The organism is Sphingomonas sp. CFBP 13714 (assembly GCF_014842205.1).
Taxonomy (GTDB): Bacteria; Pseudomonadota; Alphaproteobacteria; order Sphingomonadales; family Sphingomonadaceae; genus Sphingomonas; species Sphingomonas aerolata.
The window spans coordinates 505,038-618,592 of the sequence record NZ_JACYVG010000002.1 but is presented as its reverse complement, the minus strand read 5'-3'; the positions used below and the strand labels follow the sequence as shown (position 1 = coordinate 618,592).

The following is a 113,555-nucleotide window of genomic DNA, read 5'->3' as shown; positions in this document are numbered from 1 at the left end:
CGGGCGCATCGGCGGTATAGGCGATCCACGCGGCGAGGCTGAGGCGATGCTTCGGGCTGTCGAGCCCCTGCGCCTGCCGCTCCGCGACCGTCGCGATCCAGCGTTGCGGAAGCTTCTGCGATCCGTCCATCGCGATCTGGTCGAGCCGGTGGTGCAGATCGGCATTGGCGAAGCGGTCGAGGATCGCGTCGATATACGCCGCCGGGTCGAGCCCCGCCGCCGCGGTCAGGCTCGGCACCGCCTCCTCCTGCATCTGCGCGATCACGAACGCGCGCAGCGCCGGGTCGGCGATCGCCTCATGGACAAAGGCGTGGCCCCGTTGCAGTCCGACATAGGCGAGCGTCGAATGGCTGGCGTTCAACAGCCGCAGCTTGGCGAGTTCGAACGGCGCGACGTCGTCGACGATCTGCGCACCCGCCGCCTCCCAGCGCGGGCGCGGGCCGGCAAAGCGGTCCTCGATCACCCATTGCCGGAACGGTTCTGTGACAAGGGCGGCGGCGTCGTCGACCCCGATCGCGGTCGCGACGCCCGCACGGTCGGCCTCGGTCGAGGCGGGCACGATCCGGTCGACCATCGTGTCGGGCGCGGTCACGTGCGCACGCACCCATTCGGCCAGATCCGCATCGCGGCGCTCGACGAACGCGAGCAGCAGGCGCATCAACAGCGCGCCATTGCCCGACAGATTGTCGCACGACACGAGCGTCAGTCCCCCTGCCCCCGCGCCGCGCCGCCGATCGAGCGCCGCCGCCAGAAAGCCGAAGATCGTCCGCGGCACGCCGCCGCCCAGGTCGTGCGCGATCGCCGGATCGTCGACGAGCAGCGCGCCGGTCGCCGGATGCCGGTAATAGCCCTTTTCGGTGACGGTCAGCGTCACGACCTGGGTCGCGGGGTCGGCGAGCGCGGCGATCACCGCGTCTGGATCCTCCGCGGCGACCAGCAGCGTGTCGATCACGTCGATCAGCCGGGTCGCGCTGACGCCGTTCGACCGTTCGGTCACGGTGTAGAGCCCGTCCTGCGGGGCGAGCGTATCGCGCACCTGCGGCGAGCGCAGCGACACGCCGGTGATCCGCCAGCCCGCGTCCGGCGTCGACGCATCCTGTGTATAGACCGCCTGATGCGCGCGGTGGAACGCGCCGATCCCGAGATGGACGATCCGCCCGACGGTCGCGGCGGAGGATGCCGGCTGCGTCACGTCGGCGGCGAGCGCGGATCGCGTGGCCCTGGACAGCCTCACAGCCGGTATGCCTTGCGGACCAGATCGCTCGTCAGTTCGCGTGCGAGCTCGGCTGCCTCCCAATCCTCCAGCCGGTGCTCGGCGACCAGCCGCGCGAGATAGCCGCAGTCGATCCGGCGTGCGACGTCGTGCCGCGCCGGGATCGACAGGAAGGCGCGCGTGTCGTCGTTGAAGCCGACGGTGTTGTAGAAGCCCGCGGTCTCGGTGGTCATCTCGCGGAACCGCCACATCCCCTCCGGACTGTCGTGGAACCACCAGGCGGGGCCGAGCTTCAGGCAGGGATAATGCCCCGCCAGCGGCGCCAACTCGCGCGCATAGACCGTCTCGTCGAGCGTGAAGAGGATGATCGACAGCGCGGTCGAGGTCCCGAACCGGTCGAGCAGCGGCTTGAGCGCGTGGACATAGTCGGTGCGTCCGGGAATGTCCGCGCCCTTGTCGCGGCCATGGCTGGCGAACAGCCCGGCATTGTGGTTGCGCACCGAGCCCGGATGGATCTGCATGACCATGCCGTCCTCGACGCTCATCGCCGCCATCTCGGTCAGCATCTGCGCGCGGAAGAGCTCGGCGTCGGCCGCGGTCCAGTCGTCACCGGTGATACGCGCGAACAGCGCCTCGCATTCGGGGGTCGACAGGTTCGCGGTCGCCGCGGTCGGATGGCCGTGATCGGTCGCGGTGGCGCCCGCCGCGCGGAAATCGGTGCGGCGCTTGCGGTGCGCGGCCAGATAGCCCTGCCAGCCATAGACGTCCTCGCCGGTCAGTTCGCCGAAGCGGCGCAGCGCGCCGGCGAATTGCTCGTGCTCGACATCGATCACGCCGTCGGGGCGATAGGTGGTGACGACACGGCCGTTCCAGCCGCTCTCGCAGATCCGGTGATGCGCGTCGAGGCTGTCGTGCGCGCCTTCGGTGGTGGCGAGGAAATCGATCCGGAAGCGGTCGAACAGCGCGCGCGGGCGGAACGCCGCGGTTGCGAGCTTTTCGCCGATCGTGTCGAAATACAGGTCGGCGGTCGCCGGCTCGAACGCGACGTCGAACCCGAACACCTCGGCGAAGACATGGTCGAGCCACATCCGCGACGGCGTGCCGCGAAACAGCGCATAATGATCGGCGAGCAGACGCCACGCCGCGCGCGGATCGGCGCTCCGCGTACCATCGCGCCGCGCGATCGTCAGCGCGTCCAGATCGACGCCCTGGCTGTAGAGCATGCGGAACAGATAATGGTCGGGCGCGAGCAGCAGCGACGTCGCGTCGGTCCAGTTGGCGTTGTCGGCGAACCAGGTCGGATCGGTATGGCCGTGCGGGCTGACGATCGGCAGGTCGGCGATCTCCGCATAGAGCGTGCGGGCGATCGCGCGGGTCGTCGGATCGGCGGGGAACAGCCGGTCGGGATGAAGCTCGAGAGGACGGGTCATGCAAGGGCTCCTGCCGCAAAGGCGATACCGCGTTCAAGTCCGCGCAGTTCGGCGAGCCCGCGCATCCGGCCGAGCAGCGAATAGCCGGGATTGGTCGTGCGCGTCAGGTCGTCGAGCATCTGATGCCCGTGATCGGGGCGCATCGGGATGCTGCGCCCTTCGCGGACCGACAGCCGGTGGACCGCCGCCATGACCGCCGCCATGCCGGCGTCGCCCTCGAGATGGTCGGCCTCGTGGAACGCGCCATCGGCCTCGCGCTGGACCGAACGCAGGTGCAGGAAGCCGATCCGCGAGCCGAGTCGGTCGACCATGCCGGGCAAGTCGTTGTCGGCGCGCACGCCGAACGACCCGGTACACAGGCACAGCCCGTTCGAGACGTTGGGCACGCGCGTGAAGAGATCGGTCACGTCGGCCTCGGTGCTGACGACGCGCGGCAGGCCGAAGATCGGAAACGGCGGATCGTCGGGATGGACGACCAGTGCGATACCGAGCTCGTCCGCCAGCGGGCACACCGCCTCGAGAAACGCGACATGGTTGTCGCGCAGCCGCGCGGCGTCGATCGCGTCATAGCGGCCGATCGCCTCAAGGAACGCGGCCGAGGTGAAGCCCTCCTCGCTGCCCGGCAGGCCCGCGAGGATCGTCCGTTCGAGATCCGCGCGCGCCGCCGTGTCCATGCCGGCAAAACGCGCCGCCGCCGCGTCGCGGACCGCTGGCGCATAGCTCTGCTCGGCGCCCGGCCGCTGCAGCATGAACAGGTCATAGGCGGCGACCACGATCGCCTCGAACCGCAGCGCGCGCGATCCGTCGGGCAGTTCCCAGGCGAGGTCGGTCCGCGTCCAGTCGAGCAACGGCATGAAATTATAGGTGACGACGCGAATGCCGCATGCCGCGAGATTGCGCAGGCTCTCGCGGTACGCCTCGATCAGCCTGTCCCATGCGCCCGAGCGGGTCTTGATGCCCTCGTCGACCGGCAGGCTCTCGACCACCGTCCAGTCGAGCCCGGCGTCGCGCACCATCTGCTTGCGCGCGGCGATCGCCTCGCGCGTCCAGACCTCGCCGTTCGGAACCTCGTGCAGCGCGGTCACCACCTCGGTCGCGCCGGATTGCCGGATGCTGTCCAGCCGCACCGGATCGTTCGGCCCGAACCAGCGCATCGTCTGCGTCATCAACACACTCGTCATCCTCTTAAACCCTCAACCCCGTGCGCGGCGTAGCGCGCAGCAAACTCCACAAGACGACCGCCGCGAGCAGATCGAGCGCCGCCAACGCCGCGAACAGCGGGTCATATCCCCACGCATCCGCGCTCTGCCCGATCAGCAGCGTGAACAGCATCCCGCCGACCCAGGCCGACGTCCCCGCCATCCCGGTGGCGGTGCCGACCGTCCGGCTGTCGAACATGTCGGAACACAGCGTCACCAGCGCGCCGCTCAGCATCTGGTGCGCGAAGCCGCCGATGCAGAACAGGATGATCGCGACGCCGGGCGAGTGCGCAAGACCGATGCACGCCGGTCCGATCATGCACAGCGCGCCGATCGTCATCGTGATCTTGCGCGACGCGACCAGCGGCACGCCGCGCTTCATCAGCCAGCTCGGCAACACGCCCGCGGCCAGGCTGCCGAAATCGGCGGCGAGGAACGGCATCCACGCCCACAAGGCGATACTCTTCAGATCGAGCTTCCACACCGACACGAGATAGAGCGGGATGAAGAAGTTGAACGTCTGCCACGCCGGTTCGGCCAGGAATTTCGGGACCGCGATCCCCCAGAAGCTGCGGCTGCGCAACAGGTCGCCACGCGTCGCGGGCTTGGCGGTGACGTCCTCGCCGCGGGTCTCGATGATCGCGGCGCGCTCGTCCTCGCTCAGCGCGGGATGGTCGGCGGGGCTGCGATAACCCCAATACCACAGGAACGCCCAGACGAGGCTCAGCCCGCCGGTGACGATGAACGCCGCCTGCCAGTTCCAGGCGAGGATACAGAAGGCGACGAGCGGCGGCGCGATCATGTTGCCGACGCTGGTGCCCATCTGGAACACGCTGGTCGCCAGCGACCGCTCACGCGGGGGGAACCATTCGGACACCGTCTTGGCGCCCGCGGGGATCGCCGCCGCCTCGCTCGCGCCGAGCAGCGCGCGGAACAGCGCGAGGCTCGGCCAGCCGGTCGCCAGCGCATGCGCCATGTTGGCGAGCGCCCAGCCGACCGCGAACAGAAAGAAGCCGAGCCGCGTGCCGAGCAGGTCGAGCACGCTGCCGGCGACGGTCTGCATCACCGTGTAGCTGGCCTGGAACGCCAGCACGACCCAGCTGTAATCCTCGGTCGACATGCCGAATTCGGTCTTCAGCTGCGGTGCGGCCACCGACAGCGTCGAGCGCGCGAGATAGTTGAGGATCGTCCCCAGCGTCACCAGCGCGATCAGCCGCCAGCGCAGCGGCACGCTGCGCCAGCCGCGCCGCGGGGTGCCCGGCGCGCTCATCGCGTGATCTCGATACCGGACACGATCGCATCGCCCTTGATCGGCACGAATTTCAAGTCGAGCATCCCGTCGGTGACCGGCACGACGATCCGCCGCGTGACGCGCGTGAGCGGCGCGCCCGCGACCGCGGCGATGTCCAGCGCGGCGATCGCGCGCTTGCCGTTGGCGACGACGTCGAACTGTCGTGCACCGGCTGCGAGCGCGGGTTCGACGAAGCTCAGCTCGACCGTGTAGCGCCCGTTGGCGAGCGGCACGCGGTAGCCAAACCGGCCTTCGCGGTAGGTTTCGGCGACCGCGCCTTCGGACGTCCCCGCGACGATTTTCTTCTCGGGGCGCGGACCATAGCCCGAATAGGCGTTGATATCGCCGAAACTGCCGCCGTCGAAGAACGCGTCCGAGCCATAACGCTTGCCCGCGATCTCCGGTGCGACCAGCGCGCCGCTGTCGATCCGGATCGACCGCGCGGCATCCGGCGCCACCCGCCATTCGATCGCGTCGTCGACCGCACCGGTCGGGAAGACGCCGCGCGCGACGACGCGGTTCGCGCCCGCCGCCAGCGCGACGTTCGACCAGGCGCAGACCATCTGCGGACAGGCGCTCAGCGTGCCGACGACGCGGTGGTTGACCAGCAAGTCGGTACGCGGCGCGTTGCTGTACACGCGGACGTCGGCGACCGGATAGGCGCGGTCGACATAGCGCCGCCCGGCGACGTGCACCGTCGGCGTCGCGGTCCAGTTCGCCTTGTAGAAATAAAAGGCGTCCTTGCGGATCTTCCGGTCGTAGGTGACCAGCCCCTTGGTGTTGATGTCGATCGCATCGCCCTCGCGCCGGACGGTCGTCGCGAAGTCGAACGAATTCCACAGCCATGTCCCCCAGAGATAGGGTTTGGCGGACAGCGTCGCCCAGGCGGTTTCGTGGATGTAGCTCTCATATTCCTCGGGCTGGTTGCGCCCGCGCTGGTCGACCTTGCCGCCGAGCGGATTGTCGGTGTGGATCGTCGTCGCGCCGCCCGCGCCATATTCGGTCACCGACACGGGCTGGTTCGGGCGCAGCGCGCGGAGCGAGTCGAGATGCTTGCCGAGATCGCCGGGCTGTCCGTAATACCAGCCGAAATAGCGGTTGGCCCCGCCGAGATCGGCGGCCTCCGCGGTGATCGGAACGTCCGCGGAGCCGAGCAGCCGGCCTTCGCAACAGGTCGCCAGCGCGGTCGCGCGGGACGGATCCTCGCTCTTCGCCAGCGCGTTCAGTTCGCGCAGCAGCGGCAGCGGATCGGGCGCCGGCGTATCCTTGCTGGTGGTGATGAACGCCGGCAGCGACTTGCCGAAATCGACCTCGTTCGCGATGCCCCAGTTGAACACCGACGCATGGTTGCCATTCTGCCGGATCAGCTCGCGCAGCTGCTGGCGCGCATCGTCGCGCAGCCCGGCAGTCGCGACCGCATCGTCCCCCCAGGTCCAGCGCGACACGAGCGGGATCTCGTCCCACAGCACCATGCCGTAGCGGTCGGCGAGGTCGTGGATCGCCTGGCCGTGCTGGTAATGGGTGAGCCGGATGCTGTTCACGCCCATTTCGCGCATGATCGCGAAATCCTGCTCGATATCCGCAGGCGCGGTCGCCCAGCCCTTGCCCTCGCGATCCTGGTGATAGCCGACGCCGTGGAGCCGCAGCGGCTTGCCGTTGAGCAGGAAGCCGCGGGCCGGATCGGCGCGCATCTCGCGGATTCCGAATGCCTGCTCGACCCGGTCGAGCACCGCGCCGGACGGCGTCGCGATCTCGACCACCAGCCGGTGCAGATACGGATCGGCGACCCCGTTCCACAGATGCGGCGTCGCGATCGACAGCGACTGGACGCTTTCGGACGCGGTGTCGGCACGCAGGGGGATGCGGCGGGTTCCGGTCGCGACCGTCTTGCCGCCCGCGTCGATCAGCCTGACCACCGCGTTGACCGCCTGGGTCTTGGTCCCGTCATTCCGGATCCGCACGCGGACGTCGACATTCGCCATCGCCGCGTCGATCGACTTGGTCGTCGCGAAGATCCCGCTGCCACCGGCATCGAGCATGTCGACATGGACTGCGTTCGTGACGATCAGGCTGACCGGTCGATACAGCCCGCCATGCACGAAGAAATCGCCCGCGAGCGGCAGGATGTCGGCGGTCGAGGATCCCTGCGCCGGTTGCGTATTGTCGACCTTGACCAGCAGCGTGTTCGCCTGCCCGGCGCGGAGCGCGCGCGTGGCATCCAGCCGGAAGCGTGAAAACCCGCCCTTGTGCCCGCCGATCCGCTGGCCGTTGAGCCAGACCTCGGCAGTGCGGCTCGCCGCGTCGAACTGGAGCCAAGCGCGCTGACCTGCGTCCATGGCGGGCGGGGTGAAGGTCATGCGGTACCAGCCGACGCCCTGATATTTGTCGATCGATTCGACACGATTCAAATGGGTCTGGGGATCGGGCATGTAATAGCCGACGCGGTTCCAGGTGTGCGGTACGCTGACCCGCTCCCAGGATCCGGCTGCCTGCGCGGCCTGCGCCGGATCGACGTCGCCGCCGCGCTGGAACTCCCAGCCCTGCGCCAGGGGGACGACCGATCGCTCGCTCTGTGCGGCAGCGGGCGCGGCCATGACGGCGATGACGGCCGCCGCGACATATCTGGTCTGCATAACCCTCTCCCTGATCTTTTTTTGGCAGCTTAATTCCTGCCAATTGGCCTGACCAGTTAATTTTTGAGTTTGGCTTGGATTTTGGACGGTTTTTGTCACGTGGTGCCACGTCTCTGACGCCCCCGGCCCTCTGAGTGTAAGGACAATAAGGCTGTCGCGGCTTGGCATGTGATCGGGTTTGCGGCCGTCCGGTAAGGCAGGTCGGGCGCCCAACATCAGCCCGCGCGCGGACCTCTTTTTTGATTCAAATCAAGAACAGAGATCAACGTTAAGAGAAAGGTAACGGAATCGGGGTATATTTTAGTTGTATTCGAAGGACTAAGCCACCGCGGCCGTTCGTTTTATACAACGATCGACCTTCTTCTCATCAAGACCTTCGCCACCGACATTGCCGCATTCAGCGGCTCTTCCGACGCCTTGCTACTACGACTCCCGCTGCTGCGGATGGGAGGTTCGTAGCGTCCATCCGCGGTGACTTTCGAGGTATATCCAATGACGTCGATCCTTCGGGCAGCCGCGTGTGCGGCGGTGAGTATGGCTGCGCTCGTGGCAGACGGCGGGGCCGCGCAGGCACAGGTGCCGGTGGGTGCCGGTGGCCAGCTGCAGCAGATCCCGCCCGTGCCGCTGACCGATACGCCCGATCCCGAGCTCGGCCTGACGCGCAAGACGCCGGTCGCGATCCCGGCCGCGGGCGGACCCTCGGCCCGCGTGGATGCGATCCGCGTCACCGGCGCGACGTTGTTCCCCGAAGCGACGCTGGTCGCCGCAACGGGGTTCGCGCCTGGCGCGACGCTCGATCTCGCGGGCCTGAAGACGCTCGCGGCGCGGATCACCGACTATTATACCAGCCGAGGCTATTTCGTCGCGCAGGCCTATCTGCCCGCACAGGACGTGCAGAGCGGGACGGTGACGATCGCGGTCGTCGAGGGCCGCTTCGGCGCGGTCGGGCTGCGCAACGAATCCCGCCTCGCTGACAGCGTCGCGAACGGCATGCTTGACGGGCTCGAGGTCGGTGACCCGGTCGCGGTCGCGCCGATCGAACGCCGGCTGCTGATGCTGTCCGACCTGCCCGGCGTGCGCGTGCGCTCGACGCTGAGCCCCGGCACCGCAATCGGCACGTCGGACCTGCTGGTCGACATCACCCCGGGCCGCAGCATCACGGGCAGCGTCGAGGCCGACAATGCGGGCAATCGCTATACCGGCGCCTACCGCGTCGGCGGGTCGGTCAACTGGAACAACCCGACCGGCTCGGGCGACGTGCTCGGCTTTCGCGCGCTGACGTCCTTCTCGGGGCTTGCTTATGGCCGCGCCTCTTATCAGGCGCCGATCGGCAAGGTGACGCTCGGCGTCGCCTATGCGCATCTCGACTATGAACTCGGCAAGGAATTCGAAAGCCTCGACGGCAGCGGCAATGCCGAGATCGCCAGCGTCTATGCCAGCTATCCGCTGATCCGGTCGCGCGACAGCAACCTGTACGTGACGGTGGCGGGCGATGCGAAATGGTTCGACGACCGGTTCGGGATCGTCGACACGGTCACCTATCGCCGTGCGCAGGTCGTCACGGGCGGCCTCAGCGGCGACTCGCACGACACGCTGCTCGGCGGCGGCTGGAACGCCTATTCGCTGAGCGTCTCGGTCGGCACGCTCGATATTCGCGGCGCCTATGATCGGTCGGTCGACGCGCTGACCGCGCGCACCGACGGTCGCTACGGCAAGATACAGTTCAGCCTGGCGCGGGTGCAGACGATCAGCGGGCCGGTCTCGGTGTTCGGCTCGGTCCGCGGGCAGGTCGCGTTCAACAATCTCGACATCTCCGAGAAGATGGAGCTGGGCGGCGCCTATGCGGTGCGCGCCTATCCCGAGGGCGAGGCCTATGGCGACCAGGGCTATGTCGCGACCGCGGAAGCGCGGCTCGCGCTGCCGCGGGTCATCCCGGGCGCGCTGCAGCTGTTCGCGTTCGTCGATGTCGGCGAGGTCGATTATGTGAAGCGGCGTTATTTCGACGGATCGAACCATGCGGTGCGCAGCGCCTATGGCGCGGGCGCGACCTGGACCGCGCCGTACGACATCGTGCTGCGCGCGACCTATGCGCGCAAGCTGGGCAGCGCCGACGCGACCGCCGCCCCCGACCGGTCCGGCCGCGCCTGGTTCCAGATCGCCAAGAGCTTCTGAAGCCCGCGCGCGCCCCAGCGACCAGCACCGACATTTCGCGGCCATCCGCCGCCACCCGAGGATACCGCCCATGACCCCGATCCCCGCATCGATCCGCCATCGCCCCGCCGCCTCCACCGCCGCCGCTCCCTCCACCGCACCGACGCGTCAGCGCCGCGGCGGGCTGTTCGGCACGACCGGACTCGCGCGGTTCGCGTGGCTGATCGGCATCAGCCTTGCCGGTACGGTCGCCGCGCGCCCCGCCACGGCGCAGACGCTGCCGACCGGGGGCGAGGTGGCCGCGGGCCAGGCGAGCATCGCGACGCGCGGGCCGGCGATGACGGTCACCCAGACCAGCGATCGCGCGGTGCTGAATTGGCAGTCCTTCTCGATCGGCAAGGGCGCGAGCGTGACCTTCGACCAGCCGGGCACAAGCTCGGTCGCGCTCAACCGCGTGGTCGGATCGGACCCGTCGTCGATCCTCGGCAACCTGTCGTCCAACGGCAAGGTCTTCCTGGTCAACGGCAACGGCATCGTGTTCGGCAAGACCGCCAGCGTGAACGTCGGCGGTCTGGTCGCATCGACGCTGAACATCAGCGACGCGGATTTCATGGCCGGCCAAACGCGCTTTGCCGGGACCAGCACCGCGGGCGTCCAGAATGACGGCACGATCACCGCCAAGGGCGGCTATGTCGCGCTGCTCGGCGCGCAGGTCGGCAACAGCGGCGTGATCCGCGCCAATTTCGGCACGGTCGTGCTGGCGGCGGGCGAGGCGATCACGCTCGACGTCGCGGGCGACGGGCTGCTCAACGTCGCGGTCGACAAGGGCGCGGTAGGCGCGCTGGTCCGCAACGGCGGGCTAATCCGCGCGGATGGCGGCAAGGTCGTGATGACCGCGCAGGGTGCGGGCGACCTGCTCCACACCGCGGTCAACAACACCGGCATCATCGAGGCGCGGACGCTACAGAACCGCAGCGGCACGATCCTGCTGCTCGGCGACATGCAGACCGGCACCACCAATCTCAGCGGCACACTCGACGCGAGCGCACCGGTCGGCGGCAATGGCGGCTTCATCGAGACGTCGGCGGCGACCGTCAACATCGCCGATGGGGCCAAGGTCTCGACGCTGGCCCGATCGGGCATGACCGGCACCTGGCTGATCGATCCGCAGGATTATGTGATCGGTGCAGGCGGCAACATCTCGGGCTCGACGCTGTCGGCGCAGCTCGTGACGACCAGCATCACGATCAGCACGCTGCCCGCGGCGGGCGACACGACGACGGGCAATGGCGACATCTTCGTCAACGACGCGGTCGCCTGGACCGCATCGGGCGTGCCGACGACGCTGACCTTGAACGCGTTTCGCGACGTCGTGATCAACGCGCCGATCAGCGCGACCAACGGCAACATCGTCGCCTGCTGCGGCCGCGACGTGAACGTCAACGCCGACCTGACGACGGTCAATGGCAGCATCCTGCTCAACGCCGGGCGCAACGTGAACGTCTATCATGCGATCACGACGACCGACGGCAACATCGCGCTGTGCGCGGGGCATGACGTGATGATCGACGCCGCGGTCACGCTGACGCGCGGCACGACGATCCCGGCGCAGAGCCTGGGCCTGCCGGTCGGCCTGACGCTGATCGCAGGCGCGGACGGCACCGGGCCGGGCGTCAACGGCGGCACGATCGTGTTCTCCGCGCTGTCGCCGCCAACGACGGTGACCGCAGCGCCGGTGTCGATCACCTACAACCCGGTTTCGTATACCACGCCGACCGACTTCTCGAGCGAGTTCGTGCTGACCGAGGGTGCGGCGATCGCGCAGCGGATGCTGGTCTTCCCGTCCGCGCAGAAGGTCGCGGACGGCACCAATGCGGCGGTGCTGAGCGGCTTCAACGCGTCGGACACGTCGGGGCTGCCGAGCGGCGTCGCCTTGGTCGCGGGGACGGACGCCACGGCGACGTTCGACAGCGCGGACGCCGGGGCGGGCATCGGTGTCAGCTATAGCGGCTATACGCTGACCGGCGCGAATGCGGACCAATATGCGCTGGCGGGATCGTGCTGCACCGCGGGCTTCCGGACTACGGGGACGATCACGGCTGCTCCGGCTCCGGCTCCAGCGCCAGCACCGGCTCCGGCTCCGGCTCCAGCGCCAGCGCCAGCCCCGTCGCCAGCACCCGCACCCGCACCCGCGCCCGCGCCGGCGCCAGCACCCTCGCCTTCGCCAACGCCGATACTGACGCCGACGCCGACGCCGACGCCGACACCGACGCCTGTGATCGTCACCGTCCTGCCGACCGCGACGCGGCCGTTCCTCGAGGTGCCACCGGTCCAGGTCCGACGGCCGAACGTGCCGGTCGGGACGGTGGTTGATGGCGGCGTGAGCGTGCCGCCGGAAGGTCCAGGACCGTTCCCGACGCCGCCGGTACCCGTGACGCCGCCGACCCAGTCGTCGCTGGGGGAACTGACGCAGCCCGTGCCGCGCACCCCCGTCGTCCCGGTCTATCCGCGCAAGCAGGCGCGCCACTGATATGGCAGGCTTCGGGTCGCGAACAGCGCGGCACGGCGTGCTGGTCGCGGTCGCCCTGGCGGCTGGGGTCGCGTCCGTCGCCGGCGCGCAGCCAGTCGCGGCCGGCACATCGGCGACCGCGCGGTTCGGGACTGCCGCCGCTTCCCGCGATGCCCGCGACACGGTCGACTGGGTCATGCAGTCGCGCGACAACCAGGCGTTGCCGTTCGTCGTGATCGACAAGGTGAACGCGGTGGTCTTCGCGTTCGATGGCGCGGGGGTGCTGCGCGGTACGGCACCCGCGCTGCTCGGGCTCGCCCGCGGCGACGACAGCGTGCCGGGGATCGGCCAGCGCAAGCTCGCGACGATCACGCCCGCCGAGCGGACCACGCCCGCCGGACGGTTCCAGGCGTCGATCGGCGCCGATTTCGAGCAGGACATCCTGTGGATCGACTATGCCGCTGCGCTGTCGCTCCACCGCGTCATCGCCGGCCGCCGGGTCGACGACCGCGCCGGACGATTGGCCTCGGCGACGCCGGGCGACAACCGGATCTCCTATGGCTGCGTCAACGTTCCCGCGCGCTTCTACGACGGGGTGATCAAGCCGTTGTTCACGGGCACCGTCGGGATCGTCTATATCCTGCCCGAGACCCGGCCGCTGCGCAGCGTCTTTGCGGTGACCGCCTCAGCGCCGGACGCCGTGCCTCACTGACCCCAGGGGCGCTCGCGATACCATTTGGTCAGCACGTACTTGACCCCCTGCTCGACCGGCATGCCCTGATGCACCGACCCCGGGTTCGGCGCGCCATAGTCGTCCATGTTGTTCCAGATCACCAGATTGCCCGCCTTGGGCGCGATGATCACGTCCGCTGTCGGGAAATTGGTCCGGCCTCCCGCCACGGGCTCGTTGAGGAAGGTCATCGCCGACCAGGTCCGCTGGCCGCCGACCGCGACCTGATCCTGCCAGTAAAGCTGGCCGGTATCGAAGAAGTCGTGGTGCGGCTTGAACTCCTGCCCGACCGCATAACGCTGGCCCTGCAGCGCTTCGCCGAAGCGCGGTTCCAGTCCGGTCAGCGCGTCCAGCCGGGTCTCGACCGCCGTCACCGCGTCGGGCCCGGCGTAGAGGTAACAGGTCTCGCTGGTCCGGTAGGCGGGACGCGGATCGTCGGCGACGACCGGCGACGGCACGCGATCGGCATCGATCAGCGCGATCAGCGTCGCGCACACGTCGAGCGGCAGGAAATCGCGGACGATGTACAACTCGATCCCGGGTGCCGGGATCCGGACCGCGCCGGGATAGCACAGGATCTGCTCGCGGACCTGTGCCGCGGACTCCGCGCGCGCGAGCGCTTCGACCGGGCCGTCGCGTCGGTCGGTGGAGGATAAGGGCGATGCGGCGGACGGAACGGCGACCATGGGCACTCCAGACTGTCGGGCGCGTCGGTGGCGGACCGGCGGTCCGGCCCCGTGGCCAGACCATCACATAGATCAAGCCGTACAGGCGCAAAAGCCGTTTCACCGCCGAATTCGGCCGCAATGCTCGATACTTGTCTGTGCGGAGGGCGAAATCCGGGTGCGACTTAATCGCGTGACGATCGTTGAGCCGCCATTCCCAAAGGAGACGAATGATGAGCAACGACACCGACGTGTCCGTCCTGAACGGCCTGATCAAGACGACCCTCGACAGCATGAAGGGCTATGAGGACGCGGCCAAGGACGCTGAGAGCACGCAGTATGCGACGATGTTCGCCGACTTCGCACGCGATCGTGCCCAGGTCGCGACGAACCTGCAGGCGCAGGTCCGCGCGCTCGGCAGCGAGCCCGAGATGGATTCGAGCATGCTCGCCGCAGCGCATCGCACCTTCATGGACCTGAAGCAGGCGCTGACCGGCAAGGACGACAAGGCGATCATCCTCGAGGTCGAGCGTGGCGAGGACCACATCAAGGCCAAGTATGAGGACGCGATGAAGGACGGCCAGCTGTCGCCCGCATCGCTCGACGCGGTCACCAAGGGCTATGCCTCGGTCCGCGAAGGCCATGACAAGATGAGCGCGCTCAAGCACAGCCTCACCTGATCCGACGGGGCGACCGGTTTCGGCCGGTCGCCCTTTTTTCTGCGCTATCCTGCCGCCTTGCGCAGGATCCGCGACAGGTCCTCGACCGAATAGGGTTTGTGCAGCAGCTCGAACCCGTCGGTACCATCCTGCGCCAGCACGTTGCTGTAGCCCGACGTCAGCACCACCGGCAGCCCGGGATGCGATGCCCGGATCGCCTTGGCCAGGTCGATGCCGTTCATGCCCGGCATCACGACATCCGAAAACACGATGTCGAAGCGCGTCGCGTCCTCGCCCAGCACCGCCAGCGCCTCCTGCGCATCCGCCGCCCAGACCGTCACATAACCGAGTTCGGCAAGCGACTGGGTCGTGAACGTGCCGACGTCCTTGTTGTCCTCGACCACCAGCACACAGGTGCCATGGCCGTCCGCCAGCCCCTCCGGGACCGCCCCGGGCAGGTTCGCGGTGCGCTCCTCCGCGCGCGGCAGATAAAGCGTGAAGACCGTGCCGCAGCCGACTTCGCTCTCGACGATGATGTCGCCATCGGACTGTTTGGCAAAGCCAAACACCTGGCTGAGCCCAAGGCCGGTGCCCTGCCCGACCCCCTTGGTCGTGAAGAACGGCTCGAAGATCCGCTCGAGCTTTTCGGGCGGGATGCCCGACCCGGTGTCGCGCATCGAGATCGCGACGAACTGACCCTCGACCGCCGGATGCGAGCGCACCGCCGGGATCATCGTGGCGGTCCGCAGCGCGATGTCGATCCGCCCGGCGCCGTCCATCGCATCGCGCGCATTGACCGCCATGTTGACCAGGGCGGTGTCGAGCTGGCTCGGGTCGACATTGGTGAAGCAGGGCGTGTCGGGCACGTCGATCGCGATCGTAATCCGCGATCCGGTCAGCGTGCCGAGCATGTCGGCGATGCTGCCGAGACTCTGGCCGACATCGATCACCTCGGGCTGGAGCGCCTGCCGCCGTGCGAAGGCGAGCAGCTGCCCGGTCAGCTTAGCGGCGCGATCGGCGGTGTCCGAGATCGCGTCGATGTAACGCTCGCGCCGTTCGGGCGGGAGGTCGGGGCGCTTGAGCAGGTCGGTCGCGGACCGGATCACGGTGAGCAGGTTGTTGAAGTCGTGCGCGACACCGCCGGTCAGCTGCCCCACCGCCTCCATCTTCTGCGACTGGCGCAGCGCATCCTCGGCGGTCTGCAACTCGCTCGTCCGCGCGATCACTTGCTGCTCGAGCGATGCGGCGAGCGCGGCGAGCGCCTGTTCGGTGCGACGGCGCTCGGTAGCGATGCGGGTCCGATCCGCGACCTCGCGCGCGAACGCGACCTCGTCCGCGCGCCAGTGCCGCGCCCAGCCGCTGGCGAGATACAGCATCGCCACGATCCGGCCATTTTCGGTGATCGGCATGTTGATGATCGCGCGGGCCTGCACCGCCTCGAGCGCGGCGCTCGTCGCATAGGTCCGCGGGTCGGCACGCGCATCGGTCACGCAGACCTCCTCGCCGCGCTTGAGGTCGTCGATATAGGTGCCGAAGTCGCGCAGCCTGAACGTGCCCGAAAGCTGGTCGACCCCCGGCGCGGTCCAGTCGCTGTGCACCGTCACGGTCTCGGCGTCCGGATCGATCTCGCCATAGCCGGTCCGGCTGAGGTCGATCGTCCGGCCGATGATCTGGACGGCCTGGTAGGAGATGTCGTCGGGGCAGTCGGTGTCGCGGAACATGTCGCCCAGCTCGACCAGCGCCGCGCGCATCATCTCGCCGCGGCGCTGGTCGGTGATGTCGGTCGACACGCCGGCGATGCGCAGCGCCTCGCCCGTGGCCGAATAAAAGGGCTGCCCGCGCGATCCGATCCACCGCAATTCCCCGTCTTGGCGGTAGATGCGGTAGACGACCTCGTAATCGGTCCCCTCCTCGACGCAGCGCCGGACCTCGGCGACGCTCAGCGCGCGATCGTCGGGATGGATCGCGGCCAGCCGGTCGTCATAGGAAAACGGCGCGTCCGTCGGACGACCGAAAATCTCCTTGCAGGTATCCGATGCGGTCAGCCGCTTCGTCGCGATCTCGAGGCTCCAGGTCCCGAACCGCGCGGCCTTGAGCGTGAAGGCGAGCTCGCGCTCATGCTCCTGTTGCTGCCGCAACCGGTCGGTCAGTTCCGCCATCAGCGAGGCGTTGCTGCTCTCGAGCCCCTTAAGCCGCTCACGCTCGAGCGTAACGTCGACCTGGCTGGCGAAGAAATAGGCGAGCACGCCGTGCGTGTCGAAGACCGGCGCCATCAGCAGCCGGTTCCAGAACGTCTCACCGTCCCTGCGGTGGTTCTGGATCTCGATCTCGATCGATTCGACCCGGCGGACCGCGTCGCGGATCCGGTCGATCGTCGCGGGATCGGTTTCCGGCCCTTGGAGGAACCGGCAGTTGCGCCCGAGTATGTCCTCGCGCGGATAACCGGTGAGCCGGCAGAACGCGTCGTTGGTGAACACGATCGGATTGTCGGGCAGGCGCGGATCGGTGATGATCATCGGCATCCGCGTCGCCCGCACCGCGGCGACGAACGGGTCGGTGCCTAGGTCCTGCCCGATCAGCTCGGCGGCGATTCGCTCGGCGTCGGCCGTCAACGGACGAGCGCCGGGGTCGGCGCGGTCGGGTGTATCGTTCAAGACCGTCTACTCGCCCTTTGCACTAAGTCGCTGATATCTAGGCTACGCGCAAAGACACCGCAATGTTGGGCTGGCGTGACGAATAATCGAGATCAATATGCGACGAGGGGCGGCCGCGTGATGCGGCCGCCCCTCCCCTCATCAGCGCACCGAACCGCGGCGCACCATGTTGACGATCGCGAGCAGGATCACCGCGCCGACCAGCGAGATCAGGATCGACTGGATGTTGAGCGCGCCGTCCATGATCGAGGCGCCACCGATGAGCGGCGTGATCAGAAAGCCTGCGAGCAACGCGCCGACGATGCCGACGACGATGTTGAGGAAAACGCCCTGCTGTGCGTCGGTCCGCATGATCATGCTGGCGACCCAGCCGATGAGTCCGCCGACGACGAGAAGGATGATGAGGTTCATGATGAGGCTCCTGTTGATACTGGTACAGGCTGCTCAACGGACCGGGTGCGGCTAACGTTCAGTTCCGCGGCGCATAGTGCTTTGCGACATTGGTATAAGGGCACTAGTCCGGTTGGTAGGTCGGGTCTGACCGTGACGGAACCGGTCGTGCGCTCCAGCGCTGAGGAGGCATGACCAGTACCCCCGGCAAGCCGCTGCACGCCCCCACCCTGCACCATCTCGAACAGCTCATGGCCGGATTGCTCGAAGGGGTGATCCTGATCGACCCGACCGGCGTGATCCTGAGCGCCAACCCCGCCGCGCTCAAGATGCACGGCGTCCGCGGCGTCGGCGAGCTGGGTGCGACCGCGGACGATTATGCCGCGCGGTTCGCCCTGCGCTACCGCGACGGGCGCAAGGTGCCGCGGCGCGAATATCCGCTGCTCCGGCTGCTCGCGGGCGAGAGCTTCCCCGACCTGATCGTCGAAGTCACGCCGCGCGATGCGGACGAACCATGCTGGGTCCATCAGGTCCGTGACATCGTCATGGACGAGGATGGCGGCGAGCCCGACTGCCTCGCGCTGGTGATCAGCGACGTGTCCGAGCGGTTCGACGCGGAGGACCGGTTCGAGGCGATGTTCCATGCCAATCCCGCCCCCGCGCTGATCATCCGGATCGCCGACCAGCGTTTCGTCCTGGTCAATCAGGGGTTTCTCGACCTGTCAGGCTATGACCGCGACGCGATCATCGGCAAGACGCTGTTCGATTTCGACTTTCTCGCCGATGTCGAGCGCAAGGCGTTCGTCAAGGCGTGCGTCGCGCGCGGCGAGGTCGTGCCACAGCTCGAGGCGGAGCTGCCGCTCGCGGGCGGCGACACCACGCTGGTCATCCTGGCGGGGCAGCCGATCGAGGTCGGCAACCGCGACTGCCTGTTGTTCACCTTCGCCGACCTCGAGCCGCGACGGCGCGCGGAACATGCGCTGAAGGCGAGCGAGCGGCATCTCGCCGCGGTGTTCGAGATGGCGCCGGTGGCGATGGTCGTGACCCAGACCGACGACAATCGCATCCTGCAGGTGAACGCGGCGTTCAAGACGCTGACCGGCTATGACGATCGTGCGGTGATCGGCCGGGTCGCCGACGACCTGCAATTGTGGAATGATGCGGGCCAGCGCGAACAGCTGGAAACCGAAATCCGCGCGCAGGGCGGGTTCCGCGGACACGACGTCCGCCTGCTCCACAAGAATGGCGAGGCGCTCGACTGTCTCGCCTCTGCCGAAAACATGCGGATCGACGGCGATGCCTGCGTGCTCTGGCTCTATCAGGATATTACCGCGCGGCGGCGCGGCGAGCTCGAGCTGGTCGAGGCGATCGAGGCGGTGATGAAGGACGCCAACTGGCTCGGCCGCTCAATCATGGACAAGCTGGCGACGCTGCGGAACCCGCGCCCCGGCGCCGCCTCGGACGCGCCGCTGCTCGATCTCAGCAAGCGCGAGCGCGAGGTGCTCGAGCTGATCTGCCAGGATCTCGACGATGCCGCGATCGCCGAGCGGCTCGAACTGTCACGCAACACCGTGCGCAACCATGTCGCGCGGCTTTATGCCAAGATCGGCGTCAACCGGCGCAGCGCCGCGGTGGTCTGGGCGCATGAACGCGGGGTCGGCGCCTAAGACGGCGTGCGCCGCCCCGAAGGGCGGCGCACGCCGGTGGTCAGGCGGACTGCGGAATGATGCTGATCATCGCGTCCTCGCTCGGCTCCTTGGCGGGCTTGAGCTTGAGCGCCTGATCCGCGGTCACGTGCCGCGTGCGCGTCGCGGGCTCGAGCGTCACGGTCTCGCCCGTTTCGAGCGACCGCTCGACCGCTGCCAGCACGCGCATGTCGAACAGGCCCTCCTGCCCATCGGCTTCGGGATGACGGTCGTTCAGGATGCAGTCGGAGAAATACTGCGTCTCGTTGCCGAACTGCTCGACCGGATCGAAGGCGTGCGTCTTCTCCTTGCCGTCCGCGGTGCGCTCGACATAGGTAATGCTCGTCGTCGGCCCGAACATGAAGGCGGGCGCGGCGTGGATGCTCGCCTTGGTGCCGACCAGCTCGAACCCCTCGGACGAGGCGGTCGCATAGCTGACGGTGAACTGCGCGATACGATCGTCGGCGAACTTCAGCGTCACCGCGACGGTGTCGTGGAAGTTGAAGCCGCGACCCGGCGTCTTCGTCCCGACCGCATGCACGGCGATCGGCTCCTGCCCGAACAGGTTGCGCACCGCGTTCAGCGGATAGGTGCCCATGTCGGGCACCGGCCCGCCCCAATAGCCGTTATGCCCGCGCGAATTCTCCTCGCGGACATTCTGCATGAAGGTCGACGAAAAGGCGCGCAGGTCGCCGAATTCGCCCGCCCGCGCGCGCGTGATCATCTCGACCGTGCCGGGCTCGTGATGCAGCCGGTAGGCGATCATCAGCTTGGCGCCGCCCTTCTTCTCGGCGGCGATGATCTGCTCGGCCTCCGCGACGCTCGACGCCATCGGCTTTTCGAGCAGGACATGGATGCCCGCCTCGAGCGCGGGGACGGCATATTGCATGTGCAGGAAATTGGGCGTCGCGATATAGACCGCGTCGATCTCGCCCGAGGCCAGCAGCTCGCCATATTGCGCGTAGGAATAGGCCTTGAGCTTGTAGAGCTTGGCCAGCTTGTCCGCCTTGACCGGGTCGCCGGTGACCAGTGCGGTCATTTCCGAATTATTGGTCCGCGCGATCCCCGGCATGAACGCCTGCTGCGAAATCTGCCCGCCGCCGACGACGGCGTAGCGCACCTTCTTGGTAAGTCCGAACATGACAGTCTCCGTGGTTCAGGAAGGATGGAATGAGGCTGGCAACTCCGCGCGACGGGGTTTTGTTGCACTGCACCCTGCGCGACGAAGTTGGCGAGCGAGGTCGTTACGGACGCGCGCGGATTATCTGCCGACGGTCTTGGGCGAACCGCCAGCGCGCGCGTTATCCTGTCGGCCATTTGCGGTCAGAGGACTGATAGTGCTGAAGTTTCTAGTGGCCGAAAGCGAAACACCCGAACAGCGCGACGCCCGCCGCGAGCATGCGGGAAAGAGCTCGGGCGAAACCTATGCGGCGACGCTCGAACAACTCAGGCCCGATGCGCAGATCACGATCGTCGCCCCCGCGGATGACGACGCGCGCGTGCTCGCGGCGGCCGAGATCGGCGATTTCGACGCGGTGTTCGTCACCGGCTCGCCGCTCCACGTCTATGACGACTCGCCCGAGGTGCAGCGCCAGCTCGACTTCATGCGCGCGGTGTTCGCCTCGGGCACGCCGTCCTTCGGCTCGTGCGCGGGACTGCAGCTCGCGGTTGCCGCGGCGGGGGGCACGGTCCGCAAGATGCCACGGACGATGGAGGCCGGGATCGCGCGCCGGATCACGCGCACGCAGGCGGGACGCGATCACCCGCTGCTCGCCGGCCGCACCGACAGCTGGGATGCGCCCGCGATCCACGGCGACGAGGTCGAGCGGCTGCCGGACGACGCGACATTGCTCGCGAGCAACGCGGTCACCGCGATCCAGGCGGCCGAGATCCGGCATGACGGCGGGATTTTCTGGGGCGTGCAATATCACCCCGAACTGGCCCCGCGCGAGATCGCGATCGCGCCCCGCCGCCAGGCCGGCAGCCTGATCGAGGCGGGGCTCGCCGAGCGCGAGGCCGATGTCGAACAGCGCGCAGCGCAGCTCGACGCGCTCCATGACGAACCCGACCGCAGGTCGCTGCTCTGGCTGCTCGGCGTCGGCGACGATTTCGCGCAGGAGGCGGGTCGGCGGCTCGAACTCACCAATTTCCTGACGCATCTGGTCGAGCGGGGCGACTGACCCCTGCCCTTGCATTCTCACGCCGCGCCCACATCTGCCGTAGCGTAAGCAGCGCGATCTCCGGGGGGATCGCGCGCCGAACGGGGAATGGGGCGGATGTACGATCAACTGGCCGAGAGCGTCATGCTCGAGAGCGACAATGGCGACGTGCGGGCGATCCTGGAAAAGGTCGCGGCGCTGACCGGCATGGGGTTCGTCGCGGTCGCGCGAGTCACCGACACGCGCTGGATCGCCTGCCAGGTGCTCGACCAGATCGATTTCGGCATGTCGCCCGGCGACGAGCTGCGGATCTCGACGACGATCTGCGACGACATCCGCCAATCGGGCAAGGCCGTCGTCATCGACGACGTGTCGACCAACGACCGCTGGCTGACGCACCCCGCGCCGTCGCTCTATGGCTTCAAAAGCTATGTCTCCTTCCCGATCACGCTCGCCGACGGGTCGTTCTACGGGACGCTGTGCGCGATCGATCCGCGCCCGCGCCAGCTGAGCGGGCGCGAGACCGCCGCGGCGCTAGCGGGGTTCGCGGCGGAGGTCGGCGCGGTGCTGTCGCGGAGCGTGCCCGCGGGCTGAGCCGGCCGGATCACCGCAGACCGAGCCAGCGTCGCGCCGCCGTCCAGTCGCGCAGCACCAGCCGCTCGACGACCAGCACCAGCAGCATCGACGCGCCGAACAGCGGCAGTGCGAGACCCAGCAGGATCAGCAGCACCACGAACCCCGCCGCGACGCGCGGTCGCGGCCGGGCGGGTGGTGCGCCGAGCGTGTCGGCGGGCCGACGCCGCCACCACAGCACCACGCTGCTCACCGACACCAGCGCCAGCCCGATCGCGGTCAGCAGCCCGAGCAGCTGGTTCGCCCAGCCGAACAGCTGTCCCTCATGCGCGGCGACGCCGTAACCGACGATCCGGTCGATCAGCCGGCGCTGCGCGAAATCCTTGCGCGTCAGGATCGCACCGGTAGCGCCGTCGAGCGTCAGGTCGGTGCGCAGCGGCCGGTTCGCGGCATCGGACTTGGCGGTCCAGGGCTGGCCCATGCCCGTCGGCGGCGCGATCAGGACCGGCGGCGCGAGCGCGAGCGGGCGCAGCGTCGCGATCAGCCGGTCGAGCGGCACGTCCGAGACCGCGGGGTGCGCCATCGTCATCCCGCCATGTTCGGCATGCGCGCCCACCATCGCGCGGGTGCCGGCATCGGCGGCACCGCGCGCACGAAGTTCCGCGGCCTGCCCTGCGGACCAGTCCTGCCTGACCACCCGTCCCTCGGCCACCGTCCGGATCGCCTTCAGGTAACTCCCCCAGCTTGCGGCCCAGGGCAGGCCCGATATGAGCAATGCGAGCGCGAAGACCGATACCCAGAGCCCGGTGACGCCGTGCAGGTCGCGCCAGAACCGCCGCCCGCCCGCCCGCAACCGCGGATAGACCACTCCCGCCAGCCCGCTGCCGCGCGGCCACCACAGGACCAGCCCCGACAGGATCATGACGATCGCCCAGGAGGCGGCGAGCTCAACCAGATAAGAGCCGGGCGTGCCGATCAGCAATTCGCCGTGGAGCCGAAAGATGATCCGCATCAGCCGGCTGTCTTCGTCGACGCTGTGGAGGATCGCGAGCGTGTGCGGATGGACATAGACGCGCGTCTCGGTGGTGCCGGCGCCGACGATCACCTGCACCGCCTCGTCGGGACGCTCGGGCAGTTGATAGCGGTGGAGCACCGATCCCGGCACCGCGCGCACCGCCGCCTCGGCCTGTCGCGCCGCCGAGGCGCGCGCGCCGTCGAGCGGGAGATGCGTGTAGGGGCGATCGATCAGCGCCTCGATCTGCGGGCGGAACAGGTAGATCGAGCCGGTGACCGACAGCCACAGCACGAACGGAAGGCAGAACAGCCCGGCATAGAAATGCCAGCGCCAGATCGTCGGATAGCCCGGCCAGCCGCGGCCGGGGCCGGGTCCGCCTGGAGAGGCCGGGGCGGCGGCGGGAGCGGACGCACGCATCAGAACCGCGCCTTCACGCCGGCATAGACGGTGCGCGGGACACCGGCATAGATCGACCCGGTCGCCGTCCGCAGCACCGCTTCCGGATTCTGCTGCCCGGTCGCCGCGTTCAGGCTGTTCGCGATCACCGAGGCCGAGCCGACATAGGTCGTGTCGAACAGGTTCTGCACCGAGGCGAACAGCCGCAGCCGCGACCACACCCCCTCCCCCCCTGGCGGATCATAATGAAGGTTGAGATTGGCGAGCGTATAGCCCGCCACGCTCAGCAGATTGCCGTTGTCGATCGCATAGCGATCGCGGTGGGTCAGCTCGACGAACCCGCCCAGCCCCGCCACCGCGCCGCCCGGCTGGTCATAGCCGAGCCGGACGTTGACGAAGGTCGGAATGACGCCGGGGATACGGTTGCCCGCGCGGTCGAACGTCGCCGACACCGCGCCCGAGGTCAGCCGCTCGACGAACTCGGTATAGTGGTGGTCGTTATAGCTGTAGCTCGCATCGATCCGCGCACCCGGCAGCAGCGCGGGCAGCGGCGTCCAGCTGAGCCCGAGCTCGACGCCGCGGTGGACCGAGCGCGGCGCGTTGGTCGTATAGGCGAGCAGGTTGACGCCCGCCGACTGGCTGACCTGTTCGTTGCGGAACCATTCGTAATAGCCCGTCACCTCCGCCTTCAGATTGGTCCCGAGCGCGACTTCGGCGCCGAGGTCGATCCCGGTGTTGCGCTGGGTCTTGAGCGTCACGTTGTTGCCCGGCACCCCCGCCGCGGTCACGAACAGCGCGCCGGCCTGCGGGATGCCATAGCCGGTGCCGACGCGCGCATGCAGGCGGACCGCGTCGATCGCCTGCCAAACGAGCGAGGCCTCGGGCGCGACGTTCCAGAAATGGCGCTCGGCGGGGATCACGCTCAGCACCGGGTTCGCGCCGAGCGGATAGGCATAGCCGGTCTGCGTCACGCCGATGATCGATCGCTCCGCGCCGATGCCCGCGATGAACTGGAGCCGCGACGTCAGGCTCAGCTCCTCGCGCGCGCGGGCGCCCAGGTTGCGGACGTCGCCGAACACCGTCTGGGTCGGCGCGCCGATCCCGTCGCGGCCCGCGGGCGTCTTGTTGAAGCTGTAGCTCTGGTTATCGAGATAATTGTAGAAGACGCCGACGAAGCTGGTCGCCGCCATTCCGAACAGCGTGCCGCGGTGCGTGACGTCGCTGGTGATGTTGTAGCTGTCGAGCGTCCCCTTGAACGGCGTCGCGCTGGTCGGCTGGTTGACGACGCGGCTGTCGAACGTCGCCTGCGTCCGCCACGTCGCGGTCGTGCTCAGGTCATGCTCGTAGCGGGTGCCGACGATCGTCCGGCGATCGTTGCGCGCGAGGTCAGCCTCGGCCGCGGTCTGCGCGATCCGCGCGCCGTTGACGCCGTTGGCGCGCACCGAGATCGTGCCGCAACCCGCCGCCGCGCCGACCCGCGTCGCGCAGCCGCGCTGATAGGGATTGGCGCGATACTGGTCGAGCGAGAGCCGTGTCGAGAGCGCGAATTCGCCCTCATTGTAGATGATCTTCGCGGTCAGCCGGTCGCGGTCCGAAATGGCGTAGGTCGCCAGCGCGTTGATCGTGCCGGTCTCATACCCCGTATGCCCGGTCGACCCGTTCGCGCGGACGAAGCTGCCGAACAGCGCATAGTCGAAATCCGCGCCGGCATCGCCGATCGTCGCATAGACATTGGCATAGCCGTCGCTGCCCGTGTCGATGCCGATCTCCGCGCCGTCGATGTCGCGGCCGCGTCGGGTGCGGAAATTGACCGCGCCGCCGATCGCGTAATTGCCATAGCGTGCGGAGGACGGCCCGCGGACCACGTCGACCGCGCCATAGGCATGCGGGTCGGTCAGGTCGAACCGCGCCAGCCCGTCGGGCTGGGTGACGGGGAAGTCATCCTCGAACACCTGGATGTTGCGCGCGCCGAAGCTGTTGCGCGCGTTCGAGCCGCGGATCGACACGCCGACGTCGCGCGGGCCGTTGCCCTGGATGACGACGACGCCGGGCGAGAGCTTGACGATGTCGGCGATCGTCGTCGCGGGGGTGTTGCGGAACGCGGCGTCGTCGATCGTCGTGACGGTCTGCCCGGTCACGCGCGTCGTCAGCGACAGCGCGTTGCCGGTGACGATGATGTCGTCGCCGTCGAGCGCCACGGCGGCGGTACGCCGCGGCGCCTCCGCCGGGCCGCTCGGTTCTTCGAGGCGGCGCAGTTCGGCATCGATCGCGGCACGATCGCGCAGCAGCGCCGCACGCCGGGCTGCCACATCGGCATCCTGGGTGGAAGGCAGAGGCGCAGCCGCGATCGGCGCGGCACAGGCGATCGCGGAGATCGCCGCCATGAGATGGCATCGGGACATGGGAATTCCTGGTCGGACGCGGCCGGGTCCCGTCGGGACCGGGTCATATAGGGGTCGCGGGCAGCCGCCACCGGCCCGCACTTCGGCGGACGGGGTCGGCATCGCATCGGGTCACCACGCGGCCCGTTCGGGGCATCGCGCCGGCAACCGCTCAACCGCGGACCGGGGGACCTCTTAAAGGTGGACGCAGAAACTCGGGGGCGCGCGCGACGACGGGGGTCGCGACCCGGAAGACGGTGGCGACGACGAACGCGATCGCCAGCGCGAGCAGCACCGGATCGGCCGCGGCCAGCCCCGCCGTCGTCAGGCCGGAAAAGGCGCAGGGCATCTCGCGGCCCGCATGCTGAGTCTTGTCCGGGTCATGCGTCATCCCCGGCATCGCCGCGTGCGTCGTCTGCGACGTCGCCGTCGCAAGGGCGGAAGGCCCCGCCCCGGCACATACCTGGATCGTGAGCACGCCGTTCGCCACGACCGGCATGAACCCGCCGGGGACGAGGATCTTCATCGCCAGCGCGACCACGACCAGCCATGCGGCAAGCGCAGGATGATCGCGGAGCAGGCGGCGAAGCGGTGTCACGCGCCCGTCCTAGCGAGTCGGCGCGGATCTGTCGCCGGTCGTCGCGCGGGTCGGGCCATCCGCCTGTCCCGCCGCTGGACGCCCCGCTCTGCGCAGCTCGGCGATCCACGCGCAGCCGCCGCCGGGCGGCGCATCGCCGGTCCAGCTGAGCCGGTAGCGGACGAGCAGCCCGTCATGATCGGACAGCTTCGGACTGCCCGGCGCGCCATCGAACATCGCGCGTACCGCGACCGGCACGATCCGGACGCGCGTACCCTGCGCAAAGAACTGGAGATCCTGTGTATCGAGCCACGGCGCGTCGCCGTCCCAGGACAGCGACACCGCACAGGCCGCGCGCGTCTGGCAATATTCGTGCACCAGCCCGAACGGGTGATGCAGCCGGAAATCGTCGAACCGGGCGGGCGAGCGGCGCATGTTGAAATCGCCGCCCAGGATCATCGGTCGCGACGGGGTGCGGCGCGCGGCGAGAAACGCCTCGAGCTCACGGGTCTGCGCGCGGTGCGCGGCGCGGTGCCGCGCGGGCGCGACCTTCGACGCCTTGCGCGCATTCATGTGCGTGTTGGCGATGTCTATTCCTTCGGGAACGCCGGGCACCGCGAGCGTCGCCAGCACCACACCCTTGTTCGACAGACAGTCGAACCCCGCACAGGCCCGCCGCGAATAGGGATCGCGCGCGACGCCGGTGATCGCGAAGCGGCTGGCGATGACCAGTCCCGAGCTCATCAGCCGCACGCCGAGCTCCCCCTTGGCCAGCTTGGCACGCCCGGGCAGCCGGTCGTCCTGCGAATAGACGCTGCGCCGCGTCCGCGACGGTCCGCTCGCGAGCGACGGATAGCCCGTGGCGACCACCCCGCGCACCGCCGCGCGCGAGAAGACCTCCTGGAACAGCACGACGTCGGGCGCGGTCCCGGCCGCGCGCAGATCGCGCAGGATCCGCCCGATCCCCACGAGATCGCGCCCGCGCCCCGACCGCGCGGGCCATTGCAGCCCCTCGATATTATAGGTCAGCACGTCGATCGTGGTGCTGCGTTCGCCCGACGCCGAGACCTGGGTCGCAGGCGGCCGGTCGCCATCTCCGGCGTCGACGCCGCCACAGGGCAGCGTCCGGAACCGCGGCAAGCTGCCGCACCCTGCGAGGCCGAGCGTGAGCGCGGCCCCCAGCAGGATGCGGCCTGGAATCACCTACCAGCTCAGCCCGGCGCGGGCGTAGAGATAGCGGCCGTTGAAGCCGAACGGCGAGTAATAGGGGAAGCCGATCACGCCGGTGGAGTTGTTCTGCGTGATGGTCGCGTCGGGATAGACGTCGAACAGGTTGCTGACGCCCAGCCCGAGCTGCGCGCCCTTGGTCGCCTGATAGCGGAGCTCGACATCGGTGATGACGTGCTTGCCGCTGTGCACGTCCGCGGCGGGCGTCGTCCCCGGCTGGTTGACGTCGCCATAATAGGTGACGCGGGCGAGCGCGCCGAGCTGATCGAGCGACCAGTCGATCGAGCCGGTGACCTTCTCGCCCGGCGTGCCGTCCTCCAGCGTCAGGATCCGGCTGCGCGCGAACAGCGTCGGCGCGGGGTCGAGCGTCGAGGTCGAGGTCGGGACGCGCGTCACCTTGCCGTCGTTGATGTTGCCCGCCACCGTCAGGTCGAAATTGCCCGCCGCGACGGTCCGCACGCGGTAATGCGCGACCGCGTCGATGCCCTTGGTGGTCGAGGCGAGCCCGTTGATAAAGAACCGCGCCGCGGTCGCGCCCGATCCGGCGAGCAGCCCCGCAATCTGCGCATTGACCGCGGGGGATTGGCTCGCCGCGGTGGTGATGTTCTCCGACAGCCCGATCTGGTTGCGGATATGTATGCGATAGGCGTCGACGGTCAGGTCGAACCCGCCGAACCGCAGCACGGTGCCGAGCGACAGGTTGGTCGACTTCTCGGGCTCGAGCGGCAGCCCGCCGAGCCGCGCCGCGACCGGGCTGACCGACGGGAAGGTGCCCGTCTGGATCGGCGCACCGTTCTGGATCACGGTCGAGATCGACGTGAAATATTGCTGCTGCAGCGCCGGCGCACGGAAGCCGGTCGAGGCCGTTCCGCGCACCGCGATCCACGGTGCGACGTCATAGCGTGCGGAGATCTTGCCGGTCCCGGTCGAACCGAAGTCCGAATAATCCTCGCCGCGCCCCGCCAGCCCGATCAGCAGCGCGTCGGTCACCTGCGCCTCGAGATCGAGATAGGCGCTGAAGTTGCGGCGATTGCGGTCGACGACATTGTCGGGCGAGAAGCCGCCAAACCCCTGCGCCCCCACCGCCGCGCCCGCGACGGCGCCCGTCACGGGCGTGGTGTAGGAGGCGCGTTCGCCCGCCTGGATCTCGAAGCTCTCGCGCCGCGCCTCGAGCCCGAAGGCGACGTTGAGCCCCTGCAGCACGTCGAGCTTGCGGTTGACGTCGAGCCCGGCGACCAGCTGGCCATAGATCAGCGCGCCGTCGGAAAAGTCCTGCGGCGTCGCGGCGCCATAGGCATAGTTGGCGGAATTGAGCGTGCGGAAACCGATCTTGTTGCGGCCATAGCTGACGTTCAGGTCGACGGCCCAGTCCGCGACCTCGCCCTTGATCCCGACCGCCGAATTGATGTCGCGCGACTTGGTGTTGATCAGTGGCAGGAAACCGTCGGGATAGCCGGCCAGCGCGGTGGTCGCGCTCGCCAGCCGCGGGAAGGCCGCGCTGCGCGTGTCGCGGTCCTGATAGCCGAACCAGCCATAGAGGCCCCAGCTGCCCGTCAGCGTCGTGCCGGCATTGGCGAAGACGCTATATTGCTCGACCTGCGGATCGCCGAACCGTCCGGTGACGCGGGTCGGGGTCACGCGCGGATCGAAATCGGCGCGGTTGGTCGCCTGGCGGTTCAGATATTCACCCGACAGCGTCAGGAACCCGTCCTCGCCAAAGCCCAGCCCCTGCCAGCCCGAGACCGTCACGGCGTGCTCGCCGGTGGTGCTGCGGCTGCCGCGCGCAGTATCGATGTCGGTGTTGTAGAAGCCGTAATTGACCGTCGCGCCGCCGCCCGAACGGGCTTCGCGCAGCCGCAGGTTGACGACGCCCGCAATCGCATCCGACCCATATTGCGCCGATGCACCGTCGCGCAGCACCTCGATCCGGTCGAGCGCGACGGTCGGGATCGTGTTCAGATCGACCGCCGCCGAGCCGCGGCCGACCGAACCGCCGATGTTGAGCAGTGCCGCGGTATGCCCGCGCACGCCGTTGATCAGCACCAGCGTCTGATCGGGCGACAGGCCGCGCAGCGTCGCGGGGCGGATCGCATCGGTGCCGTCGACCGCGGACGCCCGCGGAAAGTCGATCGACGGGGCGATCGCCGACAGCGCGGCGCCAAGCTCGGTCGTGCCCTGGCGCTGGAGCGACGCGCCGCTCAGCACGTCGACCGGCGACACGCTGTCGAGCCGCGACCGGCCGACCGCGCGCGTCCCCGTGACGATGATCTCGTCCTGCGCGACCGGCGCTGCGCCGTCAGGCTCCGCGGCGGCGGGTGCATCCTGCACGGTCTCCGCAGGCGCGGGCGCGACCTGCGCGTCGGCTTGCGCGGCCACGAAAGCGAGAGTCGAGGCGGCCAGCGCCAGCGCGGTACGATAGGCAGTCATGTCGAAGTCCCTGTTGGCGATCGTTCTGTGACGATCTTTCGCGTGCACGAAGATGCACAACGCATTCACCCGGCCCGATAGGTCCCAAGCGACTGTGCGATAAGTGAAAAGAATGCGCGACCGGATGCGCGGGCTGCAACGGGGCATCGCGGCGGCGACATCGAACCGTCACCGTAACGACGCGGGGGCGTCACGGATCTGGTTAATGGATCCCCCCGAGGCTGCGCGGTCGCGGCCAAGGGGACGCTTCATGAACCATCTCTCCACCTTGCTCACGGGCGTCGCCACGGTCGCGATCGCGGTCACGGCGCCCGCCGCCGCGCAGACCGCGGGCGATCCCGCGACGCTACCGGTCGCGACGCCCGCCGCCGACGCGCCGCCGGGTGACGAGATCGTGGTGCTCGGCTTTGGCGAGAGCCGCCAGGTGCAGAGCGTGACCGCCGCCGATCTCTCGCGGCTGACGCCGGGGTCGAGCCCGTTAAAGGCGATCGAGAAGCTGCCGGGCGTCAATTTCCAGGCGGCCGATCCGTTCGGCGCCTATGAATGGGCGGTCCGTATCTCGCTGCGCGGGTTCAACCAGAACCAGCTCGGCTTCACGCTCGACGGCGTCCCGCTCGGCGACATGAGCTATGGCAACGTCAACGGACTGCACATCAGCCGCGCGATCATTTCGGAAAACGTCGCGCGGACCGACGTGGCGCAGGGCGCAGGCGCGCTCGGCACCGCCTCGACCAGCAATCTGGGCGGTACGATCGAGTTCTTCAGCGACAAACCGCGCGACACGCTGAACGTCACTGGCGGCGGCACCTATGGCTCGAACGACACCTATCGCGGCTTCGCGCGGATCGACAGCGGCGATCTCGGCGGCGGGCTGAAGGGCTATCTGAGCTACGGGTTCCTCACCACCGACAAGTGGAAGGGCGCGGGCGTGCAGCGCCAGCACCAGGCGAACGGCAAGATCGTCAAGGATCTGGGCAGCCTCGGCAGCCTGTCGGCGTTCGTCAACTTCTCCGACCGGCGCGAGCAGGATTACCAGGATCTGAGCTACGACATCATCCGCCGCCGCGGGCTGGGCAACGACAACATTGCCGACAATTATCCGCTCGCGCTGCAGATCGCGAAGGTCGCGCAGAACCAGGCGGCAGCAGCGGCCGGCGCGGCGCAGCCCTGGGCGGGCGTCGGCACCGCGTTTCCGGCCGGGATCGGCACGGTCGACGACGTCTATTTCGACGCCGCGGGCGTCCGTCGCGATTATCTGGGCGGGGTGACGTTCGACGCCAACCTCACCCCCGGGCTGACGCTCAGGACCACCGGCTATTATCACGACAACAAGGGCCAGGGATCGTGGATCACGCCCTATTCGCCGACCCCGGCCGGCGCCGCCAATGCCGATGGCACGCCGATCGCCGCCGCCAGCCCGCTCGGCTTCCGCACCACCGAATATGCGATCAAGCGCGGCGGAGCGCTCAGCAACCTGGCCTATGAAACGGGCGCGAACACGCTCGAACTCGGCGGCTGGTATGAAAGCAACAGCTTCACCCAGGCGCGCCGCTTCTACAGCATGACCGATACCGCGACGCCGAACCGCGACGTGCTGAAGTTCCAGGACAATCCCTATGCGACGCAATGGGACGGCAAATACACCACCGACACGATCCAATATCATGTCGGCGACACGCTCCGCCTCGCCGACGACCGGCTGACCCTCAACGCCGGGTGGAAGGGCTTCACCGTGACCAACCGTGCGATCATGCTGCCCGCGACGACCTCGCCGCTCGCGGTCGGGCGGATCTCCGCCAAGGACTGGTTCCAGCCCCAGGCCGGGCTGCTGTTCAAGCTCGCGCCGGGCACCGAGCTGTTCGCGGACTATAAGGAAAACGTCCGCGCCTATGTCTCGTCGGCGACGACCGGGCCGTTCTCGACCACGCAGGCCGGGTTCAACGCGATCCGCGACCGGCTGAAGCCCGAACGGTCGAAGACCGCGGAAGGCGGGCTGCGCTTCCGCCAGGGCCCGGTCCAGGCCTCGGCAGTCGGCTATTATATCGACTTCTCGAACCGGCTACTCGGCTTTGCCAATGGCGCGGGGATCATCGGCAACCCGGCGACGCTCAACAATGTCGGCAGCGTCCAGACCTATGGCGCGGAGGTCGCGCTGACCTACCGCGTGTTCACGCCGCTGTCGCTGTTCGCGAGCTATTCGTACAACAACTCGCAATATGCCGACGACGTGCTCGACGCGCGCGGCGCCGTGCTGGTCGCGACCGACGGCAAGACCGCGGTCGACAGCCCCGAGCACATGGTCAAGGGCGAGATCGTGTTCGAACAGTCGGGCGTCACCGCACGCGTCGGCGCGGACTATATGAGCAAGCGCTACTTCACCTATCTGAACGACCAGTCGGTGCCGGGCCGCGTGCTCGTCGACGCGAGCATCGGCTACCGCTTCGAGGGGGACGGCCCGCTCCACGGCGTGTCGATCGAGGGCAGCGTCACCAACCTGACCGACAAGGGCTATATCTCGACGATCGGCTCGAACGGCTTCACCGCCAGCGGCGACAACCAGACGCTGCTGGCCGGCGCCCCGCGCCAGGTGTTCGTGTCACTGAAGAAGGGGTTCTGACGCACGGGCCGGATCGGGACTTGGGCGCCCCGATCCGGCCTTTGCCATCAGAACGCGGCTGACAGCCCCGCGAACGCGGTCACGCTGTCGCGGTCGTCGCGCAGCGCATAGCCCGCGACGCCCGCGCGCAGCGACAATGCGCCGGCGACCTGTCCATCGACCCCCATCGCATAGCTCATGTAATTGCGATCGGCGTGTTCGACGCTGCTGGTGAAGCGGATCGGCGCGCCGGTCGGGGTCATCGTCAGGGTGCGGGGATCGTCGTCGAACTCGCGCTCATAGCCTGCCCGCACGAACACGCGGACCGGCTCGCCCGGCAGCGACCGCACGACCGCGCCGAACCGACCGGTCAGGCTCTCGATCTGCTGGCGACCGAACGCCGCCGCGGTCGACAGCCCGCCCGCCTCGGCATAGCCTGCCAGCCGGACGCGGTCATATTGCACCGCCAGATCGGGTCCGAAGGCGAGACCGCCGGTGCGGACCAGGTCGAGCGCGCCCGTGATCCGGCCCGCGACGTAACTGCCGTCGGTCTCGCCGTCATGCGTACGGATCGTCGGCCCGAGCTGCACACTGCGCTGGATCTGGCGATAGTCGATCTCGCCATAGGTCCCGTCCGCCAGCAGCCGGACCGGCCCCAGTTCGCCGCACGCATAGCCGCTCGCGGACCAGGCGCGCGGCTTGTAGCGTCCCGCGCCGTTCTGGAAATCGCCCGTCCCGTCCGAATAGGCGCCCGCGATCCCGACGCCCGAGGCCGCGCCGATCGCGAGGTCCGCACCCAGCGTCCCGCTGAAGCCCCGCTCGGTGATGCCGACGCGCTGCGCCGAGTTGCCGCTGGCGTAATAATGATAGGCCGCCCCGCCGAACACCGACAGCGCGCGACCGTCACGCTGCGACCCGCCGCGTTCGGGCCCCTCGAGCAGATCACGTTGCGCGCGGAACATCGCCTGCGCGGCATAGCCGAGCCCCGCGATCTGCTCGGGCGCCTGGACGAGGCTGGCGATCGCCTGCCCCTGGATCCGCTGCGTGATGCCCGCGGGGTGGACGCTGTCGGCGAGGATATAGGTCTCGTTGGCATTCGGCGTGACGAGCGTCGCGCGCGTACAGGCGAGCGACGAGGGCACGGTGCACGCGACCCCGGTGATGTTGGTGTAGCCATAGGTCGCCGGGCTCGTCACCAGTTCGTTGAACAGCCGGTCGGTATCAAAATACAGCGCGTTGACGTTCGCCGCCGCGAGCGCTGCCGCATAGGTCCGGTTGAACAGCGCGAGCCCCGCCGCGCCGCCGGTCTGCACCGCGAGCGTCACGATCCGCTGCGCGCCTGCGCTTTGCAGCCGGCTGACCTGCGTGGCGAGCTCGGTCGCGGCGGTGGTCAGGATCGCATTGTTGGTGCCGCCCCCGGCCAGGAACGCGAAATAGTCGTTGCCGCCGCCCTGCACATAGACGAGGTCGCGCGGCCCGAACGTGCCGCCCGCGCCGAGGAAATTGGTGATCTGCGTCGTGATCGGAATCGACAGCGCGTTCGCCGCGGTCACGCGTGCGCCGCCGACCGCATAGTTGGTCCCGCCCTGGCCATAGACCGGGGTAAGCGGCAGCCCGAGCCGCGCCGCGACAACTTCGGGGGCGACCGGATCGGGGTTGGTCGTGAAGCTGCCGGCATCGCGCGGCAGCCGCGGGTCGAGCGTCGGATAATAGCCCCCATCGGCCAGGCTGTCGCCGAACACGACCATGCGGTTGACCGGCGCGGCGGCGGCGGTCGCGCCACTCGCGGTCTGGGCCTGCGCGGGGGATGCGATCGCCAGGGTCGTGCCCAGCAGCGCCGCGACGGCGGACGTCGTTTTCATAGATCCTCTCCTGTGCGGCAAGGGGTCGTTGCCCCCTGCTCTGGCACTGTCGTGGATCTGTCACATTGTGACGTCAAGCCGTCTCGCGCGGGGTATCAGCCGTCGAGCTGTGCGCGGGTCGTCGCGCCGACGCGCATCCCGGTCACGCTGACCACGAGCGTCTCCATCTGCGCCTCGACGAACCCCGCGGCAAGAAACGCGCGGATCTCGGTCATCGGCAGCGCGAAGCCGCGCCGCCACGCATAGACCGCCATCCGCCGCAACGCCTCGAGCCGCGGATCGGCGAGCTGCGACCGGCTGCCCAGCCCGAACAGCCCGCCCATCGCGCGCGACACCGCGCCGGGGCTGGCGAGACTGCGCAGCGTGTCGCGCCTGGCGAGCGCGATGACGCTCCATTCGAGCGCGGAAAACCCCGCCGTCTCGTCGGCCGCGTCTCCAGCGAGATCGACCACCAGATCGGCGGCCAGATCCGCAGCGAGGTTCGCGGCCGGATTCACTGGTGCGGCGGCTGCGACCCGCGCGGTGTTGCGCGTGCCACAGGGTGCGGCGAAATGCGTGTCGAGGTCGAGATAGGCCATGAATATCCCCTTTCGGATCGGGCAGCACCGGACCTGCGTCGATGGAGGGTCCATCGGCACGGCATGGGGCAGCGCGGGTACGGTCGTGGTGACGGTGTCGTTCCGACGTCGGAGCAACCTTCGATACCGAGCGGTATACAAACCGATCGACCCGAACGTCAACCGCCTTCTGTACCGGGCGGTAGTTTTTATGCGTCGGGGTTCCCCGCCGCCCCGCCCCGAGAAATTCACTGAGCGACATCAACTTCTCAGGCGGCCGACGACGAACTGTCGCTGGAGTGCGACGAACGCCTGCTGCCCTCCGCCGCCGCCCGCGAATCTGACGCGTTGGGGGAGGAGTTTGCAGCACGAACAGGTTCGCGGGCCACCCGCCCCGGACAGGAGAACGGACATGTCGCAGTCCCCTACCGACCATACCGACGACGCACCCCCGACGACCTGGAAGAAGGGCGACCCGATCGCCGCCGAGGGCCTGCCGACCACGACCGGGGACAGCATCGTCGGCCGCACGGTGACGATCAATCGCCCGGCGGCCGAGCTGTTTGCCTATTTCCGCGACTTCACCAATCTGCCGCGCTTCATGGAAAACGTCGTGTCGATCACCCCGATCGACGCCACGCGGTCGCATTGGGTGGTCAAGGCGCCAGCGGGTCGCACGGTCGAATGGGATGCGGTCGTGACCGACGAAACGCCCGACCGGGTGATCGCCTGGACGTCCGAACCCGACGCCGATGTCGCGAACAGCGGCCGGGTCGAGTTCCGCGACGCCGGCGCGCGCGGCACCGTCGTCACCGCGACGATCGTCTATGATCCGCCCGCCGGCATCGTAGGCAAGATCGTCGCCAAGATGTTCCAGCGCGAACCCGCGATCCAGGCGCGCCGCGACCTGCGCCGGTTCAAGCAACTGATGGAGACCGGCGAGATCGCGACCGGCTCCTTCACCCGCAAACAGCATGACGAGGAGTTCGCCTGATGCGCGCATTGGCATGGCATGGCCGCCACGACGTCCGCGTCGATACCGTCGATGACCCCGAGATCCTCAACCCGCGCGACTGCATCATCAAGGTGACGTCGACCGCGATCTGCGGCTCCGACCTGCATCTCTATGACGGCTATATCCCGACGATGCAGGCGGGCGACATTCTCGGCCACGAGTTCATGGGCGAGGTCGTCGAGACCGGTCCCAAGTCGACGCTGAAGAAGGGGCAGCGCGTCGTCGTGCCGTTCACGATCGCGTGCGGCAGCTGCTATCACTGCGGCAAGCATCAATATTCCGCGTGCGACAACGGCCTGCCTGCGGACAATCAGGACATCGCGCAGGAGCTGTACGGCCAGCCGATGAGCGGGCTGTTCGGCTATAGCCACATGACCGGCGGCTATGCGGGCGGCCAGGCGGAATATGTCCGCGTGCCGTTCAGCGATGTCGGCCCGATCGTCATCCCCGACGGGATCGAGGACGACAAGGTGCTGTTCCTGTCCGACATCCTGCCGACCGGCTGGCAGGCGGCGGAGAATGCGCAGATCGAGCCCGGCGACACGGTCGCGGTCTGGGGCTGCGGCCCGGTCGGGCTGTTCGCGGTCCAGTCGGCATTCCTGATGGGCGCGGAGCGCGTCATCGCGATCGACCATTTCCCAAAGCGGCTCGCGCTCGCCAAACGGTTCGGTGCGGAGACGATCAATTTCGAGGAGAGCGCGGTCTATGAGGCGCTGATGGCGATGACCGGCGGGATCGGCCCCGATGCGGTGATCGACAGCGTCGGGCTGGAGGCGCACGGCTTCTTCGTCGACAACGTCATCGACCAGATCAAGAAGTCGACCTTCCTCGGCACCGACCGCGCACACGCGATCCGCCAGGCCATCATCGCCTGCCGCAAGGGCGGCCGCGTCTCGATGCCCGCGGTCTATGGCGGGCTCGTCGACAAGTTCCCGCTCGGCGCGTTCATGGAGAAGGGGCTGACGCTCAAGACCGGCCAGACGCACGTCCAGCATTACATGCCCGCGCTGCTCAACGCGATCCTCGAGGAGAAGATCGACACGACCTTCCTCATCTCGCACCGCATGGATCTCGAGGAGGCGCCGCAGGGCTACAAGATGTTCCACGACGATCAGAACGAAGTGACCAAGGTCGTGCTCAAGCCCGGCTTCAACTGAGAGGATATCGACCCATGGCTACAGCATCACCAAACGGCAAATTCGCCGTCATCACCGGCGCCTCGACGGGCATCGGTTTCGAACTCGCGACGATCGCGGCGCAGGACGGCTATGACATCCTCGTCGTCGCGGACGAGGCGCTGATCAAGGCGGCGGCGGCCGACTTCCGCCAGTTCGGGACCACGGTAACGGCGCTCGAGGCCGACCTGTCGACCACCGACGGCGTCGACGCGCTGCTCGCGGCGACCAACGGGCGCCAGATCGACATATTGTGCGCGAATGCCGGCCGCGGACTGGGACACGGTTTCCTCGACCAGAGCGTCGCCGACTGGCGCGCGGTGATCGAGACCAACATCATGGGCACGCTGTATCTGGTGCAGAAGGTGCTGCCCGCGATGGTCGCGCGCAACGACGGCAAGCTGCTCGTGACCGGGTCGGTCGCGGGCTATATCCCCGGCGCGTTCCAGGCGGTGTATAACGGGTCGAAGGCGTTCATCGACAGCTTCACCGAAGCGCTCCGCAACGAGATCAAGGATGCGGACGGCGTCACGCTGACCACGCTGATGCCGGGGCCGGTCGACACCGAATTCTTCGACCGCGCCGACATGAACGACACCGACGTCGGCACCGATCCCAACAAGCGCTCGCCCGCCGATGTCGCGCGCGATGGCTGGGACGCATTGATGGCGGGCAAGGGCTCGGTGTTCTCGGGCTGGATGACGAAGCTGCAGGGCGTGATCGCCAATGTCGTCCCCGGCTCGGTCCTCGCCGAGCAGCATCGCAAGATGGCCGAACCCGGCAGCGCGAAGGACTGATTGCCGCCTGACAGAATGCGGCGGGCTTCGGTCCGCCGCATCATTTGCCACGATAAAGATCGGCATGGTAGGTCGGGGGCACAGTCAGGAGCCATCTTACCGTGCCCGATCAGCCGCCGCCGTCCGATACCGTCCCCCCGCCCCTGCCGCTTGACGAGCAGCTCTGCTTCTCGCTCTACGCCGCGACGATCGCGATCAACCGCGCGTACAAGCCGATGCTCGACCAGCTCGGCATCACCTATCCGCAGTTCCTCTTGCTTCAGACGCTGCACGAGGCGGAGGATGGCCGGACGATCGGTGCGATCGCCGAACGGCTTGCGCTCGAACCCAGCACGATCACGCCGCTCGCCAAACGGCTCGAGGCGGCGGGGCTGGTCACGCGGCTGCGCAACCCGGCGGACGAACGGCAGATGCATGTCCGGCTCACCCCGGCGGGCCGGACCTGCTGGGCGGGTACGGGGTGCCTCGGGCCGATGATCGTCGATCGCAGCGGGATGACGCCCGACCGGCTGCGCGCACTCAACGCCGAGGTCACCGCGCTGCGCCGCGCGCTCGGCGATCCGGATAGCGCAATACGCTAGCTGGCGCCGCCGCCGGAGCCGGCGACGTGCAATGCCGACGATGCTTTCCCATATAGGTCAGGCACCTGACACGATCGGGGCACGAACGGAGACGAAGCATGGCAGGCGGCTGGACGCGCGATGGCGCGGTGCAGGATCAGATCGACGATACCGTGATGGATGCGGTGATGGCCGCGCGCGCGCGGATGCCGGTCGGCGAGAGCGAGGAACAGTGCATCGCCTGTGGTGACGACATTCCTGAAGGGCGACGTCAGGCCGTGCCGGGCGTACGGACGTGCATCGCCTGCCAGAGCGGTCGCGATCGGCCCGCGGCCTCGCTGTTCAACCGCCGCGGCAGCAAGGACAGCCAGCTTCGCTGATGCGGATGGCGACGGGGGATCGCGTGCCGCCTGGGTCGGCGCTAAGGGTGACGCCATGCTGACGACGACCGCGCTGCAACCGCTTGCCCATGACCTCGACGAGACTGTGCCCGATTTCGTCGTGATCGACGTCGAGACCGCCTGCGCGCGCGTCAGCAGCATCTGCCAGGTCGGGATCGTCGGCTTCCGGAACGGTGCCGAGGTCTTCGCCTATGAGACGCTGGTCGATCCGCGCGACGAGTTCTACGCGTTCAACACGCGGATCCACGGCATCGCCGCGCATCATGTCGTCGGCCAGCCGAGCTTTGCGGACATCCATGCGACGGTGACCGCGCATCTGTCGGGGCGAACGACGGTCGCGCATTCCTATTTCGACAAGGGCGCGCTCGCCGCCGCGTGCCGCGTGCACGATCGCCCGGCGATCGAGACGACCTGGCTCGACAGCGTCCGCGTCGCCAAGCGCGCCTGGCCCGATCTGGCGAACCACAAGCTCGGGCTGCTCGCGCGCTATCTCGGGATCGAGCATCGCCACCATGACGCGCTGAGCGATGCGCGCGCCGCGGGCTGGGTGATCGTCAAGGCGATCGACCATACCGGGCTGACGCTCGCCGACTGGCTTGCCCCGCCGCGCGTCGCCGGCCCCGCCCCCGCCGCGGCGCTCGACGGGCCCTTGCGCGGCGAACGGATCGCGCTGCTCGGCCAGCCGCGCGACGGGCCGCTCGCGCACCGTGTCGCCGCGCTCGGCGCGCGGGTGATGACCTCGGTCGGCGCGACCACGACGATCCTGCTCGTCGCCGGCCCCGACCCGCAGGCGCGCGCGTTGCGCACGCATCCCGCCCGGCTGAAGGCGGAAGCCCTTCGTCGCGATGGTGGCGCGATCCGGATCCTGGGCGAGGCCGATCTGGACGCGCTGCTCCACCGGGTCTGACGTCGGAACGTGCCGGGGATCGGGTAAAGCTCCGGATTGCGCATGCGGCTGTTTGCCCGGTTCGGCCGTTGGGGGCGCGAACATCAGGAGTTTGACGATGAAGGCCATGACGCTGCGATCGCCCGCGGGGCTCGACACGCTGCAGAACGAAGACCGTGCAGATCCGGGCGTGCCCGGCGCGGGAATGATCCGTGTCGCGCTGCACGGCAGTTCGCTCAACTACCATGATCTGGGCGTCGTCACCGGCCGGATGCCGACCGAGGACGGCCGCATCCCGCTGTCCGACGGCGCCGGCGTGGTCGAGAGCATCGGCGACGGCGTGACCGAATTCGCGGTCGGCGATCAGGTCGTGTCGTGCTTCTTCCCCGACTGGCAGACGGGCACGCCGACGATCGGCGATTTCTCGCGGACGCCCGGCGACGGCATTGACGGCTTCGCTCAGCACTATGTCGTCCTGCCCGCGACCGCCTTCACGCACACGCCCAAGGGCTATGACGCGGTCGAGGCGGCGACGATCACCACCGCCGGGCTGACCGCGTGGCGCGCGCTCGTCGTCGACGGCAAGCTGAAGGCGGGCGACACCGTGCTGCTGCTCGGCACCGGCGGCGTCTCGATCTGGGCGTTGCAGATCGCCAAGGCGATGGGCGCGCGGGTCGCGATCACCTCGTCATCGGATGAGAAGCTCGACCGTGCGCGCGCGCTCGGCGCCGATTTCACGCTCAACTATCGCGACGAGGCCGATTGGGGACGCAAGGTCGTCGACTGGACCGGCGGGCGCGGCGTCGACCATGTCGTCGAGGTCGGCGGCCCGGGCACGCTGGCGCAGTCGATCACAGCGGTCCGTGTCGGCGGGCACATCTCGCTGATCGGCGTGCTGACGGGTAACAGCGGCGAGGTCCCGACCGCCGCGCTGATGGGCAAGCAGGCGCGGCTCCAGGGCCTGATCGTCGGCAGCCGTCAGGAACAGCAGGACTTCGTCCGCGCGATCGACGCGACCGGGATCAAGCCGGTGGTCGACCGCCGCTTCCCGCTCGACCAGCTTGCCGAGGCGTTCGCGCTTCAGCAGAGCGGCGCGCATTTCGGCAAGATCGGCATCGAATGGTAAGCGCAGCGACCGGGTGATCACCCCCGGCGCGGCGGGATCGGTGCCGCGCCGGTCAGCCGCGGCGGGCGGTAGTCGAGCGTGGCATGACCCGTGCTCGGATACCGGACCTTGGACGCCCGGCCCTCCCCGCGCATCCGCCGATCCGCCTCGTCCCAGCCGGGCAGGTCGGCGGTATCGCTGGTCCAGTGGGCGATGCTCGCCTCGTCACACCAGTGCATCAGCTTCGGCATCGCCTTCAGATGCGAGCCATCAGTAATATAGCGCTTCATGTCTGCGGCATCGCGCCAGACCGTCATCGTCCAGAAGGTCAGCGCACGGTCGCGCAGGATGGCCCCGGTGAGATACCCGTCGGCACGCCTCAACTGCGCGGTGGTCCTGAGCGCATCGAGCGCGAACAGCGGCACGAACCGCAGCGCGCGCAGGCGAAGCCGGGTGATGCTGACAAAGGCCATGCGCGACACCTACGCCTGCCCGCATTGCCCAGCAACTGCGCGATCGGGCCTGCGCGGCGGAGCGATGCGCGTGCTGGTTCGTTCGACCCGCATATCCCCCCTAAACTGTACCCAGGACACGAGATTATGAGCGATCCCCGCAGCAGCGCCCCCACGTCCTTTCCGAACGAACCGCAGCAGCCGAGCCCCGGTCTCGAGACCGCGATGCGCAACAAGCCCGATCATGGCGAGGACAGCTATGTCGGCAAGGGGCTGCTGAAAGACCGCGTCGCGCTGATCACCGGCGGCGATTCGGGGATCGGTCGCGCGGTCGCGATCGCCTATGCCCGCGAAGGCGCCGACGTCGCGATCTCCTATCTCGCCGAGGAACAGGCCGATGCCGACGAGACCAAGGCGTGGGTCGAGAAGGCCGGACGCCGCTGCATCCAGCTACCCGGCGACATTCGCGACCGCGATCACTGCGCGGCGCTGGTCGAGCGGACCGTCGCGGATCTCGGCAAGCTCGACATCCTCGTCAACAACGCCGCCGCGCAGACGACCAACGAAGGGCTCGACGGGATCGACGACGACGAGATGCAGGATGCGTTCTCCGCCAATGTCTTCGCGATGATCCGCCTCGCCAAGGCCGCGGTGCCGCACATGAAGCCGGGCGCCGCGATCGTGAATTCGACCAGCGTGCAGGCGAAGATCGCGACCGAGAACATGATCGTCTATTCGACCACCAAGGGCGCGATCGCGAGTCTGACGATCGGACTGTCCAACCTGCTCGCGCCCAAGGGCATCCGCGTGAACTGCGTCGCGCCCGGCCCCGTCTGGACGCCGATCCAGCCGATCGCCAAGGGCGGCGACGAACTTGAGACGCTCGGCCAGAACACGCCGCTTGGCCGCGCGGGCCAGCCGGGCGAGCTCGCCCCGGCCTATGTCCTGCTCGCCTCCGACGAGGGCAGCTACATGTCGGGCGCGCTGCTGCCGGTGACGGGCGGCATGCCGATGCTGTGAGCGCCCGCCCCGCGCTGCACTTTGTCGGGTTTCGCGGCGACGAATACAGCGCCGCGCTGCGCATCTTCGGTCCGCCGGATTTCATCCATATCGGATGGGACCGGTGGGCCCGGCAGGAGGTGATGCCGGGCGACATCGCCGTCTTCGCGCGCGGCACCGCCGACGACGAACCGTCATTCTACAGCGTCCCCGATCTCCGCGAGCGCTGACGCTGCTCCCCCGATTTCTCCAGAACAAAGATCCTTCCATGTCAGACCCCAGCGTCACGACCGACTATTCCGCGCGCGATTCGCGGATCGCGATCAACACCTTCACGACGGTGCTGCGCCGTCCGCAGGTCCCGCATGAGGTCTTCGCGACCTATTGGCGCGACGTGCACGGACCGCTCTGCTCGCGCATTCCCGGGCTCGGCTGGTACGTCCAGATGCATCTCGATCGCACGCAGGACGCGCATCTGTGGCCGGCGATCGACGGGATCGCGCCGTTCGACGACTATGTGCTCGATGGCGGGGTCGAGATCGGCTTTGCCAGCGCCGCGGATCAGGAGATTTTCAACGCCGCCTGCCCGATCTTGTTCGCCGACGAACAGAACATGTTCGCCGCGACCGTCGCCTATGCGCTGCCGCAGGGCTCGCGGACGCTGGTCGACCGGATCGCCAATCCGGTGCCCAATGGCGGGGAGAGCATCGACCGGCTCCACGTCCATTTCGGGATCGGCGACACCGATGCCGCCGGGTTTGCGGACTTCGTGACGCAGTTCGCGCAGACGCTCGCCGCCGACCCGGCGGTGCTGAAGCTGCGGCTGCATCTGCCCGAGCGCTACGACAATGCGGACCCCGCGCCGCCCGCGCCCGATGTCGCGCACACCGTGCCGCCCGAGCGTGAACAGGTCGCGATCCTCGAACTCGCCTTCGAGACACCGATGACCCGCCGCCGCTTCTTCGCCTCGGACCGCTTCACCGCCACGATCGACGGACAAAAGGCGCATATCGGCCATGTCGCGGCGTTCGCGGTCAGCGGCGTCTACACTTATGTCCGCGACGGCGAACTGACCGTCGCGGGCCTGCGCGGCAGCCGCCCTGCGCAGCTGATCGAGCGGCTGGGCGCCGCCAATCAGGTGCAGGACGACGTCCGCAAGCTGCTGCTGACCGGGGCGCTCTGACCCCGGTCAATCAGTGTGCGAGGAAGACGGGGATCGGGCTGCTGGTCAGCATGGTCCGCGTCACCCCGCCGAACAGCGCTTCGGTAAAGCGCAGATGCCCGAACCCGCCCATCACGACATAGCCATATTGCCCGCTCGCGGCGGCGGCGAGCAGCTGTTTGGGCGCGCCGCCGGGCTGGACCTCGATCCGGCGGATGACGGGGTGGATGTCGTAGCGCGACAGATAGGTGGCGGCGTCCTCGATCGGCGACGCCATCGCCCCGTCGTCGACCGAGAACAGCGTGACTTGGTCCGCGAGCCTGAGCATCGGCACCGCCGCGCGCAGCGCCGCCGCGGCGCAGGGCGACCCGTCCCACGCGACGAGCGCGGTCGCCAGGTCGATCCCCCTGGACTCGCCCGGCACCGCAAGCACCGGCTTGCCCGACTTGACGATCAGCTCGCTCGCGGTGCGGCGCATGTCGATCACCGACGGGTTTTCGAGCCGGCGGTTGAGGACGATGACGTCGGCGAGCGCCGCGGCGCGGACGATGCACGCCGCCGCCTCCCCGGTCGCATCGACCCAGTCCCACGCGACATCCTCGCGCGCGAACCGTGCCTCTAGCGTCACCTTGTTGGCACGCTCGCGCGTCGTTTCGTCGGCCAGCACCGCCGCCATCGCATAGCCGGCCTCGCTATAGTCGTTGCCCAGGATCGGCGGGATATAGGTCACGTCGAGACAGGTGATATGCCCCGTCAGCGCCCGCCCGAGATCGAGCGCGGCCTGGAGCCGGGCCTCCTGGCCCTCGTCGTCATGCGCCAGCACCAGAATGTTTTTCATCGGACGCCTTTCGGGTTGGATACAGCCCCGGTGCTAGGCCGTCCGGCGGGCGCGCGTTATTGCGGTTTATACGGATCCGCCGCGGGTCGCGGGGTCGCTGGCCGCTCCGTGAACTCGCGCTCGACGATCGTGATGCGCGCGACCATCGCGACGAAGAACGCGGTCGACCAGCCGAGCAGGATCACGCCATTGGCGCCTTCGATCGCGCCGACGATCCGCCACGATTCCCCGAGCAGCACGTCGCCATACCCGATCGTCGTATAGGTCGCGGTGGAGAAATACAGCGCGGTGCCGAAATCGGCGAGTGCGCCCGTCCCGCTGTACAGCAGCGCATAGGCCCAGATCTCGATCCCATGGACCACGAACAGCGCGGTCGCGGCGCCGATGATCCCGATCACGTCGTGCCAGCGCCGCCGCACGCCGGTCCTGCGCCCCTGCCGCCGGATCACCAGCAACAGCCCGGCCAGCCCGGCAAGATGGACCAGGATGGTGGCCAGCACCATGCCCGTCGCCACCGCGAGCTGGACGAAGAGGTTCATCGGCCGAGCGTAGGGCGGCCGCCTGCGCTTTCCCATGCGGGTATCTACCTAGGCCGGCCCCGGTGCAGGCGGGATGACCACTGTACGCCGATGGCCGCGCGGCGTAGAACCGGGCGACCGGGGAGACAGCAGATGACGGCACGACGCGATGGCGCACGGCGCTACAATTTGGGCGCGATCGCGTTCCACTGGATCATCGCAGCGCTGGTCTTCATCCAGCTCTATGTCGGCTGGACCTTTGCCGACATGCCGCGCGGCGACCTGCGCACCGGCTGGTTCGACTGGCACAAGACGCTCGGCTTCGCGATCCTGCTGCTCAGCATCGCCCGGCTGATCTGGCGGATCGCCAATCCGCCGCCGCCCTTCCCCGCTGCACTCCAGACCTGGGAACGCGTGCTCGCCCGCGCCAACCACGCGCTGTTCTACATCATCCTGATCGGCCTGCCCGCGACCGGGTGGATGTATCTGTCGACGGGCAAGCCCGCGCTGACCAGCAGCAGCACCTCGCTCATCGGCGGCTTGAGCTGGCCGTTCATCCCCGGCCTGCCGCGCGCTGCGCATGAGGGGTTCGAAGAGGCGCACGGCCTGCTCGTCTGGCTGACCTGCGCGCTGCTCGTCCTGCATGTCGGCGCCGCGCTGAAGCATCAGTTCGTCGACCGTATCGGCAACCGGATGCTGCCGTCGGGCGCGCGGGGCGACGCCTGACCACCGCCCCGCCGCCTCAGCGACGCGGCATCCGCGCCGCGGTCGCCTCGATCTCGACGAGGTAATTGGGGCCTGCGAGCGCTGCGACCTGTACCGTCGACCGCGCGACCGTATTGGGGTTGTCCGCGCTCCCGAAGAACTGCTTGAAGCCGTCGTTCATGCCGGCAAAGTCCATCTTGCCGTCGCCGCGCTTCGGGTCGGCGGTAACGAACACCGTCAGCTTGTAGACGTCGGCCATCGTATAGCCATGCTCGGCCAGGATCGCCTTGATCTTCGTGAAGACGCTGACCGTCTGCGTCTTGGTGTCGCCGAACGACTCGACGCCGGTGACCGGTTTCGACGGATCGATCGGCGCGGCGAGCTGCCCCGACAGCACCAGCGTTTCCGCGCCCGCGGGGATCGTCACGCTCTGCAGGATCAGCGACGGCCCCGGCCCGGGATTGGCGTGGCGGACGATCTGCGCGGTTGCCGGCGTCGCGAGCATCGCCGCCGTTGCTAGGCCCAGACCGGCACGGGTCAGTCTGCGCGAGACGCGGTTCACGATCGGTCGCACTGGCATGGTCGTCTCTCCCAAAAATTCGGTGGTCCCGCGCGTCAGCACGCGTCGGGCGTGTGAAGCGCCTTGGTCATCGGCACGAACGGAACCGCGATCCCGTCCGCGTCGACGGTGATTCCGGGCTCCGCGACGAAGCCGTGGCTTTCGTAGAAGGGGACCCCCGACAGCGTCGCCATCAGCGCAAGCTTGTCGAAGCCCGCCTTCCGCGCGGCCGCCTCGCTTGCCGCCATGATCGCCGATCCCACCCCGCGCCGCGCAAAGCCGGGGGCGGTGAACATCGCACGGATCCGCGCCGCGTCCTGCCCCGGTACCAGCAGCGCGGCGGACCGGTCGGCATAGCGGTCGCCGCCGAACAGTGTGGCGAAGCGGCTCCACCCCCCGCACCCCGCCAGCGCGCCGTCGATCTCCGCGACCAGATAGCTGCCGTCGTCGACCAGATCGGTATCGACCCCGAAGATCGTCCGGATCGCACTCGCCAGCGCGTCGGGCGCGTAGAAGCCCTGCCCCAAAGTCGCCGCCGACGTCGCGATCAGCTGCTCCAGCGCGGGGACATCCTCGCGCCGTGCCGCCCGGATCGTCACCCCGCCCGTCGTCGTCCCGCTCATTATCATGCCAACCACGCCGCCACCCGGTCCGGCCGCGCGCCCAGGTCGGCGCGCTGGAGCCCCGCGATCGCGGCGATCGCGTGATGCGCGGACTGGACCGCGCCTTCCTGCCATCCCGGCGTCTGGCTCAGCGCGGCGCTGGCAAAGACGGTGCGGCCCGCGGGCTGGCACAACAGACGATAGCCTTCGGTATCGATATCACCCTCCTGATGTCCCGCCATCCCGACGAACCAGTTCGGCCACGGCCCCAGGCTGTACGGGATCTTGTTCCAGTTGACCGCGACGCCGTTGACCAGGTCCTTGCCATGCCCCGGGTGCAGCCGCTCGACCGCCGCGCGCGCCCGCTCGACCTGGTCGGCGATCGGCAGCTTCGCAAAGCCCTCCGCCCGCTCGCCCGAGGTATAGCAGGCCAGCAGCATCCCGCGCGGACTGAACAGCCCCGCGCTCGGATACCAGATCAGCGACGTCTCGCCGCCGACGAACGAGATGCCGCCATAGATCTGGTCCTGTTCCCAGAAGCGCGGCGAATCGAACGCGACCTTGTTCGAATGGTCGTACACCACGCCCGCAATCGCCTGCGCGACGGGCTTGGCGAAGTCGCAGTCGACCTTGGCGAGCACCGGAAAGGGAATCGTACAGACCGAGAAATCGGCGCGCGCGATCCGGCCGGCGCCCGTCTTCGTATCGCGCCAGGCGATCTCGACGCCATCGGGGCGGTTGCGGATCCGCGTCACGTCGGCGCCGCGCACCACCTTGCGGGTCAGCGCGCGCTCGAACCCCGCCGGGATCCGGTCCATCCCGCCGACCGGCTGGAACATCGTCGCCTGCATGTAGACATTGTCCTCGAACAGCATCGCCGGCAGCTGTTCGTTGGCGAGAAGCCGGTCGAGCGGCATCGGCGCGGGCGGTCGCGCGAAGACGCCGACGCCCGCATCGGGAAACGCCTGGAACCCCGATCGCAACGTCCCTGCGAAATGCCCCGTCGCGTCGAGATCGCCGTACGTCTTGAGGAACGGCAGCAACGCCTGCTTGTCCGCCGCGCTGAGACTCTGGTCGAGCGCGCCCTGGTTGACCGCCTTCATCAGCAGTTCGGCAACATGCCCGCGCGTGTCGTTGATCGCGGTGCGCATCCGCACCTTGTCGCCCTTCTGCCCCATCAGGAAGGCGCTGCGGCTCGAATTGATCTCGACCTCGAGCGGGACGCCGAGCTTGCCGCAATAGCCGAGGATGCGGTGGTGGAAGCTCGGCAACCGCGCCGGCCCCGCATTGAAATAGGCGCCGTCGGAGAAGCGCGCGACCTGGTCCGCCTCGCCGTCCATCACGATCCGGTCGCCGTCGCGCACCGTCCAGTTGCGCCCGCCGACCCGGTCGCGCGCCTCGAGCACGGTGACGTCGAACCCCGCCTGCTGCAGTTCATAGGCGGCAACCAGCCCGGCGATGCCCGCCCCCAGCACGATCACCGACCGCCCCTTGCCAAAGCCGGCGGGCAGGTCGGGCATCGGCGCCGCCGCCGCGACATTGCCCGCGATACCCAGCGCCTCCATCGCGCCGAAGGTCGCGGCCGCGCCGCCCGCCATGCCGATATGCTGTAGGATCGATCGCCGCGTGATCATCTGTGAGTCCGCCCCGTTTGCGCGGCCTCGACCGCGCGTCCCCTGGAAAGTCGCTCACCTTCGCGTCGTCCGTCCTGTTGGCTCGGATCCGCGGCACACTCCCCCGGCGACCGGCGCGTTGCCCGCACCAGCTCGTTATCGTCCGTCCCTGCGTTTTGTTATGTCCGCATGACACCCCAATTGAATCGATCGCGCAAGCAGTTTTTGTCCTGTTTCGCGCGCATCCCGGTGCTATTGTTGCGCGCAAGGAGATTGCGGTATTCCAATCCATCGAACCGCCGCCGCGCGGTGCCGATCCGTCCCTCATGCACGGCGCAGGCCAGGGCAATCGGCAGAGCCTGCGGCAACCCGCACCCGCCATCCCGCGTTAAGCCCGCGCACATGATCAAGGTCGCCAGCTATAATATCCACAAGGGCATCGGTCTCGACCGCCGCCGGAACCCCGAACGCGTGGTCGAGGTGCTACGCGAGATCGACGCCGATGTCATCGCGCTGCAGGAGGCGGATCGCCGGTTCGGCACACGCGCCTGCGTGCTGCCCTATCACCTGCTCGAGGAGCATAGCGACTGGAAGCCGATCCCCGTCAGCCTCAGTGCGCTCAGCATGGGGTGGCACGGCAATGTCGTGCTGGTGCGCAAGTCGGCGGTGATCGTCGACAGCGAGGCGATCCACCTGCCCTCGCTCGAGCCGCGCGGCGCGGTGATGGCCGACGTGCGGACCGCGGGCGGGATGATCCGCGTCGTCGGCATGCATCTCGACCTGTCGGGGCTGTGGCGGCGGCGTCAGGCGGCGGCGGTGCTCGCGCATGTCGACGCCTGCGCGACCCGCCATCCCACCGTGCTGATGGGCGATCTCAACGAATGGAGCGCGGGGTCGGGCTGCCTGCGCGACTTCGGCCGCGACTTCGCGTTTGCCGATACCGGCGCGAGCTTCCATTCGCGCCGCGCGATCGCCCGGCTCGACCGGATCATGGCGTCGCGCGACCTGCGCATCGCCACCTGCGGCGTGCACAGCAGCCCCGCCGCGCGCAAGGCGTCGGATCACTTGCCGATCTGGGCAACGCTGGAACCCGCATGACGCGGACCGTTCCCGTCAGCTATCATCATTGCCCGGTCGGGGGCTGAGCAGGTGCGCGAGAAGGAACTCCGCCTCGCACTGGTCTGCTATGGCGGGATCAGCCTGGCCGTCTACATGCACGGCATCACCAAGGAGATCTGGCATCTCGTCCGCGCGAGCCACGGCCATCATGCCGGTGGCGACCGCGGCACCGGCAGCCAGGCGGTCTACCGCGACCTGCTCGACGAGATCGAGGCGCAGGGCGCGCTCAAGGTCCGCGTGCTCGCCGACATCATTGCCGGTGCCAGCGCGGGTGGGATCAACGGCATCTTCCTCGCCCAGGCGATCGCGACCGGGCAGAGCCTCGATCCGCTCACCGATCTCTGGCTGAGCTCGGCCGATGTCGAGGCGCTGATCGATCCCCATGCCGCGCCGCATTCGCGCTTCTCGAAGGCCTGGGCATTGCCGCTCGCCTGGATGGCGGCGGGGCGCAGCGCGGACAAGGTCCAGACGCTCGACGACACGACGCGCGAGGAGGTGAAGGCCAAGCTGTCGCATTTCGTCCGCTCGCGCTGGTTCGAGCCCCCGTTCGGCGGCGCGACCTTTACCGGGCTGCTGCTCGACGCGTTCGACGCGATGGCCGCCAGCGAGCGCGGGCCGCGGCTGTTGCCGCCGGGCCAGCCGCTCGACCTGTTCGTGACGGTGACCGATTTCACCGGCCATCCCGAACGGCTCAAACTCAATTCGCCCCCCGAGGTGGTCGAGACCGAGCACCGCGTCGTCGTCGACTTTTCCGATCACGGCGCGCCGACCGACAGCCTGGCGGGCATCCCCGAACTCGCCTTTGCCGCACGCGCGACGTCTAGCTTTCCAGGTGCGTTCCCGCCGTTCATGGTCGCCGAGCTCGACGGCGTGCTCGCCGATCGCAAGACGTCCTGGGCGTCGCGCGATGCCTTCCTCAAACGCATCCTGCCCCGCCAGTCGGCGACCAACGGCGCGGATCAGGTCGTGCTGATCGACGGGTCGGTGCTCGCCAATGCGCCGTTCCGCCCCGCGATCGACGCGCTGAAGGAACGCCCGGCGCGCCGCCAGATCGACCGCCGCTTCGTCTATATCGATCCGTCGCCGGGGATGAAGTTCCGCCTCCCGCCACAGAATGGCACGCCGGGCTTCTTCCAGACGATCATCGGCGCGATCAGCGAATTGCCGCGCCAGCAGCCGATCCGCGACAATCTCGACGCGATCGCCGCGCGTTCGGCGCAGATCGACCGGATGCGCGCGATCATCGATGCGATCCGCCCCGATGTCGAGGCGGAGGTCGAGCAGCTGTTCGGGCATACGCTGTTCCTCAACAGCCCGACCGCGGCGCGGCTCGCCAACTGGCGCGCGCGTGCGCAGAAGGCGGCGGCGGCCAGCGCGGGCTATGGCTATGCTGCCTATGGCCATCTGAAGGTCGCAGGCGTGGTCGAGACGCTGACCTCGCTGCTGTTCCACGCCGGCGGCGAACCCGGGCCGCAGCGCTGGGACCGGATCCGCGTGGCGATCGCGACTACCGTGACGGCGAGCGGCGCCGAGGAGATCGGCGCGGCGCATGGCGGTGGCGCGAGCCCCGCGACGATCGCGTTCCTGCGACGCTTCGATCTCGGCTTCCGGATCCGCCGATTGCGTCTGATGGCACGCCGCCTGACGGTGCTCGAGGCCGAGGTCGAGGAGGTCGCGCTCGCACCGATCCGCGATGCGATCTACGCATCGCTGTCGGACTATCTCGAATGCCAGCGGACCGATGCGCATGCCGCGCTGCGCCGCGAGGTCCGCACGCTGCGCGACGACGCGATGCCGCTGCTCGACGCATTGGCCGCCTCGCTCGACCTCAACCGCCGCGATGCCGAGACCGATGTGCGGCTCGCGGAGGCGTTCGTCGCGCTCGACCGGCCGGTGCGCCGCTCCATGCTGCTCGCCTATCTCGGCTTCCCCTATTTCGACACCGCGACGCTGCCGCTGCTGCAGGGTGAGGGGCTCGACGAATTCGACCCGATCAAGGTCGACCGGATCGCCCCCGACGACGCGATCGCGATTCGCTCGGGCGGCGCGGAGGCGACGCTGAAAGGGATCCAGTTCAACAGCTTCGGCGCGTTCTTCAGCCGCGCTTACCGCGAGAACGACTATCTCTGGGGCCGGCTGCACGGTGCCGAACGGATGATCGACATCACCGTCTCGACGCTGCCCCCGTCGGTGCGGATGAAGCCCGGCCGTGTCGCCGCGATCAAGCGCGCCGCGTTCCTCGCCATCCTCGACGAGGAGGAGGAACGGCTGACCGCGGTCCCCGGCCTGTTCGCGGATCTGCGCCGCGAGATCGGCTGAAACGGACCGTCCGCGACCGCCGGCCCGGTCCGGAACAGGGTTAAGTTGGCGCAAGGCTGGCCAAAAGCGGACGGCGGCTTTACCCCCGGGCGGATGCAAGGGGATAAGTCATGCAGTTCCTGAAGATCCTGTTCTGGTGCCTGCTGGCGTTCATCGCCGCAGTCTTCACCATCGCCAACTGGGCGACCGTGCCGATCCGGCTCTGGGGCGGCCTGATCGCCGACGTGAATCTGCCGATGCTGTTGCTGGTCACGTTCCTGATCGGGTTCCTGCCGACCTTGCTCTACAATCTCGCGATGCGCTGGCGCCTGCGTCAGCGGCTCGCGACCGCGGAGCGGACGATCCTCGACCTGCGTGCCGCGCATGCCGTGCCGCCGGTGGGCTACCCTACCCCGTCCTATCCGACTCCGTCCTACCCTGAGGAACCGGCCGTCGCGTCCGCCATCCCGCCCGCCGCCGCGCCGACCGCGGTCCCGCCGGGAGTCGCATGATGAGCAGCCCGATCTATGTCGCGATCGACACCCCCGATCTGGCCCGCGCCAAGGCGATCGCCGGGCGCGTCCGCCACCATGTCGGCGGGATCAAGCTCGGCCTCGAATTCTTCTGCGCGCACGGCCAGCCCGGCGTGCATGCGATGGCCGAGTTCGACCTGCCGATCTTCCTCGATCTCAAGCTGCACGACATTCCCAATACCGTCGCCAAGGCGGTGCAGGCGCTCGGCGGGCTCGCCCCCGCGATCCTGACCGTTCATGCCAGCGGCGGTCGCGCGATGCTCGAGGATGCGAAGGCCGCCGCGCCGGTCGGGACCAAGGTCATCGCGGTGACGATGCTCACCAGCCTCGATGCCGCCGATCTCACCGCCACCGGGATCACCGGCAGCGCGCACGACCATGTCGCACGGCTGACCGAACTGGCGCGCGACTCCGGGGTCGACGGCATCGTCTGCTCGGGCGCCGAAGTCGCCGCGGCCAAGGCGATCTGGCCCAAGGGGTTCTTCGTCGTGCCCGGTGTCCGCCTGCCCGACGGCCATGTCGGCGATCAGAAGCGCGTCGTCACCCCGCGTGCGGCGCTCGACGCCGGCGCCTCGATCCTCGTGGTCGGTCGCCCGATCACCCAGGCCGAAGACCCCGACACCGCCGCCCGCGCGATCGCCGCGACGCTCTGATTCCCACCGTCCACCGGCATCTCGATGCTCTACCCCCGTCATCCTGACGATTTACCCCCGTCTTCCTGACGAAAGTCAGGATCCAGAGTAACGCACGCTGGCGGCCATGGCTCTGGATCCTGACTTTCGTCAGGATGACGGACGGTTTGCGGGACAGGTTCACGCCGCCTCCGCCGAAAGGCACCGAAGGAACACCATGACTACCGCCAAGATCTGCGGCCTCTCGACCCCCGCGACGCTCGACGCCGCGATCCGGCACGGGGCGAGCCATGTCGGCTTCGTCTTCTTCCCCGCCTCACCGCGCCACGTGACCTTCGACAAGGCCGCCGAACTCGCCGCGCGCGTGCCCGGCCATGTCGCCAAGGTCGGCGTGTTCGTCGATCCCGAGGACGAGATGCTCGAACAGGCGATCGCGTCCGCGGCGCTCGACGTGCTGCAGCTCCACAAGGTCACGCCCGCACGCGCCGCCGCGATCCGCGCGCGGTTCGGGATCGAGCTATGGGTCGCCGTGGCGGTGCGCACGCGCGGCGATCTCGACGGCGCGCATGCGTTCGTCGGTGTCGCGGATCGTATCCTCTACGACGCGAAAACCCCCGATTCGGCCGCGCTGCCCGGCGGGATGGGGCTGCGCTTCGACTGGGACCTGCTCGACGGGTTCCGGCATCCGTTGCGCTGGGCGCTGTCGGGCGGGCTCGACCCGGCGAATGTCGCCGAGGCGATCCGGCGGACCGGCGCCGAGCTGGTCGACGTGTCCTCGGGCGTGGAGAGCGAACCCGGCACGAAGGACGACGCCAGGATCGCGGCGTTTCTGAAGGCAGTCGCTGCGCTCTAGCACCACCCCGGCGAAGGCCGGGGCCCAGTTGGGGACGGTGCATTGCCGGGTCCTGCCCGTCACCACGACCTTCCCGACTGGACCCCGGCCTTTGCCGGGGTGGTGCGTATCGGAAACGCTAGGGGTGACAGCGTTTTCCGAAATGCTAAAGCGCTCCGCATGAACGCTACCCCTGCTCCCAATTCCTACCGCGCCCAGCCCGACGAACGCGGCCATTTCGGCGATTTCGGCGGCCGTTACGTCGCCGAGACGCTGATGCCGCTCGTCCTCGAACTCGACGAGGCGTATCGCGCCGCCAAGGCCGACCCTGCGTTCAAGGCGCAGTTCGACGACCTGCTCGAACATTATGTCGGCCGCCCGAGCCCGCTCTATTACGCCGAACGCCTGACCGAGGCGCTGCGTGAATCCGCTCCCGAAGGCATGGGCGCGCAGATCTGGTTCAAGCGCGACGAGCTGAACCACACCGGCGCGCACAAGATCAACAACTGCATCGGCCAGATCCTGCTCGCGATCCGGATGGGCAAGACGCGGATCATCGCCGAGACCGGCGCGGGCCAGCACGGCGTCGCGACCGCGACCGTCTGCGCGCGCTTCGGCCTGCCCTGCGTAATTTACATGGGCGCCAAGGACGTCGAGCGTCAGGCGCCCAACGTGTTCCGCATGAAGCTGCTCGGCGCGGAAGTCCGCCCCGTCACCAGCGGCGCGCACACGCTGAAGGACGCGATGAACGAGGGGATGCGCGACTGGGTCGCGAACGTCCACGACACCTTCTACATCATCGGCACCGCGGCTGGCCCGCACCCCTATCCCGAGATGGTCCGCGATTTCCAGTCGGTGATCGGCACCGAGGCGCGCGCGCAGATGCTCGACCGCGTCGGCCGCCTGCCCGACCTGCTCGTCGCCGCGATCGGTGGCGGATCGAACGCGATCGGGCTGTTCCACCCGTTCCTCGACGATGCCGATGTCGCGATGCTCGGCGTCGAGGCGGCGGGCCACGGGCTCGACAAGCAGCATGCGGCGAGCCTCGCGGGCGGCTTCCCTGGCGTGCTCCACGGCAACAAGACCTATCTGTTGCAGGACGAGGACGGCCAGATCACCGAGGCGCATTCGATCTCGGCAGGGCTCGACTATCCCGGCATCGGCCCCGAACATGCCTGGCTGCGCGACATCGGCCGCGTCGACTATGACAGCGCGACCGATCAGGAGGCGCTCGACGCGTTCCAGCTGCTCTGCCGGACCGAGGGCATCATCCCCGCGCTCGAACCAAGCCACGCGATCGCGACGGTGACGAAGAGGGCGCGCACGATGCGGCAGGACCAGATCATCCTCGCCAATCTGTGCGGCCGCGGCGACAAGGACATCTTCACCGTCGCCGAAGCGCTCGGGGTGGCGATTTGAGCCGCCTCGCCGCCACCTTCGCGCGCACCGCGGCCGAGAACCGCGCCGCGCTCGTCGCGTTCGTCACCGCGGGCGATCCCTCGACCGCCGCGACACCGGCGATCCTCGACGCGCTCGTCGCGGGCGGCGCGGATGCGATCGAGCTCGGCATGCCGTTCACCGACCCGATGGCCGATGGCCCCGCGATCCAGGCTGCCAATATCCGCAGCCTCGCGCAGGGGACGCGCACTGCGGACATCCTTGCGATCGCCACCGCCTTCCGTGCCCGCCATCCCGAGACGCCGCTGGTGCTGATGGGATACGGCAACCCGATGCTGCGGCGCGGCGCCGACTGGTTCGCGCAGGCCGCGGCGGCTGCGGGCGTCGACGGCGTGATCTGCGTCGATGTGCCACCCGAGGAGGATGATGCGCTCGGGCCGCAGCTGCGCGCCGCCGGGATCGACCTGATCCGCCTCGCCACCCCGACCACCGACGCGGCCCGGCTGCCGACCGTGCTCGATGGCGCGAGCGGGTTTCTCTATTACGTCTCGGTCGCGGGCATCACCGGGCTGCAACAGGCGCAGCAATCCTCGATCGAGGACGCGGTCGCGCGGCTGAAGGCGCAGACCGACATCCCGGTCGCGGTCGGCTTCGGCATCCGCACCCCCGAACAGGCGGCGAACGTCGCGCGCGTCGCCGATGGCGTCGTGGTCGGCTCGGCGATCGTCGAGCTGGTCGCCCAGCACGGCACCGCTGCGGCGGAGCCCGTCCGCGCCTATATCACGTCTCTCGCCGATGCCGTCGCGTCCGCCAGAAAGGAAATTCGCATGGAGATCGGGGCATGAGCTGGCTCAACAGCGTCCGCAACGTCCTGCCGTTCGTCGCCAAGCGCGAGACGCCCGAAAACCTCTGGCACAAGTGCAAGGGCTGCGGGCAGATGGTCTTCACCAAGGAGCTGGAGGAAAATCTCCACGTCTGCCCGAAATGCGACCATCACGACCGCATCGGGCCGAAGATCCGTTTCGCACAGCTGTTCGACGAAGGCAGCTGCAGCGAGCTGCCCGCGCCGCCGGTGCCCGAGGATCCGCTCAAGTTCCGCGACCAGAAGCGCTATACCGATCGCCTCAAGGCCGCGCGGACCGACAACAGCGAGCGTGACGCGCTGGTCAATGCCCGCGGCGCGATCGACGGCCACCGCGTCGTCGTCGGCGTGCAGGATTTCGGCTTCATGGGCGGATCGATGGGCCTCGCGGTCGGCGAAGCGTTCGTCCGCGGCGTCGAGGCAGCGATCGAGGATCGCGTGCCCTATGTGATCTTCACCGCCAGCGGCGGCGCACGCATGCAGGAGGGTATCCTCAGCCTGATGCAGATGCCGCGCAGCACCGTCGCGATCCAGATGCTCCACGACGCCGGCCTGCCCTATATCGTCGTGCTGACCGACCCGACGTCGGGCGGCGTGATGGCGGCCTATGCGATGCTCGGCGACGTCCAGATCGCCGAACCCAAGGCGACGCTCGCCTTCACCGGCCGCCGCGTGATCGAGAGCACGATCCGCGAGAAGCTGCCCGAGGATTTCCAGACGTCGGAATATTATCTCGAACACGGGATGATCGACATGGTCGTCCACCGGAAAGACCTGCGCGAACAGCTCGGCACCGTCATCGGTTATCTGAGCGCCCGCGAAGCGGCGTAACCTACCCCCTCTCCCCTCGGGGGAGAGGGTCGGGGTGAGGGGCAGCCCAGCACTGCTGCGCCCGGAACAGCCCCTCACCCCAAGCCCTCTCCCCGAGGGGAGAGGGAGTTAGAAGAATGCCCGACCACGCCACCTCCTCCTCCCCCGCCGTCCAGGCGCAGCTCGACTGGCTGACCGCGCTGTCCCCCGGCGCCGACATCCTCGGCCTCGAGCGCATCACCGCGTTGCTGTCGCGGCTCGGCGATCCGCATCGGTCGCTGCCGCCGGTGTTCCATGTCGCCGGGACCAACGGCAAGGGATCGACCTGCGCGTTTTTGCGCGCCGCGATCGAGGCGGCGGGGCTCGACGTCCATGTCTATTCGAGCCCGCACCTCGTCCGCTTCAACGAACGCATCCGCCTCGCCGGCCGGCTGATCGACGACGATGCGCTCGCCGCGCTGCTGTCCGAGGTGCTCGACCACGCCGCGGACCTGCAGGCGAGCTTCTTCGAGGTCACCACCGCCGCCGCCTTCCTCGCCTTCGCGCGCACGCCCGCCGCGGCGACGATCGTCGAGGTCGGGCTGGGCGGCCGGCTCGATGCGACCAACGTCATCCCGAACCCCGTCGTTACCGGCATCGCCGCGCTCGGGATCGACCATCAGGCGTTTCTCGGCGACACGCTGCTGGCGATCGCGGGCGAGAAGGCGGGCATCGCCAAGCGCGGCGTGCCGCTGGTGACGATGGATTATGCCCGCCCGCTTCGCACCCGGATCGCCGGAATCGCCGAGGCGGCGGGCGCTCCCGTCCTCGCGCGCGGCACCGCCTGGACGAGCGAGACGACGCGCACGACGATGCGCTACACCGATGCGGACGGCACGCTCGTCACCAACCGCCCGCGGCTGGTCGGCCTGCACCAGTCGCGCAACCTCGCGCTCGCGATCGCGATGCTGCGGCATCAATCCGCGCTCACGCTTCCCGACGCCGCGATGCGCGCCGCCGCGGACGCCGCGCACTGGCCCGCGCGGATGCAGCGGCTGTCCGACGGCCCGCTCCACGCACGGTTGCCCGCGGGCAGCGACCTGTGGCTCGACGGCGCGCATAATCCCAATGCCGCACAGCCGGTCGCGCGCGTGCTGCGGACGCTGGCGGCAGGCCGTCCCGCGACGCTCGTACTCGGCATGCTCGCGAACAAGGATGCCGACGCGGTGCTCGACATTCTCGGCCCGCAGGTCGGCCACGTCATCGCGCTTCCCGTCCCGGGTCATGCGCATCACGCTCCCGACGCGCTGGCGGCGATCGCCCGACGCGCCGGGTGCGGCGCAGAGACCGCCGCGACCCCCGCCGAGGCGCTCGACCGCATCGCCGCGCAGGGTGACACGCCGCAGTTCGTGCTGATCGCCGGTTCGCTCTACCTCGCGGGCGAAGTGCTCGCGGGCAACGACGAGCTGCCGCACTGATACCTTATTGCTATTGACTATCAATAACGAACAAGCGACCTTGGTCTTGTAACCACGGAGTCGCGTATATGACCGATGCCAACCGCTTTGCCGGCACGACGCTCGCCAGCATGACGACGGTGCTGCCGCATCCGCTGCCGCCCTGCGAGAATGCGCGGATCGCGCTGTTCGCGATGCGCCGGATGGGTGCGAACGGGCTTGGCGACGCGCGCGCCGCGCACACGCTGTTCACCGCGTTCGGACAGGGGTTTCGCCGGCCGCTGATCCTGATGCGCGCGCTGATGGCCGATCTCGCGGGCAGCGCGGCGGGGACGATCGCGATCGCGCCCTGCTGCTGCGCGCGGATGACGCCCGCGGAGGCGGCATTGCTGTCGATCCTCGCGCGGGTCGAGACCGCGCCCGACACCGCGCGGCTGCTGATGACCGACCTGCTCGGCGTCCGCCGCGTCGACGGCGTCCTCACCAGCGCCGCCGCAGTCGCCGCCGCCTTCGCGGACGAGGGGCGCCCGGTTACGGGTTGAGCCGGGCTAGACCGGCTCGCCCGCGCGGGCGTCGCCTTCCCCCTCGACGCCGGCGCTGCCGATCGAGCGATCGATCATGCCCGAACGGCACATCCACCAGAACAGCGCCACGCCCGGGAGGGCGAGCGCCGTCGTCAGCAGATAGAAGTCGACATAGCCGATCGCCTCGATCAGCGCGCCCGCCGTCGTGCCCGTGACGATCCGGCCGACGATGCTGGCGGCCGCCGAAATCAGCGCGAACTGGGCAGCGGTGAAGCGCAGGTCGCACAGCGCGGAGAAATAGGCGATGACCACGACTCCGCCAAAGCCGCTTGCGGCATTCTCGAAACCGATCGCGGCCGCCATGCCGAGATTGGAATGGCCCGATGCCGCCAGCGCCGCGAACGACAGGTTCGATACCCCCATCAGCACCAGCGACAGCAGGACGGACCGCTTCATGCCCATCCGCGCATAGAGGATACCACCGATCAGGATCCCGACGAGATAGGCGATGAAGCCGATGCCGACGTCATAGAAGGCGATCTCGTCGCCGGTGAAGCCCAGATCGTCGAACAACAGTCGCAACGTCAGGTTCGCCAGCGTGTCGCCGACCTTGAAGATCAGGATGAAGGCGAGGACGACGAACGCGCCCTCCCGCGAAAAGAACTGGACGAAAGGCCCCCAGATCGCCCGAAGCCCCTCGGCAAGGCCGCGGCGTTCGATCGTCGGACGACGGCGCTGCGGCTCGCCGAGCACTAGCCCGGCAATGACCGCAGGCAGTGCGAACATGGCGCAGGCGAGATAGGCGGCGCTCCACCCGGCCCGCTCAGCAACGACCAGCGCCAGCGCACCCGCCCCTGCGGAGCCGATCCGCCAGCCATATTGGCTCATGCCGGACCCGACGCCGAGCTGCCGCGGCTCGAGGATCTCGATCCGGAACGCATCGATCACGATGTCGAACGTCGCTCCGGCTGCGCCGACCAGGATCGCGGCGGTGGCGGTCTGCGCGATGCTCGCCGCCGGATCGACCAGCGCGAGATTGACCAGCGCCGCAACAACCAGCGCGGCGGTCAGGATCAACCACGATACCCGCTGCCCCAGCCGGCCAATTACGGGCAACCGCACGCCGTCGACCATCCAGGCCCAGAGGAATTTGAGGTTATAGACGAGGAAGGCGAGGCTGAACGCGGTCACCGTCTTCTTGTCGATGCCGCTTGCCGCGAGGCGCGTCGTCAGCGTCGCGCCGATCATCGCATAGGGAAAGCCCGACGAGATCCCCAATGCCAGTGCCGCCAGCGGCGCTCGCTCGAAATAGGGCCGCACGCCGTCACCCCAGCTCTTGGCTGCCATCTCGTCCATCGCCCTACGCTCCCACTCACTTGGGCGGGACCCTAGCGGCAATTTGCGGATGCGCTACCCGTCAGCCGATCAGGCCGCCGCGCGCGCCGTCAGCCGGGCGCGCTGAACAGTCGCAGGCCCGAGGGCAGCTTCTTGGGCTCGCTCCCCGCCATCCGTGCCTCGATCGCCGCGATCGCGGCGAGCAGGTCGCGCTGCGAATAGGGCTTGGACAGACAGCCCGCGGCCAGCGTCGTCGCCTCGACCGGGCAGTTGCCCGTAACGAACAGCACCGGCACACCCCGCTCCAGCGCAGCCCGCGCGACGTCGAGCCCCGATCCGTCGCTCAGGCTGACATCGGCAAGGATGAGGTCGATCGCAGACTCGCTTTCGATCACCGCCAATGCATCGCTGACCCGGTCGACCGTCGCGACCACGGTGAATTTCGATTCGGTCAGGAAATATTCGGTGTCGAACGCGACCAGCGGTTCGTCCTCAACAACCAGCAAGCGGATGATCAGCCGCTTCTTCTTTGCGAACAGCATCGACATCACGCCCCTTCGCGCAACGAATGGTCGTTACGCCCATGCGACATAACGCACCGCACCACGAAGGGACGCAAATATTTTCGCGCTGCACCCCGATCCATAGTATCAGCCGCGCCATGACGACTTCAAAAGACGATAACCCGACTGCCAGCCCGTCGAACGACGCGCCCGCAACAGCTCCTGCAGCCCCCATCAAGGGCGATCGCATCGCCAAACTGCTCGCCCGCGCGGGCGTCGCATCGCGCCGCGACATCGAACGGATGATCGCCGAGGGACGCGTCGCGCTCAACGGCACCACGCTCGACACGCCGGCGACGATCCTGCGCAACCTTTCCGGCGTCACCGTCGACGGCGATCCGGTCGAGGCGCCCAGCGCGGCACGGCTGTTCCTCTACCACAAGCCGACCGGGCTGCTCGTCACCGAGCGTGACCCTGCTGGCCGGACGACGATCTACGACCGCCTGCCGCGCGAACTGCCGCGACTCGTTCCCGTCGGCCGGCTCGATCTCAACACCGAGGGGCTGTTGCTGATGACCACCGACGGTGGTCTCAAGCGCCAGCTCGAACTCCCCGCGACCGGCGTCGAGCGCGCCTATCGCGCGCGCGCCTATGGCAACATCACCCAGCCGCAGCTCGAGGAGCTGATCGAGGGGATCGAGATCGAGGGCGTCCGCTACGGCTCGATCAACGCCAATATCGAACGCCGCACCGGCGCGAACGTCTGGATCGAGATGATCCTGACCGAGGGCAAGAACCGCGAAGTCCGCCGCGTGCTCGAACATCTGGGTCTCCAGGTCTCGCGCCTGATCCGCACCCGCTACGGCCCGTTCGTGCTCGGCGACCTCGCCCCCGGCCAGATCGGCGAAGTGCTCCAGCACGACGTCGTCGCCTTCCAGAAGGAGCTCGCGCGCGGCAAGCCCGAGGGCCCCGGGGCGCGTCCGAACATCGGCATCAGCGCCAGTGCCGGCGCGGGTGCGGGGATCGGCGCCAAGTCGCCTCAGCGCGGCGCCAATGCGCCCCGCCCCGCCCCCTCGGCCCGGCCCGCGACCGCGGCACCGCGCCAGCCCGCGCGCAGCCCCTATGCGGCGCCGGCAAGCTCCGGCTTCTCGAGCGGCGCACCACCGGTCGATCGCGCCGCACGGCCGGCCCGCCCGGCCCGGCCCGAACGGATCCGCCCGACCGCGGCGATGGTCCGCGGCGACGTCACCGATCCCTGGGCCAAGCCCGATGCGCGCGGCGGCAATCGTGCGGCCGCAACGCATCACGCCCAGCCGACCGGCGCCGGCACCGGTCGTCCGACCTATCGCCAGGAGCGCGCGGACCGCGGCGAGGAGCTGAGCACCAGCCCCAAGATCAAGCATTTCCGCGCCGCCAAGCCGCCCCGCGACCGCGCCGCCCCGACCCGCGTCGGCGGCGGGGGCAGCGGGGGCACGACGGCCCCGCGCCGTCCCGACTCGCCCCAGCGCCAGGACCAGCGCCAGGACCAGCAACGCGGCTTCCGCCCTCAGACGGACGACTCCCGCGCGCGGACCGGTCTCGACAAGCGTGCCGCGCGCAGTGCCGCGGGTCGCCCAGGCGCGGATCCCCGCCCGCCGCGCGACGCCGCACCGCGCCCCGAACGCGGCAGCCGTCCGCCCGCACCCGGCAAGGGACCATCAGGGGGGCGCGGTCACCCGCCCCGCGCACCACGCGGAGGTAAACGCTGATGCGGATCATCGCAGGCCAGTATCGCGGTCGCCAGATCGTCGCGCCCAAGGGTGACGCGACCCGCCCGACCGCCGATCGCATGCGCGAGGCGCTGTTCTCGATGCTGACCAGCCGGGTCGGCAGTTTCGAAGGCCTCGCGGTCGCCGATCTCTTCGCAGGCTCGGGCGCGCTCGGGATCGAGGCCTTGTCGCGCGGTGCCGGGTCGTGCCTGTTCGTTGAGCAGGACAAGCCCGCGCTCGATGCGCTGAAGGCCAATCTCGCCAAGCTCGGCATTCGCGGCGACGTCCGCGCGACCTCGGTGATGGCGATGGGCCCCGCGCCCGCGCCCCTCGACATCATCCTGATGGATCCGCCCTATGACACCGGGGCAGGCCTCGTCGCGCTCGACAAGCTCGCCCGGCTCGGCTGGACCAGCCCGGCGACGTGGATCAGCCTCGAGACCGCGAAGGCGGAGGTCGTCCAGCTGCCGGGCTTCGAGGTCGACGCCACGCGCGTCCACGGCAAGGCGCGGCTGACGCTGCTGCGCCCCGCCTGACGTAACGGTCTCCCGCGCAAGCGGGAGACCCCGTCCTAGGCGGCGGCGCGGCGCCCGACGATCAGCAGCCCGCCAAGGCTCAGCACCCCCGCGGCCATCAGATACACCCCGACCAGCCCGAGCCCGCGCGGCGCCAGCGCCTCCGCCACGATCGGCGCGAGCGCGCCGCCGAGCACGCCGCCAAGGTTGAACGTCATCGACACGCCGGTGTAGCGCACGCCCGTCGGAAACAGGCTCGGCAGCCACCCGCCGAGCGGGCCATAGGCGAACCCCATCACGAACAGCGCGCCCGACAGCCAGAGCGACACCGTGACCAGCGATCCCGACCCCAGCATCGGCCCCATCAGCGCGCCGACGACGACGCAGCCGGCAAACCCGATGCCGAGCATCCGCGCCGCCGTATAGCGATCCGCCAGCACGCTCGCGAGGATCACCCCCGCCGCCAGGAACCAGATCGCGACCAGCTCGACGCCAAGGAACGCCTCGCGCGAATAGCCGAGCGTCTTGGTGCCGTAGCCGAGCGCGAATGCGGTCGCGAGATAGAAGAGCGCGAAACACGCGATCACCCCGAACGTCCCCGCCAGCGTCGCGCGCAGATGCCGCGTCAGCAGCTCGGCGATCGGCACGCGCGGGATCGCCTCGGTCTGCTCCGCTTCCAGAAACGCGGGCGTCTCGGTCAGCTTCAGCCGCACCCACAGCCCCAGCCCGACCAGCACCGCGCTGACCAGGAACGGGATCCGCCATCCCCAGGCGAGGAACTGCGCCTCGTCGAGGACCAGCCCGATGATCAGGAACAGTCCGTTGGCCGCGAGAAACCCGACCGGCGCGCCGAGCGGCGGGAACATCCCGAACGTGTTGCGCCGGTGCGGCGGCGCATTCTCGACCGCGAGCAGCGCGGCGCCACCCCATTCGCCGCCCAGCCCCAGCCCCTGCCCCAGCCGCATCAGGCAGAGCAGGGCCGGCGCCCACCAGCCGACCTGCGCATAGGTCGGCAGGAACGCGATCGCGACGGTCGATCCGCCCATCAGCAGCAGCGACGCGACCAGGGTCGACTTGCGCCCGACCCGGTCGCCGAAATGCCCGAACAGCACCGCGCCCACCGGCCGCGCAACGAACGCCAGCCCGAACGTCGCATAGCTCAGCAGCAGCTGCGCCGACGCCGACTGGCCCGCGAAGAACAGCGGCCCGAACACGAGCGCCGCGGCGGTCGCGTAGATGTAGAAGTCGTAGAATTCGACCGCGGTGCCGACCAGGCTGGCGGCGAGGATGCGGCGGCTGGACCTAAGCGTGCTCATGCCGCGTGCATCGCCGCCCGCCGCCGCCCCGTCAATCGCGCGCTCGGCTTTAGCGCCCCAAGGCGTGCGCCACCCCGAGCAGCATCCAGTACAGCCCGCCCGACAACAGCATCGCGACCGGCAGCGTCATGATCCACGCCAGCCCCATGTTCACCAGCGTCCGCCGCTGCAGCCCGCCGCCATTGGCGACGCTCGCGCCCGCGACGCCCGACGACAGGATATGCGTCGTCGACACGGGCAGGCCGAACCGGTCCGCCATCAGGATCGTCGCCGCCGCGACCAGCTCCGCCGACGCGCCCATGCCATAGGTCAGATGCGACTTGCCGATCCGTTCGCCGACGGTGACGACGATCCGCTTCCACCCGACCATCGTGCCGAGCCCGAGCGCGAGCGCGACCGTGACCTTCACCCAGATCGGGATGTAGCGCGTCCCCTGCTCCAGCCCGCCGCCATAGGTTTTAAGCTCCGTGATCTCCTGCGCAGTAAAGCGCGCCTGCGCGGTCTTGTCCGCCGCGACCAGCTTGGTCGTGTCGAGCACGAGGTACATGTCGTTGCGCAGGTTCGACGTCGCCGCCGCGGGCACCTTGCCGAGCGAGCCATAGCCCTCGATCCGGCGGGTGACGTCGTTCGACAGCGTGGCGAGCGCGCCATAGACGACGGGCTCGGCGACCTGCTTGGATTTCAGCGCGGTGGTGACGCGCGCGCGGGCGGCCTCGACCGTCGAAGGCGTGCCGTCGGCATGTGCAGCAAAGGCCGACGACGCCGCGCGGGCACTCTGGACGAACGCCGGCGTCGCGCTTTCGGGCATCGTCCGGTTCAGCGCATAGGCGGTCGGCGCGCAGCCGATCAGGATGAGCATGATCAGCCCCATCCCCTTCTGCCCGTCATTGCTGCCATGCGCGAAGCTGACCGCGGTGCAGGTGCCGATCAGCAGCGCACGGATGCCGCGGGGCGGCGGCGTATCGCTCTCGGGCGCCTCGTACAGCTTGCGATCGCGCAGGAAGCGCTTCATCACCAAGAGCATCAGCAGCGCGCCGACAAAGCCGACCACCGGGCTGAACGCGAGCGCGGAGAGCACCTTGGTCACCTGCGCCATGTCGACGCCCGACGTGCCGTCCGCGCCGCCGTTGATCAGCTGGTTGGCGAGCCCGACGCCGAGGATCGAGCCGATCAGCGCGTGGCTCGACGAATTGGGCAGCCCGACCGCCCAGGTCGCGAGGTTCCACAGGATCGCCGCGAGCAGCAGTGCGAAGATCATCGCGAACCCGCCCGCGCTGCCGACGTTGAGGATCAGGTCGACCGGCAGCAGCGTGATGATTGAATAGGCGACCGCGCCCGACGACGTCATCACGCCGACGAAGTTGAAGAATCCCGACCAGACGACCGCGAGCGGCGCGGGCATCGAATGCGTGTAGATGACCGTCGCGACCGCATTGGCGGTGTCGTGGAAGCCGTTGACGAATTCGAACCCGAGCGCGATCAGCAGCGCGAGCCCGAGGAACGCAAACGCACCGACCGCAAGCGTCTCGCCAACCTGCGCGGTATCGGTGGCGATGCTGAACCCCGCATAGGCCAGCCCCCCCAGCAATATTGCCAGAAAGATCCAGCGCCCGGCCGGATGCAGATCATGATCGAGCCGCGGTCCGCTGCGCGGTGCGCGGTCGATCGCGTCGACCGTTAATGGGGAAGTAGCCATGATCGCGCAGTCGGCCCTAACGATTACAACTTTATGACAACGCGATGCATCGCCGCGCGGCGATACCAGAATGACACAGTGACGAACCCCGCGCAGCGCGCAACCGCCCATGATCCTCCCCCGCCAGGGGGGGGCAGGCACAGCCTGACGGCGGGGGAGGACCGCCGCGCCTTTGACAAAGCGGTCCTCCCTCGATCGCGCATCGGATCAAGCGCGAAGACGCTACCCCGTCACCGCCCCGCGAGGCTTGCCAGCTGCGTTCCGTTGCGCGTCAGCAACGCGGCGGTCTGCACCGTGGCGTCCTGCATCATTTCCGCGCGGCACCGACGCGACTCGGCAAAGGCATTCAGCCCGCCGGTCCGCGGGGCGCAGGTCCGGTTGACCGCCGACTGCACGCGACGCGCGAGCACGCGCCGGCCGGCGTCGCTGGCCAGGTCTAGGCCGGCATGCGAGACACGGATCGTGACGGGGTCGCGCACCGGATCGGCGGCAGCGCCGGTCGCAAAAAGGCACGCGGAAGCGATCGCCGCCGAAGCGACGCTGTGGAGGATCTTCATGATGACGTCCTTTGCTGGTCCTGCGGTCCGCAGGCACACCGCCTGCGCGCGACTATGGCTGACCGTCGGGAGGACCGTCTATGCGCGGCCTCTCCGACGAAGACCCTCGTCGCTGCGCACGCCCTACGCCCGGATCGTTACGCGCCCGCGACGGTTTGGCGACGGTTCGTCGGTCGCCCCGCGATTTCGATCACCCCGCACCTGGGTGGCGACCGAACGCGCGCTCACATCCCCGGATAGCGCGCGAATTCGGGCAGGCTCGCCAGGTCCGCCATCCACGCCAGCCGCTCCGCGACCTGGATTTGCGCGCCCGGTGCGACCGACTCGGGATCGTCGAGCGTGCACGACTGGATGTCGATGATCCCCGGCAGCGCGACCGGGTTGGTGTAGAACAGGCCCGTCCCGCACGTCCCGCAGAACAGCCGCCGCCCGTGCTCGGACGACGCATAGGTCACCGGATCGCCCGAGATCGTCACCTGCTCGGTCCTGAACGCGATCCAGCCGACCATCGGCGCGCCTGCGCTGCGGCGGCAATCCTCACAGTGGCACAGCGCGTGATGCGCCGCCTCGCCCGTCGCGACATAGTGGATCGCTCCGCAGTGGCATCGTCCCGACAACATGCACGCCTCCTGTTTATATTCTCGGTTTGTTCCACACATCGCTGAGTCGTGCAAGCCTTAGCCGCTTGCCCGATCGCGCCCCGTTCCCTACCTGTTCACCGGTGAACCAGATCGCCCATCCGTCCGACGCAAACCGCCAGCCGCCCTATCTCCGCGGCCTCAACGATCCCCAGCGCGAGGCGGTGCTGACCACCGACGGCCCCGTCCTGATCATCGCCGGCGCGGGCACCGGCAAGACCGCGGCGCTGACCGCGCGACTCGCGCATCTGATCTTCACCAAGAAGGCGTGGCCGTCGGAGATTCTCTCGGTCACCTTCACCAACAAGGCCGCACGCGAGATGCGCGAGCGCGTCGGGCGCCTCGTCGGCGACGCGGTCGAGGGGATGCCGTGGCTCGGCACCTTTCACGCGATCGCCGCCAAGATGCTGCGCCGCCACGCCGAGCTGGTCGGGCTGCAGTCCAATTTCACGATCCTCGACACCGACGACCAGCTGCGGTTGCTCAAACAGCTCATCCTCGCCGCCGATATCGACGAGAAGCGTTTCCCGACGCGCAGCCTCGCCGGGCTGATCGACCAGTGGAAGAACAAGGGCCTCGTCCCCGCCGATATCGATGCGGGCGAGAGCGAGCGCTACGCCAATGGTCGCGGCGGCGAACTGTACGAGCAATATCAGACCCGGCTGCGCGCGCTCAACGCCTGCGACTTCGGCGACCTGCTGCTTCACATGCTCGTCATCCTGAAGACTCACCGCGACGTGCTCGCCCAGTATCAGCAGCGCTTCAAATACATCATGGTCGACGAGTATCAGGACACCAACTCGTCTCAATATCTCTGGCTGCGGCTGCTCGCGCAGGAGCGCAAGAACATCGCCTGTGTCGGCGACGACGACCAGTCGATCTATTCGTGGCGCGGCGCGCAGGTCGAGAACATCCTGAAGTTCGAGCGCGATTTCCCCGGCGCGAAGGTCATCCGCCTCGAACAGAATTACCGCAGCACGCCGCATATCCTCGGCGCCGCCTCGGGCGTGATCGCCAACAATGGCGGACGCCTCGGCAAGCAGCTCTGGACCGAGCTCGACGTCGGTGAGAAGGTCAAGGTCATCGGCGTCTGGGACGGCCCCGAGGAAGCGCGCCGCGTCGGCGAGGAAATCGAAAGCGTCCGTCGCACGGGCAAGAGCCTCGACGAGGTCGCGATCCTCGTTCGCGCGCAGCACCAGACGCGCGAGTTCGAGGATCGCTTCATCGCGATCGGCATGCCGTACAAGATCGTCGGCGGATTCCGCTTCTACGAACGCGCCGAGATCCGCGACGCGCTCGCCTATCTCCGCGTCGTCAACCAGCCCGCGGACGATCTCGCCTTCGAACGCATCGTCAACGTCCCCAAGCGCGGCCTGGGCGACAAGGCGGTCGCGCGCATCCACCAGCTCGCGCGCGCCACCGGCACCCCGCTGACCACCGCCGCCGCGCGCATCCTCGACACCGACGAGCTGACCGGGGCCGCCAAGAAGTCGCTCGGCCGCCTCGTCGGCGACATCGCCCGGTGGCGCGACATGGCGACCAGCCTGCCCCACGCCGAACTCGCCCGCCAATTGCTCGACGAGAGCGGTTATACCGCGATGTACCAGGCCGAGAAATCGGTCGAGGCGACCGGCCGGCTCGAGAATCTGAGCGAACTCGTCCGCGCGATGGAGGAATATGACTCGCTCGGCGCGTTCCTCGAACACGTCTCGCTGGTGATGGACAATGAGGGCGGCGCGCAGGATCCGCAGGTCACGATCATGACGATCCACGCCGCCAAGGGCCTCGAATACGACACCGTCTTCTGCGTCGGCTGGGAGGAAGGACTGTTCCCGTCGCAACGCTCGCTCGACGAGGGCGGCGTCAAGAGCCTCGAGGAGGAACGCCGCCTCGCCTATGTCGCGATCACGCGCGCGCGGCGGCTCGCCGTCATCCTCCACGCCGCCAACCGCCGCATCTACGGCCAGTGGAATTCGTCGATCCCGTCGCGCTTCGTCGCCGAACTGCCCGACGAGCATACCGACACCGAGACGACGATGTCGGGCGGCGCGAGCCTGTGGCAGGCGAACTGGTCCGACCGCGCCGATCCGTTCGCCGACGTCGCACGCGGCACCGGCCGCGGCCCCGGCTGGCAGCGCGCGGCCACGCCCGGCGGCGGCTTCTCGACCAAACCGGCCCGCGTCGTCGAAAGCCGGTCCAGCGCGATCAGCCTCGGCAACAAGGGCCGCGACGACCTGTCGCTCGGCCAGCGCGTGTTCCACCAGAAATTCGGCTATGGCGCGATCGCGGAGATCGAGGGCAACAAGCTCGAGATCGACTTCGAACAGGCCGGCCGCAAGCGCGTCATGGACAGCTTCGTGACGATCGCGCCGTAGGACGACCGGTCGTCACCAACCTGTACGCAAGCCGACAACCCCGTTCAGGAACGATGCCGAACCAGGATCGTATCGTCCTTCCAGCCCGATCTCGGGCAAGAGGACACCTCATGAAGTTTACGAATCTCATCGCCGCCGGGCTCGCCTTCGCCACGCTCGGACTCGGCGTGGCCGCGCCCGCCGAAGCCCAGCGCGATCGGGGCCATAGCCAGCAGTATCGCGACAACGATCACCGCGGCGACCACCGTGCCGATCGTCGCGACTATCGCCGCAACGACCATCGTGGCCGCCACGACGGCCGCCGCTTCCGTGGCCGCGACAATGACCGCCGCAACTGGAACAACAATCGCCGCTGCCGCACCGAATGGCGCAATCATCGTCGCGTTCAGATCTGTCGTTGACGAAAGCCGGGTGGCGGCGCGATGTCGCCACCCGTTACCGGGACACCTCACCGTGAAAGGATTTCGATCATGAAGCGTTCTCTCGGCCTCGCGACGATGATCGCCGCGACCTGCCTGTCCGCCGCCGCCCCCGCCGTCGCGCAGACCAGTGCCGACAACGCCCGCTTTGCCGCCGCCCAGGCGCGCCTCGACAGCGAGTTGCAGATCTTCCGCGAGGAATTCGATCGCTACCAGTCGCTGCGCGGCAATCGTGGCGGCAGCTATGTTCCGCCGGCACCGCAGGGCGTCTATCGCCAGGCGCCCGACCGGTATGAGGGCGGCTATCCCGACGAGCGCGACGAGGGCAATTACGACCCGGCTCGCGACTATCGCGTCGGCCCGAATTATCAGGAGCGCACCCTGTCCGCCAACGACCGCGTCTATGCGGGGCAGGACGGCCGCTATTACTGCAAGCGCAACGACGGCACGACCGGGCTGATCATCGGCGCAGCCGGTGGCGGCATCCTCGGCAACGTGATCGACGGCGGCCGCTCGCGGATCGTCGGCTCGCTGCTGGGCGCGGCCGCGGGTGGCCTCGCCGGCCGCGCGGTCGAGCAGAACAACAGCCAGATCCGCTGCCGCTGAGCGCGTGCGGCGAACGGGCGTCCACCACGCCCGGTCGCCGTTCGCGCCCCCGCCCCCGAACTCCCGTCATCCTGACGAAAGTCAGGACCCAGAGCCACCAGCGACACCGCGTCCGGCTCTGGATCTTGGATCGAGTCCAGGATGACGGGTCCCCTACTTCGCCGGCCCCATCAGCTTCTGCGCGAAATAGGTCATCTGCAGCGCCTGCATCCGCGCCCCCTGCTCGATGTCCGCATCCCCCGAATGCCCGCCCGCGGTATCCTCGTAGAACAGATACGGCAGGCCATATTCCTTCAGCCGCGCGGCGAACTTGCGCGCATGCTGCGGCCCGACCCGGTCGTCCTTGGTCGTCGTCCAGATATAGGGCTCGGGATAGGCCCCGCCGCGCTTGATGTTCTGATAGGGCGAGATCGTTTCGAGAAACGCCTTTTCCGCGGGGATCTTCACCGACCCATATTCGTCGACCCAGGACGCGCCCGCGGCGATCTGTTCGTAGCGAATCATGTCGAGCAGCGGCACCTGGATCGTTACCGCCTTCCACAATTCGGGATGCTGGTTGAACTCGACCCCCATCAGCAGCCCGCCATTCGACCCGCCATAGATGCCGAGCGTCGCCGGGCTGGTCAGCTTGCGCGCGATCAGGTCCTGCCCGACCGCGGCGAAATCGTCATAGATGATCTGCCGCTTGGTCTTGCGCCCCGCATCATGCCATTTCGGCCCGAATTCGCCGCCGCCGCGGATATTGGCGAGCACGAAGCTGCCCCCGCGCTCGAGCCACAGCTTGCCCATCACCCCCGAATAATAGGGCGTCATCGACGATTCGAACCCGCCATAGGCGGTCATGATCGTCGGCGTCGTGCCGTCGAGCGGCACGTCCTTCCGGTGGACGATGAAATAGGGGATCTTCGTTCCGTCGGTCGAGACCGCCTCGAACTGCTCGACGACGTCGCGCGACGCATCGAACTTCGCCGGCAGCGCCTTGATCTGCTTGGGCACGCCGCCAGGCCCGGCATCGAGCGTCCACAAGGTCGTCGGCGCGAGGAACCCCGTCACCTGCACGAACAGCGCGTTGCTGCGATCGGTCGTGCTCGCCACATCGACCGAGGCATTGTCGGGCAGCGCGACCGCGCGCGACGTCCAGCCCCCCTTGCCGTGCGTGAACACCATCGCCCGGCCGCGGACATTGTCATAGACGCTCGCGACCACGTGATCGCGCGTCACCGACACGCCGTCGACCGACTGGCGATCGGTCGGCGCGAAGACCAGGGTCGGCGTGAACTTGCCCTTGCGCACCTCGGCGAGCGGCGCCGAGGCGATCGCGCCGGCGGGGATCCGCCCCCACGCCTCGCTGGTCGAGAAGATCACCTGCCCGTCGACCATGCCCGAGGGAAAGACGCGGTCGGGAACGTCGAGCTTCACCAGCCCGGCAGGCGTGACGACATGCTTCTCGCCACCGAAAAAGGTCGGGCGCCGCTGGATCATCGTCACGCGGTTGCCCTGCCCGTCGGTCATCACGCTGGCATAGGTGCCAAGCTGGTCCGACGCCTCGCCGCGGAAGATCTCGCGCGCAGCGCTCAGCGGTTGGCCGCGCTTCACCTCCTTGACGACGAACGGATAGCCCGACGCGGTCATCGACCCCGCACCCCAGTCGCGCGCGACCAGCAGCGTGTCCTTGTCGACCCAGCTCGCGCCCTGCTTCGACGTCGACAGCGCAAAGCCGTTCGCGACGAACTGCCCGGTCTGCAGATCGAATTCGCGGTACGACACCGCATCCTCGCCGCCCTCGGACAGCGAGACGAGGCACAGCCGCTCGTCGGGCTGAAGGCAGGTCGCGCCCTTCCACACCCATTTCTTGCCCTCGGCCTTGCTCAGCGCATCGAGGTCGAGCGCGGTCGTCCAGGCGGGATTGGCCTGCGCGTAGCCCGCCTCGCTCGTCCACCGCCAGATGCCCTGCGGATGCTCGGCATCGCGCCAGAAATTGTAGATCCGGCCGAAGCGCTGGTCGGGCATCGGGATCCGGTCCTTCGCCGCCGCGATCGCCAGCGCCTCGGCATAGAAGCTCTTGTAGCGCGGATCGTTCTGCAACCGGGGAAGCGTCTTGGCATTCTCCGCCTCGACCCAGGCGAGCGGCTTGGCGCCATCCTTGTCCTCGAGCCAGATATAGGGGTCGGCGGCGGTGTCCGCGGCCGGGGTCGGGGTTGGGGTCGGGGCAGGCTTTGTGTTCGTCATCGGTGCGACTTGGGCGAGCGCACCGCCCGCCGCAAGGCCGGCGCCGCCCGTCAATATCGTTGCCGCAAGCGCAGCCGTAAGAACCCGCATCGTCCATTTCCCCGAATAGCTTGGCGTCATTCATGACGGTGTCTATCGCGGTCCGCAATGCAGTCCGACCAGACAACGGCCCTGGATGGCCTTCCCAAGCCCCGCCGGTTCCTCGCGATCGCCGCCATCTCGGCGGGTACCGCGCTGACCATCATCGACGGCGGCGTCGCCAATGTCGCGCTGCCGACGATCGCGCGCGACCTCGGCGTCGACAGCAGTGCGGTGGTGACCGTCGTCACCGTCTATCAGCTGATCCTGGCGATGGCGCTGCTCCCCTTTTCGGGGCTCGGCGACCGGATCGGGCTGAAGCGCATGTATCAATATGGCCAGCTCGTCTTCACCGTCGCGACCCTGCTCTGCTTCTTCGCCAAGAGCCTGCCCTTCCTGCTCGTCGTCCGCGCCGCCCAGGCGCTCGGCGCGGCGGCGGCGCTCAGCGTCTCGTCCGCGCTGATCCGCTCGATCTACCCGTCGCAGCAGCTCGGCCGCGGCCTCGGCATCAATTCGGTCGTGGTGTCGAGTTCGGCTGCGCTCGCGCCGACGCTGGGCGGGCTGGTCCTCGCGGTCGCACCCTGGCCGTGGGTCTTTGCCAGCGCGGTGCCGTTCGCGATCCTCAGCCTGGTCCTCGGGCGCGCCTTGCCCGATCCCAGCCCGCGGAGCGAACCGTTCGACGTGCTCGGCGCGGTCATGTGCGCGGCGATGATCGGGCTCGTCATCGGCGGGTCGGAGACCGCGGTGCACGGCGACAGCCCCGTCGTCTCGGCGGCGATCGTGCTGACCGGGGTGGCGATCGGCTGGGTCTTCGTCCGGCGCGAACGCGGCGAGACCAAGCCGATCCTGCCGATCGACCTGCTCGCCCGCCCCGTCCTCGCGCTGTCCGCGATCGGCGCCTATACCGCGTTCATCGCGCAGATGACGCTGCTGCTGTCGACGCCGTTCCGGCTGACCCAGGCTTACGGCTTTTCCGCGGCCGAGGTCGGTGCCGCGATCGCGCCATGGCCGCTCGCCAACATGGTCGTGGCGCCGCTGTCCGGATGGCTGTCCGATCGCTATCCCGCCGGGCTGCTCGGCGGCATCGGCATGGCCGTCTCGATCGCCGCGCTGCTGCTGCTCGCGTTCATGCCCGCCGACCCGAGCTATTTCGCCATCGCCTGGCGGATGGCGCTGTGCGGCTCGGGGTTCGGGATGTTCATGGCGCCGAATGCGCGCCTGATCATCGGCTCGGCCCCGCGCGAGCGCGCCGCCGCCGCCGGGGGTCTGATCTCGACAGTCCGGCTGGTCGGCCAGACCACCGGCGCCACCGTCGTCGCTGCGCTGCTCGCCATCGGGGTCGGCGCGGGCACGACACCGCCGCTGGTCGCCGCCGGCATGGCGCTCGTCGCGGGCCTGTGCAGCGTGTCGCGCCTGCGACCCTCGATCCGCAACCCACCGATCGACGAGACGCGCGACGTCCAGCCCGCCGCGCAGGCGCGCTAGCCGCCGGCTCGCTCAGAACGCCGCGATCGGCCTCGGCTCGCCCAGCATCGCCTGGCGGACCAGCGGGATCGGCGGCCCGCCATAGCGCAGCAGCCGGTCGTGGAACGCCTTCCACGCACGGCGCCCACCCCGCTCCGCGGTCCAGTCCTCGCGCAGCCGGCGGATCATCAGCTTGCCCATCGTGTAGTTGAGATAGGCCGGATCATAGGTGCCGCGCAGCGCCTGTTGCCGCGCATTGCCCTCGTCCTGGTAACATTGGTCGACGAACAGCGTGAACGCCTCCGCCTGGCTCATGCCGCGCGCGTGCATCCCGATCGCGGCGAGGAGCCGGCAGTCGCGCAGCAGCGCGTTCGACAGCTGGCCGATATGGATGTCCGCCCGGCCGCCGCCCAGCCCCGCCTCCCACATCATCTCCTCGGCATAATGCGCCCAGCCCTCAGCATAGCCATAGCCGACGAACACCCGCCCGATCAGCGACGGCACGCGATTGGCGTGGAGGAAATGGACGAAATGCCCGGGCATCGCCTCGTGGATCGAGGTGAAGAGCAGGTCCGCCTTGCCCGGCACGAACGCGTCCCGGACCGCCTGCGTCCAGCGCGGGTCGGGGGGCGAGATGTAATAGACCGACGGCACGCCGCGATCGAACGGGCCCGGCGGATCGATATAGGCGAGATTCTGCCGGCTATAGGGCGGGCTCTCCTCGACCAGCGCCTCTTCGCTGCCGGCCAGCGTCAGCAGGTCGCGCTGGACGATGAACGCGCGCAGCATCGGGATCTGGCGGCGCGCCTCGGCGACCGGTCCGTCGACCGGCTTGTCCGCATTCACCTGCGCCAGACAGTCGCGGACCGTCAGGCCGAATGCGAATTGGGCACAGGCCGCGGCGAGCGCACGCTGGTTGCGCGCCAGATCGGCCCGCCCCGCCGCCTCGAGCGTCGCGATCGGCGTGTCGACCCCCTCGGTCTCGCGCAGCATCTTCGCGAACAGCGCGGGTCCCAGCGCGAACGACCGCGTCGCGCTCGGGCGCTGCGCCTCGACCCAGAGCGCCAGGTCGCGCATCGCCTCCGACGCGGTCATCGCCGCATCGGCGAGTTCGCGCTGCAGCCCCTCGTCCGCGACGCTGGCGAACGCCTTGACCGAATCGTCCATGTAATAGGACGCAAAGCCGCGGAACGCGTTGGCGGCATAGTCGATATGGCTGATCGGCATTGGCGTCGCGAGGTTCGCGCGGATCTGCAGCGTCGCCGCCGGGATCCGGCGCAGCAGCGCGATCAGCGCGCGCATCCGCCGAACCGGGTCGGCATAGGCACGCACGACATAGACATTGGGGTCGAGCCCGCCCGCGACATACCAGGCCGGGTTGCGATGCGGCGCGTCCGCCGCCTCGAGCCAGAACAGCTTGTCGCGCGCCACCATCACCAGATAGTCGCGCTCGAACCGCTGGTCGGGGCTGAGCGCCGCCGCCTCGAACCGTCCCGCCGCCGCGATCGACCGGTGCAGGAACGCCGCCTGCCGACCCAGCCCCGCAGCGCTCCAGTCGGGCAGCCCGCCATCATGCTCATGCCGCCCCTGATAGACCGCAAAGGCCGGGTCGAGCGCGAACCACGTCGCGACGAACCGGTCGCGAAACGCAGTCCACGCATCGGGCGCGATCGCAGCGACGGGCGCGGCAACGGGCGTGGCGGCGACGCGGTCCCGCGTCTGCGGATCGTCGGGCGTACAGCTGCCCAGCGCCAGCAGCAGCGCCGCCGTCCTCGCCGGGAACCTCGTCCGCATCAATCTCCCCCCCTCACGCCGTAGCGTGCCCGCAATGCTGCCAGCGGAATCGCGCGGACGCCAGAGTTGGAACGGCCAATAGCCCGGACCGTTGACATGAGGACTTTGGCGACAACCCCGGAGATTGACATGCCCTTCATTAAAACCCGCGACGGTATAGACATTTACGTCAAGAACTGGGGCAGCGGACGGCCCGTCATCCTGACGCATGGCTGGCCATTAAACGCCGACAGCTGGGATGCGCAGGCGATGGCGCTCGCCGAAGCGGGCTTCCGCGCGATCGCCTATGACCGCCGCGGCTTCGGACGGTCGGGCCAGCCCTGGTCGGGCTATGACTATGACACGCTGACCGACGATCTCGCCGACGTCATGGCCGCGACCGGCGCGACCGAGGACGCGACGCTCGTCGGCTTCTCGATGGGCGGCGGCGAGGTCGCCCGTTACATGAGCCGCCACGACGGCAAGGGCGTGATCGCCGCCGGGCTGATCGCCTCGGTCGTGCCCTATATGCTCAAGACCGACGACAATCCGCACGGTGTCCCCGAAGCGACGCTTGCCGGCATCGGTAACGGGATCAAGGAGGATCGCCCCGCCTTCTTCCGCACCTTCCTGCAGCAGTTCCTGGGCGTCGGGTTCATCACCTCGCCGGTCAGTGACGAGATGGTCGACTGGGTCTGGGGTCTGGCGATGCAGGCGGGGCTGCGCCCGACGCTCGCCTGCGCCGAGTCGTTCGGCCATACCGATTTCCGTGCCGATCTCGCCGCCTTCCGAGTGCCGACGCTGATCGTCCACGGCACCGCCGACAAGACCGTCCCGATCGACGCCACCGGCCGCGCCGCGGCCAAGGGTATCGCGGGCTCGCAGCTGGTCGAATATGACGGCGCCCCGCACGGGCTGACGCTCACCGAAAGCGACCGCTTCACGCAGGACCTGCTGCGCTTCCTCGGCCGGTAACCCCGCCTATCAATCCTCCCCCGCAAGGGGGAGGATCGTAAGTCAGTTCCCCAGCGGCACGATCACCTCGTCCGGGTGCGCGACGTTCAGCTCCTTGCGGACCATCTCGTCGACCATGTCCGGATTGGCATGATCCGGGTTGAGCAGCGCCACCCGGTTCTTAAGCACCTCGCGCTTGCGGTCGAGCACGGCATAGTCCCGCTCCCGCTTCGCCAGCTGCCGCTTGTAGTCGCCGTACGCGAACATCCCGTTCGGCCCGAGCACGGCATAGGCGCCGAAGAACGCCATCAGCGTCAGCCCCAGCGCAGGCCAGGCGGCCTTGCGCATCGTCCGCCGCAACTTGGTGCTCTTCGTCGTGCTCGTCGTGCGCGCCATGGGGTCCTCCGGGTCTTAGCCTATCAGCCGCCGATCAGGATGTCGCGACCCGCATAGCGCGCCGCGTCGCCCAGCTCTTCCTCGATCCGGATCAGCTGGTTGTACTTGGCGAGCCGGTCCGACCGCGCAAGGCTGCCCGTCTTAATCTGCCCGCAATTGGTCGCGACCGCGAGGTCGGCGATCGTCGAATCCTCGGTCTCGCCCGAGCGATGCGACATCACCGCGCTGTACTTGGCGCGCTGTGCCATCGACACGGCTTCCAGCGTCTCGGTCAGCGTGCCGATCTGGTTGACCTTCACCAGCAGCGAATTGGCATAGCCGCCCTCGATCCCGCGCTTCAGCCGCTTCGGGTTGGTCACGAACAGATCGTCGCCGACCAGCTGGACCTTGTCGCCGATCAGGTCGGTCAGCGTCTTCCAGCCCTCCCAGTCGTCCTCGCCCATGCCGTCCTCGATCGAGAAGATCGGATAGCGGCGCGTCAGGTCGGCCAGATACTCGGCCATCTCGGCGCTCTCGAGGATCTTCCCCTCGCCCGAAATGTCGTACTTGCCGTTCTTGTAGAACTCGGTCGCGGCGCAATCGAGCGCGAGCATCACGTCCTCGCCGGGCTTGTAGCCGGCCTTCTCGATGCTCGACATGATGAAGTCGAGCGCCTCGGTCGTGCTGCCGATGTTCGGCGCAAAACCGCCCTCGTCGCCGACGCTGGTCGACAGGCCCTTCGCGCTCAGGCCCTTCTTCAGCGTGTGGAAGATCTCCGAGCCGCAACGCACCGCCTCGAGGATGTTCGACGCGCCGACCGGCACGATCATGAATTCCTGGAAATCGATCGGGTTGTCGGCATGCTCGCCGCCATTGATGATGTTCATCATCGGCACCGGCAGCAGATGCGCCTGGACGCCGCCGACATAGCGGTACAGCGGCAAGCCGCGCGCTTCGGCGGCCGCCTTGGCCGCGGCCAGGCTGACGCCCAGGATCGCGTTCGCGCCCAGCCGTGCCTTGTTCTCGGTGCCGTCGAGCTCGATCATCGCGCGGTCGAGGTCCGACTGGTCCTCCGCGTCCATGCCCAGCACCGTGTCGGTGATCTCGTCGTTGACCGCGTCGACCGCGCTGTCGACGCCCTTGCCGCCCCAGCGCGTGGCGTCGCCGTCACGCTTCTCGACCGCTTCGTGCGCACCGGTCGAGGCGCCCGACGGCACCGCGGCGCGGCCGAAGCTGCCATCCTCGAGCAGGACGTCGACCTCGATCGTCGGATTGCCCCGGCTATCGAGGATCTGGCGGGCGTGAATGTCGATGATTGCGGTCACGTAACGATGCTCCTACAAATCCCCAAGCTGGTCGATCGCCCGGGACGTTCGCGCTGCCTCTACCGCCTCGCGTCATATCGGGCAATCGGGCCGACTAGGGGAACCGTGCCTGCGCACCGGTGTTGAGGGCGTAGCATTTCGAAAGGGACGACCATGGCCGATACCGACGCACAGCCGATGACCACAGGCGATGTCGCCGCCGCCGGCACTGCCACCATCGCAGAGCCGCTGAAGGGCGGCGTCACGCGGCTCGACGACGCCGCTGACACCACCGGCACCAAGGCGACCGAGGCCAAGCAGGTGATCAAGGACAATGCCAGCAAATATGGCCAGCAGGCCGCCGACAAGGCGCGCCTGTTCGCCGAGGACGGCAAGGCCCGCGCCGGCACCGCGCTCGAGCAGGTCGCACAGTTGCTGACCGACGCCGCCGCACAGGTCGACGACAAGCTCGGCGCACAATATGGCGGCTATGCCCGCAGCGCCGCGGACAGCGTCTCGGGCTTCGCCGAGCAGGTCCGCGCCAAGGACATCGACGCGCTGGTCGACGACGTCACCGCGCTCGTCCGCAAGTCGCCCGCCGTTGCGGTCGGTGCGGCCGCGGCCCTCGGCTTCGTCGTGGCACGGCTGGTCCAGTCGGGCATCGATGCAAACCCGAAGGACTGAGGTCTTGGCGGATCCCATCCCCTTTGCGCTCGATGGTGAGGAAAGCCTGACCGCGGTCGTCGGCCGTCTGGCCGGCGAGACGCGCGCGCTCGCGACCGCGGAAATCGCGGTGTACAAGGCGAAGTTCGGCGAGACGGCGACGGCGTACAAATCGGCGGCTATGTTCTTCGCCATTGCCGGGGTGTTGGCGCTGGCCGCGTTGATCGCACTTCTGGTCGGTGCGATCTTGACGCTGGCGACGCTGGTGGGGCCAGGATGGGCGACGGCCATCGTCGTCCTTGTCGTGCTGGCGATCGCCGGCGCGCTCGCGATGGTCGGCAAGTCGAAGCTCAAGCCCGAAAGCGAGCCCGCCACATGACATCCGCCAAAGTCGCCGCCGCAGAGATCGAAGCGGCCCTTGCCCGCCAGCGCGTCATGATGACGATCGGGCAGTTGCAGGACCGTCTCAATCCGCGTCGGCTGGCGCTCAACGCGAGCCGCGACGTTGCCGATGTCGGCACCGCCGCGCTCAATGCCAGTGTCGAGACGGTACGCCGCAACCCCGGTCCCGCCGCGGGCGCTGCGGCGGTGGCGGGACTGTTTCTCGCCCGTCACCGTATCGTCGGACTGTTTCGCCGCGGGCGCTGATCGTGCCCCAACCATATTGTCCCGGCCGCGTCCCGATGGCGCCGCCGGAAATCAGAAGGACCGTCCCATGACCGACGCCCACACCAAGATCGAAAACGCCGAACATCGCCTGCGCGAGGGTCTCGACACCGTCCGCGACACCGCCGCAAAGGTCTATCACGACGCCGGCGACAAGGCCGCCGAGGCGCTCGACGCCTCGAAGGAGACCGCGCGTCGCACCGTCAACAGCCTCGAATCCAACCCACTCGGCATTCTCGTTGGCGGTCTGGTCGTCGGTGCGCTTGCGGGTGTGCTGATCCCGCGCTCGGCGCGTGAGAAGTCGTTGCTCGCGCCGCTCGGCAAGCGTCTCGGCGAGACCGCGATCGCCGCCACCGCCGCCGCCAAGGCGGCCGGCCAGTCTGAGCTCGGCGAGCTCGGCCTTACCAAGGACAATGCCCGTGGCCAGGCCAAGGGTCTCGTCGAGGGGATCGTCAAGGCGCTGACCACCGCGGGTACCGCAGGTGCGAAGGCCGTTTCGCAAAAGACCCCCGGCTAAAGGACCGGTCCGCAAAGGGTTCAAAGCGCGGGTCGAACACGCTAGGGCGTCTGCAACCCCCATTCCAAGGACAGCAGCGCATGAGCAAGCTTCATCTCGTATTCGGCGGCCGCGTCAGCGACCCGCGCACCCTGGATTTCAACGACCTCAGCAAGATCGAATTCGTCGGCGTGTTCCCCGACTATGCCAGCGCCGAAAAGGCTTGGCGTGCTGCAGCGCAGCGCACGGTCGACGATGCCGAGATGAAGTTCGTCGTCGTGCATCTCCACCGCATGCTCGAACCGAACCTGACGGGCACGGTTGGCGGCTGAACGCTTCTCGTCGGAGGCGTTCTATACGCCTCCGATGGCATCGGCATCCGAACGCAACGCCGCCACCCTCTCCACCGTCATCCTGACGAAAGTCAGGATCCAGAGCCATAGGCGACACGGCCCGCAATCCTGGATCCTGACTTTCGTCAGGATGACGGAAGCGTTTGAAACGACTTCAACACGCGAAACGCCAGCACCCGGCCTCTCAGGCCGTCCGGTACCGCCACAGCAACAACGGCCGCGCCAGCACCAGCCCCGCCAGAAACCCGCCGATATGCGCGCCGACCGCGATCGAGCCATTGGCCCCGACCGACGCGCCGAACCCCGCGACCCCCATCATCAGCTGGATGCCAATCCACGCCGCGGCGAGCCACAGCACGTGTACGACCCCCGCCGGCACCGGCCCGATCGCGCGCGCGCGTCGCTCACCATAGAGCAGCGCATAGGCGCCCACGACCGCCGAGATCGCGCCGCTGGCGCCGACCATCGGCGCGATCGATCGCGGATCGAGCACCCATTGTCCGGCGGCCGCAAAATACGCACCGACGATGTAGAGGACGACGATCTGCGCGGTGCCGATCGCCCGCTCGACGAACTGGCCGCAATAGACCAGCATGACGAGATTGAGCGCGAGATGCGCCCAGCCGCCATGGAGCAGCGCCGCGGTCAGCGGCGTCACCAAGGCGGGGATCGCGAAGTCGTGACCGCCCGCCATGCCGAGCTCGGTCAGCCGGAGCGGGATGAAGCCCGCATTCACCACCCAATAGGGCAGCGCGCCGGTCAACAGCAAAAGCCCCGAGACCACGACCGTCACGATCGTGATGATCGCCGTCGCCCGCGTCTCGAAAAATGTCATGATGCCTAGATGAACTCGATCTTGGAGACGACGTAATAGCGCTCGCCGGCGGGCACCGTGACCTCGACCTCTTCGTCGAGCTTGCGCCCGATCAGCCCGCGGCCCAGCGGCGAGTTGTACGAGATCCGGCCGGTCTTGGCGTTCGCCTCGGTCTGGCCGACGATCTGGTACTTCACCGGCTTGTCATTCTCGTCGAGCAGCGTGACGGTCGCGCCGAACACGACCTTGTCGCCCGAAAGCTCCTTGGGGTCGATGATCTGCGCGCGGCTCAGCTTGTCCTCGATGTCCGAGATCGAGGCCTCGACCTGGCCCTGACGCTCCTTGGCGGCGTGATATTCGGCGTTCTCCGACAGGTCGCCATGCGCCCGCGCTTCCTCGATCGCATCGACGATCGTCGGGCGTTCGGCCTTGAGGCGCTTCAGATCCGCGGACAGCGTCTCATAGCCCTCTTGCAGCATTGGCATCTTTTCGACGGTCGCCATATCTCGTCCCCAATTCATTACCCAACGCGAGCCGTTACGCGGCCCGCTCACACATCACGCTCTCATGTCGGGATCAGTTGTGCGACTGCGAATAATAGGATTGCAAGGGCCGTACTTCAAGGCTGTGCGTCGAAAGCTTCGCGATCGCCTTGGCCGCCTCGAGCGAGGCGGGGGCGGTCGTGAAATAGGGAATCCGCTGGCCGAGCGCGGACGCACGGATCGGCTGCGAGTCCTTCAGGCTCTGCCACCCTTCGGTCGTGTTGAAGATCAGCGCGATGTCGCCGTCCTTGATGCGGTCGACGATATGCGGCCGCCCCTGCGCGACCTTGTTGACCGTTTCCACCGGCAGGCCGGCGCGGGCGAGATGTTCTGCGGTGCCGCCGGTCGCGACGATCGAGAAGCCGGTCTCGACCAGCGCCTTGACCGCCTCGACGATCATCGCCTTGTCGCTGTCCTTCACGCTGACGAACACGCTGCCCTTCGTCGGCAGGATCGTCCCCGCCCCCAGCTGTGCTTTCGCAAACGCGATCGTGAAATCGGGATCGATCCCCATGACTTCGCCGGTCGACTTCATTTCGGGTGACAGCACGGGATCGACGCCCGGGAACTTGTTGAAGGGGAACACCGCCTCCTTCACCGCATAATAATCGATATGCCGGTCGATCTTGGGCAGGTCCTTCAGCTGCTCGCCCGCCATCACGCGCGCGGCGATCTTGGCGATCGGCGCACCGATCGCCTTGGCGACGAACGGCACGGTCCGCGACGCGCGCGGATTGACCTCGATGAGGTAGACCAGCCCGTCCTTGACCGCGAACTGGATGTTCATCAGCCCGACGACCGACAGCGCATGCGCGAGCGCGACCGTCTGCCGCTCGATCTCGGCGACGATCTCCGCCGACAGCGAATAAGGCGGGATCGAACAGGCGCTGTCGCCCGAATGGACGCCCGCCTCCTCGATATGCTGCAACACGCCCGCGACGACGACATCGGTCCCGTCGCAGATCGCGTCGACATCGACCTCGATCGCATCGCGCAGATACTGGTCGATGAGCACCGGCGAGTCGCCCGACACCTGCACCGCAGTCGCGATATAGTGTTCGAGCTGCCCCAGCGTGTCGACGATCTCCATCGCCCGCCCGCCGAGCACATAGCTCGGCCGCATCAGCACCGGATAGCCGATCCGCTCGGCCGCCGCGACCGCCTCGTCGCGGCTGCGTGCAAGCCCGTTGGCAGGCTGGAGCAGACCCAGCTTGGTGATCAGCGCCGCGAACCGCTCGCGGTCCTCCGCCAGATCGATCGCGTCGGGCGTCGTCCCCAGGATCGGGATCCCGGCCGCTTCCAGCGCTCGCGCGAGGTTCAGCGGGGTCTGCCCGCCGAACTGCACGATCACGCCGACCAGCTCGCCCTTCGACGCCTCGACATGCAGGATCTCGAGCACGTCCTCGGCGGTCAGCGGCTCGAAATACAGCCGGTCGCTGGTGTCGTAATCGGTCGACACGGTCTCCGGGTTGCAGTTGACCATGATCGTCTCATAGCCCGCATCGGCAAGCGCGAAGCATGCATGGCAGCAGCAATAATCGAACTCGATCCCCTGCCCGATCCGGTTCGGCCCGCCGCCAAGGATGACGATCTTCTTCCGATCGGTCGGGGCGGACTCGTTCTCGGGCTCGCCAAAGCTCGGCGCCTCATAGGTCGAGTACATGTACGGCGTCTTGGCGTCGAATTCGGCCGCACAGGTATCGATCCGCTTGAACACCGGCCGCACGCCGAGCTTCAGGCGATGCTGGCGCACCTCCTCCTCGGTCACGCCGCCGGTCATCGCCTTGACGACCTCGTGGATCAGCCCCGACCCGCGCGCGATCCCGCGGTTCATGCCGCGCAGATTGGCGGATTGCAGCGCGAGCCAGGCGAGCCTCTTGTCGCTGAAGCCCATGCTCTTCAGACGCCGCATGCCCGCCGCGTCGATCGGCAGCCCGTCCTTCATCACCTCGGCCTCGGCCGCGATGATCTCGGCGATCCGCTCGAGGAACCACGGATCATACTTCGCGATCGCGTGCACCTCGGCGACGGTGAAGCCCTCGCGCAACGCCTGCGCCGCGACCAGCAGCCGGTCGGGGGTCGCGACGGCCAGTGCCGCCTCGATCTCCGCGCGCGGCGCGCCGACCAGATGGTCGACCTGGTTGAAGCCCGACAGCCCGGTCTCTAGCCCACGCAACGCCTTCTGCATCGATTCGTGGATGTTGCGGCCGATCGCCATCACCTCGCCGACCGACTTCATCGCGGTGCCGAGCGTGCTCGACGCACCCTTGAACTTCTCGAATGCGAAGCGCGGGATCTTGGTGACGACATAGTCAATCGTCGGCTCGAAGCTCGCGGGCGTAGCCCCCGTGATGTCGTTTTCGATCTCGTCGAGCGTGTAGCCGACCGCGAGCTTGGCCGCGACCTTGGCGATCGGGAAGCCCGTCGCCTTCGACGCCAGCGCCGACGAACGCGACACGCGCGGGTTCATCTCGATGACGACCAGCCGGCCGTCCTTCGGATTGACTGCGAACTGGACGTTCGAACCGCCTGTTTCGACACCGATTTCCCGCAGCACCGCGATCGATGCGTTGCGCATGATCTGGTATTCCTTGTCGGTCAGCGTCAGCGCCGGCGCGACCGTGATCGAGTCGCCGGTATGGACGCCCATCGGATCGACATTCTCGATCGAGCAGATGATGATCGCGTTGTCCTTGCGGTCGCGCACCACCTCCATCTCATATTCTTTCCAGCCGAGCAGCGATTCCTCGATCAGCACCTCGGTGGTCGGCGACAGGTCGAGCCCGTTGCGGACGATCGCGATGAACTCCTCGCGATTATACGCGATCCCGCCGCCCGATCCGCCCATCGTGAAACTCGGCCGGATGATCGACGGAAGCCCCGTCTTTTCAAGCCCTTCCAGCGCTTCTTCGACAGTATGTGCGATCGCCGAGCGCGCGCTCTCGAGCCCGATCCGGTCCATCGCGTCGCGGAACTTCAGCCGGTCCTCCGCCATGTCGATCGCATCGGCATCCGCGCCGATCATCGTCACGCCGAACTTCTCCAGCGTACCGTCATGGAACAGCGCGAGCGCGGTATTGAGCGCGGTCTGCCCGCCCATCGTCGGCAGGATCGCGTCAGGCCGTTCCTTCTCGATGATCTTGGCGACGATCGCGGGCGTGATCGGCTCGACATAGGTCGCGTCGGCCAGCTCGGGATCGGTCATGATCGTCGCGGGGTTCGAATTGACGAGGACGATCCGGTAACCCTCCTCCTTCAACGCCTTGATCGCCTGCGTGCCCGAATAATCGAACTCGCACGCCTGGCCGATGACGATGGGTCCTGCGCCGATGACGAGGATCGAGGAGATGTCGGTGCGTTTTGGCATTTACTTCGATTCCGTTGGCGGCTCGGAAATATACCCGAGCATGATGCGGCGGTCTGTATTCCTAGAAAGGTAACATCTGCCCGCTTTGGTGAGCTTGCCGACCGGGCCGGCTTTCACCAATGCGCGCGTTGTATGATAGCTTTCGAGTGAGATCTGACACGTCTGGGCGATTTGTTCATCGCTCTGTTCCTTCTGCGCGCAAGCCGACTGGCTGACGACCAGGCTCGCAAGGAACAGCAGCAGCTTCATAGCATTCCCACAAACCGCTCGAACAGATACAGACTGTCCTGCGGCCCCGGGCTCGCCTCGGGATGATACTGCACCGAAAACGCCGGCTTGTCGGTCAGCTCGAGCCCCGCATTCGACCCGTCGAACAGCGACACATGCGTCTCGCGGACGTTCGCCGGCAGGCTGTCGCGCTCGACCGAGAAGCCGTGGTTCATGCTGGTGATCTCGACCGCACCATCGGACAGGCGCTTGACCGGATGGTTGGCGCCGCGGTGCCCCTGGAACATCTTGGTCGTGGTCGCGCCGATCGCGAGGCCGAGCAACTGGTGGCCCAGACAGATGCCGAACAGCGGCTTGCCCGTCTCGAGCAGCTCGCGGATCACCGGCACGGCGTATTCGGCGGTCGCGGCGGGATCGCCCGGGCCGTTCGACAGGAAGATGCCGTCGGGCGCGAGCGCCATCACCTCGTCATAGGTCGCGGTGGCGGGCACGACGGACACCTTCGCGCCGGCGGCGACGAGGTTGCGGAAGATGTTGCGCTTCGACCCGTAATCGATCGCGACGACATGCGGGCGGGCCGCACTCGCGACGGGGGCATCGCCTTCGCTCGACCCGGACGATTGGGGCGACGCATCCCCTTCCCCGTTCGTGCTGAGCGCAGTCGAAGCACCGCTCTCCCCATAGCCGAACCCAAGCCGCCATGTGCCGCCCGGCGCCTGGTCCCCCCAGCCATAATGCATCTCGGTCGACACGCCCTTGGCGAGGTCCATGCCCTCGAGCCCCGGCCAGCCCCGCGCCATCGCCAGCAACGCGGCGACGTCGAACTCGCCGCTCGCCGAATGCGCGATCACGCCGTTGGGCGCGCCGCCGACGCGGATCCGCCGCGTCAGCGCGCGCGTGTCGATCCCCGACAGGCCGATCCGCGCATGCCGCTTCATCCAGCCATCGAGGCCCTCGACCGCGCGGAAGCTCGAGGGGCTCGTCACGTCCTCGCGGACGATGATGCCCAGCGCGTGCGGGTCGTCCGCCTCGATATCGTCGGGGTTCGCACCGACATTGCCGATATGCGGGAAGGTGAAGCAGATCATCTGCCCGGCGAAGGACGGATCGGTCAGCACCTCCTGGTACCCGGTCATCGCGGTGTGGAAGCACACCTCGCCGACCGCCTCGCCCTCGGCGCCGAACCCGCGCCCCCAGATCACGTCGCCATTGGCAAGCACGAGCACGCCGGTCGCGCCGGCGGGCTTTGCCGAAGACATGGGTGTAGGCTGGGCGTCGGCCATCAGGCTGGGCACTCTCTTTACGTTGACGATGTCGCTAAGTGGTGTCCGCTAAGGCCGGCGTGCCGCAGCGTCAATCTGTTAAACCTTGGCTCGACGCGCTATCGCGTCCGGCTATCCCGAACCGCCTGAAAGACCCGTATATGATTCGCGACGACATCAAGGCCGCGCAGCTCACCGCGATGAAGGCCGGCGACAAGGAGAGCCGCAACGCCATCTCGTTGATCCAGGCCGCAATCAAGAACCGCGACATCGAGGCGCGGACCGGCAAGGCGCCCGAAAGCGACGACGCGCTGGTGATCGAAGTGCTCCAGAAGATGGTCAAGCAGCGCCGCGAGTCGATCGAAATGTTTTCGAACGGCGGCCGCCAGGAACTCGCCGACGCCGAGGCCGCCGAGGTCGCGGTGATCGAACGCTTCCTGCCCGCGCAGATGAACGAGGCGGAGACGACGGCCGCGATCCTCAAGATCAAGGACGAACTCGGCGCGACCGGCATGAAGGACATGGGCCGCGTCATGGCCGAACTGAAGGCGCGTCACGCGAGCGAGCTGGACATGAGCAAGGCGAGTGGCCTGGTGAAGGCGGCGTTGTCTTAAGAAGATTTGTTCGCGCGGAGGCGCGGAGGCGCGGAGGTGTTGCGCTCGCCGGGAGCGGGCGCACACTACTATCGCCGCGCAGCGGCAGGCTGGATCGACATTTGCGCTGACGCGCAACAGAAGCCCTGAGCGTCACACCTCTGCGCCTCCGCGCCTCCGCGCCTCCGCGCGAACAAACCCTGCTTCTTCTCCTCTTCGGATTGCAGGTATCACCCCAACAGTGATACCGAGCTATACTCGCGCGCATGGCCCTGACCCCGCAATTTCTGGACGAGCTGCGCGGCCGCACGTCGCTGTCGGCGCTGATCGGCAAGACCACCAAGCTCACCAAGGCCGGGCGCGAGCACAAGGGCTGCTGCCCGTTCCATAACGAGAAGACGCCCAGCTTCTACGTCAACGACGACAAGGGCTTCTACCACTGCTTCGGCTGCTCCGCGCATGGCGACGCGATCAAGTGGATGACCGACCAGCGCGGCCTGCCGTTCATGGACGCGGTCAAGGAGCTCGCCCAGGCCGCCGGGCTCGACATGCCCGCGATGGACCGCCAGTCCGCCGCCAAGGCCGAACGCGCCAAGGGTCTGCATGAGGTGATGTCCGACGCCGCCGACTGGTTCGTCGAGCAGCTGAACGGCCTTGCGGGCAACGACGCGCGCGCGCTGCTCGACCGCCGCGGCATCACCCCCGAGACCGCGCGCGCATTCGGCATGGGGTTCGCGCCCGACAGCCGCGGCAAGCTGAAAGCCGCGCTCAAGACCTACGGCGACCCGATGCTGGTCGAGTCGGGCATGCTGATCAACGTCGAGGGCAAGGACCCCTATGACCGGTTCCGCGGCCGGCTGATGATCCCGATCCGCGATCCGCGCGGCCGGACGATCGCGTTCGGCGGGCGCGTGCTCGACGGCGGCGAGCCCAAATATCTCAACTCCCCCGACACCCCGCTCTTCGACAAGGGCCGCACGCTCTACAATCTCGACCGCGCCGCCCCCGCCTCGCGCAAGTCCGGCCGCGTACTGGTGGTCGAGGGCTATATGGACGTCATCGCGCTCGCCCAGGCCGGCTTTGGCGAAGCGGTCGCCCCGCTCGGCACCGCGCTGACCGAGGCACAGCTCGAACGGCTGTGGCGGATGGTCGACGTCCCCCTTCTCTGCTTCGACGGCGACTCTGCCGGCCAGAAGGCAGCCCTGCGCGCCGCGCACCGCGCGCTCCCGCTGCTCGCCCCCGGCCGCAGCCTCGCCTTCGTCACGCTCCCGCAAGGCCAGGACCCCGACGATCTCGTCCGCGCGGGCGGCCCCGGCGCGTTCGAAGCGCTGCTGAAGGCCCCCGAACCGCTCGTCGACCGCCTCTGGGCGTCCGAAGTCGCCGCCGAGGCGCTCGACACCCCCGAACAGCGCGCCGGCCTCAAGCGACGCCTCCACGAGCTTGCCGAGGGCATCGGCGACCCGTCGGTGAAGCAGGAATATCAGTCCGAGTTCAAGGACCGCTTCTACAAGCATTTCAAACCCGTCCGCGCGCCCTTCGTCCCCCGCGGCGAACGCCCCAAGGGCGGGTGGAAGCCGCCTTCCGCGCCGGTCACCGAGGACGCAAAGGCCTTCCTCGCCACGGGAATCGACCGCGTGCTCGCAAAAGCCGTGCTCGCCGGGCTGATCCGCCATCCGGTCGAGATCGCCCGCCACATGGAGGTGCTGGGGCCGCTGCAACTCATCGACGGCGCGCTCGGCCGGCTGTTCGAGGCGGTCGTCGATGTTGCACTTGAGGACCAGAAGCTTGATAGCGGCCGCTTGCTCACCATATTGGCGAGGTCCGGTTTCAATTCAGTCGCGAGTGACCTGTTGCGAGCCGATACGATGCCCTACTCGTTCACGCAGACCACGGCCGATCCCGCCCGCGTCCGCGCCGACCTAGACGAGGCGATCGCGATCATGGTCGCGCGTCCCGAGGTCGATGCGGCGCTCAAACAGGCGACCGCGGCGATGCAGACGCACTTCACCGAAGATGCGTTCGAACGACAAGTGGCAATGGTAAGAGAGAAACAGGCGTTGGAAGTCCGACTTGCAAATCTTGTACAGTCGAACGAAGACGCCCGAGCGTTGGGTACCGAGGGCGATTGATGGCTAAGGCGAACATGGCGGAACCCGCCGAGACGAACGACACCGGCGATGCGCCACTGATCGACATGAACGATGCGTCGATCAAGAAGGTCATCGCGCGCGCCAAGAAGCGTGGCTACATCACCTATGATCAGCTCAACGAGGCCTTGCCGCAGGGCGAGATGTCGTCCGACCAGATCGAGGACATCAGCGCCGCGCTGAGCGAGATGGGCATCAACATCGTCGACAATGACGAAGCCGGCGAGGAAGGCGAGGCCGAGCCCGCCAAGGACGACGACGACGAGCCCGAGGCCGCCGACGCCGAAGCCGACACAGGCCCCGCGATCGAGAAGAAGAAGGAGACCGTCGATCGCACCGACGATCCGGTCCGCATGTATCTTCGCGAGATGGGCGCGGTCGAGCTGCTCAGCCGCGAGGGCGAGATCGCGATCGCCAAGCGGATCGAGGCGGGTCGCGACACAATGATCCTGGGTCTGTGCGAATCGCCGATCACCTTCAACGCGATCATCGACTGGTCGACCGCGCTCAACGAGGGCACGATGCAGCTGCGCGAGATCATGGATCTCGACGCGATGCTCTCGAAGGACCCCGCGCCCGAGGCGATGGCCGAGGACGGCGAGGCCGACGACGGCGAGATCAGCGAGAAGAACGCCGGCCCCTCGTTCAAGGAAGAGGCCGAGCCCGAAGAGCCGTCCGCCGACGAGGACGAGGATGGCGAGCGCCGTGCCCCGCGCGCGTCGGACGACGAGGAGGAGGACAACACCCTCAGCCTCGCGCAGATGGAGGAACAGCTCAAGCCGATCGCGCTCGAGCGCTTCGCCAACATCACCGCGCTCTACAAGAAGTTCAGCAAGATCCAGCAGTCGCGCGTCGACGCGATGGGCATCGGCGGCGATTTCTCCGCGGCCGACGAGCGCAAGTATCAGAAGCTGCGCGAGGAGCTGACGGCCGAGGTCGAGAGCGTCCAGTTCCACAACGCCAAGATCGAATATCTCGTCGATCAGCTCTATGCCTATAACCGCCGCCTGACCGCGCTGGGCGGCCAGATGCTGCGTCTCGCCGAGCGCCACAAGGTGCCGCGCAAGGACTTCCTCGATCGCTATATCGGTCACGAGATCGACGAGAACTGGCTGGCGACGGTCAACAAGGTCGACAAGAAGTGGACCGCGTTCGTCGCCAACGAGAGCGAGGCGGTCGAGCGCATCCGCGCCGAGATCGCCGACATCACGCAGCAGACCGGCATGGCGCTCACCGAGTTCCGCCGGATCGTCAACATGGTCCAGAAGGGCGAGCGCGAGGCGCGTATCGCCAAGAAGGAAATGGTCGAGGCGAACCTGCGTCTCGTGATCTCGATCGCCAAGAAATACACGAACCGGGGTCTTCAGTTCCTGGATCTCATCCAGGAGGGCAATATCGGCCTGATGAAGGCGGTCGACAAGTTCGAGTATCGCCGCGGCTACAAGTTCAGCACCTATGCGACCTGGTGGATCCGCCAGGCGATCACCCGCTCGATCGCCGACCAGGCGCGCACGATCCGCATCCCGGTCCACATGATCGAGACGATCAACAAGCTGGTCCGCACCAGCCGCCAGTTCCTCCACGAGCAGGGCCGCGAGCCCACGCCCGAGGAAATGGCCGAGCGCCTCTCCATGCCGCTCGAGAAGGTCCGCAAGGTGATGAAGATCGCTAAGGAGCCGATCAGCCTCGAAACGCCGATCGGCGACGAGGAGGATTCGCATCTCGGCGACTTCATCGAGGACAAGAACGCGATCATCCCCGTCGATGCCGCGATCCAGGCCAACCTCAAGGAAACCGTCACGCGCGTGCTGGCGAGCCTCACCCCGCGTGAGGAACGCGTGCTGCGCATGCGCTTCGGCATCGGCATGAACACCGATCACACGCTCGAGGAAGTCGGCCAGCAGTTCAGCGTCACCCGCGAGCGCATCCGCCAGATCGAGGCGAAGGCGCTGCGCAAGTTGAAGCATCCGTCGCGCAGCCGGAAAATGCGGAGCTTCCTCGACCAGTAAGGGTTGCGGAATTGCTGATCGAACGAACGGGCCGCGGTGGAAACACCGCGGCCTTTTTCGTTATAGGACCGGGGTCAATGCGAGAAACCATCGGCTCCCATATCCCCCGAACAACGACAAGCCGGCGTTCGCAAGACACCATGCCCTCCCTGTTCTCCCGCGAAGGCGGGAGCCCAGTCTGGATCCCCGCCTTCGCGGGGAAACACGTCTTATGTGTCCGAAAGGGATAGCCGCCGAAAGCTTCCCATTAGCTTGCGTGAGGTTAACGCCAAACTCGGCTTGCCGGCGCTCCTCGCAGCCTTGTTAGACTTTGCTGTACAGAGCCGATGGCTAATCGTTTGGCGATAGCAATACGGCATGCGGGTATGGAGAACCACGTGCGTTATCCAAGTCGCACTCGGGGTGTCATAATGGTGGGAGCCCCCGAGAGCCCTATGGGGACAAACCGCGTCTGATTTTGTCGGAGTCCACCCCTCGCATAACTATAGAGATTTCAGGTCGTGAGCGTATTAGGTACTCGAAAGCACTGCACCGCTAGTACACCGGACGATTCCCAAACACCAAGATTGGAAGCAGACGTTGGACCCTCCCGGCCGTAGCCCCTATTGGCATGACGAGCAGCAACTTGAGGCGGAGGCCTACGCTTGGTTTAACGACCTGTTTTATGATCCCGAGGCTGAGCGCGCGGCTGGCATAACGCGGAAATACCGATGGCTGCCGCAAGATACGATTGCGCCTTATGAAGTCTTGCAGTCTCGGTATGGAAAAACGATGAGCCCGTGGCTTATTCGAGACATAAGCGAACGCCTATCCGAAACGTCATCGAACTGGCGTTCTAGACCTGATGAATTCACCGACAAAAATGAGCTTGCCAGCCCCCAAGCAGCAACAACAAGGCCAAATGAGATTGAGGTCGAGCGGGAGGCCCTTCTAGCAGCTATCGCGGCTTTGGAGGCGGCGGTTGCAGCTATACAAAATCCTAAGCCGCTGTTCGGGCATAACATGCCGCCCGAGGGGTTGGATGATGACCCCGTATCGCGAAAAGAGCTAGCCGATTTAGTCGTAACCATCAATCAGATGAAGCAGCAGGCAAAGTCCCCCGCTCCTGACACGCAGGCCATAATAGAGGGGCAAGGCAAGCTATCTAAGTTTGCGCAGACGGCGATGACTTGGGGCGGGGGACGGGGCACCAAGTTTACCGATGCCATGCTAGAAACTAGCGGAAAGGCACTCGGTGCCGCCTTGGTTCTAAAGATAACTGGGATACTGCCAGACGTGTATGCCGTTATCGCCGCCGCCGCGAAGTTCGTTGGAGCAATAACGCATTCACTGACTGGTTAGTCTTAGAGCAGTATCCTTATCAATCCTCCCCCGCCAGGGGGTGGTGGCGCCGAAGGCGACGGAGGGGGAGGATACGGAACAGAGGTCATCCCTTACCGCCCCCTCCGTCTGGCAAGGGCCAGCCACCTCCCCCTTGCGGGGGAGGAATTACGGTCGAACCGGGTCGACAATCCCTCTAAAGCCCCGCCATGCCCCGCCTGATCCTCTTCAACAAACCCTACGACGTCCTCAGCCAGTTCACGGACGAGAAGTCGCCCACCCCGCGCGCTACGCTGTCGCAGTTCGTCGACGTACCCGGCGTCTATCCGGCGGGGCGGCTCGATCGGGACAGCGAGGGGCTGTTGCTGCTGACCGACGACGGCCGCCTCCAGGCGCGGATCGCGGATCCGAAGTTCAAGCTGGCCAAGACCTATCTCGTGCAGGTCGAGGGCGAGGCGGGCGAGGCCGCACTCGATGCCTTGCGCCACGGCGTCGTGCTGAAGGACGGCCCCACCCGCCCCGCCGGGGTCGAACGGATCGCCGCGCCCGATCTCTGGCCGCGCGTGCCGCCGATCCGCGTGCGCGCGAGCATCCCCGATTGCTGGCTGAGGATCACGATCCGCGAAGGCCGCAACCGCCAGGTCCGCCGGATGACCGCCGCGATCGGCCACCCGACGCTCCGCCTCGTCCGCTGGAGCATCGGCGACTGGACCCTGGCGGATCTCGCCCCCGGCCGCTGGCGCGACGCCTGACCCGGCCCCGCGCCGCCCGCCTCAACACCACGGCCCACGATCCACACAGGCCGCCACCCCACCCACACAGTCATCCTGACGAACGTCAGGACCCAGGGCCACAAGCGCCGCCGCCCCTCCCACGCCGTCATCCTGACGAACGTCAGGACCCAGGGCCACAGGCGCCGCCGCCCCTCCCACGCCGTCATCCTGACGAACGTCAGGATCCAGGGTCACGAGGGCGGCCCTCCATGGCGCTCGTCACCACCCGGCCCGCTGTAAGGAACGCTGCTGGCCAAAATGCCGCAAAAGGCGCAGCCTGCCCGCATGGCCTGGTCTGATCCAGCCTCGACTCGCACCCCCGCCTCCGCGGCGGCCGGGTCATGCCCGACAGGGGGTCGTCACCCCCACGCGAAAAAACGCGCTATCGTCTCAACATTCGCAACATTCGCGGCCCCCGCTCCTGCCCCCGCTCTCGCCGGACGCAGGACGCCGCGCACGAAAAAGGGCGCGGGGACCATCGCCCCCGCGCCCTCGATCGCGTCTCGCAGGACCCGATTACTCGGCGGCTGCGGTGCCCTTGGCGGGGCGCATGTCGCGACGCTCGGCGATACGCGCTGCCTTGCCGGTGCGGCCACGCAGGTAGTACAGCTTGGCGCGACGCACGGCGCCCTTGCGGACCACTTCGATCGAATCGACGTTCGGCGAGTAGAGCGGGAAGACGCGCTCGACGCCCTCGCCGAAGCTCATCTTGCGCACGGTGAAGTTGCTGCCCATGCCCTTGTTCGAGCGCGCGATGCACACGCCCTCATAGTTCTGAATACGGGTGCGCTCGCCTTCGACGACCTTCACGCCGACCTTCAGCGTATCGCCGGGGCGGAAATCGGGGATCGTCTTGTTGGCCAGGAACTTCGCGATGTTCTCGGCTTCGATCGTCTGCAACAGGTTCATAGTAAGTCCTCGTGTCGCCGCGCGCCAGAGGGCGACTGGACCCGAGCGCCCTCATGGCGCTCCCAAAGGTCCGGTCGCCGTGACCGTGTATCGATCTCCGCGCGGCGTTTGCGCCATGCGTTGATCTTCGCATGATCCCCCGATCGCAGCACCTGCGGGATCGTGCGCCCTTCCCATATCTGAGGTCGGGTATAATGCGGATATTCGAGAAGCCCCGTTTCGAAGCTCTCGTCATCCCCACTAGAAGCCGCGCCCATTACGCCGGGCAGCAGCCGAATGCAAGCATCGAGCAGCACCAGCGCGCCCATCTCGCCGCCCGACAGGATATAGTCGCCGATCGACACCTCCTCGATGGCGCGCGCCTCGAACAGGCGCTCGTCGAACCCCTCGAACCGCCCGCACAGCACGGTGACGCCGGGGCCTGCTGCGAGCGCCCGGACACGCTCTTGCGTCAGCGGCCTGCCGCGCGGCGTCATCGCCAGCACCGGCCGCCCGTCCGCGACGCTGTCGATCGCCGCGGCGACCACGTCCGCGCGCAGCACCATCCCCGCGCCGCCACCCGCCGGCGTATCGTCGACCGAACGATGCTTGTCGGTCGCGAAGTCGCGCAGCTGGACGGGCTCGCATGACCACCGCCCCTCCCCCAGCGCCCGCCCGGCCAGCGACGTGCCGAGCGGCCCGGGGAACATTTCGGGGTACAGCGTCACGATCGTCGCCGCCCAGGGCAGCTCGCCCGCCGCCAGCCGCGCCAGCCGCGCCTCCTCCTGCGCCGCGGCGAGAACCTGGGGCACGACGTCGGCGGGAAATTCACATCCCCGCACCTTCAGCCATTTCAGGCGTGCGAGGAACGCGTCGGCGCTGTCTTCGACATACTCCGCCTCCACCCCGCACCGTTCGATGGCAGGCTCGGCGACCTGCGCGACGTACCGGCGCACCCCGTCCGCGGTGTGCGACGCATAGGCGTGGAGATCGCCTTCCGACCAACGACAATAGCTCATGCCGCACGCCGCTATCACTCCCGCGCCCGGCTTGCGATAGCGATCGAGCGTTTCGCCACCGGAACGGATTCGCCGCGCCGCGCTTATAGCGGGATGGACGATTGCATCATCATCGGCGCCGGCCCCGCAGGCCTCACCGCCGCGATCTATCTCGCGCGGTTCCACCTCTCGATCCGGCTGTTCGACTGCGGCAGCAGCCGCGCCACGCTGATCCCCTGCACGCACAACCATGCCGGCTACCCCGAAGGCATCCGCGGCACCGACCTCCTCGCCCGGATGCTGGCACAGGCCGAGACCTACGGGGCGGTACGCGAGGCCGCGCGGGTCGATGCGATCGAGGTGGACGACGACGGCTTCACCGTCCGCCTCGGCGACCGCGCCGCCCGAGCGCGCAGCGTCCTGCTGGCCACGGGCGTCGTCAACAACCGCCCCGCCATGCCCGACGCGCTCCATGACGAGGCCCTGGAGGCGGGGCTGCTCCGCTATTGCCCGATCTGCGACGGCTACGAGGTCACTGACAAGCGCGTCGGCGTGATCGGCACCGGCGACCACGGCATGCGCGAGGCGCTGTTCCTGCGCGGCTACACCGCCGACGTGACGCTGATCGCTCCCGACGGCGGCCATGATCTCGACGCGACGTGCGAGGCCGCGTTGGACGACGCCGGTATCGTCCGCGTCGGCGGCCCCTGCGGCAACTACGCGATCGAAGACAGCCGGTTCGCGCTCGACACGGTCGACGGGCGATTGTCGTTCGACAGCGTCTATCCGGCGTTAGGCTCGGTGATCCGCTCCGAGCTCGCCGTCGCGGCCGGCGCACGCGCGACCGCCGAAGGGTGCCTAGAGGTCGACGACCACCAGCGCACCTCGATCCCCGGGCTGTTCGCGGCGGGCGACGTGGTGAAGGGGCTCGACCAGATCAGCCACGCGATGGGCGAAGCCGGGGTGGCCGCCACGACCATCCGCAACATGCTGTCGGAGCAGCGCCCGATCCGGCGCTGACTTTGGATGCCTCACCAACAATAAGCCCGGAGGGCATTATTCGGTAGCGAAGGACGCCTCGACCACCAGTCGCTCGGCATCCCACTCTGGAACCGCCTCGACGCGCATCGGCACCATGAACCGCTTTGCAGTTGGCCGTTCGATCTCGATCACGTCGCCCGCACCGAAATTATCGATCGCGACAACGCGCCCGATCGCCTCGCCATCGGTCGAGACAACGGGGAGCCCGATCAGGTCGGTATGGTAATATTCGCCATCCTCGAGCGGCGGCAACGACGATCGCGGCACCGTCAATTCGGTCCCGCGCATCGCTTCTGCAGCGTTCCGATCGGAGACCTCGGCAAAGCGGGCGATCGTGCCGTTGTTGCCAGGGCGCGCGGACTTGAGCGTCAGCGTACCGTCGTTGAAACTCTTATAGCCCGACATGGTCTCGGCAAAGACCTTCAGCCGCACCTCGCCGCCGATGCCGTGCGCGCCGATCACGACGGCGAGCGTAACCTTATCCCTGCGCGGAGCCGGTATCGGGTCCAGGGGTGTCGTCGGCGCCTTCTGCGGGGTCGTCGGCGGAGACGCCTTCATTGCTGGCATCTTCGATGTCCTCGGGTGCGGGGGCTGTTCTGGGATCTGGATCGGGGGTCATCATGCGCTCCTTGTGGGTGATGGACCGACAAAGAACGCATGAACCGCCATTCGGGTGCGGGCATCGCCCACCCCAAGCCGTCATCCTAGGCTAGACCCAGGATCCAGAGCCGAGGACGCTGCCGTCCCTGGCTCTGGATCCCAGCCCTCGCTGGGATGACGAGGAAGACGATCTTACGAAGCGGCTTCTTCGGTCTCAGCAGGAGCTTCCGCGTCGGCAGCAGGTGCCGCCTTTGCAGCTGCTTCGGCCTCGGCAGCTTCAGCCGCCTTGGTCGCACGCTCTTCAGCACGCTCGGTGGCCTTCTCGCCGGGCTTGCCCTTGTTCGGGTTGTTGCGTGCCGAACGCTCGAGAACGCCTGCTGCGTCGAGGAAGCGTGCGACGCGGTCGGTCGGCTGCGCGCCGACGCTCAGCCAATGCTTCGCGCGATCGGCGTCGAGCTGCACGCGCTGCTCGTTGTCCTTGGCGAGGAGCGGGTTGTAGTTGCCGATCTTCTCGATGAAGCGGCCATCACGCGGGCTGCGCGCATCGGCAACGACGATCTTGTAATACGGACGCTTCTTGGAGCCGCCACGTGCGAGACGAATGTTGATTGCCATGATATTTTCCTTCGTTTTCTAATAATTCGCCCGGCAAACGCCGGGGTAATGGGGTTGAGTAAGAGGTTATTTCTTCTTCAGAAAATCGTCGAAGCCCGCAGGCAGCTGCGGCATCTTCCCGCCCAGGCCCGGCAGGCCACCCCCGGAATTGCCCCCAGGGAGCCCACCTGCGCCGGCCTTGTTGAGCATGTCGCCCATCTGCGGCCCGCCGATCGCGTTACCGATGCCGCCGAGACCGCCGCCCATGCCGCCCTTGCCGAGCATCGCCATCATGCCCTTCATGCCGCCCATCTTCTTGATCTTCTTCATGGCGGTCGACATTTCGAGGTGCATCTTGAGCAGCTTGTTGACCTCCTGCACCGTGGTGCCGGAGCCCTTGGCGATGCGGATCTTGCGCTTGGCGTTGATCAGCTCGGGCTTGGCCCGCTCCTTGATGGTCATCGAACCGATCATCGCATCCATGTGGACGAGAACTTTCTCACCGCCGACCGAAGCGACCGCGCCCTGCGCCTTCTTCATGCCGGGGATCATACCCGCCAGCGCACCGAGCCCGCCCATCCGCTGCATCTGCGCCAGCTGAGCACGCAGGTCGTTCATGTCGAACTGACCCTTGGCCATCTTGGCCGCCATCCGCTCGGCGTCTTCGGCCTGGATCGACTCCGCGGCGCGCTCGACGAGGCTGACGACGTCGCCCATGCCGAGGATCCGCCCGGCGACCCGCTCGGGATGGAACGCCTCGAGCGCATCGAGCTTCTCGCCGGTACCCGCAAACTTGATCGGCTTGCCGGTAACCGCACGCATCGACAGCGCCGCACCGCCGCGCGCATCGCCGTCCATCCGGGTCAGCACGATCCCCGTGAGCGGCACCTGATCGGAGAAGTTCTGCGCGACGTTGACCGCATCCTGACCCGTCAGCGAATCGACGACGAGAAGGATCTCGGCCGGGTTCGCGACGTCGGCGACCGCCTTCATCTCGTCCATCAGCGCCTGATCGACATGGAGGCGACCCGCGGTATCGAGCATCAGGACGTCGAAGCCCTGCAGCTTGGCCGCCTGCATCGCGCGCCGTGCGATATCGACCGGCTGCTGGCCGGTGACGATCGGCAAGGTCGCGACCGAAATCTGCGTGCCGAGCGTCGCGAGCTGTTCCTGCGCGTTCGGGCGATTGACGTCGAGCGACGCCATCAGCACCTTCTTGCGATCGCGCCCACCCGGCCCTGCCGACAGCCGCTTGGCGATCTTGGCGGTGGTGGTCGTCTTACCCGAGCCCTGAAGCCCAACCATCATGATGATCGCGGGCGGCGTGACGCCCAGATCGAGCTCGGACGCATCCGCGCCCAGCATCTCGACCAGCGCATCGCTGACGATCTTGACGACCTGCTGCCCCGGCGTGACCGAGCGCAGGACGTTCTGGCCGATCGCCTTCTCGGTCGCCTTCTCGACGAACTCGCGCGCGACGGACAGCGCGACGTCGGCTTCGAGCAGCGCAACGCGCACCTCGCGCATTGCTGCGCGCACGTCCGCTTCGGTGAGCGCACCCCGGCCGCGAAGGCGGTCGAAGACGCCACCAAGACGATCGCTCAGGCTTTCGAACATCGAGACACTCCCAATCACCATTACCGGACACATGACGACGCCCAACGCAAAAGCGCCGGCGGGCGAAACCTCGCCGGCCAGCGTGCATCCTTGGATGCTCGTCACATATGCCCCGTAACGGAACGTGGCGTACTGCTTACGCGACCCAGGCCGCCGACGCAAGCGACCCGTCCGTCGATGCGCGGCGACGGCGTCCAACGTCAAAGCCCCTCCCCGCCATATTGGACGGATCGACGCTCTTAACCGGTCCTACACTTATGCTATGTCATATGTGTGTCCGCCCCGACCTCACAGGCGATCCAGCCCATGACCGCACCGCCGGCGGCGACCCGTTCGCCCCGCACCATCAACCGGGAATTCGTCACCGGCGCCGTGACCGGGGCTGCAGCGTTGATGCTCGTCGGTACCGGCGGCGCCGTTCTGGTCGGCATCTTTGCCCGTCTGACGGGACGCAGCTCGGGTATCGACCAAGGCCTGGTTGTCGCCGTGCTGCTCAACGTCGCGCTGTTGCTGTTCGGCTGCCTGCGCTATCGCGCGCTCACTGCCGAGCTCAACGAGGCGACCGATGCGGGTCATCGCGCCCGCGTTCTGGCACAGCGGGATTCGCTGACCGGATTCCTCAATCGCCGCAGTCTGTCCGAAGATGGCGCGACCCTGTTCGGCAGCGCGAGACGCCGGGGCAAGGTGGTGGCGATGCTCACAATCGACGTCGACTTCTTCAAGAGCGTCAACGACATGCACGGCTATGCCGTCGGCGACCAGGTGCTCGTCCATGTCGCGGAAACGATCGCGGCCATCGCCCCCACATCAAGCCTTCTGGCACGCCTGGGCGCGGACGAGTTCGCCTGCGCCTTCGTCTTCGATCCGGCGCATCAAGGGGTGGCAGATCGGATCGCAGAGCGTCTCGTCACCGGCTTCGCGCGGCCCTTCCGTGCGAACGGCGTCGACATTCACGCCACCGTGTCGATCGGCGTCGCCCGCTCGGACGCAGACTGTGCCTCGATTGACGCGCTGTTGCGGAACGCGGACATCGCCCTGCACGCGGCCAAGACGGCGGGCCGCAACCGCCACGTCTGGTTCAACACCGCGATGGAGCAATCGCTGCAGGTGCGCGGTGAGCTCGAGTCCGGACTTCGCCTCGCGGTCGCCGCGCAGGACATCATTCCTTATTTCGAACAGCAGGTGGATCTCGCCACGGGGCTTACCACCGGGTTCGAGGTTCTGGCGCGCTGGGACCATCCGACGCGCGGCATGATCCCCCCGGACGTCTTCATCCCGATCGCCGAGGAGATTGGCGTCATCGGCGACCTGTCGCTTTCGCTCATGCGCCAGGCCTGTACTGCGGCACGCGACTGGGATTCGGCGCTGACGCTGTCGATCAACATTTCCCCGGTCCAGCTGCGCGACGCGTGGCTGGCGCAAAAGATCATCAAGACGCTGGTCGAGACGGGCTTTCCCGCCAGCCGGCTCGAGATCGAGGTTACCGAAAGCGCGCTGTTCGACAATCTGGCGCTTGCCCAATCGATCGTCGGCAGCCTGAAGAATCAGGGCATCCGACTGGCGCTCGACGATTTCGGCACCGGCTTTTCCAGCCTCGCACACCTGCGCGCGCTGCCGTTCGACCGTATCAAGATCGACCACAGCTTCGTCGCGTCGATCCTCGACAATGCGGAGAGCATGGCGATCGTCAACACGATCGTCCGGCTTGGCGACAGCCTGAACCTGCCGGTCACCGCCGAGGGCATCGAGGACGCCGCGGTCGAGGAGCGGCTGCGCGCGCTCGGCTGCGCCAAGGGACAGGGCTATCTCTACGGCCGCCCCATGAACGCCGCGCAGCTGCGCCGGCTGCTCGCCGAACAGCGCCTGCTCGCACACCAGCCCGATGGCGATTTCCCCCCGGTCCGCGGCATAGCGCCACGACTCGCTGGTTGACGGCGGCCCCGCCGCAGCCTGACCACGGACGTGCCGACCGCAGAGCCGCCATCCTTACTCCAGCCCGGCGCTGCAAGCCGTGGACTTTGCCCCCCGCCCCTCCTAGATCGCGCATCATGCCGTCTGCCCCGCTGCCAGAGGTCGTCAGCCTCGGCTGCCGTCTCAACATCGCCGAAAGCGAGACCATCCGCGCGCTCGTCGCCGGGCGGGACATGGTCGTGGTCAACAGCTGCGCCGTCACCAACGCGGCAGTGAAGGCGACGCGGGTTGCGATCCGCCGGGCCCGGCGCGATCGCCCGGATGCGCAGATTGTCGTCACCGGATGCGCAGCGCAGATCGACCCGGGTGCCTTTGCCGCGATGCCCGAGGTCGATCGCGTGATCGGCAATGCCGACAAGCTCTCCGCCGCAGCTTGGGACATGCCCGCCCCCGTCGTCGTCAGCGACATCATGCAGATTCGCGAAACCGCGCCGCATCTGGCCGCGAGCTTTTCGGCGCATGCCCGCGCCTTTGTCGAGGTCCAGAATGGCTGCGATCATCGCTGCACCTTCTGCGCGATCCCGTTCGGACGCGGACCAAGCCGCTCGGTCCCCGCAGGCGCAGTCGTCGACCGGATTGCCGGGCTGGTCGATGCAGGACACCGCGAGATCGTGCTGACTGGCGTCGACCTGACCAGCTATGGCCCCGATCTTCCCGGCGCCCCCACGCTCGGCCAGCTTGTCGAGCGCATTCTGCACGCGGTGCCGCGGCTCGAGCGGCTCCGTCTGTCGTCGCTCGACGGCATCGAGATCGACGACCGGCTCTTCGCGCTTCTGACGACCGAGCCCCGGATCATGCCGCACGTCCACCTCTCGCTCCAGGCGGGCGACGACATGGTGTTGAAGCGGATGAAACGACGTCATTCGCGCGCCGAGAGCGTGGCGCTCGTCCAGCGGCTCAAGACCGCCCGCCCCGACATAGCGATCGGCGCGGACCTGATCGCCGGGTTTCCGACCGAGGACGAGGCGATGTTCCAGAACACGCATGCGCTGATCGCTGACTGCGACATCGTTCATTCGCACATCTTCCCCTATTCACCGCGGGCCGGCACCCCCGCCGCCCGGATGCCGCAGGTCGAGCCCGAGATCCGCCGCCGACGCGCCGCGATCCTCCGCGAGACGGGCCAGGCTGTTCGCGCGGCATGGTTGCAGAAGCTGGTTGGGACGACGCAGCACCTGCTGGTCGAACGTCCGGGCGACCGCGGCCATGTCGGAAATTTCGCGGAAGTCCTGCTGGACGCGCCTGCGGCACCCGGCGACATCCTCCGAATCACGATCACCGGCGTTCTGGGCGAGCGCCTGAGCGCAACACGGGAATCCCTATGAGCACCACCCCAAGCTGGCACGACAAACTCATCGGCGGCTTCAAGCGTACCTCTGACCGGCTCGTCGGCAATCTCGCGGGCCTCAGCGGCGCGCGGCTCGACGATGCGACGCTCGACGAGATCGAGGAGGCGCTGATCGCATCGGACCTCGGTCCCGAAACCGCCGGCCGCATCCGCCATCGTCTTGCCGAGGGCAGTTTCGAGCGCAACATGGAAGAGCTCGGCATCCGCGTCATCGTCGCGGAAGAGGTCGAAAAGGTCCTCGCCAAGGTCGCCAAGCCGCTCGAGATCGACGCCTTCCCACGCCCGCAGGTTATCCTGGTGATTGGCGTCAACGGGTCGGGCAAGACCACCACCATCGCCAAGCTCGCGCATCTGCTAATGGAACAGGATTACGGCGTCATGCTGGCGGCAGGCGACACGTTCCGCGCCGCTGCGATCGGCCAGTTGCGCACCTGGGCCGAGCGCGTTGGCGTGCCGATCGTCACCGGACCGGAAGGCGGCGACGCAGCGGGCGTCGTCTGGGATGCGGTAAAGAAGGCGACCGAGACGGGGATCGACGTGCTGATCGTCGACACCGCGGGCCGTCTGCAGAACAAGCGCGAACTGATGGACGAGCTCGCCAAGATCCGTCGCGTGCTCGGCCGTATCAATCCCGAGAGCCCGCACGACATCGTCCTCGTCCTCGATGCGACGACGGGGCAGAATGCGCTCCAGCAGATTGAAGTCTTCAAGGAGGTGGCGGGCGTGACCGGCGTCGTGATGACCAAGCTTGACGGCACCGCGCGCGGCGGCGTGCTGGTCGCAGCGGCGGAGAAATACGGCCTGCCGATCCACGCGATCGGTATCGGCGAAGGCATGACGGACCTGCGCCCGTTCGACGCAAACGAGGTCAGCCGGATCATCGCGGGCGTCGAAAGCGTCCGAAAATAATACGACGCCCGCTCTCCGGTCTTACCGCAATTCCTGGATACAATAGTGACCAAGCCCCCCCTGTCCCCTGGCCTGCGCATGGCGATCGATTATGGTCCGCTGGCGATCTTCTTCGCGGTGAACTTCCTCACCCCCGGCGCACCGATCGCGCGCGTGGTCACCGCGACGACCGCGTTCATCGTCGCGACGATCGTCGCGATGATCGTCTCGAAGGTAAAGGCGGGACATATCTCGCCGATGCTGTGGATGTCAGGTGCGCTGATCGTCGTATTCGGCGGCCTGACGATCTATTTCCATGACCAGCGCTTTATCCAGATGAAGCCCACGATCATCTACGCGATGTTCGCCGCCATCCTGACCTTCGGGCTGGTGACCGGGCGCCCGCTGCTTCAGTCGCTGCTGGGCACCGCTTATCCAGGACTGACGGCCGAGGGCTGGCGCAAACTCACGCGCAACTGGACCGTATTCTTCGTGTTCATGGCAGTATTGAACGAAGTCGTCTGGCGGAACACCACGTGGGATTTCTGGGTCGGCTTCAAGCTCTGGGGCGCGATTCCGATGACGTTGATCTTCGCCTTTGCCAATATTCCGATGCTGCTCAAGAATGGATTGCAAACGGGCGACAAGGTCGTCACCGACCTGCCGCCCGAAGAATAATCAATGTTCGTCATCCTGGCCAAGCCAGGATGACAGTAACGGGATCGGCTCAGCCAGCGACCTTCGCGTAGCGCTCGCCGACGACATCCCAGTTCACGATATCCCACCACGCCTTCAGATAGCCCGGGCGATCATTCTTGTACGTCAGGTAATAGGCGTGCTCCCAGACGTCGTTGCCGAGCAGCGGCGTACCGGGCTCCTTGGCATCGTCCATCAGCGGGTTGTCCTGATTCGGCGTGCTCGTGACCTTCAGCTTGCCGCTGTCATCGGCGATCAGCCATGCCCAGCCCGACCCGAACTGCCCTGCACCCTTGGTGTTGAACTCGTCCTTCAGCTTGTCGAGGCTGCCGAAATCGCGATCGATTGCCTCGGCAAGCTTGCCCGACGGCGCCTGGCCCGTCTTGGCTGCCATCGTCTTCCAGAAGAAGTCGTGGTTCCAGAAGCCGCCGCCATTGTTGCGCACGAGCGGCGGCTGCGACGAGATCATGCCGAGAATGTCCTCGATCGACTTGCCCGCAAGCGCGGAGTCCTTCTCGACGCCCTCGTTCAGCTTGGCCGTGTATGCCGCATGATGCTTGTCGTGATGAAACTTCATCGTTTCCTGATCGATCACGGGCTCGAGCGCATCATAAGCGTAAGGCAGCGGGGGAAGTTCGAAAGCCATCGGGAGTCTCCTCAAAGACAATGGGTGAATGGGGTCGGACGTCAAACGCCCGCGGCCCCCAAATGGTCCCCGGACGGTCGTTACACAAGCGGATCGGACGTCGATCAGCCGCCGGCGTGCAACAGCTCGTGGCGCTTGAGGGCATGCCGCAACTGGTCATAGCTGAGCCCGAGCGCCTCGGCGGTGGCGCGCTGGTTGAAGCGATGCTCGGCCAGCGCGCGCGACAACAGGTCGCGCTCGAAGCGGGACACGCGCGACTTGAAATCCGACGGCCCGTCCTCGCACGCGACGACCGGATCGTCGGCGTCATCCTCTGTCGCGTTACCAGTCGCGCCGGCAGACGGCGATGCTGGGGCTGGTGGCAGGACGGGCTTGCGGTCCGCAGCGCCCGGCCTGTGCGGCGACTGGAATGGATCGATCTCGATCGCATCGATCGGCCCCTCATGCTCCCAGCGATAGACCGCGCGTTCGACGACGTTGCGCAGCTCACGGACATTGCCCGGCCAGTCATAGTCCGCCAGCGCAGCGCGTGCGGAGGGTCCGAACCCCTCCCACCGCTCGCGCCCGAGCTCGGACGCCATCCGTCGACCGAAATGGTCCGCCAGCACCATCACGTCACCGACGCGCGCGCGCAGCGGCGGCAGCGTGACGACCTCGAACGACAACCGATCGAGCAGGTCGGCGCGAAATTCATGCCGCATCACTTTGTCGGGCAGATGCTCGTTGGTCGCAGCCACGATCCGGACGTCGACGCGCAGCGGCCGCGACGAGCCGATCCGCGTGATCTCGCCATATTCGACGGCGCGCAGCAACCGGTCCTGCGCCGCCATCGACAGCGTACCCAGCTCGTCGAGGAACAGGGTACCGCCATGGGCTTCCTCGAACCGCCCGACCCGGGCCTTGGTCGCGCCAGTGAACGCGCCGGCCTCATGTCCGAACAATTCTGCCTCGATCAGCGTCTCGGGCAGCGCGGCACAGTTCATGATCACGAGGGGCTGGTCCCAACGCGGGCTCAACCGGTGGAGTCGCTCGGCGACCAGTTCCTTGCCCGTGCCGCGTTCCCCGATCACGAGCACCGGTCGGTCGAGCGCCGCCGCGCGCGACGCACGTTCGAGCGCTCCCATGAACGCGCCGGACTGGCCGATGACCTGCGTTGTTCTCTCCATTGCCAAAGTGTGGCGGAAATTCCCAACGCATAGCAAGGAACAATCTGCCCGCTCGACGCTCTGCCGGCACAACCGCATGATTTCCGGGCTTTTCTAAAACTGGCACGACTGATGCAAAGCTTTGGACAACCCGCCCAAAGGCGGAACCAACCATCGCCTCAAAGGGGACACATCATGATCAAGACCGACATCGTCCGCACCGTCGCCACGCTCGCCTGCACCTTCGTCGTCAGCGCCACCTTCATCCTCGCGGCGGTGGCGCCCGCACATCAGGCGCCCGCTACGCGACACACCGCAATCGTGGCATAAGGTTCGTCCGCCGCACGAAGACCCTGGAGTAGAATTTACATGGGCATTTTTTCCCGCACCCGCGACATCGTTGCCGCCAACTTCGCCGACCTCATCGAGAAGGCGGAGGATCCGGCCAAGATGATCCGGATGATCATCCTGGAGATGGAGGAAACGCTGGTCGAGGTTCGCGCTTCCGCCGCGCGCACCATCGCGGACCAGAAGGAGATGCGCCGCCATATCGCCAAGCTGGAACAGCTCCAGGAAAACTGGACCGAGAAGGCCGAGCTCGCGCTGAGCAAGGACCGTGAGGATCTTGCCAAGGCTGCGCTGGTCGAACGCCAGAAGGCGTCCGACATGGCCGAACAGCTCAAGGCGGAAGTCGGCGTCCTCGACGACGCGCTCAGCGCGTCCGAGGCGGACATCGCCAAGCTGCAGACCAAGCTGCGCGAGGCGCGGACCAAGCAGAATGCGGTGCAGACGCGGCTGGAAAGCGCGAACAACCGCACCCGGCTTCGCGAGATGTATAACGGCCCGAAGACGCACGAGGCTTTCAGCCGCTTCGACATTCTCGACCGCCGCGTCGACGAGGCCGAGGGTCGCGCCGACGCGATGGGGCTCGGTGTCGTCAAGACGCTCGAGGAAGAGATTGCCGAGCTGCGCAGCAACGACAAGGTCGATGCCCAGCTCGCCGCGCTCAAGGCCCGCCTGAAGAAGGACGACTGAAATGGATTTCGAAGGACTCGTCGCCATTCTCGGCGCGCTCGTCGGGCTGCCCTGGCTGATCCTGCATTATGTCACCAAGTGGAAGACCGCACCCAAGATCACCGATGAGGACGAACGACTGCTCGACGAGATGCAGCTCCTCGCCCGCCGGCTCGAGGACCGGGTGCTGACGGTCGAGCGGATCATCGCCGCCGATAATCCCGACTGGAAGCCGGGGCTCGGCACCAGCCAGTCGTCCTATCTGTCCGATCGCCAGGCTGACCGCCCGATCGACTCCCGCTTTGAACGCAACATGGATCGGAGGAACTGAAATGTCCGCCAGCCGCACCCAATTCTACCTCGACAAGCAGAACGCCAAATGGAAGGGCGTCTGCGCAGGGATCGCCGACTATACCGGGATCGATGTCCTGATCGTCCGCGTCTCGGTCGTCCTGCTGACGCTGGCCGGGGGCTTTCCCTGGACGCTGATCGCCTATTGGCTGGTCGCGTGGATGGGACAGCCAAAGCCGTTCGGACTGTACGAAACGCCCGACGACGCGAAGTTCTGGCAGGGCGTCCGCTCGAACCCGAAGCGCTCGACCGCAGAGGTCCGCAGCAAGTTCCGCGAAATCGATCGTCGTCTCGCCGACATCGAGACGCACTATACCAGCCGGAGCAGCAGCAGCCTCGCGGCAGAGATCGACAGCCTGCGCTGAGACGCGGCGTAGACGGGGAGAATGACGATGAATTGGGGTGGACCGGGTTTCGTCGTCGCGATCATCGCGATCACGACGGTGGGATGGGTGATCAACAACTGGATCCGCGCAAAGCATGGCTATGCGCTGGAGGATGAGTGGAGCGGGAAGACGCACCGGGTCGACCCGAAGGACGCCCGCAAGCTGGAGCTACTGTCCGGCGAAAACGAGCGTCTGACCGGCCAGGTCTCCCGTCTCGAAGAGCGGATTGCCGTTCTTGAGCGCATCGCCACCGATCCCGCGGAGCGTACCGCCCGCGAGATCGAGGCTCTCCGCCTCCAGCCGCGATAGAGGACGCCGCCATGATCAGCCCCCTGCTCATTCCCATTCTTGGCATATCCTGCGGCCTGCTCGCGATCTTCGGCGGCGTGTTCGTCAAGCCCTGGTTCGCCTATCGGCAGCGCCGGATGGAAATCGATGCCCAACTCGTCGCCGAAAAGTCCGCACAATATGCGGCACAGAATGAACGTCTCGAACAGCGTGTGAGGGTGCTGGAACGGATCGTTACCGACCGCGGGATCGGCCTGGCGGACGAGATCGACCTGCTCCGCGACGAGCGCCCCCTAAACTAATCCGTATTCAGGAGCTGACCGATGAATCCCTTCACGATGGTCGTCTGTATCGTTTTGATCGTGGCGGTCTCCCGCGTGCTCCGGGCGCGGTACCAAGCCCAAGGGTCGCTTTCCGCCCCGGCTGACACCGCCGACACGCTGCGTCTGCGCGACGAGGTGCGCCAGATGAAGGAGCGCATCCAGGTGCTCGAACGCGTCATCACCGACAACCACAAGAGCGTCGATCTCGACCGAGAGATCGAGCGGCTCCGCGACCGCTAGGAGGAGGCGGACATGACCGAACCGAACGTCTATATCACGCTCGCGCTGACCGGCCTGGTGGCGCTCGCGATGATCGTCACCGCGGGACTCGCCGGCTGGCGCGGCTGGCTGTCGATCAGGCGCCTGGAGATCGACCAAGCGCACGACACCGGCCTGCCCGTGGCGGTGTCGACTGGCGCGCGCATCGAGATCGCAGACCTGAAGGAACGCATCAAGAAGCTGGAGGCGATCGCCGCCGGGGTCGACCTGTAGCGCGGCAATCGTGTCCTGCCGCACGCGCAGCGGTTGCGGGCGAGATGACGCGGGAGTACCGCGACGCCATGCCCAAGCTAGCCGATATCCATGAGGAATATGACTTCCTCGAACCCGACGACCGCTACCGCCTTCTGATTGACCTCGGACGCGATCTCGAACCCATGCCCGATGCCCTGAAGACCGATGCGACGCTGGTTCGCGGCTGCTCGGCATCCGTGTGGGTCTATCCGATGAAGACCGACGACGGCCGACTCCATTTCCTTGCGGATTCGAACGCTGCGATCACCAAGGGGATCATCGCGCTCGTCCTGCAAGCGGTGCAGGACCAACCACCGGCGGCGATCGTCGCGACCGACATCGGTACGGAACTGGCGCCGTTCGATCTCGGCAAGCAACTCAGTTCGAACCGGACGCAGGGAATCCCGAACATGATCGCGTTGATCCGCGAGACCGCCGAACGCTACGCCAGCTAGGCGGCCTTGAGGCCGTCTTCCACCCGGGGAGGGCACGGCGGAGAGGCATCACCCCCGCGCAGCGTCGTTACGATCTCGCCAACGTCGGCGCCGGCGGGGACCATCATCCACCAATCGGGCCTGGCCGCATCAATCATCACGACTGCATTCTTGGGGCATACCCCAAGACATTTGACCTCGACCACGCCGCGGTCGGCCTTGCGCCCCTTCTTCAGCCCGAGCGCGGCACGCAACAGCTTGGCGAGCGGCGTGCGGCGCTTGTCGCCAAACCCGCCCGCGAGCTTCTTCGAACATTTGCCGCAGACCAGCACGCTGCCCTGCCAGCGGCTCGCCAGCACGCGGATCACGCCGGCTTCCACGTCCGTGCATCCTCTGCGGCGCGCAAGACCTCGTAAGCGGCCTGGACACCCTGGAACCGCGTTGCTGCGTCCTTGTCGCCCGGACGCACATCGGGGTGATTGGCCTTGGCCATTCGCCGCCACGCGGCACGGACATCTTCGAACGTCGCATCGGGTTCGAGCTGCAGCACTTCAAGCGCACGCATCTCGTCGCGCGACCGACTGCCGTCGCCCGATCCCGCCCAGGCATAATGCTTAGGATCCGCATAGCCATCCGCGGTGCGCGTTTCCGCCGCCTCGCGCTCGGCAGCTTCCTCGGCGCTCAGACCTTCGAAATAATTCCAGCCGCGATTATACTCGCCCGCATGCGTCATGCAGAAATACCAGCGGTCCGGGCTGTTGGGCGATTTCGGCGCCGGGCAATTGCCGGGTTCGTTGCAGCCGTGCCGGTCGCACAATCGAACCGTCACCGCCTCGCTGCTAGAGCCATAGCCGCGCCACCGCGGAAATCCCCAATCGGGTGTACGTGTCGTGCTTCGCGCCATAGCCGTTCGAGATAGGCGTCCCCACCGTCAACGCAACCGCGTACCGCACCGCCAAACGATCAAGCCACGCGCCCGCACCTGCGGCCGGGACCGACATTGCGCCTTGAGTCAGGAGGCGTTCATCGCCTAATGAACATGAATAAATTGTCATCTGGCATAGGGTAAAGCGTCTGCTCCGGGCGCATCCCGGCCGACGTCGCGGCGACAGGAGCCTTGGTGCAAACTCTCATTCCGAAGCTAAGCACGTGGCGGGCCGATCTTCCCGCGTCGATCGTGGTCGCCCTTGTCGCCCTGCCCCTGTGTCTGGGCGTTGCGCTAGCGTCAGGTGCGCCACTGTTCGCGGGTGTCATCGCCGGGATCGTCGGCGGCATCGCCGTCGGGCTCTTCTCAAAATCTCCTTTGTCGGTCAGCGGACCGGCTGCAGGCTTGACCGTGATCGTCCTCGCGGCGATCGAAAGCATGCCGAGCTACCAGATGTTCCTGATGGCCGTCGTGCTGGCGGGCGTGCTTCAGATCGGCTTTTCGCTGACGCGCGCGGGTATCCTCAGCGAATTCGTGCCCTCCTCGGTGATCACCGGGATGCTGGCCGCGATCGGCCTGATCCTTATCCTCAAGCAGATTCCGCACGCGGTCGGCTTCGACCGCGAGGCCGAGGGGATCTTCGAATTCTCCACCGCCAACGGCGTCAACACCTTCTCGCGAATCATCGACAGCCTGAGCGCGAGCGTGACCCCCGGTGCGATCCTGATTGCCGGGATCAGCCTGGCGTTCCTGTTCTGGTGGGACGGCGCGAAACCGAAGAATGGCCCGCTCCGGTTTGTCCCCGGCCCGCTCGTCGTCGTCCTGATCGGCGTGCTCGGCAACGCGCTGCTGGGCGCGGTCAAGCCTGATTGGCAGCTCCAGGCGACACATCTCGTCCAGGTACCCGTCACGCAGAAGCTTTCCGAATTTCCCACGCTGTTCACGCTCCCGGACTTTTCCGGCATCAGCATGGGCATCGTCTGGACAACTGCGGTCACGCTCGCAATCGTCGCGAGCTTGGAGTCGCTGCTCAGCGTGAAAGCGGTCGACGAGATCGATCCGCGCCGTCGCTCCACCGACAAGAACTGGGAGTTGCTCGCGCAGGGCGGGGGTAACATCCTGTCGGGCATGATCGGCGGGCTACCCGTCACGTCGGTGATCGTCCGATCATCGGCCAATGTCGACGCCAAGGCAGAGAGCAAGCTTTCGACCATGCTCCACGGCTTCTGGCTGCTGATCAGCGTTGCACTGATCCCGTCGCTGCTTAACCTGATCCCGCTATCGGCGCTTGCCGCGGTGCTGATCGCGACCGGTTACAAGCTGACCAAGCCGAAGCTGTTTCTGGAACGCTACAAGCAGGGCTGGACGCAGTTCATCCCCTTCGTCGTCACGGTCGGCGCGATCTTGTTCACCGATTTGCTCGAGGGCATCGTGATTGGCATCGTCGTCGGCTTCGTGTTCGTCATTGCACGCAACTTCCGTACCGCGATCACCTTTGCCTGCGATGGCGACGACTGCCTCGTCCGTGCGCGCCGCAACCTGTATTTCATCCACAAATATGAATTGCAGAAGTCGCTGAACCGCGTGCCCGATAATACGCAGGTGTTGATCGACCTGTCGTCGACCAGTTATGTCGACCTCGACAATATCGACATCATCAACGCGTTCATCAAAGGCGCGGAATATCGCGGCATCACCGTCAGCCTGCGCGGCGATATCGCCGGCAAGCGTGCCGCGTTGATCAACGCGCCATCGAGCGAGGTTCTGTACACATGAGACGCTACAAACAGCTGCTGCTCGCCAACAAGGCCTGGGTTGCAGAGCATACCGATGAGAATCCCGACTTCTTCAGCCGCCAGACGGTCGGCCAGAAGCCGGAATTCCTGTGGATCGGCTGCTCGGACAGTCGCGTCAGTCCCGAACAGATGACGATGACTCAGCCGGGCGGGATGTTCATCCACCGCAACATCGCCAACCTCGTCAACGATCACGACCTGAACCTCATGTCGGTGCTGCAATATGCGGTCGACGTACTGAAGGTGAAGCATGTCATCGTCTGCGGGCATCACGGTTGCGGCGGCATCATGGGTACGCTGCAAGGCGGACTGGACGGTCCCGTGGACGAGTGGCTCGATACGGCGCGCGAAGTGCTGCGCGATCACCGCGACGAGATCGATGCACAGCCGACCCAGGAAGCGAAGGTCAACCGGTTCGTCGAGGTCAACGTCCGCGACCAGCTCGTTCGCCTCGCGCGTACCAAGACGGTGCAGGATGCATTCGCCAAGGGCCAAGAACTGGCGCTCCACGGCTGGGTGTACGACATGCGCGACGGCCACATCAAACCGCTGATGGAGATCGCCGCCGATACGGTTCTCGACGAGATCGGCCGGCCGGAGAAGGTGCTGGTGTGACGTCAGTCCCTCCCCCTACGGGGAGGGCAGAATCATCCCGGCATCTTGAACCGGACATTCTGGGAAAGCCCGCCGCAGCCGACACCGCCATCGGGGCGAAACGTCTTCGTATATCGGGCGCCCGCGACGGTCTGTGTGCCGGCCTTGGTGAAAACGAACGGCGGATAGCTGAGCACGGCGCGCTCGTTCAGCACCTTGCCGTCCGGCCCCACATCGAACTGTGTCCGGGTCCAGCCTTCAAATCCCCAGATGCGGGCCTCATCCGGGAACGTGCCGCCGGCCGAAAGGAATCGGGGCGGGGCATCGAGGATCGCGCACTGGCTGGCCGCCAGCCCCGACCGGTCGAACGTGGCACGTGCCGCCACCGGATCCCCCGCCTGCTGCTGTAGCGACGCCAGCCGGATCAGCGCACCGACACGCATCGGGTCGTTCGCTGCCAAACCCTTGTCGTCCGCGACCGCCTGTAACGGCGCCACACGCCGGCTTCGGCTTCTGGTCGAGTCCGCTATGAGCAGTTGCAGCGCCGATCGCGCTTGCGGATCCTGCGCAT

General features: G+C 67.6%; 110 protein-coding genes (2 of these 110 cut by a window edge). 62 read left to right on the top strand and 48 right to left on the bottom strand.

Going from position 1 to position 113,555, the window contains the following annotated elements; translation table 11 throughout:
• The 5 genes in view from IFT54_RS07350 to IFT54_RS07330 are tightly spaced (at most 4 nt apart) and all read right to left on the bottom strand, a layout consistent with a single transcriptional unit that may run on beyond the window.
• On the bottom strand, positions 1-1,234 hold the 5' portion of the coding sequence (locus IFT54_RS07350; protein WP_342354783.1) for a mannitol dehydrogenase family protein. 212 nt of this gene lie to the left of the window's left edge; the window shows 1,234 of its 1,446 coding nt (coding positions 1-1,234); it begins with the start codon at positions 1,232-1,234; its stop codon lies off the left edge, out of view.
• Positions 1,231-2,643 carry a glucuronate isomerase gene (uxaC, locus tag IFT54_RS07345; RefSeq protein ID WP_192070082.1) on the bottom strand — a complete coding sequence of 471 codons (1,413 nt, stop codon included), beginning with the start codon at positions 2,641-2,643 and terminating at the stop codon, positions 1,231-1,233. Before uxaC ends, IFT54_RS07350 begins: the two co-directional genes overlap by 4 nt.
• Positions 2,640-3,824 (bottom strand): mannonate dehydratase, encoded by a 1,185-nt coding sequence (gene uxuA, locus IFT54_RS07340; RefSeq protein ID WP_192070081.1) that lies wholly within the window; start codon positions 3,822-3,824, stop codon positions 2,640-2,642. Before uxuA ends, uxaC begins: the two co-directional genes overlap by 4 nt.
• 4 nt (positions 3,825-3,828) lie before the next feature.
• Positions 3,829-5,112, bottom strand: coding sequence for an MFS transporter (locus tag IFT54_RS07335; protein ID WP_192070080.1), 1,284 nt, complete (start codon positions 5,110-5,112; stop codon positions 3,829-3,831).
• A complete protein-coding gene (locus IFT54_RS07330; RefSeq protein ID WP_192070079.1) occupies positions 5,109-7,766 on the bottom strand; it encodes a glycoside hydrolase family 2 TIM barrel-domain containing protein in 2,658 nt (885 codons plus the stop codon). Before IFT54_RS07330 ends, IFT54_RS07335 begins: the two co-directional genes overlap by 4 nt.
• 534 nt (positions 7,767-8,300) lie before the next feature.
• Between IFT54_RS07330 and IFT54_RS07325 the strand changes: the two genes are divergently transcribed.
• The 3 genes from IFT54_RS07325 to IFT54_RS07315 all read left to right on the top strand — a co-directional run bounded on the left by IFT54_RS07325 (position 8,301) and on the right by IFT54_RS07315 (position 13,138).
• On the top strand, positions 8,301-9,938 hold the full coding sequence (locus IFT54_RS07325) for a ShlB/FhaC/HecB family hemolysin secretion/activation protein (RefSeq protein ID WP_244648646.1): 1,638 nt from the start codon (positions 8,301-8,303) through the stop codon (positions 9,936-9,938).
• Between the two features lie 70 nt (positions 9,939-10,008).
• Positions 10,009-12,447 (top strand): two-partner secretion domain-containing protein, encoded by a 2,439-nt coding sequence (locus IFT54_RS07320; protein ID WP_197984585.1) that lies wholly within the window; start codon positions 10,009-10,011, stop codon positions 12,445-12,447.
• A 1-nt stretch (position 12,448) separates the two neighbouring features.
• Entirely contained in the window at positions 12,449-13,138 is a 690-nt protein-coding gene (locus tag IFT54_RS07315) for a L,D-transpeptidase (RefSeq protein WP_192070077.1), read from the top strand.
• On the opposite strand, the gene IFT54_RS07310 is transcribed toward IFT54_RS07315, so the two are convergent.
• Positions 13,132-13,842 carry a prolyl hydroxylase family protein gene (locus tag IFT54_RS07310; protein WP_192070076.1) on the bottom strand — a complete coding sequence of 237 codons (711 nt, stop codon included), beginning with the start codon at positions 13,840-13,842 and terminating at the stop codon, positions 13,132-13,134. The two genes, IFT54_RS07315 and IFT54_RS07310, sit on opposite strands and share 7 nt — an antisense overlap.
• 209 nt (positions 13,843-14,051) lie before the next feature.
• On the opposite strand from IFT54_RS07310, the gene IFT54_RS07305 reads away from it, so the two are divergent.
• The gene (locus IFT54_RS07305; RefSeq protein WP_031393551.1) at positions 14,052-14,501 is read left to right on the top strand and encodes a PA2169 family four-helix-bundle protein; all 450 of its coding nucleotides are present in this window, start codon (positions 14,052-14,054) and stop codon (positions 14,499-14,501) included.
• A 44-nt stretch (positions 14,502-14,545) separates the two neighbouring features.
• On the opposite strand, the gene IFT54_RS07300 is transcribed toward IFT54_RS07305, so the two are convergent.
• Both IFT54_RS07300 and IFT54_RS07295 read right to left on the bottom strand, forming a co-directional pair.
• Positions 14,546-17,134, bottom strand: a complete 2,589-nt coding sequence (locus IFT54_RS07300; RefSeq protein WP_244648644.1) for a PAS domain-containing protein — start codon at positions 17,132-17,134, stop codon at positions 14,546-14,548.
• Positions 17,135-17,275: 141 nt separating this feature from the next.
• Entirely contained in the window at positions 17,276-17,545 is a 270-nt protein-coding gene (locus tag IFT54_RS07295) for a GlsB/YeaQ/YmgE family stress response membrane protein (protein ID WP_031393553.1), read from the bottom strand.
• Positions 17,546-17,715: 170 nt separating this feature from the next.
• On the opposite strand from IFT54_RS07295, the gene IFT54_RS07290 reads away from it, so the two are divergent.
• Positions 17,716-19,191, top strand: a complete 1,476-nt coding sequence (locus IFT54_RS07290; RefSeq protein WP_192070075.1) for a helix-turn-helix transcriptional regulator — start codon at positions 17,716-17,718, stop codon at positions 19,189-19,191.
• Positions 19,192-19,231: 40 nt separating this feature from the next.
• Here the strand turns inward: IFT54_RS07290 and IFT54_RS07285 are convergent, their stop codons facing one another.
• Positions 19,232-20,350: a Gfo/Idh/MocA family protein gene (locus tag IFT54_RS07285; protein ID WP_056680609.1), complete on the bottom strand. Its 1,119-nt coding sequence runs from the start codon at positions 20,348-20,350 to the stop codon at positions 19,232-19,234.
• A gap of 196 nt (positions 20,351-20,546) precedes the next feature.
• Here IFT54_RS07285 and IFT54_RS07280 point away from each other — a divergent pair, with 196 nt between their 5' ends.
• Positions 20,547-21,389 (top strand): glutamine amidotransferase-related protein, encoded by an 843-nt coding sequence (locus tag IFT54_RS07280; RefSeq protein WP_192070074.1) that lies wholly within the window; start codon positions 20,547-20,549, stop codon positions 21,387-21,389.
• A 96-nt stretch (positions 21,390-21,485) separates the two neighbouring features.
• Positions 21,486-21,962, top strand: coding sequence for a GAF domain-containing protein (locus IFT54_RS07275; protein ID WP_056680602.1), 477 nt, complete (start codon positions 21,486-21,488; stop codon positions 21,960-21,962).
• Positions 21,963-21,972: 10 nt separating this feature from the next.
• Here the strand turns inward: IFT54_RS07275 and IFT54_RS07270 are convergent, their stop codons facing one another.
• The 5 genes from IFT54_RS07270 to IFT54_RS07250 form a co-directional block, all read right to left on the bottom strand.
• Positions 21,973-23,373, bottom strand: coding sequence for a PepSY-associated TM helix domain-containing protein (locus tag IFT54_RS07270; protein ID WP_192070073.1), 1,401 nt, complete (start codon positions 23,371-23,373; stop codon positions 21,973-21,975).
• On the bottom strand, positions 23,373-25,736 hold the full coding sequence (locus IFT54_RS07265) for a TonB-dependent receptor family protein (RefSeq protein ID WP_244648642.1): 2,364 nt from the start codon (positions 25,734-25,736) through the stop codon (positions 23,373-23,375). The genes IFT54_RS07270 and IFT54_RS07265 overlap by 1 nt, the downstream gene beginning before the upstream one ends.
• Before the next feature lie 169 nt (positions 25,737-25,905).
• The gene (locus tag IFT54_RS07260; RefSeq protein ID WP_342354782.1) at positions 25,906-26,331 is read right to left on the bottom strand and encodes a DUF2946 family protein; all 426 of its coding nucleotides are present in this window, start codon (positions 26,329-26,331) and stop codon (positions 25,906-25,908) included.
• A gap of 9 nt (positions 26,332-26,340) precedes the next feature.
• The gene (locus tag IFT54_RS07255; RefSeq protein WP_192070071.1) at positions 26,341-27,513 is read right to left on the bottom strand and encodes an endonuclease/exonuclease/phosphatase family protein; all 1,173 of its coding nucleotides are present in this window, start codon (positions 27,511-27,513) and stop codon (positions 26,341-26,343) included.
• The gene (locus tag IFT54_RS07250) at positions 27,514-29,964 is read right to left on the bottom strand and encodes a TonB-dependent receptor plug domain-containing protein (RefSeq protein WP_192070070.1); all 2,451 of its coding nucleotides are present in this window, start codon (positions 29,962-29,964) and stop codon (positions 27,514-27,516) included. It lies immediately after the preceding gene.
• A gap of 250 nt (positions 29,965-30,214) precedes the next feature.
• Here IFT54_RS07250 and IFT54_RS07245 point away from each other — a divergent pair, with 250 nt between their 5' ends.
• Positions 30,215-32,581, top strand: a complete 2,367-nt coding sequence (locus IFT54_RS07245) for a TonB-dependent receptor (RefSeq protein WP_192070069.1) — start codon at positions 30,215-30,217, stop codon at positions 32,579-32,581.
• A 47-nt stretch (positions 32,582-32,628) separates the two neighbouring features.
• Here the strand turns inward: IFT54_RS07245 and IFT54_RS07240 are convergent, their stop codons facing one another.
• Together IFT54_RS07240 and IFT54_RS07235 are read right to left on the bottom strand one after the other, a co-directional pair.
• Complete coding sequence (locus tag IFT54_RS07240) at positions 32,629-34,422, bottom strand: autotransporter domain-containing protein (RefSeq protein WP_192070068.1); 1,794 nt, start codon at positions 34,420-34,422, stop codon at positions 32,629-32,631.
• A gap of 95 nt (positions 34,423-34,517) precedes the next feature.
• A complete protein-coding gene (locus IFT54_RS07235; protein ID WP_192070067.1) occupies positions 34,518-35,000 on the bottom strand; it encodes a hypothetical protein in 483 nt (160 codons plus the stop codon).
• A 391-nt stretch (positions 35,001-35,391) separates the two neighbouring features.
• On the opposite strand from IFT54_RS07235, the gene IFT54_RS07230 reads away from it, so the two are divergent.
• The 7 genes from IFT54_RS07230 to IFT54_RS07200 all read left to right on the top strand — a co-directional run bounded on the left by IFT54_RS07230 (position 35,392) and on the right by IFT54_RS07200 (position 40,939).
• A complete protein-coding gene (locus IFT54_RS07230; RefSeq protein WP_192070066.1) occupies positions 35,392-35,973 on the top strand; it encodes an SRPBCC family protein in 582 nt (193 codons plus the stop codon).
• Complete coding sequence (locus tag IFT54_RS07225) at positions 35,973-37,151, top strand: zinc-dependent alcohol dehydrogenase (protein WP_037530290.1); 1,179 nt, start codon at positions 35,973-35,975, stop codon at positions 37,149-37,151. The genes IFT54_RS07230 and IFT54_RS07225 overlap by 1 nt, the downstream gene beginning before the upstream one ends.
• Positions 37,152-37,165: 14 nt before the next feature.
• Positions 37,166-37,966 (top strand): SDR family NAD(P)-dependent oxidoreductase, encoded by an 801-nt coding sequence (locus IFT54_RS07220; RefSeq protein ID WP_192070065.1) that lies wholly within the window; start codon positions 37,166-37,168, stop codon positions 37,964-37,966.
• A 101-nt stretch (positions 37,967-38,067) separates the two neighbouring features.
• The gene (locus tag IFT54_RS07215; protein ID WP_342354781.1) at positions 38,068-38,547 is read left to right on the top strand and encodes a MarR family winged helix-turn-helix transcriptional regulator; all 480 of its coding nucleotides are present in this window, start codon (positions 38,068-38,070) and stop codon (positions 38,545-38,547) included.
• Between the two features lie 98 nt (positions 38,548-38,645).
• On the top strand, positions 38,646-38,906 hold the full coding sequence (locus tag IFT54_RS07210; RefSeq protein ID WP_031439716.1) for a DksA/TraR family C4-type zinc finger protein: 261 nt from the start codon (positions 38,646-38,648) through the stop codon (positions 38,904-38,906).
• Positions 38,907-38,961: 55 nt separating this feature from the next.
• Entirely contained in the window at positions 38,962-39,834 is an 873-nt protein-coding gene (locus tag IFT54_RS07205) for an exonuclease domain-containing protein (protein WP_192070064.1), read from the top strand.
• Positions 39,835-39,931: 97 nt separating this feature from the next.
• A complete protein-coding gene (locus tag IFT54_RS07200; RefSeq protein ID WP_192070063.1) occupies positions 39,932-40,939 on the top strand; it encodes a zinc-dependent alcohol dehydrogenase family protein in 1,008 nt (335 codons plus the stop codon).
• Positions 40,940-40,956: 17 nt separating this feature from the next.
• Here IFT54_RS07200 and IFT54_RS07195 read toward each other — a convergent pair whose 3' ends face one another.
• The gene (locus tag IFT54_RS07195; protein ID WP_192070062.1) at positions 40,957-41,391 is read right to left on the bottom strand and encodes a DUF3291 domain-containing protein; all 435 of its coding nucleotides are present in this window, start codon (positions 41,389-41,391) and stop codon (positions 40,957-40,959) included.
• A gap of 126 nt (positions 41,392-41,517) precedes the next feature.
• Between IFT54_RS07195 and IFT54_RS07190 the strand changes: the two genes are divergently transcribed.
• Genes IFT54_RS07190 through IFT54_RS07180 form a run of 3 tightly spaced genes read left to right on the top strand, consistent with a single transcriptional unit; the run spans position 41,518 to position 43,552 of the window.
• Positions 41,518-42,390, top strand: coding sequence for an SDR family oxidoreductase (locus IFT54_RS07190; RefSeq protein ID WP_197984583.1), 873 nt, complete (start codon positions 41,518-41,520; stop codon positions 42,388-42,390).
• Entirely contained in the window at positions 42,387-42,599 is a 213-nt protein-coding gene (locus IFT54_RS07185) for a hypothetical protein (RefSeq protein WP_183935358.1), read from the top strand. Before IFT54_RS07190 ends, IFT54_RS07185 begins: the two co-directional genes overlap by 4 nt.
• A gap of 38 nt (positions 42,600-42,637) precedes the next feature.
• A complete protein-coding gene (locus IFT54_RS07180) occupies positions 42,638-43,552 on the top strand; it encodes a hypothetical protein (protein WP_192070061.1) in 915 nt (304 codons plus the stop codon).
• A gap of 10 nt (positions 43,553-43,562) precedes the next feature.
• Here the strand turns inward: IFT54_RS07180 and IFT54_RS07175 are convergent, their stop codons facing one another.
• Positions 43,563-44,369, bottom strand: coding sequence for a universal stress protein (locus tag IFT54_RS07175; protein WP_192070060.1), 807 nt, complete (start codon positions 44,367-44,369; stop codon positions 43,563-43,565).
• 56 nt (positions 44,370-44,425) lie between these two features.
• On the bottom strand, positions 44,426-44,908 hold the full coding sequence (locus tag IFT54_RS07170) for a potassium channel family protein (RefSeq protein WP_052149048.1): 483 nt from the start codon (positions 44,906-44,908) through the stop codon (positions 44,426-44,428).
• 132 nt (positions 44,909-45,040) lie between these two features.
• Between IFT54_RS07170 and IFT54_RS07165 the strand changes: the two genes are divergently transcribed.
• Positions 45,041-45,613, top strand: a complete 573-nt coding sequence (locus IFT54_RS07165) for a cytochrome b (RefSeq protein WP_192070059.1) — start codon at positions 45,041-45,043, stop codon at positions 45,611-45,613.
• Between the two features lie 16 nt (positions 45,614-45,629).
• On the opposite strand, the gene IFT54_RS07160 is transcribed toward IFT54_RS07165, so the two are convergent.
• Genes IFT54_RS07160 through IFT54_RS07150 form a run of 3 tightly spaced genes read right to left on the bottom strand, consistent with a single transcriptional unit; the run spans position 45,630 to position 48,387 of the window.
• Positions 45,630-46,172: a RidA family protein gene (locus IFT54_RS07160; protein WP_192070058.1), complete on the bottom strand. Its 543-nt coding sequence runs from the start codon at positions 46,170-46,172 to the stop codon at positions 45,630-45,632.
• Between the two features lie 35 nt (positions 46,173-46,207).
• Entirely contained in the window at positions 46,208-46,774 is a 567-nt protein-coding gene (locus tag IFT54_RS07155) for a GNAT family N-acetyltransferase (protein ID WP_192070057.1), read from the bottom strand.
• A gap of 2 nt (positions 46,775-46,776) precedes the next feature.
• Entirely contained in the window at positions 46,777-48,387 is a 1,611-nt protein-coding gene (locus IFT54_RS07150) for a flavin monoamine oxidase family protein (RefSeq protein WP_274604132.1), read from the bottom strand.
• 381 nt (positions 48,388-48,768) lie between these two features.
• On the opposite strand from IFT54_RS07150, the gene IFT54_RS07145 reads away from it, so the two are divergent.
• The 10 genes from IFT54_RS07145 to IFT54_RS07100 all read left to right on the top strand — a co-directional run bounded on the left by IFT54_RS07145 (position 48,769) and on the right by IFT54_RS07100 (position 58,828).
• Positions 48,769-49,464: an endonuclease/exonuclease/phosphatase family protein gene (locus IFT54_RS07145; protein WP_183935352.1), complete on the top strand. Its 696-nt coding sequence runs from the start codon at positions 48,769-48,771 to the stop codon at positions 49,462-49,464.
• Positions 49,465-49,515: 51 nt separating this feature from the next.
• Complete coding sequence (locus IFT54_RS07140) at positions 49,516-51,804, top strand: patatin-like protein (RefSeq protein WP_192070056.1); 2,289 nt, start codon at positions 49,516-49,518, stop codon at positions 51,802-51,804.
• A 110-nt stretch (positions 51,805-51,914) separates the two neighbouring features.
• Positions 51,915-52,295 carry a LapA family protein gene (locus IFT54_RS07135; RefSeq protein WP_042467388.1) on the top strand — a complete coding sequence of 127 codons (381 nt, stop codon included), beginning with the start codon at positions 51,915-51,917 and terminating at the stop codon, positions 52,293-52,295.
• Positions 52,295-52,969 carry an orotidine-5'-phosphate decarboxylase gene (gene pyrF, locus IFT54_RS07130; RefSeq protein WP_192070166.1) on the top strand — a complete coding sequence of 225 codons (675 nt, stop codon included), beginning with the start codon at positions 52,295-52,297 and terminating at the stop codon, positions 52,967-52,969. Before IFT54_RS07135 ends, pyrF begins: the two co-directional genes overlap by 1 nt.
• Positions 52,970-53,165: 196 nt before the next feature.
• A complete protein-coding gene (locus tag IFT54_RS07125) occupies positions 53,166-53,801 on the top strand; it encodes a phosphoribosylanthranilate isomerase (RefSeq protein ID WP_192070055.1) in 636 nt (211 codons plus the stop codon).
• Positions 53,802-53,960: 159 nt separating this feature from the next.
• Positions 53,961-55,199, top strand: a complete 1,239-nt coding sequence (gene trpB, locus IFT54_RS07120) for a tryptophan synthase subunit beta (RefSeq protein WP_192070054.1) — start codon at positions 53,961-53,963, stop codon at positions 55,197-55,199.
• Positions 55,196-56,023, top strand: coding sequence for a tryptophan synthase subunit alpha (trpA, locus tag IFT54_RS07115; RefSeq protein WP_166747687.1), 828 nt, complete (start codon positions 55,196-55,198; stop codon positions 56,021-56,023). The genes trpB and trpA overlap by 4 nt, the downstream gene beginning before the upstream one ends.
• Positions 56,020-56,871 carry an acetyl-CoA carboxylase, carboxyltransferase subunit beta gene (gene accD / locus IFT54_RS07110; protein WP_031395022.1) on the top strand — a complete coding sequence of 284 codons (852 nt, stop codon included), beginning with the start codon at positions 56,020-56,022 and terminating at the stop codon, positions 56,869-56,871. Before trpA ends, accD begins: the two co-directional genes overlap by 4 nt.
• Before the next feature lie 116 nt (positions 56,872-56,987).
• On the top strand, positions 56,988-58,307 hold the full coding sequence (locus tag IFT54_RS07105; RefSeq protein WP_192070053.1) for a bifunctional folylpolyglutamate synthase/dihydrofolate synthase: 1,320 nt from the start codon (positions 56,988-56,990) through the stop codon (positions 58,305-58,307).
• A gap of 68 nt (positions 58,308-58,375) precedes the next feature.
• Positions 58,376-58,828, top strand: a complete 453-nt coding sequence (locus IFT54_RS07100; protein WP_056680526.1) for a DUF6628 family protein — start codon at positions 58,376-58,378, stop codon at positions 58,826-58,828.
• Positions 58,829-58,834: 6 nt separating this feature from the next.
• Here the strand turns inward: IFT54_RS07100 and IFT54_RS07095 are convergent, their stop codons facing one another.
• Positions 58,835-60,166 (bottom strand): AmpG family muropeptide MFS transporter, encoded by a 1,332-nt coding sequence (locus tag IFT54_RS07095; RefSeq protein WP_192070052.1) that lies wholly within the window; start codon positions 60,164-60,166, stop codon positions 58,835-58,837.
• Between the two features lie 89 nt (positions 60,167-60,255).
• On the bottom strand, positions 60,256-60,687 hold the full coding sequence (locus tag IFT54_RS07090; RefSeq protein WP_192070165.1) for a response regulator: 432 nt from the start codon (positions 60,685-60,687) through the stop codon (positions 60,256-60,258).
• 119 nt (positions 60,688-60,806) lie between these two features.
• Here IFT54_RS07090 and IFT54_RS20440 point away from each other — a divergent pair, with 119 nt between their 5' ends.
• Together IFT54_RS20440 and rsmD are read left to right on the top strand one after the other, a co-directional pair.
• Complete coding sequence (locus tag IFT54_RS20440; protein WP_244648640.1) at positions 60,807-62,396, top strand: pseudouridine synthase; 1,590 nt, start codon at positions 60,807-60,809, stop codon at positions 62,394-62,396.
• On the top strand, positions 62,396-62,932 hold the full coding sequence (rsmD, locus tag IFT54_RS07080) for a 16S rRNA (guanine(966)-N(2))-methyltransferase RsmD (protein WP_037530705.1): 537 nt from the start codon (positions 62,396-62,398) through the stop codon (positions 62,930-62,932). The genes IFT54_RS20440 and rsmD overlap by 1 nt, the downstream gene beginning before the upstream one ends.
• Before the next feature lie 35 nt (positions 62,933-62,967).
• Here rsmD and IFT54_RS07075 read toward each other — a convergent pair whose 3' ends face one another.
• From IFT54_RS07075 to IFT54_RS07060, 4 genes are all read right to left on the bottom strand, one after another.
• The gene (locus IFT54_RS07075) at positions 62,968-64,227 is read right to left on the bottom strand and encodes an MFS transporter (protein WP_192070051.1); all 1,260 of its coding nucleotides are present in this window, start codon (positions 64,225-64,227) and stop codon (positions 62,968-62,970) included.
• 49 nt (positions 64,228-64,276) lie between these two features.
• Positions 64,277-65,923 carry an inorganic phosphate transporter gene (locus tag IFT54_RS07070; RefSeq protein ID WP_192070050.1) on the bottom strand — a complete coding sequence of 549 codons (1,647 nt, stop codon included), beginning with the start codon at positions 65,921-65,923 and terminating at the stop codon, positions 64,277-64,279.
• Between the two features lie 230 nt (positions 65,924-66,153).
• Positions 66,154-66,480, bottom strand: coding sequence for a UrcA family protein (locus tag IFT54_RS07065; protein ID WP_031396464.1), 327 nt, complete (start codon positions 66,478-66,480; stop codon positions 66,154-66,156).
• A gap of 224 nt (positions 66,481-66,704) precedes the next feature.
• Positions 66,705-67,100 carry a GFA family protein gene (locus IFT54_RS07060; protein WP_192070049.1) on the bottom strand — a complete coding sequence of 132 codons (396 nt, stop codon included), beginning with the start codon at positions 67,098-67,100 and terminating at the stop codon, positions 66,705-66,707.
• Between the two features lie 110 nt (positions 67,101-67,210).
• On the opposite strand from IFT54_RS07060, the gene IFT54_RS07055 reads away from it, so the two are divergent.
• The 3 genes from IFT54_RS07055 (at position 67,211) to IFT54_RS07045 (ending at position 70,518) form a co-directional block, all read left to right on the top strand.
• Entirely contained in the window at positions 67,211-69,493 is a 2,283-nt protein-coding gene (locus tag IFT54_RS07055; RefSeq protein WP_056680943.1) for an ATP-dependent helicase, read from the top strand.
• A 110-nt stretch (positions 69,494-69,603) separates the two neighbouring features.
• Positions 69,604-69,894 carry a hypothetical protein gene (locus IFT54_RS07050; RefSeq protein ID WP_107045143.1) on the top strand — a complete coding sequence of 97 codons (291 nt, stop codon included), beginning with the start codon at positions 69,604-69,606 and terminating at the stop codon, positions 69,892-69,894.
• A gap of 69 nt (positions 69,895-69,963) precedes the next feature.
• Positions 69,964-70,518, top strand: a complete 555-nt coding sequence (locus IFT54_RS07045) for a glycine zipper 2TM domain-containing protein (RefSeq protein ID WP_192070048.1) — start codon at positions 69,964-69,966, stop codon at positions 70,516-70,518.
• A gap of 153 nt (positions 70,519-70,671) precedes the next feature.
• Here the strand turns inward: IFT54_RS07045 and IFT54_RS07040 are convergent, their stop codons facing one another.
• Entirely contained in the window at positions 70,672-72,747 is a 2,076-nt protein-coding gene (locus tag IFT54_RS07040; RefSeq protein ID WP_197984612.1) for a prolyl oligopeptidase family serine peptidase, read from the bottom strand.
• 147 nt (positions 72,748-72,894) lie between these two features.
• Between IFT54_RS07040 and IFT54_RS07035 the strand changes: the two genes are divergently transcribed.
• Positions 72,895-74,310: an MFS transporter gene (locus IFT54_RS07035; RefSeq protein WP_159511100.1), complete on the top strand. Its 1,416-nt coding sequence runs from the start codon at positions 72,895-72,897 to the stop codon at positions 74,308-74,310.
• Between the two features lie 12 nt (positions 74,311-74,322).
• Here the strand turns inward: IFT54_RS07035 and IFT54_RS07030 are convergent, their stop codons facing one another.
• Entirely contained in the window at positions 74,323-76,083 is a 1,761-nt protein-coding gene (locus IFT54_RS07030; RefSeq protein ID WP_192070046.1) for a DUF885 domain-containing protein, read from the bottom strand.
• Positions 76,084-76,212: 129 nt separating this feature from the next.
• On the opposite strand from IFT54_RS07030, the gene IFT54_RS07025 reads away from it, so the two are divergent.
• Positions 76,213-77,037, top strand: a complete 825-nt coding sequence (locus tag IFT54_RS07025; RefSeq protein ID WP_192070045.1) for an alpha/beta fold hydrolase — start codon at positions 76,213-76,215, stop codon at positions 77,035-77,037.
• A gap of 42 nt (positions 77,038-77,079) precedes the next feature.
• On the opposite strand, the gene IFT54_RS07020 is transcribed toward IFT54_RS07025, so the two are convergent.
• Together IFT54_RS07020 and eno are read right to left on the bottom strand one after the other, a co-directional pair.
• Positions 77,080-77,412: an FtsB family cell division protein gene (locus tag IFT54_RS07020; protein ID WP_042466854.1), complete on the bottom strand. Its 333-nt coding sequence runs from the start codon at positions 77,410-77,412 to the stop codon at positions 77,080-77,082.
• 23 nt (positions 77,413-77,435) lie between these two features.
• On the bottom strand, positions 77,436-78,716 hold the full coding sequence (eno, locus tag IFT54_RS07015; RefSeq protein WP_192070044.1) for a phosphopyruvate hydratase: 1,281 nt from the start codon (positions 78,714-78,716) through the stop codon (positions 77,436-77,438).
• Between the two features lie 153 nt (positions 78,717-78,869).
• On the opposite strand from eno, the gene IFT54_RS07010 reads away from it, so the two are divergent.
• The 5 genes from IFT54_RS07010 to IFT54_RS06990 all read left to right on the top strand — a co-directional run bounded on the left by IFT54_RS07010 (position 78,870) and on the right by IFT54_RS06990 (position 80,852).
• Positions 78,870-79,379, top strand: coding sequence for a hypothetical protein (locus tag IFT54_RS07010; RefSeq protein WP_107932479.1), 510 nt, complete (start codon positions 78,870-78,872; stop codon positions 79,377-79,379).
• Positions 79,380-79,383: 4 nt separating this feature from the next.
• Positions 79,384-79,737, top strand: coding sequence for a phage holin family protein (locus IFT54_RS07005; protein ID WP_234387280.1), 354 nt, complete (start codon positions 79,384-79,386; stop codon positions 79,735-79,737).
• Positions 79,734-80,006, top strand: coding sequence for a hypothetical protein (locus IFT54_RS07000; protein ID WP_052149343.1), 273 nt, complete (start codon positions 79,734-79,736; stop codon positions 80,004-80,006). The genes IFT54_RS07005 and IFT54_RS07000 overlap by 4 nt, the downstream gene beginning before the upstream one ends.
• A 67-nt stretch (positions 80,007-80,073) precedes the next feature.
• The gene (locus IFT54_RS06995; protein WP_042466851.1) at positions 80,074-80,541 is read left to right on the top strand and encodes a hypothetical protein; all 468 of its coding nucleotides are present in this window, start codon (positions 80,074-80,076) and stop codon (positions 80,539-80,541) included.
• An 80-nt stretch (positions 80,542-80,621) separates the two neighbouring features.
• On the top strand, positions 80,622-80,852 hold the full coding sequence (locus IFT54_RS06990; RefSeq protein WP_183935336.1) for a DUF4170 domain-containing protein: 231 nt from the start codon (positions 80,622-80,624) through the stop codon (positions 80,850-80,852).
• A 205-nt stretch (positions 80,853-81,057) separates the two neighbouring features.
• Here IFT54_RS06990 and IFT54_RS06985 read toward each other — a convergent pair whose 3' ends face one another.
• The 5 genes from IFT54_RS06985 to carA form a co-directional block, all read right to left on the bottom strand.
• A complete protein-coding gene (locus IFT54_RS06985; protein ID WP_192070043.1) occupies positions 81,058-81,708 on the bottom strand; it encodes a rhomboid family intramembrane serine protease in 651 nt (216 codons plus the stop codon).
• Between the two features lie 5 nt (positions 81,709-81,713).
• Positions 81,714-82,190 carry a transcription elongation factor GreA gene (gene greA / locus IFT54_RS06980; RefSeq protein ID WP_031394601.1) on the bottom strand — a complete coding sequence of 159 codons (477 nt, stop codon included), beginning with the start codon at positions 82,188-82,190 and terminating at the stop codon, positions 81,714-81,716.
• A gap of 73 nt (positions 82,191-82,263) precedes the next feature.
• Positions 82,264-85,596 carry a carbamoyl-phosphate synthase large subunit gene (gene carB, locus IFT54_RS06975; RefSeq protein WP_192070042.1) on the bottom strand — a complete coding sequence of 1,111 codons (3,333 nt, stop codon included), beginning with the start codon at positions 85,594-85,596 and terminating at the stop codon, positions 82,264-82,266.
• Positions 85,597-85,845 carry a hypothetical protein gene (locus IFT54_RS06970; RefSeq protein ID WP_192070041.1) on the bottom strand — a complete coding sequence of 83 codons (249 nt, stop codon included), beginning with the start codon at positions 85,843-85,845 and terminating at the stop codon, positions 85,597-85,599.
• The gene (gene carA / locus IFT54_RS06965) at positions 85,842-87,107 is read right to left on the bottom strand and encodes a glutamine-hydrolyzing carbamoyl-phosphate synthase small subunit (RefSeq protein ID WP_192070040.1); all 1,266 of its coding nucleotides are present in this window, start codon (positions 87,105-87,107) and stop codon (positions 85,842-85,844) included. The genes IFT54_RS06970 and carA overlap by 4 nt, the downstream gene beginning before the upstream one ends.
• 140 nt (positions 87,108-87,247) lie before the next feature.
• On the opposite strand from carA, the gene IFT54_RS06960 reads away from it, so the two are divergent.
• From IFT54_RS06960 to IFT54_RS06940, 5 genes are all read left to right on the top strand, one after another.
• Positions 87,248-87,700 carry a GatB/YqeY domain-containing protein gene (locus IFT54_RS06960; RefSeq protein ID WP_031440182.1) on the top strand — a complete coding sequence of 151 codons (453 nt, stop codon included), beginning with the start codon at positions 87,248-87,250 and terminating at the stop codon, positions 87,698-87,700.
• 245 nt (positions 87,701-87,945) lie between these two features.
• Entirely contained in the window at positions 87,946-89,808 is a 1,863-nt protein-coding gene (dnaG, locus tag IFT54_RS06955; protein ID WP_192070039.1) for a DNA primase, read from the top strand.
• Complete coding sequence (rpoD, locus tag IFT54_RS06950) at positions 89,808-91,835, top strand: RNA polymerase sigma factor RpoD (protein WP_031440180.1); 2,028 nt, start codon at positions 89,808-89,810, stop codon at positions 91,833-91,835. The genes dnaG and rpoD overlap by 1 nt, the downstream gene beginning before the upstream one ends.
• A gap of 771 nt (positions 91,836-92,606) precedes the next feature.
• The gene (locus IFT54_RS06945; protein ID WP_192070038.1) at positions 92,607-93,176 is read left to right on the top strand and encodes a hypothetical protein; all 570 of its coding nucleotides are present in this window, start codon (positions 92,607-92,609) and stop codon (positions 93,174-93,176) included.
• 188 nt (positions 93,177-93,364) lie between these two features.
• Positions 93,365-93,907 carry a pseudouridine synthase gene (locus tag IFT54_RS06940; protein ID WP_192070037.1) on the top strand — a complete coding sequence of 181 codons (543 nt, stop codon included), beginning with the start codon at positions 93,365-93,367 and terminating at the stop codon, positions 93,905-93,907.
• 537 nt (positions 93,908-94,444) lie between these two features.
• Here the strand turns inward: IFT54_RS06940 and rplS are convergent.
• Complete coding sequence (rplS, locus tag IFT54_RS06935; RefSeq protein ID WP_031395442.1) at positions 94,445-94,837, bottom strand: 50S ribosomal protein L19; 393 nt, start codon at positions 94,835-94,837, stop codon at positions 94,445-94,447.
• Entirely contained in the window at positions 94,834-95,565 is a 732-nt protein-coding gene (gene trmD, locus IFT54_RS06930; protein WP_192070164.1) for a tRNA (guanosine(37)-N1)-methyltransferase TrmD, read from the bottom strand. The genes rplS and trmD overlap by 4 nt, the downstream gene beginning before the upstream one ends.
• 363 nt (positions 95,566-95,928) lie before the next feature.
• Between trmD and IFT54_RS06925 the strand changes: the two genes are divergently transcribed.
• Positions 95,929-96,834 (top strand): NAD(P)/FAD-dependent oxidoreductase, encoded by a 906-nt coding sequence (locus IFT54_RS06925; protein ID WP_192070036.1) that lies wholly within the window; start codon positions 95,929-95,931, stop codon positions 96,832-96,834.
• A 36-nt stretch (positions 96,835-96,870) separates the two neighbouring features.
• On the opposite strand, the gene rimM is transcribed toward IFT54_RS06925, so the two are convergent.
• From rimM to ffh, 4 genes are all read right to left on the bottom strand, one after another.
• The gene (rimM, locus tag IFT54_RS06920; RefSeq protein WP_342354788.1) at positions 96,871-97,356 is read right to left on the bottom strand and encodes a ribosome maturation factor RimM; all 486 of its coding nucleotides are present in this window, start codon (positions 97,354-97,356) and stop codon (positions 96,871-96,873) included.
• Positions 97,334-97,477 carry a hypothetical protein gene (locus IFT54_RS20435; RefSeq protein ID WP_244648638.1) on the bottom strand — a complete coding sequence of 48 codons (144 nt, stop codon included), beginning with the start codon at positions 97,475-97,477 and terminating at the stop codon, positions 97,334-97,336. The genes rimM and IFT54_RS20435 overlap by 23 nt, the downstream gene beginning before the upstream one ends.
• A 170-nt stretch (positions 97,478-97,647) precedes the next feature.
• Positions 97,648-98,070, bottom strand: a complete 423-nt coding sequence (gene rpsP / locus IFT54_RS06915; RefSeq protein ID WP_159511110.1) for a 30S ribosomal protein S16 — start codon at positions 98,068-98,070, stop codon at positions 97,648-97,650.
• 66 nt (positions 98,071-98,136) lie between these two features.
• Positions 98,137-99,666 carry a signal recognition particle protein gene (gene ffh / locus IFT54_RS06910; RefSeq protein ID WP_192070035.1) on the bottom strand — a complete coding sequence of 510 codons (1,530 nt, stop codon included), beginning with the start codon at positions 99,664-99,666 and terminating at the stop codon, positions 98,137-98,139.
• Between the two features lie 306 nt (positions 99,667-99,972).
• On the opposite strand from ffh, the gene IFT54_RS06905 reads away from it, so the two are divergent.
• From IFT54_RS06905 to IFT54_RS06890, 4 genes are all read left to right on the top strand, one after another.
• Positions 99,973-101,598 carry a putative bifunctional diguanylate cyclase/phosphodiesterase gene (locus IFT54_RS06905; protein ID WP_183935325.1) on the top strand — a complete coding sequence of 542 codons (1,626 nt, stop codon included), beginning with the start codon at positions 99,973-99,975 and terminating at the stop codon, positions 101,596-101,598.
• A gap of 116 nt (positions 101,599-101,714) precedes the next feature.
• Positions 101,715-102,962 carry a tRNA (N(6)-L-threonylcarbamoyladenosine(37)-C(2))-methylthiotransferase MtaB gene (gene mtaB / locus IFT54_RS06900; protein ID WP_192070034.1) on the top strand — a complete coding sequence of 416 codons (1,248 nt, stop codon included), beginning with the start codon at positions 101,715-101,717 and terminating at the stop codon, positions 102,960-102,962.
• The gene (ftsY, locus tag IFT54_RS06895) at positions 102,959-103,894 is read left to right on the top strand and encodes a signal recognition particle-docking protein FtsY (protein WP_031396330.1); all 936 of its coding nucleotides are present in this window, start codon (positions 102,959-102,961) and stop codon (positions 103,892-103,894) included. The genes mtaB and ftsY overlap by 4 nt, the downstream gene beginning before the upstream one ends.
• A 45-nt stretch (positions 103,895-103,939) precedes the next feature.
• The gene (locus IFT54_RS06890; RefSeq protein ID WP_342354780.1) at positions 103,940-104,551 is read left to right on the top strand and encodes a septation protein A; all 612 of its coding nucleotides are present in this window, start codon (positions 103,940-103,942) and stop codon (positions 104,549-104,551) included.
• Between the two features lie 49 nt (positions 104,552-104,600).
• Here the strand turns inward: IFT54_RS06890 and IFT54_RS06885 are convergent, their stop codons facing one another.
• Together IFT54_RS06885 and pspF are read right to left on the bottom strand one after the other, a co-directional pair.
• Complete coding sequence (locus IFT54_RS06885; protein ID WP_031396332.1) at positions 104,601-105,215, bottom strand: superoxide dismutase; 615 nt, start codon at positions 105,213-105,215, stop codon at positions 104,601-104,603.
• A gap of 104 nt (positions 105,216-105,319) precedes the next feature.
• A complete protein-coding gene (gene pspF / locus IFT54_RS06880; protein WP_192070033.1) occupies positions 105,320-106,381 on the bottom strand; it encodes a phage shock protein operon transcriptional activator in 1,062 nt (353 codons plus the stop codon).
• Between the two features lie 174 nt (positions 106,382-106,555).
• Here pspF and IFT54_RS20705 point away from each other — a divergent pair, with 174 nt between their 5' ends.
• The 9 genes from IFT54_RS20705 to IFT54_RS06840 all read left to right on the top strand — a co-directional run bounded on the left by IFT54_RS20705 (position 106,556) and on the right by IFT54_RS06840 (position 109,690).
• Positions 106,556-106,690 carry a hypothetical protein gene (locus tag IFT54_RS20705; protein WP_260171278.1) on the top strand — a complete coding sequence of 45 codons (135 nt, stop codon included), beginning with the start codon at positions 106,556-106,558 and terminating at the stop codon, positions 106,688-106,690.
• A 39-nt stretch (positions 106,691-106,729) separates the two neighbouring features.
• Complete coding sequence (pspA, locus tag IFT54_RS06875) at positions 106,730-107,395, top strand: phage shock protein PspA (protein WP_031396334.1); 666 nt, start codon at positions 106,730-106,732, stop codon at positions 107,393-107,395.
• 1 nt (position 107,396) lies between these two features.
• The gene (gene pspB / locus IFT54_RS06870; protein ID WP_159511114.1) at positions 107,397-107,705 is read left to right on the top strand and encodes an envelope stress response membrane protein PspB; all 309 of its coding nucleotides are present in this window, start codon (positions 107,397-107,399) and stop codon (positions 107,703-107,705) included.
• Position 107,706: 1 nt separating this feature from the next.
• A complete protein-coding gene (gene pspC, locus IFT54_RS06865) occupies positions 107,707-108,090 on the top strand; it encodes an envelope stress response membrane protein PspC (protein ID WP_192070032.1) in 384 nt (127 codons plus the stop codon).
• 27 nt (positions 108,091-108,117) lie between these two features.
• On the top strand, positions 108,118-108,420 hold the full coding sequence (locus IFT54_RS06860; RefSeq protein ID WP_192070161.1) for a hypothetical protein: 303 nt from the start codon (positions 108,118-108,120) through the stop codon (positions 108,418-108,420).
• 11 nt (positions 108,421-108,431) lie between these two features.
• The gene (locus IFT54_RS06855) at positions 108,432-108,701 is read left to right on the top strand and encodes a hypothetical protein (protein WP_031396338.1); all 270 of its coding nucleotides are present in this window, start codon (positions 108,432-108,434) and stop codon (positions 108,699-108,701) included.
• A gap of 21 nt (positions 108,702-108,722) precedes the next feature.
• Entirely contained in the window at positions 108,723-108,962 is a 240-nt protein-coding gene (locus tag IFT54_RS06850; protein WP_031439668.1) for a hypothetical protein, read from the top strand.
• A 12-nt stretch (positions 108,963-108,974) separates the two neighbouring features.
• On the top strand, positions 108,975-109,214 hold the full coding sequence (locus IFT54_RS06845; RefSeq protein WP_031396340.1) for a hypothetical protein: 240 nt from the start codon (positions 108,975-108,977) through the stop codon (positions 109,212-109,214).
• A gap of 68 nt (positions 109,215-109,282) precedes the next feature.
• Positions 109,283-109,690 carry a SufE family protein gene (locus IFT54_RS06840; protein ID WP_192070031.1) on the top strand — a complete coding sequence of 136 codons (408 nt, stop codon included), beginning with the start codon at positions 109,283-109,285 and terminating at the stop codon, positions 109,688-109,690.
• On the opposite strand, the gene IFT54_RS06835 is transcribed toward IFT54_RS06840, so the two are convergent.
• Together IFT54_RS06835 and IFT54_RS06830 are read right to left on the bottom strand one after the other, a co-directional pair.
• Entirely contained in the window at positions 109,687-110,049 is a 363-nt protein-coding gene (locus IFT54_RS06835) for a (2Fe-2S) ferredoxin domain-containing protein (protein WP_342354779.1), read from the bottom strand. The genes IFT54_RS06840 and IFT54_RS06835 overlap by 4 nt on opposite strands.
• Positions 110,034-110,573 carry a J domain-containing protein gene (locus tag IFT54_RS06830; RefSeq protein WP_031439670.1) on the bottom strand — a complete coding sequence of 180 codons (540 nt, stop codon included), beginning with the start codon at positions 110,571-110,573 and terminating at the stop codon, positions 110,034-110,036. The genes IFT54_RS06835 and IFT54_RS06830 overlap by 16 nt, the downstream gene beginning before the upstream one ends.
• 216 nt (positions 110,574-110,789) lie before the next feature.
• On the opposite strand from IFT54_RS06830, the gene IFT54_RS06825 reads away from it, so the two are divergent.
• A complete protein-coding gene (locus IFT54_RS06825; protein ID WP_051916675.1) occupies positions 110,790-112,370 on the top strand; it encodes a SulP family inorganic anion transporter in 1,581 nt (526 codons plus the stop codon).
• Positions 112,367-113,005: a carbonic anhydrase gene (locus IFT54_RS06820; protein ID WP_031439672.1), complete on the top strand. Its 639-nt coding sequence runs from the start codon at positions 112,367-112,369 to the stop codon at positions 113,003-113,005. The genes IFT54_RS06825 and IFT54_RS06820 overlap by 4 nt, the downstream gene beginning before the upstream one ends.
• A 32-nt stretch (positions 113,006-113,037) precedes the next feature.
• Here the strand turns inward: IFT54_RS06820 and IFT54_RS06815 are convergent, their stop codons facing one another.
• Positions 113,038-113,555, bottom strand: the 3' portion of a protein-coding gene (locus IFT54_RS06815) for a hypothetical protein (RefSeq protein ID WP_192070030.1). Its footprint extends 1,450 nt past the window's final position; 518 of the gene's 1,968 nt are visible here — the last part of the coding sequence; its start codon lies off the right edge, out of view; its stop codon occupies positions 113,038-113,040.

Coding starts and splice junctions, on each gene's coding strand:
- IFT54_RS07040 (WP_197984612.1), bottom strand. CDS start 72,747: ATGACGAACACAAAGCCTGCCCCGACCCCAACCCCGACCCCGGCCGCG.
- greA (WP_031394601.1), bottom strand. CDS start 82,190: ATGGCGACCGTCGAAAAGATGCCAATGCTGCAAGAGGGCTATGAGACG.
- IFT54_RS07190 (WP_197984583.1), top strand. CDS start 41,518: ATGAGCGATCCCCGCAGCAGCGCCCCCACGTCCTTTCCGAACGAACCG.
- IFT54_RS07030 (WP_192070046.1), bottom strand. CDS start 76,083: ATGCGGACGAGGTTCCCGGCGAGGACGGCGGCGCTGCTGCTGGCGCTG.
- IFT54_RS20435 (WP_244648638.1), bottom strand. CDS start 97,477: ATGATGACCCCCGATCCAGATCCCAGAACAGCCCCCGCACCCGAGGAC.
- IFT54_RS07165 (WP_192070059.1), top strand. CDS start 45,041: ATGACGGCACGACGCGATGGCGCACGGCGCTACAATTTGGGCGCGATC.
- IFT54_RS07230 (WP_192070066.1), top strand. CDS start 35,392: ATGTCGCAGTCCCCTACCGACCATACCGACGACGCACCCCCGACGACC.
- ffh (WP_192070035.1), bottom strand. CDS start 99,666: ATGTTCGAAAGCCTGAGCGATCGTCTTGGTGGCGTCTTCGACCGCCTT.
- IFT54_RS07210 (WP_031439716.1), top strand. CDS start 38,646: ATGGCAGGCGGCTGGACGCGCGATGGCGCGGTGCAGGATCAGATCGAC.
- IFT54_RS07035 (WP_159511100.1), top strand. CDS start 72,895: ATGCAGTCCGACCAGACAACGGCCCTGGATGGCCTTCCCAAGCCCCGC.
- pspF (WP_192070033.1), bottom strand. CDS start 106,381: ATGGAGAGAACAACGCAGGTCATCGGCCAGTCCGGCGCGTTCATGGGA.
- IFT54_RS07000 (WP_052149343.1), top strand. CDS start 79,734: ATGACATCCGCCAAAGTCGCCGCCGCAGAGATCGAAGCGGCCCTTGCC.
- mtaB (WP_192070034.1), top strand. CDS start 101,715: ATGCCGTCTGCCCCGCTGCCAGAGGTCGTCAGCCTCGGCTGCCGTCTC.
- IFT54_RS07100 (WP_056680526.1), top strand. CDS start 58,376: ATGACCGATGCCAACCGCTTTGCCGGCACGACGCTCGCCAGCATGACG.
- IFT54_RS20705 (WP_260171278.1), top strand. CDS start 106,556: ATGATCAAGACCGACATCGTCCGCACCGTCGCCACGCTCGCCTGCACC.
- accD (WP_031395022.1), top strand. CDS start 56,020: ATGAGCTGGCTCAACAGCGTCCGCAACGTCCTGCCGTTCGTCGCCAAG.
- IFT54_RS07295 (WP_031393553.1), bottom strand. CDS start 17,545: ATGAACCTCATCATCCTTCTCGTCGTCGGCGGACTCATCGGCTGGGTC.
- IFT54_RS07225 (WP_037530290.1), top strand. CDS start 35,973: ATGCGCGCATTGGCATGGCATGGCCGCCACGACGTCCGCGTCGATACC.
- IFT54_RS06905 (WP_183935325.1), top strand. CDS start 99,973: ATGACCGCACCGCCGGCGGCGACCCGTTCGCCCCGCACCATCAACCGG.
- IFT54_RS07025 (WP_192070045.1), top strand. CDS start 76,213: ATGCCCTTCATTAAAACCCGCGACGGTATAGACATTTACGTCAAGAAC.
- dnaG (WP_192070039.1), top strand. CDS start 87,946: ATGGCCCTGACCCCGCAATTTCTGGACGAGCTGCGCGGCCGCACGTCG.
- IFT54_RS06970 (WP_192070041.1), bottom strand. CDS start 85,845: ATGAAGCTGCTGCTGTTCCTTGCGAGCCTGGTCGTCAGCCAGTCGGCT.
- IFT54_RS07265 (WP_244648642.1), bottom strand. CDS start 25,736: ATGGCGGCGATCTCCGCGATCGCCTGTGCCGCGCCGATCGCGGCTGCG.
- pspB (WP_159511114.1), top strand. CDS start 107,397: ATGGATTTCGAAGGACTCGTCGCCATTCTCGGCGCGCTCGTCGGGCTG.
- IFT54_RS07320 (WP_197984585.1), top strand. CDS start 10,009: ATGACCCCGATCCCCGCATCGATCCGCCATCGCCCCGCCGCCTCCACC.
- IFT54_RS06995 (WP_042466851.1), top strand. CDS start 80,074: ATGACCGACGCCCACACCAAGATCGAAAACGCCGAACATCGCCTGCGC.
- pspC (WP_192070032.1), top strand. CDS start 107,707: ATGTCCGCCAGCCGCACCCAATTCTACCTCGACAAGCAGAACGCCAAA.
- ftsY (WP_031396330.1), top strand. CDS start 102,959: ATGAGCACCACCCCAAGCTGGCACGACAAACTCATCGGCGGCTTCAAG.
- rpsP (WP_159511110.1), bottom strand. CDS start 98,070: ATGGCAATCAACATTCGTCTCGCACGTGGCGGCTCCAAGAAGCGTCCG.
- IFT54_RS07310 (WP_192070076.1), bottom strand. CDS start 13,842: ATGGTCGCCGTTCCGTCCGCCGCATCGCCCTTATCCTCCACCGACCGA.
- IFT54_RS07070 (WP_192070050.1), bottom strand. CDS start 65,923: ATGGCTACTTCCCCATTAACGGTCGACGCGATCGACCGCGCACCGCGC.
- IFT54_RS07305 (WP_031393551.1), top strand. CDS start 14,052: ATGATGAGCAACGACACCGACGTGTCCGTCCTGAACGGCCTGATCAAG.
- IFT54_RS07330 (WP_192070079.1), bottom strand. CDS start 7,766: ATGCAGACCAGATATGTCGCGGCGGCCGTCATCGCCGTCATGGCCGCG.
- IFT54_RS07270 (WP_192070073.1), bottom strand. CDS start 23,373: ATGCGTGCGTCCGCTCCCGCCGCCGCCCCGGCCTCTCCAGGCGGACCC.
- IFT54_RS06945 (WP_192070038.1), top strand. CDS start 92,607: ATGAGCCCGTGGCTTATTCGAGACATAAGCGAACGCCTATCCGAAACG.
- IFT54_RS07290 (WP_192070075.1), top strand. CDS start 17,716: ATGACCAGTACCCCCGGCAAGCCGCTGCACGCCCCCACCCTGCACCAT.
- IFT54_RS06960 (WP_031440182.1), top strand. CDS start 87,248: ATGATTCGCGACGACATCAAGGCCGCGCAGCTCACCGCGATGAAGGCC.
- IFT54_RS20440 (WP_244648640.1), top strand. CDS start 60,807: ATGACGACTTCAAAAGACGATAACCCGACTGCCAGCCCGTCGAACGAC.
- IFT54_RS06990 (WP_183935336.1), top strand. CDS start 80,622: ATGAGCAAGCTTCATCTCGTATTCGGCGGCCGCGTCAGCGACCCGCGC.
- pyrF (WP_192070166.1), top strand. CDS start 52,295: ATGAGCAGCCCGATCTATGTCGCGATCGACACCCCCGATCTGGCCCGC.
- IFT54_RS06885 (WP_031396332.1), bottom strand. CDS start 105,215: ATGGCTTTCGAACTTCCCCCGCTGCCTTACGCTTATGATGCGCTCGAG.
- IFT54_RS07250 (WP_192070070.1), bottom strand. CDS start 29,964: ATGACTGCCTATCGTACCGCGCTGGCGCTGGCCGCCTCGACTCTCGCT.
- IFT54_RS07135 (WP_042467388.1), top strand. CDS start 51,915: ATGCAGTTCCTGAAGATCCTGTTCTGGTGCCTGCTGGCGTTCATCGCC.
- IFT54_RS06850 (WP_031439668.1), top strand. CDS start 108,723: ATGAATCCCTTCACGATGGTCGTCTGTATCGTTTTGATCGTGGCGGTC.
- IFT54_RS07160 (WP_192070058.1), bottom strand. CDS start 46,172: ATGCCAGTGCGACCGATCGTGAACCGCGTCTCGCGCAGACTGACCCGT.
- IFT54_RS07010 (WP_107932479.1), top strand. CDS start 78,870: ATGGCCGATACCGACGCACAGCCGATGACCACAGGCGATGTCGCCGCC.
- carB (WP_192070042.1), bottom strand. CDS start 85,596: ATGCCAAAACGCACCGACATCTCCTCGATCCTCGTCATCGGCGCAGGA.
- IFT54_RS07175 (WP_192070060.1), bottom strand. CDS start 44,369: ATGAAAAACATTCTGGTGCTGGCGCATGACGACGAGGGCCAGGAGGCC.
- IFT54_RS06925 (WP_192070036.1), top strand. CDS start 95,929: ATGGACGATTGCATCATCATCGGCGCCGGCCCCGCAGGCCTCACCGCC.
- IFT54_RS07145 (WP_183935352.1), top strand. CDS start 48,769: ATGATCAAGGTCGCCAGCTATAATATCCACAAGGGCATCGGTCTCGAC.
- IFT54_RS07245 (WP_192070069.1), top strand. CDS start 30,215: ATGAACCATCTCTCCACCTTGCTCACGGGCGTCGCCACGGTCGCGATC.
- IFT54_RS07170 (WP_052149048.1), bottom strand. CDS start 44,908: ATGAACCTCTTCGTCCAGCTCGCGGTGGCGACGGGCATGGTGCTGGCC.
- IFT54_RS07335 (WP_192070080.1), bottom strand. CDS start 5,112: ATGAGCGCGCCGGGCACCCCGCGGCGCGGCTGGCGCAGCGTGCCGCTG.
- IFT54_RS07205 (WP_192070064.1), top strand. CDS start 38,962: ATGCTGACGACGACCGCGCTGCAACCGCTTGCCCATGACCTCGACGAG.
- IFT54_RS07065 (WP_031396464.1), bottom strand. CDS start 66,480: ATGAAGATCCTCCACAGCGTCGCTTCGGCGGCGATCGCTTCCGCGTGC.
- rsmD (WP_037530705.1), top strand. CDS start 62,396: ATGCGGATCATCGCAGGCCAGTATCGCGGTCGCCAGATCGTCGCGCCC.
- IFT54_RS07075 (WP_192070051.1), bottom strand. CDS start 64,227: ATGAGCACGCTTAGGTCCAGCCGCCGCATCCTCGCCGCCAGCCTGGTC.
- IFT54_RS07195 (WP_192070062.1), bottom strand. CDS start 41,391: ATGGCCTTTGTCAGCATCACCCGGCTTCGCCTGCGCGCGCTGCGGTTC.
- IFT54_RS07235 (WP_192070067.1), bottom strand. CDS start 35,000: ATGGCCTATCTCGACCTCGACACGCATTTCGCCGCACCCTGTGGCACG.
- IFT54_RS07315 (WP_192070077.1), top strand. CDS start 12,449: ATGGCAGGCTTCGGGTCGCGAACAGCGCGGCACGGCGTGCTGGTCGCG.
- uxuA (WP_192070081.1), bottom strand. CDS start 3,824: ATGACGAGTGTGTTGATGACGCAGACGATGCGCTGGTTCGGGCCGAAC.
- IFT54_RS07050 (WP_107045143.1), top strand. CDS start 69,604: ATGAAGTTTACGAATCTCATCGCCGCCGGGCTCGCCTTCGCCACGCTC.
- IFT54_RS07020 (WP_042466854.1), bottom strand. CDS start 77,412: ATGGCGCGCACGACGAGCACGACGAAGAGCACCAAGTTGCGGCGGACG.
- IFT54_RS06855 (WP_031396338.1), top strand. CDS start 108,432: ATGATCAGCCCCCTGCTCATTCCCATTCTTGGCATATCCTGCGGCCTG.
- IFT54_RS07095 (WP_192070052.1), bottom strand. CDS start 60,166: ATGGACGAGATGGCAGCCAAGAGCTGGGGTGACGGCGTGCGGCCCTAT.
- IFT54_RS07220 (WP_192070065.1), top strand. CDS start 37,166: ATGGCTACAGCATCACCAAACGGCAAATTCGCCGTCATCACCGGCGCC.
- IFT54_RS06840 (WP_192070031.1), top strand. CDS start 109,283: ATGCCCAAGCTAGCCGATATCCATGAGGAATATGACTTCCTCGAACCC.
- trpB (WP_192070054.1), top strand. CDS start 53,961: ATGAACGCTACCCCTGCTCCCAATTCCTACCGCGCCCAGCCCGACGAA.
- IFT54_RS07125 (WP_192070055.1), top strand. CDS start 53,166: ATGACTACCGCCAAGATCTGCGGCCTCTCGACCCCCGCGACGCTCGAC.
- IFT54_RS07060 (WP_192070049.1), bottom strand. CDS start 67,100: ATGTTGTCGGGACGATGCCACTGCGGAGCGATCCACTATGTCGCGACG.
- IFT54_RS07180 (WP_192070061.1), top strand. CDS start 42,638: ATGTCAGACCCCAGCGTCACGACCGACTATTCCGCGCGCGATTCGCGG.
- IFT54_RS06845 (WP_031396340.1), top strand. CDS start 108,975: ATGACCGAACCGAACGTCTATATCACGCTCGCGCTGACCGGCCTGGTG.
- IFT54_RS06940 (WP_192070037.1), top strand. CDS start 93,365: ATGCCCCGCCTGATCCTCTTCAACAAACCCTACGACGTCCTCAGCCAG.
- rplS (WP_031395442.1), bottom strand. CDS start 94,837: ATGAACCTGTTGCAGACGATCGAAGCCGAGAACATCGCGAAGTTCCTG.
- IFT54_RS07285 (WP_056680609.1), bottom strand. CDS start 20,350: ATGTTCGGACTTACCAAGAAGGTGCGCTACGCCGTCGTCGGCGGCGGG.
- IFT54_RS07200 (WP_192070063.1), top strand. CDS start 39,932: ATGAAGGCCATGACGCTGCGATCGCCCGCGGGGCTCGACACGCTGCAG.
- IFT54_RS07105 (WP_192070053.1), top strand. CDS start 56,988: ATGCCCGACCACGCCACCTCCTCCTCCCCCGCCGTCCAGGCGCAGCTC.
- pspA (WP_031396334.1), top strand. CDS start 106,730: ATGGGCATTTTTTCCCGCACCCGCGACATCGTTGCCGCCAACTTCGCC.
- rpoD (WP_031440180.1), top strand. CDS start 89,808: ATGGCTAAGGCGAACATGGCGGAACCCGCCGAGACGAACGACACCGGC.
- IFT54_RS07275 (WP_056680602.1), top strand. CDS start 21,486: ATGTACGATCAACTGGCCGAGAGCGTCATGCTCGAGAGCGACAATGGC.
- IFT54_RS06830 (WP_031439670.1), bottom strand. CDS start 110,573: ATGGCGCGAAGCACGACACGTACACCCGATTGGGGATTTCCGCGGTGG.
- IFT54_RS07150 (WP_274604132.1), bottom strand. CDS start 48,387: ATGATCACGCGGCGATCGATCCTACAGCATATCGGCATGGCGGGCGGC.
- IFT54_RS07240 (WP_192070068.1), bottom strand. CDS start 34,422: ATGAAAACGACGTCCGCCGTCGCGGCGCTGCTGGGCACGACCCTGGCG.
- IFT54_RS07090 (WP_192070165.1), bottom strand. CDS start 60,687: ATGCTGTTCGCAAAGAAGAAGCGGCTGATCATCCGCTTGCTGGTTGTT.
- IFT54_RS06985 (WP_192070043.1), bottom strand. CDS start 81,708: ATGACATTTTTCGAGACGCGGGCGACGGCGATCATCACGATCGTGACG.
- IFT54_RS07155 (WP_192070057.1), bottom strand. CDS start 46,774: ATGAGCGGGACGACGACGGGCGGGGTGACGATCCGGGCGGCACGGCGC.
- carA (WP_192070040.1), bottom strand. CDS start 87,107: ATGGCCGACGCCCAGCCTACACCCATGTCTTCGGCAAAGCCCGCCGGC.
- IFT54_RS07045 (WP_192070048.1), top strand. CDS start 69,964: ATGAAGCGTTCTCTCGGCCTCGCGACGATGATCGCCGCGACCTGCCTG.
- IFT54_RS06820 (WP_031439672.1), top strand. CDS start 112,367: ATGAGACGCTACAAACAGCTGCTGCTCGCCAACAAGGCCTGGGTTGCA.
- IFT54_RS06860 (WP_192070161.1), top strand. CDS start 108,118: ATGAATTGGGGTGGACCGGGTTTCGTCGTCGCGATCATCGCGATCACG.
- uxaC (WP_192070082.1), bottom strand. CDS start 2,643: ATGACCCGTCCTCTCGAGCTTCATCCCGACCGGCTGTTCCCCGCCGAT.
- IFT54_RS07325 (WP_244648646.1), top strand. CDS start 8,301: ATGGCTGCGCTCGTGGCAGACGGCGGGGCCGCGCAGGCACAGGTGCCG.